Source organism: Microbacterium sp. SCN 69-37 (assembly GCF_001724435.1).
GTDB lineage: Bacteria > Actinomycetota > Actinomycetes > Actinomycetales > Microbacteriaceae > Microbacterium > Microbacterium laevaniformans.
On sequence record NZ_MEEL01000024.1, the window covers coordinates 1 to 83,505 of the forward strand.

Consider the following 83,505-nt stretch of genomic DNA (forward strand, 5'->3'; position numbering starts at 1 on the left):
CGGATCCCCCGAGGTGCAGGTCGCGATGCTGACGCAGCGCATCAAGGACCTCACCGAGCACCTCAAGGAGCACAAGCACGACCACCACTCGCGTCGTGGCCTGTTCCTGCTCGTCGGTCAGCGTCGTCGCCTGCTGGGTTACCTGCAGGACATCGACATCAACCGTTACCGCTCGCTCATCGAGCGCCTCGGTCTGCGCCGCTAAGCCTCGCGCTCAGCGTTCAATCGCGCAAAACGTTCTTGGAGAGCCTCCCCACGGTGTGGGGAGGCTCTCGTCATGCGGGGTCAGGCGCGGGCGGCGAGCAGGTCGGCGTGCCAGCGCTCGGCGACATCGGGGTGTGCGCGCAGCCGTGACTTCAGGGCGTTCTCGCCGTAGCGGGCGTGGATCGGGTTCGCCGGGTCCTGCGTGCATCCGCGTGCCTGGGCGGCGAGCTGCGGGGGCAGTGCGATCAGCGGCAGCCGCGCGTCGAGGGCCGGGTTGAAGAAGAACGGCACGGAGATGCGGTCCTCGGGATGCCGGGGCGAGACCACGCGGTGATTCGTTGCGATCAGGTAGCCGCCGGTCGCGTACTCGAGCATCTCGCCGATGTTGACGACGAACGCGCCCGGCACCGGCGGCGCGTCCACCCACTGCCCGTCGCGTTCGACCTGCAGCCCGCCCTTGCCGGGCTCGACCCACAGCAGCGTGAGCACGCCCGAGTCCTTGTGGGCGCCGACGCCCTGGGCGGGCTCCGGCGAGGTCGAGCCCGGATAGCGCACGATCTTCAGCAGTGTCGAGGGCTCCCCGAAATGCTCGTCGAAGTAGTCCTCGGGGGCACCGAGGGTGAGTGCCCACGCGCGCAGCAGCGTCCGCGCCACGACGGTCAGGTGCTCCTGCCAGGCGATCGCGACATCGCGCAGCTCCGGCTGGGCAGCCGGCCACAGGTTCGGCCCGATCAGCCGCGCGAAGTCGGGAGCCTCGGGGTCCGTCACGGCATCCCGCTCCGGGCCGATGTCGATCTGCTCGCGCCAGTCGACCTCGCCGTGGGTGCGCTCACCGCCGATGCGGGTGTACCCGCGGAAGTGCGGACTGGTCACGTTCTCGATCGCGAGCTTGTCGGCTTCCGGCAGCGCGAAGAAGTCGCGCGCCGCACGGTGCAGCCGCTGCTCGAGCCCGGCGCTCACGCCCGTTCCGGTCAGGTAGAAGAACCCGACGTCGTGCGTCGCCGCGCGGAGCTGCTCGCGGAAGAGGGCGGCCTGCTCGGGGCCGGCGTCGAGCAGGGCGAAGTCGAGGACGGGCAGGTTCAGGTCGCTCATGAAGGCGAGGGTAGGCCGCTGCGGCACCCTCCCGCGCCTGTGTTGCGCCGTGTGACCGCCGTCGGCGGCGGGAATAACCTGGACACGGATGCGTTGCACCAGATACATTCATTTGCATGTATTGGATGCCGAGGCATCCGGAAGGCGAAGGACACCGTGAACGAGAAGAGCCCGCAGATGCAGTTCGGCATCTTCACCGTCAGCGACATCACGCAGGACCCGACCACGGGCCACACGCCGAGCGAGGCCGAGCGCATCCGCGCGACCGTCGAGATCGCCAAACACGCCGAGGAGGTGGGCCTGGACGTCTTCGCCCTTGGCGAGCACCACAACCCGCCGTTCTGGTCGTCGTCGCCGACCACCACGCTGGCCTACATCGCCGCCCAGACCGAGCGGCTCATCGTCTCGACCTCGACGACGCTCATCACCACGAACGACCCGGTGAAGATCGCCGAGGACTACGCCATGCTGCAGCACCTGTCGGGCGGCCGCATGGACCTCATGCTCGGTCGTGGCAACACGGGACCCGTCTACCCGTGGTTCGGCAAGGACATCCGCCAGGGCCTGCCGCTGTCGATCGAGAACTACGCGCTGCTGCACACGCTGTGGCGCGAGGACGTCGTGGACTGGGAGGGCAAGTTCCGCACGTCGCTGCAGGGCTTCACCGCGACCCCGCGACCCCTCGACGGCGTCGCACCCTTCGTCTGGCACGGCTCGATCCGCACGCCCGAGATCGCCGAGCAGGCCGCCTACTACGGCGACGGCTTCTTCGCCAACAACATCTTCTGGCCCGCCGAGCACTACCAGCGCCTCATCGGTCTGTACCGCCAGCGCTGGGAGCACTACGGCCACGGCGCCCCCGAGACGGCGATCGTCGGGCTCGGCGGTCAGGCGTTCATGGCGAAGAACTCGCAGGATGCCGTGAACCAGTTCCGTCCGTACTTCGACAACGCTCCGGTGTACGGCCACGGCCCGTCGATGGAGGACTTCACCGAGATGACGCCGCTGACCGTCGGATCGCCGCAGCAGGTCATCGACCGCTACGCCGGCATGCGCGACATCTTCGGCGACTACCAGCGCCAGCTGTTCCTCATGGATCACGCCGGTCTTCCGCTGAAGACCGTGCTCGAGCAGCTCGACTTCCTCGGTGGGGAGGTCGTACCGGTGCTGCGCAAGGAGTTCGCGAAGGACCGTCCCGAGAACGTGCCCGACGCCCCCACACACGCCTCTCTGGTGCGCGCCGCGTACGGTGACGGACCGGCACGTCAGGCGACGCCGCGCGCCAACCGCGGTGACAACCTCAGCGGCCCGTCGCCCTACCAGGACGCGCCCGCTCCCGCCGGCGCCGCGTTCGGCGTGGGGGCGACCCGATGAGCGCGCGTCGCATCGCCGTCGTCTCGGCGGGGCTGTCGAATCCCTCCTCCACACGGATGCTCGCCGACCGCCTCGCGGCAGCGACCGTGGCGGCGCTGGGTGAGCTGTCGGGGCCTGACGGTGCTCCCATCCAGGCCACGGTCGACACGATCGAGCTGCGTGATCTCGCGCACGACATCACGAACAACCTGCTGACCGGCTTCGCTCCGCCGGCGCTCGAGTCGGCCATCAACACGGTCGTCTCCGCCGACGCGCTGATCGTGGTCACGCCGATCTTCTCGACGAGCTACTCGGGTCTGTTCAAGTCGTTCATCGACGTGCTCGACCCCGATGCGCTGACCGGCAAGCCCGTGCTGATCGGCGCGAACGCAGGGACGGCGCGGCACTCGCTCGCGATCGACTACGCCATCCGTCCGCTGTTCGCCTACCTGCACGCGGAGGCCGTCTCGACGGGTGTGTTCGCGGCATCCAGCGACTGGGGAGCGGCGGCCGACCAGGTTGCTCCGCTCAGCTCCCGCGTCGAGCGCGGTGCTCGCGAACTGGCGGAAGCGGTCGCGCGTCGTCAACCGGTCGGCAGCGGCGACCCGTTCGACCCGGCGAACTACCTCGGAGAGGGGCGCTCCTTCGGCCATCTGCTCGGCGGTCTCGCCGGGGAGTGACCGCTCACGGTGCCCCCGACCGCGCGTTGCGGCCGGGGGCATCGTCGCGTCAGCGGGCGGCGGCCTCGGCGCGGGCGAGGGCGGATGCCGCGCGCACGAGAGCCAGGTGCGAGAGCGCCTGCGGGGTGTTGCCGGCCTGCCGTCTCTCGGCCACGTCGTACTCCTCCGACAGCAGCCCCACGTCGTTGGCTCGCGAACACGCTCGATCCATGAGCGCCCGTGCGTCATCGAGGCGGCCGGTGGCGGCATACTGCTCGACGAGCCAGAACGAGCACGCGAGGAACGGGTTCTCCGTGCCGGACAGTCCGTCCACGCCCGACTCGGTGCGGTAGCGCAGCACGAGCCCGTCGACCATGAGCGTGCGCTCGATCTCGGCGACGGTGGCCAGCATGCGCGGGTCGTCGGCGGCGCAGAATCCGACCGTCGGCAGCAGCAGCAGCGAGGCGTCGACCGCGTCGGTGCCGGTGTGCTGCACGAAGTGGCCGCGCGCGGAGACCCCGTGCGCGTCGATGCCGGCGCGCACCCGGTCGCGCAGCTGCTCCCAGTGCGCGTCGGGCCCGTGCAGACCGTGCTCGCGCACCGAGCGCACGCCGCGATCGAACGCGGCCCACACCATGGCGCGGGAGTGCACGAACACCTGCGGCTCACCGCGGATCTCCCAGATGCCCTGATCGGGTTCGTCGATGCGCTCCTCGGCACGGCGCAGCAGCGCGCGCTCCAACGGCCACGAGATCGCCGACTGCTCGATGCCGGCCGCGCGCGCGGCGAACAGACAGGTCATGACCTCACCGGTCACGTCGGCCTGGTACTGCTGCGCCGCGCCGTTGCCGATCCGCACCGGGGCGGCGCCGCCGTAGCCGGGCAGGTCGCCGAGCTCCCGCTCGACGAGGTCACGCTCGCCGGCGATGCCGTAGACGATCTGCAGGTCGGCGGGGTCGCCTGCGATCGCCCGCAGCAGCCAGCGCTGCCAGTGCGCCACGACGTGGGCGAAGCCCTGCCCGAGGAGCACCTCGATCGTCAGGGAGGCATCTCGCAACCATACGAAGCGGTAGTCCCAGTTGCGCTCGCCGCCGAACTGCTCGGGCAGTGACGTGGTGGGTGCGGCGATGATGCCGCCCGTGTCGCGGTGCGTCAGTGCGCGCAGCGTCAGCAGCGAGCGCACCACGACCTCCCGGTGCGGACCGTGCACGTCGATGCGTTCGGCCCATGTGCTCCACCACTCGCGCGTGCACTGCAGGGCATCCTCGACGTCCAGGGGTGACGGCGCGGGGCGGTGCGATGCGTGCCAGGTGAGCGTGAGGTCGCGGTACTCGCCGGCGGCGACGCTCAGCGCGCCGCGGTGCACGTGGTCGGTGGCGGTGAGCGGCGCACCGCGCAGGGCCACGGCATCCGGCCCGGCGATCGCGGTCACCTCGGGGGCATCGGCGGTGCCGGTCTGGCGCACCCACGGCAGCGCGCGGGCGTAGTCGAAGCGCAGGCGCACCTGCTGCTCGAAGTCGACCCGGCCGCTGATGCCGACGACGCGGCGCACTAGATCCACGCGGTGCGAGACGTCGAGGTGTCGGGGATCGACAGGCAGGCAGTCGTGCACCTCGGCCACCCCATCGGCGCTCTCCCAGCGGGTGATGAGGGTGAAGCTGTCGCCGTCGTAACGTCGCGTCGCCCGCGCGTCGGGATCGGTGGGCCGCAGCGCCCATCGCCCCTGATGGTCGTCACCGAGAAGGGCCGCGAACACGGATGGCGAATCGAAGCGCGGCAGGCACAGCCAGTCGATCGATCCGTCCCGCGAGACCAGCGCCGCCGTGCGGCAGCTGCTCAGCAACGCGTAGTCCTCGATGGGCGTGGGGGACAGGGCCACGCCCCTGTATGCATCTGCCACGGATCGATTCTGCCTCCTCGCCCACCTGGATCGGGCGACATAGGGTGAGCACATGGGCGACGTGTCGACACTGGTGATCATCGGGGGAAGCGGCGATCTGACGCAGCGACTGCTGTTGCCGGCGCTCGCCGACCTGTTGCGACAGCAACCGGCGCGACAGCTGCACCTCGTCGGCGTCGGGCGTACCGAGATCAGCGAGGCGCAGTGGCGGCGACGCGTGCGGACCGCCTTCCGCGAGGCCGGGGCGGAGGATGCCTTCTCCGCTGTCGCTTCGACACCGTTCATCACGGCTGACGCAACCACGGCGGCCGGCCTGCGTGCGGTGATCGGCGCCGTGCCGGAGGGGCGTCTCGTGCTCTACTTCGCTGTGCCGCCGGCCGCGGCCGCTGCCGCCTGTGCGGCTCTGTCTGCGTCCGATCTGCCCGAGGGGACGGTCCTCGCACTGGAGAAGCCGTTCGGCGAGGACGAAGCCAGCGCGCGTGAGCTCAACGCGGTGCTGCTGAAGCTGCTGCCCGAACAGCAGGTGTTCCGTGTCGATCACTTCCTCGGCCGCTCCACCGTCCTGGACGTTCTCGGCGCGCGGTTCGCGAACCGGCTGCTGGAGCCCATCTGGTCGGCGGAGCACATCGAGCGCGTCGAGATCCGCTTCGATGAGACCCTCGGGCTGGAGGGCCGCGCGGGTTTCTACGATCACGCCGGAGCACTCGTCGACATGATTCAGAGCCATCTGCTGCAGGTCATGGCCGTCGTCGCGATGGAGCCGCCCGCGGCCCTCACTGCGACGGATCTCCGTGACGCCACCGCGGCGGTGCTGCGGGCGACGCACGTGTGGGACGACAACGCCGTGCGGTTCTCTCACCGGGCCCGCTACACCGCCGGCACGGCGGGCGAGGAACGGATGCCGTCGTACGTCGACGAGCCGGGCGTCGATCCCGCACGGGAGACCGAGACGCTCGCGCAGGTGCGCGTCGAGGTGCGAAACGCCCGGTGGGCCGGCGTGCCGTTCACCCTGCGATCCGGTAAGGCGCTGGCAGCCAAGCGCGCGGAAGTCGACGTGGTCCTGCGACCCGTGCGCCACCTGCCCGTCGGTTTCACCGGCGATGCGAGCGGAGCCGTCATCCGCTTCGGCCTCGGGCCCGACAAGCTCACGATGCAGATCTCGGTCAACGGCGGCGAGGAGCCGTTCGCCCTGCACCGCGCCACTCTCGAGGCCGACCTCGGTCTGGGCACGCATGCCGCCTACACGGAGGTGCTCGCCGCGATCCTCGACGGCGACGCCATGCTGGCCGTCCGCGGAGACGCCGCCGAGGAGTGCTGGCGCATCATCCAACCCGTCCGTGATGCGTGGCGACGCGGCGATGTGCCCATGGAGGACTACCCGGCCGGATCGGATGGTCCCGACGGGTGGGCCGCTTCCTGACTCATCTCCAGCGGTACTCGGTCTCCGGCCGTCCGCGCGTGCCGTAGCGGGGGGCGCGATCCACGCGACCGGCATCCGCGAGGTGCTCGAGGTAGCGCCGGGCCGCGACACGCGACATGCCCAGCGCATCGGCTGCTTCGGTCGCCGACAGTCCTCCTCCGTCGCGGACGGCCCGCGATACGCGTTCCAGCGACGCGGGGGACAGCCCCTTCGGCAACGCGATCGTCCCCGTCGGGCGCAGCGCCCCCAGCATCGCATCGATTTCGGATTGGGTCGCCGCCCCGGATGCCGCGCGTGCGCGCTCGCGGTATGCGCGGTACTGCTCCAGCCGGTCGTGGAAGGTCGCGAAGGTGAACGGCTTGACGAGGTACTGCGCCGCGCCGAGGGCGACCACCTGGCGGACGACGTCGGCGTCGCGCACCGAGGTGATGGCGATGACGTCGACGTCGGCGGCACGTGCGCGGACGTGCCGCAGGACGTCGAGGCCGGAGCCGTCGGGCATGGTCATGTCCAGCAGCACGAGATCGATGCGGTCGCGATCGGACGCGTCCACAATCGCCGAGACCGCGGCCCGCGCGCCCGCGCACTCGGCGACCACCTCGAAACCGTCGACCCGGTCGATGTACGAGCGGTGCAGTTCGAGCGTCAGTGCCTCGTCATCGACGAGCAGCACGCCGATCATGACCGCACCGTCGGCAGGACGACGCGGAACGTCGTCGGAGAGAGATCGACGGCGATCGTCCCGCCGATCTCGTCGATGACGGCGCGCACCAGTGCCAGCCCGACGCCGCGGCCGTCGCTGCCGGCCGGCTTCGTCGAGAACCCGCGCTCGAACATTCGTGCACGCACCTCCTCGTCGGGACCGTCGCCGGAGTCGGAGACGGTGAGCAGCAGTTCGTCCTCCACCGTGCGTGACATGTGCACGCGCACCCACCTCGGCGTCGGACCGGAGGCCGCGGCATCCAGGGCGTTGTCGATGAGATTGCCGACGAGCGCGACGGCGTCGATCGGGCTCAGAAGCGAGCGGGGGGCATCCGCGGCGATGTCGGTCGACCACTCGATGCCGCGTTCCATCGCCTGCGAGGCCTTGCCCAGCAGCAGCGCCCCCACCGTGGGATCGCCGTCTGTGCGGGCAGCGACCTGGTCGACGAGCGCTTGGCTCTGCCGCGCCGAATCCGTCAGGATGCCGATCGCGTCGTCCATGCGCCCCAGTTCGATGAGGGCGACGGCGGCGTGCATGCGGTTGCCGTGCTCGTGGGTCTGCGCGCGCAGGGCCTCGCCGAGTGTGCGCATCGACTCGGCGGAGGCCAGGGTGTCGCGGATGGCACCGGCGGGAAGGTCGCCGGCGACCAGACGGGTCGCACGGCGGGCGAGCACCGCACCGGCGAGCCCGGCGCCGACGAGCACGAGGCCGACGGCCGCGACGACGAGCAGGCGTGGCACCACTTGCGCGGTCACCGTCCGGATCGTCACGCCGACCGAGACCCAGCCGACGAGGCGCCCGTCGACCTCGACGGGCACGATCGTGCGCAGCGACGGCCCGAGCGTTCCGCTGAACTCCTCGGTGAGAGGCGCCGGCGAGGCCGGGATGGTGCCGATGTAGTGCTTTCCGATCTGTGCCGGGTCACGATGCGTCACGCGGATGCCGTCGGCATCCATGATCGTGACGAAGTCGACGCCAGCGCCCGACATGACCGCCGTCGCCACCGGCTGCAGCGTGCGGCTGGCGGCGGCGTCGTCGCTCTGCGCGAGGGCCGTAGAGACCTCTCGCAGGTCGGCGAGGGTCGCCGCCACCGCCTGCGTGACACGCTCTGCCTCGGCCCGCGCGGTGCGCTGCGCCTCCAGCACCAGCAGCCCGGCAGTTGCCAGAGCCAGCACGAGAGCGGCGCCGGCCAGCCACAGGAAGATCCGGGACGCGGCGCTGCGTCCGATCCTTCGGGTCATGGCGTCCTCGGCGGTCGATGGCGGGTCGTCGGGTCGTCCCAGCCGCGTATCGGAGCGGCCGCCGGGACCAATACGACCACAAGTGAACCACGAGGGGGCCCGCACTGCACTCTGTGCGTGTGGCCGCCAGCGTCGGCAGCCCCCGAACAACGACCCGTTCACACCTGGAGGCGGACATGGCCCTCACATCATCTTTCAAGCTCCCCGGCTACAACTGGCGCCGCGGCAAGAGCTCCTGGGACAAGCACACCTGGCTCTATGTGGCGGTGATCATCGCGGTGGTCCTGGGAGCCGTCGTCGGTCTCGCCTGGCCGGACTTCGCGAAGGGGCTCGAGCCGGTCGGCAAGGCCTTCGTCAACCTCATCAAGATGATGATCGCGCCGATCATCTTCTGCACCATCGTGGTCGGCGTCGGATCGATCGCGAAGGCCGCCACGGTCGGAAAGATCGGCGGACTCGCCCTGCTCTACTTCCTCGTGATGTCGACGTTCGCGCTGGCGATCGGCCTCGTCGTCGGCAACATCATCCACCCGGGCGAAGGCCTGAACATGGCCGGCGCCACCTACGACGCCGGCAAGTCCACCGAGGCCACAGACACCGTGAGCTTCCTCCTCGGGATCATTCCCACGACGTTCTTCAGCGCCTTCACCGGCCCGAGTGTCCTGCAGGTGCTGTTCATCGCGCTGCTGGTGGGCTTCGCGCTGCAGCAGCTCGGGAAGAAGGGCGAGCCGATCATGTTCGCCGTCAAGCAGCTGCAGGTGCTCGTTTTCCGCATCCTCGGCATGATCCTGTGGCTCGCCCCGATCGGGGCGTTCGGCGCGATCGCGGCGGTCGTCGGCAAGACCGGCGTCTCGGCCATCGTGAGCCTCGGCATCCTGATGATCGCCTTCTACATCACGTGTGCGGTCTTCATCATCGGAGTGCTCGGGTCGCTGCTGTACGTCGTCACCCGCGTCAACATCTTCAGCCTGATCAAATACCTGGCTCGCGAGTACCTCCTCATCATCGGCACGAGCTCCTCCGAGTCGGCGCTGCCGCGTCTGATCGGCAAGATGGAGCACATCGGCGTATCCAAGCCGGTCGTCGGCATCACGGTGCCCACCGGGTACTCGTTCAACCTGGACGGCACCGCGATCTATCTGACGATGGCGTCGCTGTTCATCGCCACCGGGATGGGGATGCCGATGTCGATCCCCGAGCAGATCGGCCTGCTGGTGTTCATGATCATCGCCTCCAAGGGTGCTGCGGGCGTGACCGGTGCGGGTCTGGCGACTCTCGCCGGCGGTCTGCAGGCGTTCCGTCCCGATCTGGTCAACGGCGTCGGCGTCATCGTCGGCATCGACCGCTTCATGTCCGAGGGCCGTGCGGTCACCAACTTCACCGGCAACGCCGTGGCCACCCTCCTCATCGGCACCTGGACGAAGCAGATCGACCGCGACCGCGTGCGCGAGGTGCTCTCCGGACGCATCCCGTTCGACGAGGCCACCCTCACCGGCGACGGGCACGACGGCATGTCCACCGACACGTCCGCTGTCGGCACTCAGGGCCTGGAGGAGGCTGCGATCGCCGAGGCCGAGGCGAAGCAGGAGCGCGCACGTCAGCGCGCCGGGGTGCGCTGACCCGATCTGCACGCACCGGTGCCGCGCTCCCGATCATGTGTCGGGGGCGCGGCGCCGTTGTGCGCGGGTGACGATGGCGTCCGTCGCCGCGCCGAGCGCGATCGCCACCACGATCGAGGCGATCACGGCGGCGACGGTGCCGCCCGGGATGATGGCCGCGACGGCCGCGCCGAGCAACGCCTGGTAGAGCGCCCACGCGCTCGCCGCAGGCGCTGCCAGCAGCAGGTAGCGCCGCAGCGGCATCCGTGAGGCACCCGCGACGAGGTTCACGGCGAGGCGGGCGAACGGGATGAAGCGGGCCGTGAACATCATCGTGGCACCGCGGCGGTCCAGCGCGGTTCGCGCCGTACCGAAGGCCGCCGCCACTCTGGGCCCGCGCATCCAGCGCCACCGCTCGAGCCCCGCCGTGCGGCCGACGAGATAGCAGCCGAGGTCTCCGGTCAGCGCGGCCGCCGCCGCGACGACGATGACGGCGGTGAGCGGGGGAGAGCCTTCCGCGACGGCGAGGGCGCCGAGCGTCGTGACGGCAGCCTCGCCCGGGATGACGACGAGGAAGGCGTCACCGACGACGAGGAGCGCCATCGCGGGGAGGGCCCACGGGCTCTGGGCGAGGGCCTGCAACCACGCGTCGCTCACTCTCTCGGAGTATCACGCCGTCATGAACGCGCGGGGAACGGCGTGTGCGGCGGTGACGTCGGGGTGGCCGCCACGGGACCGTTCGGCGAACACTGCGTTCCGGCGCCCGATTCGGCCCCGTCACCGGCCCCGCAGCCGCGACGCTGGACCCATGAGAGTCGCGTTCGTCGCCGAGTCGTTCCTGCCTCACATGAACGGGGTCACCGGTTCGGTGCTGCAGTCCGTCCGCCACCTCACCGCGAGCGGACACGAGGCTCTCGTCGTCGCCCCCGGCGCACCGGGGGCACGCTCCGACGCGCAGACGCGCGTGCTGCCCTCGATGCCACTGCCGGGCTACCCCCAGGTGCGTGTGGCGTTCGGGCGCACCGGTACCCTGGCCGGCATCCTGCGGGACTACCAGCCCGACGTCGTCCACCTCGCCTCACCGTTCGTGTTGGGCTGGCGCGCTGTCGCGGCGGCGGCGAGCCTGGATCTGCCGACCGTGGCCGTCTACCAGACCGATGTCATCGCCTATGCCAGAAAGTACGGTCTGCCGCGGGCGACGGCCCTCACCGCGGCGCACGTCGCCCGCCTGCACGCCCGCGCGACGCTCACCCTCGCCCCGTCCTCGGCGGCGCTCTCGCAACTCGATGAGCTCGGCGTCGATCGCACCCGCCTCTGGGGCCGCGGTGTCGACACCGAACGCTTCCACCCCGGCCGTCGCAGTGACGCGTGGCGCCAGTGGATCGCTCCGGGCGAGGTCATCGTCGGCTACGTGGGGCGACTCGCTCCCGAGAAGCAGGTGGAGGATCTGGCCGTGATCGCCGGGATGCCGGGTGTGCGGCTGGTCATCGTCGGCGACGGCCCCGCGCGTGCCCGGCTGGAGCGTGCGCTGCCGGGCGCGGTGTTCCTCGGACACCTCTCCGGGATCGAGCTCGCCCAGGCGGTCGCCGGCTTCGACGTCTTCGTGCACCCGGGCGAGAGCGAGACGTTCGGTCAGACGATCCAGGAAGCACACGCCAGTGGGGTGCCCGTGGTGGCGACGGGACGCGGCGGCCCCGTCGACCTCGTCCGCTCCAGCGTGGACGGCTGGCTCTATCGCCCCGGCGACCTCGACGATCTGCACGACCGTGTGCGCGATCTCGTCGGCGACGCGACCAAGCGGCAGGCGTTCGGGACGGCGGCACGCGCGGGCGTCGAAGAGCGCACCTGGCCCGCGCTCGTCGACACTCTTCACGGCTACTACCTCGAGGCGCAGCAGCTGCACGGGGCCGGTCTTTCGACGGCGCGCGCAGCGCGGGTGCGCCCGGCATCCATCGCTCCTGCCCGCCCGCCGCGGTCGTGGAGCCGCGTCGTGGCACTCGGCGATTCGCTCACCGAAGGTTTGTGCGACACGTCCCGCATGCCCGAGGGTCAGTACCGGGGATGGGCCGACCGTCTGGCGACGCTCCTCGCGCAGCGCTCGTCGTCGACGGTGCGCTACGCGAACCTCGCCGTCCGCAGTCGACGGGTGCGCGATCTGCTCGACGAGCAGCTGCCGCGGGCGCTCGAGCTCGCTCCGGATCTGACCACCGTGCTGATCGGCGCGAACGACCTCGTGTCGCATCGCGCCGATCCGGACGTGCTCGCCGATCGGCTGGACTACGCCGTCGGTGTGTTGCGGGCCGCCGGCAGCGATGTGCTGCTGGTGACGCCGTTTCTTCCCGCTCGTCGTGCGTCGGGGCTGTTCGCGCGGCGCTTCGCCCGGTTCGCCGAGCGCCTGCGCGAGACGGCGACGGTACACGGGGCATTCCTCCTCGACCTCGACATCGACCCGGACGTCGGGGAACTCGAGAAGTGGTCGCACGACAAGGTGCACCTGAGCTCACGAGGCCACCGCTTCGTCTCCTACCGCGCCGCGGAGGTGCTCGGGGTGCCGGATGTCGAAGCGCTCGGGGCGCTCGATGCCGCTCTGCACGCGGAAGAGGATCGTCCGGTCTCGGGGACCTGGCTCACGCGCGACGCCTTGCCCTGGGTGTGGCGGCGCCTGCGCGGCCGCACGGCAGGTGACCAGATCACCGCGAAGCACACCGATTACATCGAGCTTCCGGCCGGAGGATCGAGCGCGCGGACCCCCGCGCCACAGTCCTGAGGCGAGCGAGCGGCTGCGGCGGAGTCAGCCGCTCTTGCGGCGGAACTCCCGCTTGGCGACTGCGCCGTGGCTGGCGTGCACCGACGAGTCTCCGTCGAGGTGCGCCTCACCCGAGCGGTGCTGCGCGTTCTTCTTGTCGAGCGCCTCCTTGAACTTGCGCTTCATCTCATCGGATGCCGAGGTGTCGTGGGTGCTCATACCGTCAACCATACGCACGCCGAGGTGCGACTGATAGGGTTGAGCAGGTTGCCGTGGATCTTCCGCGGCATCCGGAGCAGGCCGGCAGGAAGCTGGTCCCCTGTGGTGGGTTCCCGTTCGATGAGATCCGATGCGAACGGTGGCTTTCTACTGGTGGCCAGCGCTGATCGTCCCGGCGGCGCCGCACGCGGAGCCGCCGCGCGTCTGGATCTGCCTGTTCCTGCTCCTTCGCACGATCTCGTGCGCGAAACGCGCGCGCGAGTCTAAACAAAGAAGGAGAGACCTCTTGGAAGGTCCAGAAATCACCGCCGCCGAAGCCGTTCTCGACAACGGCCGATTCGGCACCCGCACGATCCGGTTCGAGACCGGACGACTGGCGCAGCAGGCACAGGGTGCCGTTGCCGCCTACCTCGACGAAGAGACCATGCTGCTGTCGGCCACGAGCGCGGGCAAGCACCCGCGTGAGGGCTTCGACTTCTTCCCGCTGACCGTCGACGTCGAAGAGCGTTCGTACGCCGCTGGCAAGATCCCCGGTTCGTTCTTCCGTCGCGAGGGTCGGCCCTCCACCGAGGCGATCCTCGTCTGCCGCCTGATCGACCGCCCGCTGCGTCCGTCGTTCGTCGACGGCCTGCGCAACGAGGTCCAGATCGTCGTGACCGTCCTGAGCATCGCCCCGGGCGAGTTCTACGACGCGCTGGCGATCAACGCGGCATCCCTGTCGACGCAGATCTCCGGTCTGCCCTTCTCCGGCCCCATCGCCGGTGTCCGCCTCGCGCTCATCCCGGGCCACGGCGAGCACGCCGACCAGTGGGTCGCGTTCCCGACGGCCGCGCAGGTCGAGGAGGCCGTGTTCGACCTGATGGTCGCCGGTCGCGTCCTGGAGGACGGCGACGTCGCGATCATGATGGTCGAGGCCGAGGCCACCGAGAACAGCTGGAACCTCATCAAGGCCGGCGCCGTCAAGCCCAGCGAGGAGATCGTCGCGCAGGGACTGGAGGCCTCCAAGCCCTTCATCAAGGAGCTCGTCGCGGCGCAGAACGTCGTCGCGAACACGGCGGCCAAGGAGATCCAGCCCTACCCGGTCTTCCCGGCCTACGCGAAGGAGACCTACGACTTCGTCGCCGGTCGCGCGTACGACCGCCTCGTGCCGGTGTACCAGATCGCCGACAAGATCGAGCGTCAGAACGCCGACGACGCCGTCAAGGACGACGTCAAGGCGCAGCTGGTCGCCGCCGTCGAGGCGGGCGAGCTGCCCGAGAGCGCGCTGGCCGAGTTCGGTGGCGCGTACAAGTCGGTCACGAAGCTGATCGTGCGCAGCCGCATCCTCACCGAGGGTGTGCGCATCGACGGCCGCGGTCTGGCGGACATCCGTCCGCTGGATGCCGAGGTCCAGGTCATCCCGCGCGTGCACGGCTCCGCGATCTTCCAGCGCGGCGAGACCCAGATCCTGGGTGTCACGACGCTGAACATGCTGAAGATGGAGCAGCAGATCGACTCGCTGTCGCCCACGACCAGCAAGCGCTACATGCACCACTACAACTTCCCGCCGTACTCGACCGGTGAGACCGGTCGTGTGGGCTCGCCGAAGCGTCGCGAGATCGGGCACGGCTTCCTCGCCGAGCGCGCCCTCGTGCCGGTGCTGCCCAGCCGCGAGGAGTTCCCGTACGCGATCCGTCAGGTCTCCGAGGCCCTCGGCTCCAACGGCTCGACCTCGATGGGTTCGGTCTGCGCATCGACCCTGTCGCTGCTGAACGCGGGTGTGCCGCTGCGCGCCCCCGTCGCCGGTATCGCGATGGGCCTCGTGTCCGACCAGGTCGATGGCCAGACGCGCTACGCCGCGCTGACCGACATCCTGGGCGCGGAAGACGCGCTCGGCGACATGGACTTCAAGGTTGCGGGCACGAGCGAGTTCGTCACGGCGATCCAGCTCGACACGAAGCTCGACGGCATCCCGTCGTCGGTGCTGACCGCCGCGCTGACGCAGGCCAAGGACGCGCGCATGACGATCCTGAACGTCCTCAACGCCGCGATCGACGGCCCGGACGAGATGGCGCCGACGGCCCCGCGTGTCATCAGCGTGCAGATCCCCGTCGACAAGATCGGTGAGCTGATCGGCCCGAAGGGCAAGACGATCAACGCGATCCAGGACGAGACGGGTGCGCAGATCTCCATCGAGGAGGACGGCACCGTCTACATCGGTGCGACCGACGGCCCCGCGGCGGAAGCCGCTCGCGCCCAGGTCAACGCGATCGCCAACCCGACCAACCCCGAGGTGGGCGAGCAGTTCCTCGGAACCGTCGTCAAGCTCGCGGCGTTCGGCGCGTTCATCTCGCTGCTGCCCGGCAAGGACGGCCTGCTGCACATCAGCGAGGTGCGCAAGCTCGCCGGTGGCAAGCGTGTCGAGAACGTCGAAGACGTCCTCGGCGTCGGTCAGAAGCTGCTCGTCAAGATCACCAAGATCGACGACCGCGGCAAGCTGTCGCTCGAGCCCGTGCTCGAAGAGGCTGCCGACCAGGAGGGCCGTGCGGCCGCCAGCGAGGGCCCGGAGGCTCCCGCCGAAGGTTGAGTGCTTCGTCGCCCGGCGCTGAGGGTTTCACCCTGACAGTGCTGCGGCGGCGACCAGGACACGGATGCCCGCTTCCTCCCGTCTCGGAGGGGCGGGCATCCGTTCGTTCACGCGATGTCCACCGGATGGGGGACACGCACCCACGCGGAACGGCGTCGTGACGCAAGCGTTATGGAATGTTTACCGTTCGTTGGGCTCAATGCGCGGCCCGTACCCGCGTCTGCCTTACCCTCGGAACTACACATCGGGGGGTGGGTAGACAAGAAGGGCGACACCGCATCCGCGGTTCGTGAAGGGGGTGAACGGATGGGCTACTTCGGCATCGGAGCGACGCCGACGGCCGTACGCGCCGCGCCGCCCGTGCACCCGTCCGCTCCCATTCCCGTTCAGGGGGCACCCGTGGGAGCCGGCATCCGCGTTGCGCTCGGCGAGTCCGGGCTCCAGGTCTTCCCGTTCATCCTCGGCGCGGCCGAATTCGGTTGGCACGTCGACCTCACGGCCTCGCACGGCATCCTCGACGCGTACCGTGCGCGGGGCGGGAACGCCGTGCACACGTCCGACGGTTACGCGGCGGGGCGCAGCGAGCACATCGTCGGGCAATGGATGCAGCGTCGCGGCATCCGCGACGACATCGTCGTCGCCGTTCGCGTCGGCGCCAACCCCGACCACCCCGGGCTCGGTCCGGTGAACCTCATCCGGGCTGTCGAAGCGTCGTTGACGCGGTTGCACACGGACCGGATCGATCTGCTGTACCTCGACGCACTGTCCGATGACGCGACCACTCTCGAGGACACTCTGGCCACGGTGGAATGGCTGATCGAGTCGGGAAAGGTGCGCGCCGTCGGCGCCTACGGTCATACGGCCGCCCAGCTGGTCGAAGCCCGGATTCTCGCCTCGGCGGGCTACCCCCGCTTCACGGTGCTCGATGTCCCGTACAACATCTTGCGGCAGTCGGAGTTCGAGGGAGACCTGCGTCTCGTGGCCAGCGCCCAGGGCATCGCCGTGACGCCGTCGCAGGCGCTCGAGCACGGTTACCTCGCCGGCGTACATCGCGACCGTGCTCAGGTGGCGTATTCGGTTCGCGGCATCCAACTGGCGGCGGCCATGAACCGGCGCGGATCGCGAACGCTCCGTGCGCTGGACCGCATCGGTGACGAACTCGCGGTGCCGCCGTCGGCCGTCGCCATCGCCTGGCTGCTGGCGCAGCGCGCCGTCGTCGCCCCGATCGTGAACGTCTTCGCGGTGAGCCACGTCGACGAGCTGGTGCAGGGCGTGGGGGCGCGGCTCAGCCGCTCTCACCTGGGCGAGATCGCACGCGCCACGCAGTAGAGGGTGGCGTGTCGCCCGGTGTCAAGACCCGGGGCGACGGCGACGGCCTGACGTAGGCTGGGAGCTGCCCCACCCCCAGGCGAGACGAGTATGACGTGACGCATTACCTGTACCTCGTGCGACACGGAGAGCATCTCGACGCGGAGCACGGACTCGAAGACGGCCCGCTGTCGCCGCGGGGTCGACGCCAGGCGGAGCTTCTCGCCGACCGGCTGTCCGGCGTGCCGCTGGATGCCGTGTGGCACTCGCCTCTGGAGCGCGCGGCCGAGACGGCCCGCGCGGTGGCAGGTCGCCTCCCCTCGGTGACTCCGAAGCCCTCGGCGCTGCTGTTCGACTGCATTCCCACCGGGATGCTGCCCGAGACGCCGTCGATCTACGAGCCGTTCTTCGGCTCCTACACCGAGGCCGAGATGGACGCCGGGCGCGCACAGATGGGGGATGCGGTCGCCGAGTTCCTCGTTCGCAAACCCGCCGCCCATGAGCTGCTCATCACCCACAACTCCGTCATCGCCTGGTTCGTCCGTGAGGTGCTCGACGCCCCGGACTGGCGATGGATGACGATCAATCAGGCGCACTGCGGTCTCACGGTGCTCGCCCAGCGCAAGGGCCGGCCGTGGGCTCTTGTGACCCACAACGACCTCGCCCATCTGCCGATGGAGCTGCGTACGGGCCTGCCCGAGGTTCCTCCGGTCTGAGCGAACGCGGGATGAGCGGCGACCGCTTCAGGCGCGCGGCATCCGCCGCTGCGCGATCGGTCGTCGGCGTTCACAACTCCGGAGGTTCTCGCCGGGCCGTCGGGACGCCTGCGCCCCCGCACGGAAACCCGGGCGCGAGTCGACGAAACTCCGGAGTTGCGAACAGGCCGCGTGCGCGCCACCAGGCCACGGCCTCCACGAGTTCCGTGACGTCGTGTTCCGCAGCGGGCATGTCGACATCTTCCACGCGCCTCGGCCGGTCAGTCGACGCAGACGCCCGAGCTCAGAGCACCTTGCCGTACCAGCGGGTCGCGTTCGGGTTGTCGTTGTAGGGCTCGATGGCGGTGAAACCCGAGCGCGCGTAGAGCGCGCCGGCGGCCTCCAGCGTGTGGTGGGTGTCGAGCACGAGCTCTGCCGCGCCGAACGCGCGGGCCCGCCCCTCGAGCGCGTCCAGCAGAAGCCGACCCCAGCCGCGACCGCGGGTGCGTGGCTGCAGGTACAGATGCTTGACCTCGTACCGCACGCCCGCCGGTCCGTCCTCGACCCTGCGGATGCCGCCGCACCCGGCATCCGCCCCGTCGTCGTCGACGAGCACGAGAAAGGCGCCGGCCGGCGGCGTGAAGACGGATGCCGCGGGGAAGACGGGACGGTACGCCTGCCCCTGAGGGAACGCGTCGGCACGCATCTGGAAGTACTCCTCCAGCAGGGCATGTGCGCGCGGGTCGTCGGCGGCGAGGGGGTCGAGCAGCACCATCCCTCGAGCGTAACCGTGTCGGCCGCACGGCCTAGGCTGGAACCATGACGACGAGAGTGGCCCTCGTGGGCGGCACCGGCAAGCTCGGTGCGATCATCGCCGGCGTGATCGATGAGCTCGACGACTTCGAGACGGTGGCCGTTCTCGGGTCGGCGAGCGATCTCGCCGAGATCGACGCGGCCGATCTCGTCGTCGATGCGTCGACGCCCGGTGTGTCGATCGATGTCGTCCGCGCAGCGATCGAACGCGGGAAGAACGTGCTCGTCGGCACCTCGGGCTGGTCGACCGAACGGATCGCGCTGGTGCGCCCCCTCGTCGAGGCGGCGGGTACGGGCGCGGTCTTCATTCCCAACTTCTCCCTGGGCTCGGTCGTCGCGACGGCACTGGCGGCGGCGGCGGCACCTCTGTTCCCCTCGATCGAGATCGTCGAGACGCATCGCGAGACGAAAGTCGACTCGCCGAGTGGCACGGCCGTGCGCACCGCCGAACTCATCGCCGACGCTCGCGCCGGGGTCGGCCCGGTCGAGTCCCCGCATGTCGATCAGCGGGCGCGCGGCCAGCAGGTCGCGAGTGTTCCCATCCATTCGTTGCGCCGGCCGGGCGTCATCGCGAAGCAGGAGACGATCCTGTCGGGGCCGGGGGAGTCGCTGACCATCGTCCACGACACGATCGAGCCGGCCCGCGCGTACGCGCCCGGCATCCGCGTCGCCCTTGCGGCGGCGCGGGACGCGCGCGGGGTGACGATCGGCCTCGACGCGCTCATCGATCTCGGTCTCGGCGCGCCGCGCCCCGCAGCGCCGGTCATCGAGGTCGTCGACGAGGGCTCCGTTCCCGGGCAAGTCGCCCGCGTCACCGGGGCATGAAGGCCCGCGCGGGCGTCGCCGTCATGGCGGCGCTGCTCGTCCTCTACATCGTTCTCGTCGCGCAGCGCGCGTGGCTGTTGCTGATCTCGGGGCAGATCATCGGCGTCGCCATGGGCGTGGCGCTGATCGTCCTGCCCGTCATCGCGGGGTGGGCGCTCTGGCGGGAGCTTGCTTTCGGGCGCAGCGCCGAGCGCCTCGCCAGGCGGCTGGAGGCCGAAGGCGCGCTCCCGAGCGAGGAGATGGATGTCCGCGTCAGCGGCCGTCCCGACCGTGCGCAGGCCGATGCGGTGTTCCCGCACTACCGGCACGACGTCGAGGCGCACCCCACCGATTGGCGCGCCTGGTTCCGGCTGGGGCTGGCCTACGACGGCGCCGGCGATCGACGCCGCGCCCGCGAAGCCATCCGACGGGCGATCACGCTCGAGAAGAACCCGCCGACGCGCTGATCAGGCCGGCACCGCGGCGGCCACGGCATCCTCGACCGTCGGATGCGAGAAGACGAAGCCGGATGCCGTGAGCGCCTCGGGGACCACATTCATGTCGCACGTGAGCAGTCCCTCTGCCGCGTCGCGCCCGAGGACCAGCTTCAGCGCCCACTCCGGTACGCGCAGCAGGTAGGGGCGATTCATCCGCCTCGCGAGAGCGAACCCGAGATCGTTGGCGCTCGTGCGCTCGGGCCCTGCGAGGTTGACCGGGCCGGCGAGGCCGTTGTCGATGACATGGCGGATCGCGCGGACCTCGTCGTCGAGAGAGATCAGCGGCCAGACCTGGGTTCCGCGACCGATCGGGCCCGACAGGCCGAGCTTGGTGAGCAGCAGAAGCGGCTTGAGAACACCGTCGGCGTGCACGACCGGCGCGGTGCGCAGCAGCGATACGCGGGCGCGATCCCCGGCGCCGCGGGTCGCGGCCGTCTCCCACTCGCCGCACAGGTCCGCCAAGAAGGTGTCTCCGCGCGGAGACGACTCGGTGAAACTCGCCCCCGGCGCCGACGGGTAGTAGCCGACCGCTGACGAGGACACGAAATGGGGGGCGTCCTCGCCGAGCGCGCGCACCGCTGCCGCGAGCGCCTGCGTCGGAGCGATCCGCGACCACACGAGATCGTGCTTGTACCGTCGCGTCCACGGAAAGTGCCCGAGCGTTGCGCCGTTGAGCCCGACGACGGCCCGCGCACCTTCGAGTGCCGCCGCGGGCAGCGGCTGGGCGGCCGGATCCCAGGAGATCTCGTCGGGCGCGGCGCTCGCGCGGCGCACGAGGCGCGTCACGGCGATGCCGTCGGCGCGCAGGCTCGCCACGAGAGCGCGGCCGATGAGACCGGAGGCTCCCGCGACGACGACGCGCCCCTCGGCGCGCGATGGGTCGTTCTCAGGCAAGCGTCGCCTCGAGCGTGATCTCGATGCCGGCCAGGGCGGCCGAGACGGGGCAGCCCGTCTTCGCCTCGCCCGCGATGCGGGCGAAGTCCTCGGCCGACAGTCCCGGGACCACCGCGTTGACGTTCAAGTGCGAGCCGGTGATGCCGGTGCCCGGGATGAAGGTGACGGATGCCGTGGTCTCGATGCTCTCCGGGGGCGTTCCGTTGCCGGCGAGCGCGTGCGAGAGGGCCATGCTGAAGCACGAGGAGTGCGCCGCGGCGAGCAGCTCCTCCGGCGTCGTCACCGATGAGGAGCCTTCGCTGCGGGCCTTCCAGTTGACGGCGAACGGACCCTGGTTCGAACTCTCCAGGGCGATCTCGCCGGATCCGTCGGTGAGGGAGCCCTTCCAGCTCGTGGACGCTTCGCTCGTGACGCTCATGTGTGCTCCTCGTGTCGGATGCGGGCCGCGTGGCGGCGGTGTGCATCCGAGCCTAGACGGGCCCGTCCCCCCACGGAACCGGTCGGGCTGGCGGCAGGAGCGAACCCTCAGACGCTGGCGGGGGCGCCGGTGACGCGTCCGAGCTCCAGCTCGATCGCGCTGCGGCTGGGAGTGCCTCCGAAGCGGGTCTGGATGACCCCGTCGCGGTCGAGGATCAACGTCGTCGGCGTCTGGAGCACGTGGAAGTGCTTCGCGATGTCGGGACGGTCGGTGAGATCGACGTCCAGGTGCATCACGCCGTCGTGGGTGTCGGCGATCGATCCCAGCACGCGGTGCACGCCGGGGCAGCGCGCGCACATCTGCGTGCTGAACTGCAGCAGGGTGGCCCGCTCGCCGAGGGCGTCGGCTCCGAGGCGTCGCGGTTCCACGACTTCATCGGTCGAGGCGCGGCGGGGACGATTCTGCGTCCACCGCAGGAGCAGTCCGACGGCGAGGGTCACGGCGAGCAGTGCGGTCAGCACGAGCACGGCATCGACGATGTTCACGGTCTGCCACGATACCGCCTCCGGAGGTGCACCGGCTCCGATGACGGGCCGTGCGTAACAGTCCCGGCGTCGGCGGGCGAGGGTAGGGTTGCTGGCGTGAGCGCGGCATCCATCCCCACCCCGTACGAAGACCTCCTCCGCGAGGTGCTCGCCGGCGGCGTGCACAAGGACGATCGCACCGGCACCGGCACGACGAGTGTGTTCGGACGCCAGATCCGTTTCGACCTGTCGCAGGGCTTCCCGCTCATCACGACAAAGCGCGTGCACATGAAGTCGATCGCCTATGAACTGCTCTGGTTCCTGCGAGGTGAGTCGAACGTCTCGTGGCTCCAGCAGCACGGTGTGACCATCTGGGACGAATGGGCGGATGCCGACGGCGAGCTCGGGCCGGTCTACGGAGTGCAGTGGCGCTCGTGGCCGACGCCGTCCGGCGAGCAGATCGATCAGATCTCACAGATCATCGACCAGATCCACGCCAACCCCGACTCGCGCCGGCTCATCGTGTCGGCGTGGAATCCCGCCGACATCCCGCAGATGGCACTCGCTCCCTGCCACGCGTTGTTCCAGTTCTACGTCGCGGACGGCAAGCTGTCGTGCCAGCTGTATCAGCGCAGCGCCGACATGTTTCTCGGTGTGCCGTTCAACATCGCGTCCTACGCGCTGCTGACGATGATGATCGCCCAGCAGACGGGGCTCGAGCCCGGCGATTTCGTGTGGACCGGCGGTGATTGCCACATCTACGACAACCACCTCGAGCAGGTCCGCGAGCAGCTCACGCGGGAGCCGTATCCGTATCCCCGCCTCTCGTTCGCACGGACGCCCGAGTCGATCTTCGACTACACGTACGAGGACATCGTCGTGGAGGGCTATCAGCACCACCCCACGATCCGGGCCGCGGTCGCGGTATGACCCGACTCGGCCTGATCTGGGCCGAGGCGCGCGGCGGCGTCATCGGCAAGGACGGCGCAATGCCGTGGCATGTGCCGGAAGACCTCGCGCACTTCCGCGCGGCGACGATGGGGGATCCGGTCATCATGGGGCGCCGGACGTGGGAGTCCTTCCCGCCCCGGTTCCGGCCCCTTCCGGGTCGCCGGAACATCGTCGTCACGCGCAACGACTCCTGGCAGGACGACGGCGCCGAGCGGGCCGTCTCGCTCGATCAGGCGCTGGAGCTCGTGCACGGGGAAGAATCGGCCTGGGTCATCGGGGGAGCGGGGCTGTTCGCCGAGGCGATCGCGCGCGCCGACGTGCTGGAGGTCACCGAGCTCGATCTCGAGGTCGACGGTGACACGTTCGCCCCCGAGCGGCACGGCTGGAGCGTGGCGCGGGTGGACCCGAAGGACGGATGGTCGGTCTCGCGCACAGGCATCCCCTACCGGTTCCTGACGCTGATCCGACCCTGAGCGGTTCGCACGGCGAGCAGCAGCGACCAGGAGCGACCAGCCGCGACGACAAGAGGGAGCGTGCGATGAGCAGGACAGCGTTGGTGACGGGTGCCAGTTCGGGCCTCGGCGCGGAGTTCGCCCGTCAGCTTGCGGCCCGCGGAGCCGACCTCGTCCTGGTCGCCCGTGACCGCGCCGCACTCCGGGACATCTCCGAGCGCCTGCGTGCCGACTACCGTGTTCAGGTCGAGGTGCTGGCCGCGGATCTCGTCGCCGATGACGGTCTCGCGTCGGTCGTCGCTCGCGTCGCCGACCGCGAGCGGCCGATCGGCATCCTGGTCAACAACGCCGGATTCGGACTCGATCTCGACTTCGCGGCGGGCGACATCACCGACGAGCAGCGTCATCTCGATCTGCACGTGCGGGCGACGATGCACCTGACGCACGCTGCGCTGGGCGCCATGCTCGAGCGGGGACACGGGCGCATCGTCAACGTCGCCTCGGTCGCCGGATTCATGCCCCGCGGAACGTACGGCGCGGTCAAGGCGTGGGTGATCTCCTTCAGCCGGTGGGCCAACGCGGTCTACGCACCGCGCGGCGTCACCGTGACGGCGCTCTGCCCCGGCTTCACGCACACGAATTTTCACGAGCGCCTGGGGCTGCCGCCGGGGCGGGAGGGTATTCCGTCGGTGATGTGGCTCGACGCCGCGGACGTCGTCCGCGAAGGGCTGCGCCTCGGTGCGCTACAAGCTGCTCGTGGCGGCGATGCGTCTGCTGCCGAGCCCCCTGGCCGCCCGTCTGGCCCGCACCGGACGGTGACGGCCCGCACCGGACGGTGACGGACGGGGATGACGCGCCCGTGGTCTGCTCCGACGGGGTCGCCGCGAGCCGGTAGCCTGGAGACATGACGCACTCGGGCAATCCCTTCGGACAGGTCCTCGTCGCGCTCGTCACTCCGATGACGGCCGACGGTGAAGTCGACTGGCCCGCCGTCGAGAAGCACATCGACGACGTCATCACCGCCGGAGCCGACGGCATCGTCGTCACCGGCACCACCGGCGAGACGAGCACCCTCACCGATCCTGAGAAGCTGAAGCTCGTCGAGGTCGGAAAGTCCGTCTCCGCCGGCCGGGCGAAGATCATCACCGGCGGCGGTTCGAACGAGACCGCGCACGCGATCGAGCTCTACAAGGCCAGCGAGAAGGCCGGCGCCGACGGCATCATGATCGTCACGCCGTACTACAACAAGCCGACCCAGGCCGGCATCCTGACGCACTTCCGCCTCGTCGCCGATGCGACCGACCTCCCGGTCATCCTCTACGACATCCCCGGTCGCACCGGCGTGCCGATCAAGTACGAGACCATCCTGCGGCTGGCCAACCACCCGAACATCCTCGCCGTGAAGGACGCCAAGGGCGACTTCAGCGAGGTCAGTCGGGTGCTCAACCAGACCGATCTCATGTACTTTTCCGGCGACGATGCGAACGTCCTGCCGCACCTGTCCATCGGCGCGTCGGGTCTCATCGGCGTCACCGCCAACATCACCGCGACGCCCTACCGTGTCATCGTGGATGCCGTCAACCGCGGCGACCTGGCCACCGCCACCGCCGCGCACCAGCAGCTCGAACCGCTCGTCCGCGCCGTCATGACCCATGTGCCCGGCACGGTGAGCGCGAAGTACATCCTGCACGGCCTGGGCCGCATCTCCAGCCCGCGCGTGCGCCTGCCGCTCGTCGGCCCCGAAGAGTGGGAGGCCGCCCTCATCGAGGACGAGCTCGCACTCGTCAAGGGCGTCGACGGAGCCGACTTCTCCAACTTCCGACCCGACCGCAACGCCGCCGCCGGCGGCGCGCTCCCCAAGGTCCACGGCACCACCCGCTGAGCGACCGCGATACCGGTGGATGCCGCGGCATCCACGAAAGGCAGACGATGCCCACGACGTTCTCCGAGCCCCCCGCGCTCGCCCCGCAGACCCTTCGCGTCATCCCGCTCGGCGGGCTGGGCGAGATCGGTCGCAACATGACGGTCTTCGAATACGAGGGCAAGCTCCTCGTCGTCGACTGCGGTGTGCTCTTCCCCGAGGAGCACCAGCCCGGTGTCGACCTCATCCTCCCCGACTTCGAGCCGATCAAGGACCGGCTCGACGACGTCGTGGGCGTCGTGCTCACGCACGGCCACGAGGACCACATCGGCGCGGTGCCCTACCTGCTGCGGTTGAAGAGCGACATTCCCCTCATCGGCTCGAAGCTCACCCTCGCGCTCGTCGAAGCGAAGCTCAAGGAACACCGCATCAAGGCCTACACGCTGACCGTGCAGGAGGGGCAGGAGGAGCAGGTCGGTCCGTTCGACCTCGAGTTCGTCGCCGTCAACCACTCGATCCCCGACGCACTCGCTGTCGCGATCCACACCGACGCCGGTACGGTGCTGGCCACCGGCGACTTCAAGATGGACCAGCTGCCCCTGGACGGCCGCCTCACGGACCTCCGCGCGTTCGCGAGCCTCGGCGAGGACGGCGTGGATCTCTTCCTGGTCGACTCCACGAACGCCGACGTGCCCGGCTTCACCCCCCTCGAGCGCGACATCGGTCCGGTGCTGGACCAGGTGATCGCCAAGGCTCCCCGGCGCGTCATCGTGGCGAGCTTCTCCAGCCACGTGCACCGCGTCCAGCAGGTCATCGACGCGGCCGCGGCGAACGGGCGCCGTCTCGCGTTCCTCGGGCGCTCGATGGTGCGCAACATGACGATCGCCGAGGATCTCGGCTATCTGCGCGTTCCCGACGGCGTGCTGATCGACTACAAGAAGGCGCAGGATCTTCCCGACGACAAGATCGTCTACATGTCGACCGGGTCGCAGGGCGAGCCGATGGCCGTGCTCAGCCGCATGGCGAACCTGGACCACGCGATCGAGCCCGGTCCGGGTGACACCGTCATCCTCGCGTCGAGCCTGATTCCGGGCAATGAGAACGCGGTCTACCGCGTGATCGACGGCCTCACCAAGCTCGGTGCCAACGTCGTGCACAAGGGCAACGCCAAGGTGCACGTGTCGGGTCACGCGGCGGCGGGCGAGCTGCTGTACTGCTACAACATCCTGCAGCCGCGCAACGTCATGCCGGTGCACGGCGAGTACCGTCACCTCATCGCGAACGCGAAGCTCGCGCAGGACACCGGCATCCCCGCGGAGAACACGATCATCGCCGAGAACGGCACCGTCGTCGACCTCAAGGACGGCGTCGCCCGCGTCGTCGGCCAGCTCGATCTCGGCTTCGTCTACGTCGACGGATCGACCGTGGGTGAGATCACCGACGCCGACCTCAAGGATCGCCGGATCCTCGGCGAGGAGGGCTTCATCTCGGTGATCGTCGTCGTCGATGCCGCGACGGGGCGGATCATCACCGGCCCCGAGATCCACGCGCGTGGTTTCGCGGAGGACGACAAGGTGTTCGACGACGTCAAGCCCAAGATCGCCGCGGCCCTCACGGAGGCGGCTCAATCGGGCGTCCGCGACACCCACGCGCTGTCGCAGGTCGTGCGCCGCACGATCGGTCGGTGGGTGAACCAGCGGCTGCGTCGTCGCCCGATGATCGTCCCCCTCGTCATCGAAGCCTGAGCGGTCGCGGCGCAGCGCTACGATCGGCTCCATGCCCGTCAGCTTTCGTGTGCGCCCCGCGACACAGGCCGATGGGGCGTTCCTGGGCGACATGGTCGTCGAAGCGGCGAACTGGCGGCAGGGGGGCGCGCGCCCGCGGCACGAGGTGCTGACGCATCCTGACCACAACCGCTACATCTCGGGGTGGATGCGTCTCGGCGACGCCGGCTTCGTCGCGGTCGACGCGCAGGACAGCCCGGCCGGCGCGGCGTGGTACCGGATGCTGCCGCGCACCGATCCCGGCTTCGGGTACATCGGCACGGGCGTGCCGGAGCTCATCATCGGGGTGCGGCCCCTCTGGTGCGCGCACGGGGTGGGGCGTGCCCTGCTCCAGCGACTGTGCGAGCATGCGCGGGCCGAGGGCTACGGCCGCATCAGCCTGTCGGTGGAACGGGGCAACTACGCCCAGACGCTCTACCGCAGTGAGGGCTTCGCCGTCACGCAGGCCGGTCATGGCCGTGACACCATGGTCAAGCGCCTGCGTTGACCAGGCGCGGCGGATGCCGGGCCCGTCTCGGGCCGCGTCAATCCGCGGATCCGGGGACCTGTGCGCCTACCGTGGAGTAATGGCACGATCCACGAGCACGCCCACGAACGCCCGCGCGTCCGCGAAGGGCTCCTCGACCCGTGCCCGCAAGCCCGCGCCGGCTCCCACGAAGTACGTCGACGACACCGACCGCCCGCCGCTCGCCGTCCGCGCCTGGCTCGGCGTCGCGCACGCCGTCGGCGGCATGTTCCGCGCTTTCGGCCTCGAGACGCTCGAGAAGGACCAGCGCCGCGACGGCTTCCCGTTCCTGCTGGTGGTGCTGGCCGCGCTCGGCGCCGTCAACGAATGGTTCTTCATCGGCAACGACGCCGCGACGCAGATCAGCGCCTACACCGTGGGGCTGTTCGTCGGCCGCGTCGCCTTCATCATGCCCGTGCTCCTGCTGGTGCTGGCGGGTTGGCTGTTCCGGCACCCGCCGTCCATCCACGACAACGGGCGCATCGGCATCGGCTTCGGACTGTTCGTGCTCTCGATCGCCGGCTTCTGCCATGTTGCGGGCGGTCGGCCGCAGCCGTCGCAGGGCATGCCGGCGCTCAGCGCCGCGGGCGGTCTGTTCGGGTGGACCATCGGCGAGCCGCTGTCGCTGCTCACGCCGATCGGCGCCTACATCCTCCTGGGTGCGCTGACACTGCTGAGCATTCTCATCCTCACCAAGACCCCGCCCAACCGCATCGGCCGTCGTCTCGGAGACCTGTACGCGTGGATGTTCGGCGCCGAGCGCCCCGACGCGCCCGCGGCCGACGCACCCACGGTCGCCTTCGGCGAGACGGACGATGCCGCGGAGAAGGACCTGCCGTGGTGGCGCCGCAACAAGTCCGGTCGTGAGGAGGATGTCGACGGCCACCTCGGCTCGGACGACCTGACGGCGCTGTTGGACACCAGCGGCGACGGCGGCTTCGAGCAGGCCGTCGCGATGCCGGCCGCTGTTCCGCCGGTCCCGCCGCTTCCGGAGGCGCCGACCGAGATCATCGATCCGGCCGTGATCGCCCACGCCAAGAAGGCCGCGCGTCGCGCCGACACCGGCATCCGCGAGGACAGCGGCGAGATCATCCTCGACGACGGGATCCTCCCGGGTATCTCCGCCCTGGGGGACGACCACGACGGTCAGCCGCCGCAGGCGCCGTATCGCCTTCCCTCGGTGGCCGCGCTGGCGCAGGGCGACCCGCCGAAGGCGCGATCGGAGGCGAACGACCGCGTGGTCGCGGCCATCAGAGGCGTCTTCGAGCAGTTCGGTGTCGATGCGCGCGTCACGGGCTTCTCGCGCGGGCCGACGGTGACCCAGTACGAGATCTCACTCGGCCCCGGCGTCAAGGTCGAGCGCATCACCGCGCTCACCAACAACATCGCGTACGCCGTCGCGTCGAACGAGGTGCGCATCCTCGCGCCCATCCCCGGCAAGAGCGCCATCGGTGTCGAGATCCCCAACACCGACCGTGAGATCGTCACCCTGGGCGACGTGCTGCGCTCGCAGGCGGCGACCAGTCAGACGCATCCGATGACGATCGGCGTCGGCAAGGACGTCGGCGGCGGCTACGTCGTCGCGAACCTGGCCAAGATGCCCCACCTGCTCGTGGCCGGTTCCACCGGCTCGGGCAAGTCGAGTTTCGTGAACTCGATGATCACGAGCCTGCTGATGCGCGCCAAGCCCTCCGAGGTGCGCATGGTGCTCATCGACCCCAAGCGCGTCGAGCTCACGAGCTATGCCGGCGTCCCGCACCTGATCACGCCCATCATCACGAACCCGAAGAAGGCCGCGGAGGCGCTGCAGTGGGTCGTGAAGGAGATGGACATGCGGTACGACGACCTCGCGTCGTTCGGCTTCCGCCACATCGACGACTTCAATCGCGCGGTGGTCGCGGGGGAGATCAACCTCCCCGTCGGCAGTGAGCGCGTGCTCAAGCCCTACCCCTATCTGCTCGTGGTCGTGGACGAGCTCGCCGACCTCATGATGGTCGCCCCGCGCGACGTCGAGGACTCGATCGTGCGGATCACCCAGCTCGCCCGCGCCAGCGGCATCCACCTCGTGCTCGCGACGCAGCGGCCCTCCGTCGACGTGGTCACGGGTCTGATCAAGGCGAACGTGCCCTCGCGCCTGGCGTTCGCCGTCACGAGCGTCACCGATTCGCGCGTCATCCTCGACCAGCCCGGTGCCGACCGACTCATCGGGCAGGGCGACGGTCTCTTCCTGCCGATGGGGGCGTCCAAAGCGCTGCGCGTTCAAGGCGCGTGGGTGGCGGAGAGCGAGATCGAGAAGGTCGTCACGCACGTCAAGAACCAGGCTCGGCCGGAGTACCGCGCCGATGTCGCCGCGGTCGCCGAGAAGAAGGAGATCGACGCCGACATCGGTGACGACCTCGAGTTGCTGCTGGCGGCGGCCGAGCAGATCATCTCGACGCAGTTCGGCTCGACCTCGATGCTGCAGCGCAAGCTCCGCGTCGGCTTCGCGAAGGCCGGTCGTCTCATGGATCTGCTGGAGTCGCGAGAGATCGTCGGCCCCTCGGAGGGGTCGAAGGCTCGCGACGTGCTCGTCACGCCGGATCAGCTGCCCGAGGTGCTCGCCCGCCTGCGCGGCGACGACCCCCCGGCTACCCACGCGGCGCCGGCGAACGACCCGTACGGGCCGGATGCGGTCGGTGCCCAGTTCGACGGGCTTCCGGTGGTCGATGGCGACGACGGGTCCGAAGACGCGTGGAGCCTCACCGGCCGCGACTGAGCTCGCCTCGGGGCCCGTGCGGACCACCGGCCCCGAGTAGGCTCGCCTCGTGGCGATTCCCCGGCAGCTCCCCAACGCGATCACGATCGTCCGCATCCTGTGCGCGCCGGTCTTCCTCTGGATGCTCCTGGCCGATCAGGGCGGCGACGGCCCGCTGCGGTGGTGGGCAGGTGTGCTGTTCATCGTCGCGATCGCGACGGACGGCATCGACGGCTACCTGGCGCGCAAGTACGAGATCGTGACCGACCTCGGCAAGCTCCTCGACCCGATCGCAGACAAGGCTCTGACCGGCTGTGCCTTCGTCGGGCTCTCCCTCCTGGGCGAGCTCCCCTGGGCCGTCACGATCGTTGTTCTCGTCCGCGAGGTCGGCATCACAGTGCATCGCCTCATCGTCGCGAGCAGTCACGTGGTCGCGGCGGCGTGGATGGGCAAGCTGAAGACCGTCGCGCAGGCGGTCGCGCTCTCCCTCGCGCTGCTGCCGCTGTGGAACGTGGTCGGTGAGTGGGTCCACGTCGTGAACACCGCGGCGATGTGGATCGCGGTCGTCCTCACGGTGGCGAGCGGCGTCGACTACGTGGTCACCGAGATCCGTGGAGCCCGAGCCGCCCGCGGCGGCACCGTGACGGGCACGCGTCGATGAGCGCCTCGTCCCGGCGTGGGGGCGCGCACGACGAACATCCGGATGCCGAGGGAGACGACCTCGAGAGCACGCTGGTCTCCGCGGGTCGCCGCAGTAGCGAGCCGGAGCGCCTCGTCGCCCGACTCGCCGACCTCGGCTGGAGCATTGCGGCGGCCGAATCGTTGACCGGGGGACTGCTCGCCGCATCCATCGTCTCGGTCTCGGGAGCCTCGCGCGTCTTCCGCGGCGGGATCGTCGCCTACGCGACCGACGTGAAGGCGAGCCTTCTGGGCGTCGAGCAGCATCTGCTCGACGCGCACGGGCCGGTGCATCCCCGGGTCGCCAGCCAGATGGCGGAGGGCGTGCGCCGCGCGCTCGGACGTGACGGCGTGCCCGCCGACGTGGGCGTGGCGACGACCGGCATCGCGGGCCCGCTGTCACCGGACGGCCAGCCCGTCGGCACGGTGCATATCGCCGTCGCCACTCCGCTGGGCTCACGGGTCGAGTCCGTACTGATCGACGGCGACCGCGCCGCCATCCGCACCGAGACGGCGGCGCGCGCCGTCCGGCTGGTGCTGGACACGCTCTGAGCCCTCAGATGACGCGGGGAATACCGCTCGTGTCGACGCCGTTACATGACAGCGATTCCCATTCATTACCCAGCACGAGAGGGCTATCGTGGCCAGCACGTGGGGTACTGTTGTCCACCCGGGCACCGATACCCGGTGGGAATCTCGAGTAGAGGAGGGGGCCCGAACATGATCCTGGTTCGTCAGGAGATCGGCGAAGTGCTTCGCGACTTCCGCCTGCAGAAGGGTCGTACCCTCCGCCAGGTCGCCGGACGCGCGAGTGTCGCCCTCGGATATCTCAGCGAGGTCGAGCGCGGTCAGAAGGAGGCCTCGAGCGAGATCCTCGCGGCGGTCGCCGAGGCGCTGGACGTTCCGATCTCGACCATCATGCGCGAGGTCGGTGACCGGCTGTCGGTGCTGGAGGGCCTGCAGGTCTTCCCCGACGTCGTTCCCGACGATCTCGCCGGGCTCGAGGACGGCCTCGTCCAGCCCGAGTTGTCGCTGCGCTGACGTGCGGCGCAGCGAGTTCACGCGAGCCGTCGCGGACGAGTTCGGCGCGCGCGCAGCGATGTTGGTCGCCGACCTCGCTCTGCCCGGTGTGGGTCACCGGACCGCCGCCGAAGCCCTCGCCGACGGCGTCGAGCCGCGCGAGATCTGGTTTGCTCTGTGCGACGAGACGGACGTCCCCGCTTCGCGGCGCCACGGCGTCGGCCTGATGGAGCCGCGCCGACGCTGATCCGCGACGGACGCGCGGCGTGTCGCGTGATCGAAACTCTGTTCGATGGGCGTAGGCTCCTGCACATGAGGTGACTCGGGACGTTTGTCCACATTCGAGGCCTGTCGCCCACCGATGTCGGAGACCGTCTCTAACGTGGACACCGTCATCACGACACCTCCGCCTTGTCGCAGCATCCTTCCCGCCGGGAGGGGGCGTGACAGCCTACAGGCGACGGAATCCCGAGGCCGGCAGCGCCGTCCACGGCAGAGCACAAGGAGCACGTCATGCCCTCACCCGCTGACCGCGAGAAGGCCCTCGAGTCGGCCCTCGCCCAGATCGACCGGCAGTTCGGAAAGGGCTCGGTCATGCGACTGGGCAGCGACGACCGTGCCCCCGTCGAAGTCATCCCCACCGGTTCGATCGCCCTCGATGTCGCTCTCGGCGTGGGAGGTCTTCCCCGCGGGCGCATCATCGAGATCTACGGTCCCGAATCCTCGGGTAAGACGACGCTCACGCTCCACGCGATCGCCAACGTGCAGCGCGCCGGCGGCATCGCCGCCTTCATCGACGCCGAACACGCGCTCGACCCCGACTATGCGCAGAAGCTCGGTGTCGACATCGATCAGCTGCTCGTGTCGCAGCCCGACACGGGGGAGCAGGCGCTGGAGATCGCCGACATGCTGGTTCGTTCGGGAGCGATCGATCTGGTCGTCATCGACTCCGTCGCTGCGCTCGTCCCCAAGGCCGAGATCGAAGGCGAGATGGGCGACTCCCACGTCGGCCTGCAGGCTCGCCTCATGTCTCAGGCGCTGCGCAAGCTGACCGGTGGCCTCAACCAGACCAATACGACGATGATCTTCATCAACCAGCTGCGCGAGAAGATCGGCGTGTTCTTCGGCTCACCCGAGACCACCGCCGGCGGAAAGGCGTTGAAGTTCTACGCCTCGGTGCGTCTCGACATCCGTCGCATCGAGACGCTGAAGGACGGCACCGACGCGGTCGGCAACCGGACGCGCGTCAAGGTCGTCAAGAACAAGATGGCGCCGCCGTTCAAGCAGGCCGAGTTCGACATCCTCTACGGCACCGGCATCTCGCGCGAAGGCTCGCTCATCGACTTCGGCGTCGAGCACGCCCTCGTGAAGAAGTCCGGCGCCTGGTACACCTACGACGGTGAGCAGCTCGGTCAGGGCAAGGAGAACGCCCGCAACTTCCTGCTGAAGAACCCCGACATCGCGGCGGAGATCGAAACCAAGATCAAGCAGAAGCTGGGAATCGGTCAGCCGCGCGGTGGGGCAGAGGTCGCGCCTGCCGATGATCTGGCCGCGCGCCGACCGGCCTGATGACGACGTCGCGACACGGGGACGAGTCCGAGCGGCTCGCCCCCGTGATCCCGCTGTTCGGCGGGGATGCCGCCGACGCACGCGTCTCCTCCGCCTCCGCGAACCAGCCACAGGATGAGGCAGGTCCGCGCGACCCGCAACCCGCGACACCCCCCGTGTTCCCTGGTCCGTCCGGGCGTAGAGGCGGTGTGGGCGATCTCAGCTGGCATCCGACCTGGACGGAGGAGCCCGTCGACGCGGCGTGGGAGGACGACATCGCGACCGTCGTCGACGATGCGGAGGCCGCGCTGATCAAGCGCTTGCGAACGCGCTCCCTGTCCGAACGGGAGGCATCGCGATTCTTGCGCGAACGCGAGCTCGGCGATGCGGCGATCGACCACGTCATCGACCGCATGAGGAGCCTCGGATATCTCGACGACTCGGCACTGGCGGAGCAGCTCGTGCACAGTGGCGTCGAACGAAAGGGACAGGGGCGCGCGATGCTCGTGCAGACCTTGTCGGCCCGCGGCATCCCGCGCGAGGTCATCGACGAGGCACTCGATGCGCTGCCTGACGATGATGCGGACCGTGCTCTCGAGTTCGCGCGGCAGAAGGCCCGGACGATGCGCGACCTCGATCGCGATACGGCGCTGCGGCGGCTCTCGGGCCAACTCGCGCGGCGCGGGTACGGTGCGAGCGCACTGACCGCAGCGCGGCAGGCCCTCGAAGAACTCGGGCGACCGGTTCGGCGTGCGCCGGCGGGAACCGTGCGCTTCGAGTGAGCCGTTTTCCCGGTGCGCGGGACCTCGGGTTCGTGCATGGTGACGGATCGTAGAATGAACGCATCATGACTTCTCCGTCCGCCGCCCCCACGCTGATCGCGCCATCGGACGCCGCCGTCGCCGCCGACGGTCGTGCCCGGACCTACGAGGTGCGCACCTTCGGCTGCCAGATGAACGTGCACGATTCCGAGCGACTTTCCGGCTCGTTGGAGAGCGCCGGATACGTGCGAGCGGAGGCGGGCTTCGAGGCCGATGTCGTCGTGATCAACACGTGTGCGGTGCGCGACAACGCCGCCGGCAAGCTGTACGGCACCCTCGGGCATCTGAAGAGTCGCAAGGATCGTCACGAGGGCATGCAGATCGCCGTCGGCGGCTGTATGGCTCAGATGGACAAAGAGGCCGTGCTCGAGAAGGCGCCGTGGGTCGACGTCGTCTTCGGCACCCACAACATGGGCTCGCTGCCCAGCCTCCTCGAGCGAGCGCGCCACAACGGCGACGCAGAACTGGAGATCCTCGAGGCGCTCGAGGTCTTCCCCTCGACCCTGCCGACCAAGCGCGACGCCGTGCACAGCGGCTGGGTCTCGATCTCCGTCGGATGCAACAACACCTGCACCTTCTGCATCGTGCCGAGCCTGCGTGGCAAGGAGAAGGATCGCCGCCCTGGCGACATCCTCAACGAGATCCTGCTCCTCGTCGAGGACGGCGCCGTCGAGGTCACCCTCCTGGGTCAGAACGTCAACAGCTACGGGGTCGAGTTCGGTGACCGTCAGGCGTTCGGCAAGCTGCTGCGTGCCGCCGGGCAGATCCCGGGGCTCGAGCGCATCCGCTTCACCAGTCCGCACCCGGCCGCGTTCACCGATGACGTCATCGATGCCATGGCCGAGACTCCTCAGGTCATGCCGCAGCTGCACATGCCGCTGCAGTCCGGATCCGATCGCGTCCTACGGGCGATGCGGCGCTCCTACCGCAGTGACCGCTTCCTCGACATCCTCGAGCGGGTCCGCGACCGCATCCCGCACGCGGCGATCTCCACCGACATCATCGTCGGCTTCCCCGGTGAGACCGATGAGGATTTCGAGGACACGATGCGTGTCGTCGCGCAAGCACGGTTCGCCAGCGCCTTCACCTTCCAGTACTCGATCCGTGAGGGCACCCCCGCCGCGACGATGCCCGACCAGGTGCCGAAGGCCGTGGTGCAGGAGCGGTACGAGCGGCTCATCGCCCTGCAGGAGCGCATCAGCCTTGAAGAGAACGAGGCCCAGATCGGCCGCGAGCTGCAGGTGCTGGTCTCGACCGGCGAGGGAAAGAAGGATGCCGAGACCCACCGCCTGACCGGCCGCGCCGAAGACAATCGGCTCGTCCACTTCGAGCTGCCTCGGGGCTCGGCCGTTCCGCGCCCCGGAGACGTCGTGACGGCGACCGTGACGCACGCCGCTCCGTTCCACCTGCTCGCCGATAGCCCCGACGGGGCGCCGCTGCGCATTCGGCGCACGCGCGCGGGCGACGCCTGGGATCGCACCCAGGCGGAGTCATGCGGCGTGCCGACATCCTCGGGCGTCGCGGGCGAGACGGGCGCACCCCGCGCGGTGTCGCTCGGGTTGCCGACGCTCCGCCTCGGGTGACCGGGCGTCTGTGGGGCGTCGTCGGCGCCACGGGCACGGGCAAGTCCGATCTGTCCCTGCGGCTCGCGGAAGCGCTCACCGCCCGCGGTCGCCCGGCGGAGATCGTCAACGCCGACGCCATGCAGCTGTATCGCGGGATGGACATCGGCACCGCCAAGCTGTCGGTCGCCGAGCGCCGCGGCATCCCGCACCATCTCTTCGATGTGCTCGAGGTCACGGATGAGGCCGCGGTCGCCGCGTACCAGGAAGCGGCCCGTACCGTCATCTCAGAGATCTTCCACCGCGGAGCGGACGCCATCCTCGTCGGCGGCTCGGGCCTCTACGTCTCGAGTGTCGTCTACGACTTCCGCTTCCCGCCGCACGACGACATCCTGCGCGCACAGCTGGAAGCGGCTCTCGAAAAGGCCGGCCCCGGGCCGCTCCTGGAGCGTCTGCGCGCACTGGACCCGGCGACCGCCGACCGTATCGATGCGCGCAACGCTCGGCGGATCGTGCGCGCCCTCGAGGTCGCCGTGCAGGGAGACCGCGGTCACGGCGCCGTCCTGCCCGCAGATCCCGTGCTCTGGCACGTGCCGACGACCCTCATCGGTGTGGAGGTCGAGCGTGCAACCCTCGTCGCGCGCCTCGACGAGCGGGTGACCCGCATGTGGCGCGAGGGACTTCTCACCGAAGTCGCAGCCCTCCGCGACCGCGGCCTCGAGCAGGGCGTGACGGCCAGCCGGGCCATCGGCTACGCGCAGGCGTTGGCGCACGTGGCGGGTGAGCTCGATGCGTCCGAGGCCATCGCCCAGACGCAGGCGCTCACCCGACGCTACGCGCGGCGCCAGGTGTCGTGGTTTCGCCGGTATGCCGACGTGCGCTGGGTCGCGCCCGACGTCGACGCGGTCGTCCTGGCAGACTCGGTGGCGTGAGCGAAGTCCGCAAACTCACCGTGCAGCCCGAGCCGCTCCTCGTCGTTCAGTCGGCGTGCTCGGGGGGCCACACGACGCGGAAGCGTTCGAAGACGATCTCGTCCTCCTCCGACCATTCGGCTCCGCGGGCGGCGGCGACGCGCGTCCAGTAGCGGCGGTGCTCGCGCTGCCAGCTCTCCAGCGATCCGTCGTCCTCGCCCTCGTCGGCGGCGAATGCCGCGTCGCCGCTGATGAAAGGACCCAACCTCAGTTCGGTCGTGCGCATGATGATGCGCGGTGCGCCGGAGCTGTCGCACGCGATCCAGTGCGATCCGATGCGCGGCACGAGATCGCCCCGAGCGACGAAGTCGGTCACGAGCTCTGCCGTCGCTCGTTTCCGCCCCGACAGCACGATGTCGAGGAGTTCGTCGGCGAGCCGGGCGTTGTCACCGAAGTGCTCGACGGTGTACTCGCCCCCGGCGAGCACCGTTTCGGGCCGCGCGGCGCGGTAGGCCTCCCACATCGCGGCCGCAGCATCGCTGTCGAGGGGGAGCGCGTGAGAGGAGAGAGCGGGTTCTGCCACCCTCAGATCCTGCCACGTCGCTCGCGCGCGGCCGGCCGGGCCTCGGGCTGTGGACCGTAGACTGACCGGGTGGCAGAGTCGATCGCATTCACCAAGGGTCACGGCACGGGCAACGACTTCGTGATCGTCCCGGACGACGAGGGCGTCCTCGACCTGTCGGCCGACCAGATCGCCGCGCTCTGCGACCGCCGCTTCGGCATCGGCGGCGACGGCATCCTGCGGGTCGTCCGCAGCGCCCGCATCCGTGAGGGCGAGGCGATGACGGATGCCGAGTGGTTCATGGACTACCGCAACGCCGACGGCTCCGCCGCCGAGATGTGCGGCAACGGCATCCGCGTCTTCGCGAAGTACCTCGTCGACACCGGTCGCGCCGACATCGACGCCGCACCGCTGCGCATCGGCACGCGCGCCGGCATCAAGACCCTCACCCGCAGCGACCCCGGGTTCGAGGTCGACCTCGGCGTCTTCGCCATCGACGGCGAGACCGTCGTCAAGGCGCGGGGACTCGACGTCGCCCGCCCCGGCCAAGGCGTCGACGTCGGCAACCCGCACGTCGTCGTGGCGCTCTCCAGCGCGGGCGAGCTCGAGGAGCTCGATCTCACGGTGCAGCCGTTGCTGCATCCGGAGCCGGTCGCCGGGGCGAACGTGGAGTTCGTGGTGCCGGCCGATCCGCTCGTCAAGAACGGCGTCGGCAGCATCCGTATGCGGGTCTTCGAGCGCGGGGTGGGTGAAACGCTCTCCTGCGGCACGGGTGTCGCAGCAGCGGCGCTCGCCGTCCGCCATTGGGCCGGACCCGCGGCGCCCGATCGTTGGAGTGTCGAGGTGCCCGGCGGCATCCTCGGCGTCCGCATCGTCGCCGACGCCGACGGCGACCACGTGCTGCTGTCGGGTCCGGCGACCCTCGTCTACTCGGGCGAGGTGCGCCTGGCCTGACGCGCGGTCGATCGCGGGCGACTCAGGGCAGGTCGATCGCGCCGGTCGGCACCGCGCCGTGCCGGCGCACCTTGAGCACGCGGAAGCCGCGTCCGGTCGCCGCACGCGTCACCGAGTATCCGTCGTCGAATGTCGCCGCCAGCCACCGCTGCAGGGAGTCGGACCCGAGGTTGCGCTGCACGACCAGCCACGCGTCGCTGCGTTCGTCCAAGCGCGGCAGCCACGTCTCCAGCAGACCGTGAAGCTCGTTCTTGCCGACGCGGATGGGGGGATTGGATCGGATGCCGCGGAAGCGGACGTCGCCGGGAACGTCCTCGGGGCGCACCGCGTTGATGTTGGTGAGACCCCACTCCTGCGCGTTTCGTCGCACCAGGTCGAGAGCGCGGTCGTTCACGTCCACCGCCCACACCGTGGCGTGCGGCGACTGCACGGCGAGGCTGAGCGCGATCGGCCCCCAGCCGCAGCCGAGGTCGAGCAGGTGGCCGCCCGGAGGGGGCGGCGGAGTATTCGCGAGTAGCACCGCCGTCCCGCCGTCGACGTGGTCGGGGCTGAACACCCCGCCCGCGGTCGTGACCTCGCCGGTGCGCCCGCCGAGGGACACGCGGATGCGACGGAGGTTCTCGGCGCTGGACGGGGAGGCGCTGAAGTAGTGGTCACTCCCCATCCTGCGAGCGTACCGGAGCCACCGGCCTGTGCGGGAGGCTAGACTGCAAGGCTGACCTGGAAGGAATCCATGACCCACACCACCGAGACCACCGACGCGCACGGCGAGGACACGCCGCTCGATCCGGTGGATCGCGTGCTGGCACGTGCCGAGGGCCGCTCCAGCGCGAACGTCTTCGGTGCCGCCCAGGCGCTGCAGGATGCCGCGACCGTCGCCTATGGCGACACCGACGGCGATCAGTGGGACCGTGAGGAGCGCGCGGCGCTGCGCCGCGTGCCGGGTCTGTCCACGGAACTCGAAGACGTCACGGAGGTCGAGTACCGCCAGCTGCGGCTGGAGAACGTCGTGCTCGTCGGGGTGTACCCCCAGGGCTCGCAGGAAGACGCGGAGAACTCCCTGCGCGAGCTCGCCGCGCTCGCCGAGACCGCCGGCGCGGTCGTGCTCGACGGGGTGCTGCAGCGACGTCCGCACCCCGACCCGGCGACCTACATCGGCCGCGGCAAGGCGGCGGAGTTGCGCGACCTCGTCGCCGCGGTCGGCGCCGACACCGTCATCGCCGACACCGAGCTCGCTCCGAGCCAGCGTCGCGCGCTGGAGGACGTCGTCAAGGTCAAGGTCATCGACCGCACCACCGTCATCCTCGACATCTTCAGCCAGCACGCCAAGAGCCGCGAGGGCAAGGCGCAGGTCGAGCTCGCCCAGCTCGAGTACTTGCTTCCGCGACTGCGCGGATGGGGTGAATCGATGAGCCGTCAGGCCGGTGGCCAGGTCGGCGCCGGAGGCGCCGGCATGGGCTCACGCGGACCGGGCGAGACCAAGATCGAGCTCGACCGCCGGCGCATCCGCACGAAGATGGCGCAGCTGCGCAGGCAGCTGCGCGACTTCGCGCCCGCCCGCGAGGCCAAGCGCAGCGAACGCAAGCGCAACACGATCCCGTCCGTCGCGATCGCCGGCTACACCAACGCCGGCAAGTCGAGCCTGCTCAACCGGCTCACGAGCGCCGGCGTGCTCGTGGAGAACGCGCTGTTCGCGACGCTGGACGCGACGGTGCGCCGTGCCCAAGCGGCCGACGGGCGCGTCTACACCCTGACCGACACGGTCGGCTTCGTGCGGAACCTGCCGCACCAGCTCGTCGAGGCGTTCCGCTCCACGCTGGAAGAGGTGGGCGACGCCGACGTGCTGGTACACGTCGTGGACGGCTCCCATCCCGACCCCGCGGCGCAGCTCGCGACCGTACGCGATGTGATGGGCGACGTGGGTGCGCGCTCGACGCGCGAGATCGTCGTCTTCAACAAGGCGGACCTCGTCGACGACGACGCGCGGCTGGTGCTGCGCGGTCTCGAGCCGAGCGCGCTGTTCGTGTCGTCGCGGACGGGGGAGGGCATCGATCAGCTGCGCACCGTCATCGAGGACGCCCTGCCGCTGCCGGCGGTCGAGGTGCGCGCACTCGTGCCGTATGAGCGTGGAGACCTCATCAACGCGGTGCACGAGTCGGGGCACATCGTCTCGACGGCCCACGAGGAGGGCGGTACCGCCGTGCACGCGCACGTCTCGGAGCGGCTCGCGGCGGAGCTCGCGCCCTACGCGCTCTGACGCACGCCTAGCCTGCCGTCAGCTCTATCGCCGGCACGCCGGGCGTCGGAAAGCCGAACACCTGGCCGAGGAAAGCGAGCTCGCTCTCCAGCGCGTGCACGACTGCCTCAGCGCCGCGGAACCCGTGTCCCTCGCCCTCGTAGAGCACGTAGGCGTGCGGGATGCCGCGCGCGGCGAGAGCGTCGCGGATCGCTTCGGCCTGCGACGGAGGCACGACCGCGTCATCCGCACCCTGCAGCAGCAGCACGGGCACGCGGAACCCGTCGATATGCGTCAACGGGGAGCGCTCGATATAGAGCTCCTCGGCCTCCGGCAGGGGCCCGATGAGTCCGTCGAGATACCGTGACTCGAAATCGTGCGTATCGGCGGCCAGGGTTCGGGCGTCGCCGACGCCGTAGCGGGAGATGCCCGCGCGGAACACATCGGTGCGCGCGAGCGCCGCGAGCACCGTCCAGCCGCCTGCCGATCCGCCCTTGATCGCCAGGCGGCCGCCATCGGCGGCGCCGGTGGCGGCAAGGCCGGAGGCGGCTGCCGCGACGTCCGCCACGTCGACGACGCCCCATTGTCCGCGCAGACGCTCCCGGTACGCGCGGCCGTATCCGGTCGAGCCGCCGTAGTTCACCTCCAGTACTCCGATGCCGCGACTCGTGAAGAACAGCGTCTTCGCATCGGCGACGCCGCCCTCGTGGCCGGTCGGTCCGCCGTGCACCAGCACGAGATAGGGCGGGCGCTCTGCATCGGATGCCGCGACACGCGGATGGTGAGGGGGGTGCACGAATGCGTGCACCGTCCCCGTCGGACCCTCCAAGGAGAACGGGCGCGTCTCGGGAAGCCACGCATCGAGCTCCTCACCCGCGATCTCCGCACGGTGTCCGACGATGAGGTCGACGTGCACCGTCGCCCCCTCCGCATCGAACTCCACCAGCCAGATGCCGCTCACGCCCGGTGCCATGCCGGAGACCAGCGCCCGGCGGCCGACGACCGCCTCGACGGCGAGGGATGCGGTGGCGGGGATGTCGATCACGGTCTCGGTGCCCGCGGCATCCCGCCAGACGAGCTCATCCGAGCCGTTGGTGCGGACAGCGATCACCCCGCCGTCGGACGTCACACCGAACCAGCGGCTGCCGAGTGACCACAGCGGGCCCCCCGTGTCCGCATCGGCCGGGGCGAGAGGCGCCCGCGGCAGGTCGGCATCCAGGCGTAGGCTCCAGAGGTTCCACCGACCCGTCGCATCGTCCAGGTACAGCAGGTCGTCCTCGTCGGTCCATTCGGGCTGGAGCGCTGCCGTGCTGCCGTCGGTCACGTCGGTCCACTCGACCACGGCGCCGTCCTCGAGACGACCGATACGCAGGGTCGTGCGGTCCCACGGCATGTCGGGATGATTCCAGGCCACCCACGCGAGCCGGTCCCCGCGCGGGGACAGCGCGGGCTGAGCCACGAAATCGCTGCCCGCGACGAGGTCGTTTGCTCCCGCACCGTCGAGGTCGATGCGCACGATCGCTCGCTCGCGGCCGCCGCGCTCGCGGATGCCGAGCAGCATCCCGCCGGTCGCGCGAAGTCCGCCGTAGCGGACATCCGCATCGTCCGTCAGGGGACGAGGGTCCGAGCCGGGCTCCTGCACCCACACCTGCTGGTCGCGGCGTTCGACGAAGAACAGCCGACCGGCATCGTCGACCGCCCACGACCCGCCGCCGTACTCGTGGACGCCGGATCGGGCGTTCCACGGCGCCGGCAGGACGAGGTGCACCGTGCCGGTCGCATCGCGCCGGAACACGGCCGTGCGGCCGGCCTCTTCGGCCACCGACTGCGCCCACCACACCTCGTCGCCCACGAGCGCAGCGCCGTCGACCCGGGGAGAAGCCGAAGAAGCCCACGCGGCGGTGAACGGGGAGGGCCAGGATCCATAAGGGTGCACATCGACCATGGCTGCCACGCTACGCGTGTGCGACCTGCCACGTCGGCAGGCACGTGCCGTCACACGCGGGTGAGGGCACCGCCGTGGCTCTAAAGTGGGGCATCGAGGCCGGGGCCGACCGGCCGCACGACCCCGACCCGAGAGGGAACCGAGCGAAGATGGCCCACGAACCTCGCGTCGGCGCTCCGGCGGCCGCCGTCACGGCCTCGCCGCGGGTACCGTTCTCGTTCGAGATCTACCCTCCGCGCACCCCCGAGCAGCTGCCTGCTCTCTACGAGACCATTCGCGTGCTCGCCGCCGCCGGTCCGCGCTTCATCTCCGTGACGTTCGGAGCGGGCGGCTCGACGACCGACCGCTCGCTCACCGTGCTGACGCACATCCTCCGCGAGACGACCGTTCCGCCCGTCGCGCACGTGACCTGTGTCGGCAGCAGCTACGCCGAAGCCACGACGGTCATCCGCGACTTCCTCGATGCCGGCATCACCCGCTTCCTGGCGCTGCGGGGCGACCCGCCCGTCGGCATCGGCGAGGACGACATCGTGTTCGGCGATCTGGAGTCGGCCGCTCAGCTCGTGCAGCTGATCGGCCGGGTGCAGGCGGAGCGCTCGCCGTATCGGGAGCGTGAGATCCCCGGGCTTCCGGGAGCCGTGCAGGTCACCGACGGCGACCGCGTCCAGATCGCCGTCGCGGCGTTCCCGAACGGTCACCCGCGTTCGCGTCACCGCTACGAGGACATCGACGCACTTCTCGCCAAGCAGGCCGCCGGGGCGACGTCCGCCCTGACACAGCTCTTCTTCCACGCCGACGAGTACCTCGACTTCGTCGAGCGCGCCCGTGCGGCCGGGGTCGTCATCCCGATCGTGCCCGGGATCATGCCCATCACCTCTCCGGGGCGACTGCGCCGAGTGCTCGAGCTCACCGGAGATGCGCGCCCCGACGCTCTCGCCGCGGCGCTCGAGTCGGCTCCGGATGCCGCCGCGCAGCGCGCCGTCGGCCTCGCCCATGCCGCCGACCTCGCGCGGTCCGTTGTCGCCGGCGGCGCCGACGGCATCCACCTCTACGCCTTCAACAACCACGACACCGTTCTGGGCGTGCTGCGCGCCGCAGAGCTGATCTCCGAAGCGAGCCCCTGACGCCGTCCGCTCAGTCGGAGGACTCGTCCGCCGCCGCGCGGCGAAGACCCCAACGACTCCACGCGCGGCGAAGAGCCGCCGCGCGCACGGACTGACCGGCGAGCCACGCGCCGGCGGCGACGGCGAGAGCGATCGCCAGAGCTGCGCCGGTCGCGCCGACCGCCGCCGCCAGCAGCTGGTCGAAGACGGCGGCGGCCGCGGCCGGCGTCAGCGCCGTCCCGGCTGCGGCGGACGACACCGCCGCCCGCCCCGCGGCAGCCGCGATCAGCAGCGCCCCGAGGCACGCCGCCGCCGCGAGTGCGGCCCGCCGGAGGGCGTTCAGGCGTCGCCGCGCGAGCGCGATCCCGCTGAGGAACAGGATGACGGTAGCGACCGGCATCCACCATCCCACCGTCACGCCGAGCGCATATCCCGTTCGAACGGCGGCGAGGGTGTCTCCGGAGCCGATGACCACGACGTGATCGACGGAGGGGATGAGCGTCGCCCACGCCACGCCCTGCGCGCTCAGACGTTCCTTCACGCCCGCCACCACGGCGCCGACCTGGATGCCGAGTCCGGCCTCGGTCTGCACCACGACGCCGGCGCCATCGGAGGTCGCGGCGAGCGTGAGCGCGCGATGAGACTGCCGGAGAAGCTGTTCCCACAGCGACCCGAAGCCGTCTGAGCGGATCGCGTCGGCGATCGTGTCGTGCACGAGAGTCTGCACGGCGGCGGCGGCAGGCGCTTGCAGTCGCCGCAATGCGTCCGCGGCCCGGTCGCCGACGCCCAGCCCGATGATGCCGTCGACGATCGAGCCGGTGAGGGCGTCGGCGTCGAGCCTCGCGTCCACCGCGTCGGCGGATGCCGCGATCAGCGCGTCCTGCACGGTGGTCGAACGGGCCAGCGGCACAAGCGTCGCGGTGAACGCGTCTTCGTCGACCAGCTGCACCCGCGCCCAGACGCTCAGGATGGACAACGGGAGGCAGACGACGGCCAGGACGATCGCGACGGCCGATGCGAGGGCGCGCCCCCCGCGACATGATCAGATCGCGCGCAGGACGGCCACGACGCGACCGAGGACCACCGCGTCGTCGCCGAGGATGGGCTCGAAGGAGGAGTTGCGGGGGAGCAGCCACGTGTGGCCGTCCCGCTGCCGGAAGGTCTTCACCGTCGCTTCGCCGTCGAGCATCGCCGCGACGATGTCGCCGTTGTCCGCGGTCGGCTGCGATCTCACGACGACCCAGTCGCCGTCGCAGATGGCGGCGTCGATCATCGACTCGCCGCTGACCTTGAGCATGAACAGGTCGCCCTTGCCGACGAGCTGGCGGGGGAGGGGGAAGATCTCCTCGACCTGCTGGTCTGCCGTGATCGGCACGCCCGCCGCGATGCGCCCCACCAGAGGGACCAGTGCCGCATCGCCCACGGCCGGAACGAGGTCGGCGGGATTCTCGGCGGCGGCACCCGGCAGATCGATGAGGACCTCCATCGCGCGCGTCTTGCCGGCGTCGCGGCGGAGGTAGCCGCTCAGCTCCAGCTGGTTGAGCTGGTGGGTGACGCTGGACAGCGACTTCAGGCCCACGGCATCGCCGATCTCGCGCATGCTCGGCGGGTAGCCGTGGCGCGCGATGGAGGTCTGGATCACCTCGAGGATCTTCAGCTGCTTGTCGCTGAGGTTCTTCCGCCTGCGTGTCTGAGGCTTCTCGGCCATATCGCGCGCTCCTTCGATCGCGTCCCCGGAAGGCAGAGCCTTCGAATGTCGGAGGTTGGTGATGGGGTCGTCTTGTCGAAACCGTATCCGGTTTTCGCACGGTCGGACGGCACGCGTGCGCGTGTCGGATTCGATTCATCTGCGAGAACCGTATCGCTTGACACTCGAACACTATCGAAGATAGATTCGGAACAGAGATTCGCATCCGGCTCTCCCGGCCGAGAGGCGGATGCGAATCTCGACTCGAATCTTCGAGGTGACGCTCTCACCCCCGACGCCGCGGCGCGGGACACGTCTCAAGGAGGAACCCATGACCACGATCGACATCCTCGGCGCCTCGCCCCGCGGCCGTGTCATCGCGGCGGCCCCCGCCACCCGTCTGCGCCTGACGGTTCGTGGTCGCCGGGTGCTCGCCTTCCTCGCCTCCATCCCCGTCATCGTCGCGCTCGGTATCGGCATCGTGTCCGGCGGCGGCGCGCTGGCCTCCAATGAGGGATCCTCGGGAGTCACGTTCACCCACGTCACGGTTCAGCCGGGCGACACGCTCTGGTCGATCGCACGCGCGGTCGCACCTGACGTCGACCCGCGCGACGCCGTCGACGCGATCGTTCGACTCAACGCCTTGGACTCGGGCAGCCTCGATGCCGGACAGAGCATCGCGATCCCCGCCGAGTACTCCGCCGGCCACTGATCAGCCTCGTCCGCTCATCACGGCGACCTCTACGATGGTGAGGGTGAGCGTTCGACTCGATGACCTTCCCCTCAGAGACGACCTGCGCGGCCTGACGCCCTACGGCGCTCCCCAGGCTCCGCTGCCCGTCGCGCTGAACGTCAACGAAAACACGCATCCGGTGCCCGAAGCGGTCGCGGACGACATCCTCGACAGCATCGCCCGTGCGCTCCGGGAGGTGAACCGCTATCCGGATCGCGAGTTCACCGCCGTGCGGGAGGGCTTCGCGGACTACCTGGGTCATGGCCTGTCGGCCGCGCAGATCTGGGCGGCGAACGGATCCAATGAGGTTTTGCAGCACCTTCTGCAAGCGTTCGCCGGCCCCGGTCGGACGGCCTTCGGTTTCGCACCGACCTACTCGATGTACCCGCTGCTCACTCGTGCCACTGGCGCGACGTACGTGAGCGGGACGCGCGGCGTCGACTACACACTCGCCCCCGAAGACGCGGCCGCTCAGGTCGACCGTGCGCAGCCGGATGTCGTCTTTCTGTGCGCGCCGAACAACCCGACCGGAACGCCACTCGGACTCGATGTGATCGAGGCCGTCTATGACGCCGCACCGGGCATTGTGATCGTCGACGAGGCCTACCAGGAGTTCGCGCCCCGCGATTCCCGGTCGGCACTGACGCTGCTGCCCGATCGGCCGCGGCTGGTCGTGTCTCGCACGATGAGCAAGGCCTTCGCGTTCGCCGGCGCTCGCGTCGGCTACCTCGCGGCCGACCCCGCCGTCATCGATGCTCTGCGTCTGGTGCGGCTTCCCTACCACCTCAGTGCGCTGACGCAGGCGGCGGCATCGGCCGCGCTGCGTCACGCGCCGGCGATGCTCGCGATGGTCGACGAGATCGTCGCTCAGCGCGACCGTATCTCCGCGACACTCGACGCGCTCGGCTACCGCCCCTTCGAGAGCTGGACGAACTTCGTGCTCTTCTCCGGTGTGGAAGATCCTGCGGCGACGTGGCAGGGGCTCTACGACCGCGGCGTTCTGATCCGCGATGTCGGCATCGCCCACAGTCTGCGTGTCACGGCGGGCACCGCGGAGGAGTCGACGGCGTTCCTCGACGCGCTCGCCTCACTCGGCCCGGGCGGTTCCGGCGCGCACTGACGGTGAACGCCGGGGTAACACGCCGGGCCGGCGCGCGGGCTCTCGGTAGACTCGGCTCATGAGCACCCCGGCCCCCCGCACGGCATCCTTGCGACGCGCGACCAGCGAGTCCACGGTCGAACTCGATCTCGACCTCGACGGCACCGGGCACAGCAGCATCGACACCACGGTGCCGTTCTTCGACCACCTGCTCACAGCCTTCGCAAAGCACTCGCTCACCGATCTCACCGTGCGCGCCTCGGGAGACACCGACATCGATGCGCACCACACCGTCGAAGACACCGCGATCGTCCTGGGTCAGGCGATCCGTCAGGCGCTCGGCGACAAGAGCGGCATCTCGCGCTACGGGGATGCGCTCGTTCCCCTGGACGAGGCGCTGGCCCAGGCCGTGGTCGACATCAGCGGGCGCCCCTATCTGGTCCACACCGGGGAGCCGGTCGGGTTCGAGCACCATCTCATCGGCGGCCACTTCACCGGGTCGCTCGTGCGTCACACGTTCGAAGCGCTCGCTTTCAATGCCGGTCTGACGATGCACGTCACGGTGCTCGGCGGACGGGACCCGCACCACATCGCCGAAGCCGAGTACAAAGCGTTCGCGCGGGCCTTCCGGCAGGCGAAGGCGCTCGACCCCCTGGTCCACGGCATCCCCAGTACGAAGGGCGCCCTATGACCGACGCCACCGCAGGGCTCGAGGCCGGTACCCGCATCGAGGAGCGGCCTCTCGTGGCTGTGCTCGACTACGGGTCGGGCAATGTCCACTCCGCGGTGAAGGCCCTCGTCGCCGCGGGAGCCGATGCGCGGCTCACGGCCGATCGTGGCCTGATCCACGACGCCGCAGGTCTGGTCGTACCCGGCGTCGGAGCCTTCCGGGCCGTGATGGAGTCCCTGCGCGCCACGCGCGGCGACGAGATCATCGAACGTCGTCTCGCCGGAGGTCTGCCGGTGCTGGGCATCTGTGTCGGCATGCAGGTGATGTTCGAGCACGGTGTGGAACGCGGTGACGACACCGAGGGGCTCGGCGAGTGGCCCGGCGCGGTCACCGAACTCGACGCGCCGGTGCTCCCGCACATGGGCTGGAACACGGTGCGGGTGGGCGAAGGCTCGACTCTTTTTCGCGGCCTGGAGCACGAACGGTTCTACTTCGTGCACTCCTACGCCGCCCAGCACTGGTCGCTCGAGGTCACGCGGCCGTTCCGTCAACCCGCCCTCACGTGGTGCGACTACGGCACGCCGTTCCTCGCCGCCGTCGAGAACGGACCGCTGTCGGCGACGCAGTTCCATCCCGAGAAGAGCGGCGAGGCCGGCATCCGGCTTCTCGCGAACTGGATCTCCTCGCTTCCGCAAGACCTCACCCGCACCCGGTAGTAGTCTCTCTGCTTGTGTGTCCTCGTGTCCGCGCATGGCGGGCACTGAACCCTTCCTGGAGCCATGAACGATTTCGCGTCGACCCCCGAACTGATCCTCCTGCCCGCCGTCGACGTCGCCGACGGCAAGGCGGTACGTCTGACGCAGGGTGAGGCCGGCACCGAGACCAGCTACGGCGATCCCGTCGACGCGGCGTTGGCTTGGGCGCGCGACGGCGCCCAGTGGATCCACCTCGTGGATCTGGATGCCGCCTTCGGACGCGGCAACAACGCCGCCGTGCTGCGCAAGGTCATCAAGCAGCTCAAGGGCGTGCAGGTGGAGCTGTCCGGAGGAATCCGCGACGATGCGACCTTGGAGGCCGCCCTCGAGTCGGGGGCGAGCCGCATCAACCTGGGCACCGCGGCGCTGGAGAACCCGGAGTGGGCGGCGGACGTCATCGGCCGCTACGGCGATGCGATCGCCGTCGGGCTCGACGTGCGCGGCACGACCCTGGCGGCCCGCGGCTGGACCCGCGACGGCGGCGACTTGTGGCAGGTGCTCCAGCGGCTCGAAGACGCCGGGTGCAGCCGTTACGTCGTCACCGACGTCACCAAGGACGGCACGCTGAAGGGCCCGAACCTCGAGCTGCTGCGCGAGGTCACCACCCGCACCGTCAAGCCGGTCGTCGCCTCGGGGGGCATCTCGAACCTCGACGACATCGCGGCCCTGCGCGAGCTCGTTCCGCTCGGCGTCGAAGGGGCCATCGTGGGTAAGGCACTCTATGCGGGGGCCTTCACCCTCGCCGAGGCGCTGGATGTCGCCGCAGGCTGAGAGTCCCGACGACGCCGCAGCCCACGCCTGCGCCGCGGATTCCGCAGGCGTCCCCTGGGAGGGGCGCTCCTTCGAGCCCAATCCGCACGCCGGCGACGACGGCTCTGCAGACGCTGCGCTGCTGTCGGCACTGCTGAGCTTCCGCCGGGGCGAGGGTGATGCTCGTGCGGTCGTCGACGCCTACCGCACGGCACGCCTGTTGATCCCGCTGGTCGCCGAGGCCGGCGATGTGGGCGTCGCCCCGTCCGGCCACACCGTCGACAAGACGCAGGAGCTGTCCATCGTGACGGTCGCCGCGCCCGACGGGCGGCGTGTGCTCCCCGTGTTCACGTCGGTGCGCACGATGGCGGCGTGGGATCCGAAGGCGCGACCGGTGCCGGCCGACGGCATCCGTACCGCCTTGGCCGCCGCTGCCGACGATACGGACCTGATCGTGATCGACCCGGCATCCGAGACCGAGTTCGTTCTGCGTCGCCCCGCGGTGTGGGCCCTCGGTCAAGGGCTGGCCTGGGAACCCGCGCACACCTCGCCGGAGGTCTATGCCGGGCTGCAGGACTCGATCGGCTCCGAGCTGGGCGTGCTCGACCTGTCGGTGGCGCCGGGGGATCCGCAGGCGCGTCTGCGCGGCCCGGAACTGATCGTCCGTCTGCAGCTCGTGGATGGGCTCGACCAGTCTCAGCTCGACGCCACCCTGCAGCGGCTGGCGGCACGGTGGGCCGCCGACGATCGCATTGCGGTGCTGGTCGACTCGCTCACGGTCAAGCTCGTCCGCGGCTGAGCGCCGCGCCGGGTCTCACGTGACGGGTCCGGTCCACTTCTCGCCCGGGCCCTTGCCGATCGGGTCGGGGATGACCGAGGCCTCGCGGAACGCGAGCTGCAGCGAGCGCAGTCCATCGCGCAGTGACCGCGCGTGCATGTCGCTGATCTCCGGCGCTCCGGCCGTGATCAGCCCCGCCAGGGCGTTGATCAGCTTGCGTGCCTCGTCGAGATCCAGCTGCGTCTCGGGATCGTCCGCGAGACCGGTCTTGACGGCGGCTGCGCTCATGAGATGCACCGCGGCCGTCGTGATGACCTCCACCGCCGGCACGTCGGCGATGTCGCGGGTGGCGGCGGCGGAGGCACGCTCCTGTTCCTCCCATCGGGCGAGCCGTTCGGCCTCGTGACGGTCGGGGGAGGAAGGAATCGTGTCCACGTGCTGCTCTCTGCTAGACTGTGCGGGCGCCGGAGTGTTCTGCTCCGGAACGAAAGAGGATCACATCCCACCCGCGCTTGCCGCTCCAGGCTACCGGGTCACGCGCTCCGCCTCGTCCGTCGAGGTTGTCGTACCGAGCAATCGGTGCGGGTGAGGGTGCAGGAACGAAGCCGACGTGCGCGTCGTGCGGGGTGGACGTGACGATCTTCCGCCCGAGACACATCCCTGTGTCCGGTGGCACCCACCCGTACGACTAAGGAGTTCCGCATCAGCGATCCCCGCACCAATGACCGCATTCGCGTTCCCGAGGTCCGCCTCGTCGGACCCGCGGGTGAGCAGGTCGGCGTCGTCCGCATCGAGGTCGCTCTGCGCCTCGCTCAGGAGGCAGATCTCGACCTCGTCGAGGTCGCCCCCAACTCGAAGCCGCCCGTGGTCAAGATCATGGACTACGGCAAGTTCAAGTACGAGGCGGCGCAGAAGGCGAAGGAAGCGCGTCGCAATCAGGCGAACACGGTTCTCAAAGAGGTCCGTTTCCGACTGAAGATCGAAGCGCACGACTACACGACCAAGCTCAAGCGTGCCGAAGGCTTCCTGCAGGCCGGTGACAAGGTCAAGGCCATGATCCTCTTCCGAGGCCGCGAGCAGTCGCGTCCGGAGCAGGGTGTGCGGCTGCTGCGCAAGTTCGCCGAGGACGTCGCCGAGTACGGGACCGTCGAGTCGAACCCCACGATCGACGGACGCAACATGGTCATGGTCATCGCCCCGCACAAGAACAAGTCCGAGGTGAAGACCGAGCAGAACGCCCAGCGTGCTGCGAACAAGGAGGCGGCGCGCCAGGCGCGCGGAACCACGGGCGCCGAGCCCGAGGCCGCCCTCGCCGCCGAGCCCGCTCCCGCGGAGTAAGGCCGCCGGCCGGAGGCGCAGCCTCTCGGCCCCCAGAGCTCCCGCCCCGCGGGAACCACAACGAAGGATAGAGACATGCCGAAGCAGAAGACCCACTCGGGTGCCAAGAAGCGCTTCAAGGTCACCGGTAGCGGGAAGATCAAGAAGCAGCAGGCGAACCTCCGCCACAACTTCGAAGGCAAGCCCACCAAGCGCACGCGCCGCCTGTCGGCCGACAAGATCCTGGCTCCCGGCGACGCGAAGGTCGCCAAGAAGCTCCTCGGCATCTGAGCGCTGACGCAGACGAGAAAGTAGAAGAAAATGGCTAGAGTCAAGCGGGCCGTCAACGCCCACAAGAAGCGTCGCGTCATCCTCGAGCGCGCATCCGGTTACCGCGGGCAGCGTTCGCGCCTGTACCGCAAGGCCAAGGAGCAGGTCACCCACTCGCTGGTCTACGCGTACCGTGACCGCCGCAAGCGCAAGGGCGACTTCCGCCGCCTGTGGATCCAGCGCATCAACGCCGCGGCCCGTCAGAACGGCATCACCTACAACCGCTTCATCCAGGGCCTCGGCCTGGCGGGCGTGCAGGTCGACCGTCGCATGCTGGCCGAGCTGGCCGTCAACGAGCCGGCCACCTTCGCCTCGCTCGTCGAGACCGCGAAGAAGGCGCTGCCGGCGGACGTGAACGCGCCCAAGGCGTAATCACTGCCCACACAGCACGAGAAGGGGTGTCCTCCGAACGGGGGACGCCCCTTCTTCATTCCCTAGGATGAGATCGTGCTCGAAAATCCTCGTTCTCCCCGTGTGCGCGCCGTCGCCAAGCTGACCAAGCGCAGCGCCCGACAGGAGACCGGGCTGTTCCTGTTGGAGGGACCCCAGGCGGCCCGCGAGGCTCTCGCCTTCCGCCCCGACACCCTCGTCGAGCTCTTCGCCACGCCCACGGCGATGGAGCGACATCAAGACATCCGGGATGCGGCCGCGGACGCAGGCCTGGACATCGTCTTCACGACCGAGGCGGTGCTGGACGCGATGGCCGACACGGTGACCCCGCAGGGGATCGTCGCCGTCGCGCGACAGTCGCCGACGTCACTCAAAGACATCTTCGCCGCATCGCCGACCCTCATCGCGATCTGCGAAGAGGTACGCGATCCGGGCAACCTCGGCACCATCATCCGCGCCGCCGACGCCGCCGGTGCCGATGCCGTCGTGCTGACCGGACGCACGGTCGATCCCTACAACCCCAAGGTCGTGCGCGCCACGACCGGCTCGCTGTTCCACGTGCCCGTCGCCGTCGCCGCGGAGCTGCCGGCCACCGTCGAACGGGCACATGCGGCGGGCCTGCGCATCGTCGCCGCGGACGTCGGGGGAGAGGACTTCCTCGCCCGCCGAGACGTGCTCGCCGCACCCACGGCCTGGCTGTTCGGCAACGAGGCACGGGGCCTGGACGACGATGCGCTGGCGCTCGCCGACCTCTCCCTGCGACTGCCGATCTACGGTCGCGCCGAGTCGCTGAATCTCGCCACCGCGGCGAGCGTCTGCCTGTACGAGACGGCCTTCGCACAGCGCGGCGATCGCTGACGCGAATTGTTCCGGGTCGGTTACGACTCGGTCAAGATCCTGTGCATAAGTTGGTCGTCTTCCACAGGATCTGCCTAGGCTGGCCCGCATGTCGATTCCGAATGCGACCCCGGCGACGTCCAACATCACCGTGCGCCGCGGGGATCCCCTCGTCGTGGTCAGCAACGTCGAGAAGCACTACGGCGACTTCCACGCGCTGAAGAACATCGATCTGACGGTCAACCGCGGTGAGGTCGTCGTGGTGATCGGCCCCTCCGGCTCGGGCAAGTCGACGCTCTGCCGCACGATCAACCGCCTCGAAACGATCACGAGCGGCACGATCACCATCGACGGCAAAGAGCTGCCGAAGGAGGGAAAGGCGCTCGCGGCTCTGCGTGCAGACGTGGGCATGGTGTTCCAGTCCTTCAACCTCTTCTCCCACCTCACGATCCTCGAGAACGTCACGCTCGGCCCCATCAAGGTCAAGAAGATGAAGAAGGCGGATGCCGAAGCCGAAGCCAAGGTGCTGCTGGAGCGCGTGGGCGTCGGGCATCAGGCATCCAAGCTGCCGGGACAGCTTTCCGGCGGTCAGCAGCAGCGTGTCGCGATCGCCCGGGCGCTGGCGATGAAGCCCAAGGTCATGCTGTTCGACGAGCCCACCAGTGCGCTCGACCCGGAGATGATCAACGAGGTGCTCGACGTCATGGTCGGTCTCGCCCAGGACGGCATGACGATGATCGTCGTCACGCACGAGATGGGGTTCGCGCGTAAAGCGGCCGATCGAGTGGTCTTCATGGCCGACGGCCAGATCATCGAGCAGGCACGCCCCGACCAGTTCTTCACGGCCCCCACGAGCGACCGGGCGAAGGACTTCCTCTCCAAGCTGATCACGCACTGACCGAGACGTCCGCGCCTGGCACCGGCGCGGTCAACGAGAGATGGATACGAAACAGGAGGATCACATGCTGAAGAAGAACAGAATCGCCGGCAGCATCGCGGGGATCGCCCTCGCCGCGCTCGCCCTCACCGCGTGCAACAGCGGTACGCCCGGCGCGGAGCCGGGCTCCACCGGCGGTGCCTCGGGTGCCGCCGAGAATCCCTGGACGGTCGCCACCGACGTGACGATCGAGGGCAGCCCCACCTTCGACAAGATCAAGAGCTCCGGCACCGTCACCGTCGGCGTCAAGGAGGACCAGCCGGGCCTGGGTTACCTGGACCCGGTGACCAACACGCGCAGCGGCTTCGACGTCGACATCGCGCGCTGGATCGCCGCCTCGCTCGGCGTCGCCGAGGACAAGATCCAGTTCCAGCCGATCGCCTCGGCCAACCGGGAACAGGCCCTCGTGAACGGTGACATCGACTACTACGTCGGCACCTACTCGATCACCGACAAGCGCAAGCAGCAGATCTCCTTCGCCGGTCCGTACTTCATCACCGGACAGGGCCTGCTGGTCGCCGCCGACAACGACAAGATCACGGGCAAAGACTCTCTGACCGCGGACGACACCGTCTGCTCGGCGACCGGCTCGACCTCGATTCAGCGGATCAAGGATCAGACTCCCGCCAAGACCAAGGAGTACGACACCTACTCGGCGTGCGTCGAAGACCTCAAGAACGGTCAGGTCGACGCGGTCACGACCGATGAAGCGATCCTCATCGGGTACGCGGCCCAGGCTCCCGACAAGCTCAAGGTCGTCGGCGAACCGTTCAGCGAGGAGCGCTACGGCGTCGGCATCGCCAAGGGCGACACCGCGCTGCAGACGTTCATCAACACGATGTTCACCGACGGCGGGTCGACCTGGCAGGCGATCTTCGACAAGAACCTCGGCGCCTCCGGTGTGAAGGCGACGCAGCCCCCGGTCGACGCCGCGAGCTGAGCGGGGCCGGCGGCAGCGACGAGTGCGCTGCCGCCGGCATCCGGCACCGAGACGACGACAACGAGAACGACGGAAGGCGGGGCGGTGGAGATCATCACCAACAACCTCGATCTCTGGGGTGAGGCGCTCAGAGGAACGATGGTGCTGTTCATCGGCGGGGGCATTCTCGCGCTGGTGCTCGGTTTCGTCGTCGGTGCCATGCGGGTCTCGCCGATCCCCGCGGCGCGGGCGGTGGGCACGGTCTACGTCAACTGGATCCGCAACACACCTCTGACCCTCGTCATGTTCTTCTTCGCGTTCTGCCTGCCGATCCTGCTGCGTGAGCGCATCGATGCGATCCTGCTGGCGACGATCGCCCTCGGCGTCTACACGGCGACCTACGTCGCCGAAACGCTGCGCTCGGGGATCAATACGGTCCCGGTGGGGCAGGCTGAGGCCGCGCGCGCACTCGGGCTCACGTTCGGTCAGGTGATGACGCTCGTCGTCCTGCCGCAGGCGACGCGCTCGGTCATCCCGCCCATGATGAGCGTGCTCATCGCGCTGTTGAAGAACACGACGGTCGCCGCCGGCTTCTCGGTGCTCAATCTCGGCTCCGTGCGCAGCAACCTCAGCGAGCGCGGCGAGAACCAGCTCGTGACACTTCTGTGGGTCATGGTCATCTTCGTCGCCCTCGTGCTGCTGCTCGCGTGGCTGCAGCGGGCGATGGAGCGCAGATGGAAGGTCGCCCGATGAGTTCCGTCCTCTATGACGTCCCCGGGCCGAAGGCGATCGCCCGCAACCGCGTGCTCGGTGCGGTGACGATCGTCGTGATCGCGGCGGCGGCGGGATGGGTGATCTGGCGCTTCGCCGCCACCGGTCAGTTCGCCGCCGACAAGTGGGAGATCTTCACCTACGGGACGATCTGGCAGCGTCTGCTCGACGGTGCCCTCGCGACGCTCGCCGCCTTCGCGGCGGCGGCGACGGGTGCGCTCGCGCTGGGGTTGGTCCTCGCAATCGGGCGTCTGTCGGATCGTGCCTGGATACGCACGCCCGTCGGGTGGGTGACCGAGGTTCTCCGCGCGGTTCCGGTGCTCGTGTTCATGATGCTCCTCTATTACGGACTTCCCGTTGTCGGCATCCGCATGGAGCCCTACTGGGCGGTCGTGATCGCGCTCGTCGCCTACAACGGCTCCGTCCTCGCCGAGGTGATCCGTGCCGGCGTCGAGTCGCTGCCGCGCGGCCAGAGCGAGGCGGGCTACGCGATCGGTCTGCGCAAGGCCGGGGTGCTCCGCCTCATCCTGCTGCCCCAAGCGATCCGCGCCATGATGCCCGTGATCGTCGCCCAGCTGGTCGTCACGCTCAAGGACACCGCGCTCGGCTTCATCATCACCTACCCCGAGCTGCTGTACGTCATCAAGCTGCTCGGCTCGAACGCGGTGTACAGCTCACCGCTGATACAGACGGCCATCGTCGGCGGCACGATCTACGTCGCCATGTGCCTGGCGTTGAGCTACGTCGCGTACCGCATCGAGCAGCGCACGAAGCGTCGTCAGCAGCAGCAGGCCGCGGAAGGAGGCGCGCTGCACCACCCGGTGGGCGCGACGACCGACACCCAGTTGATCGGTCTGCAGCAGGCGACCGATCGCGCCACGGGCAACGAGGGCGGCGGGCCCGGCCGTCTGCCGCGCCGACCGCACTGATCGGCGGGGATCAGCGCGGCGGGGATGGTTGCCCGCCCCCCGGTAGACTCCTCTCTTGTGTCTGACGCACCCGAGATCACTCCAGAGAACGTCGATGCCGCTGTCGCGGACGCGCTGTCGGCGGTCGCCGCGGCAGGCTCCACGCTCGAGCTGAAGACCGCTCGTGCCGCTCACGCCGGCGAGGGCTCGCCACTCGCCCAGCTGAACGCCCAGCTGCGCCATGTGCCGAACGATCAGAAGGCGGCGTTCGGCAAGCTCGTCGGCCAGGCTCGCGGCCGCCTCGCGCAGGCGCTCGCCGCCCGCGAGGAGGAGCTCGCAGCCGCGGAGTCCGCTGCCCGGCTCGAAGCCGAGCGGGTCGACATCACCGCGATCTCACCGCGAGCGCGTGTCGGGGCCCGGCATCCCGTGTCGCTTCTGCAGGAGGAGATCGCCGACCTGTTCGTCGGCATGGGATGGGAGATCGCCGAGGGGCCCGAGCTCGAGCACGAGTGGTACAACTTCGACGGCCTGAACTTCGACATCGACCACCCCGCGCGCCAGCTGCAGGACACCTTCTTCGTCGATCCGATCGCGCGGCACCTCGTGCTGCGCACGCAGACCAGCCCGGTGCAGATGCGATCGATGCTCGAGCGCGACCTTCCCATCTACGTGCTCTCGCCCGGACGTGTTTACCGCACCGACGAGTTCGATGCGACGCACCTGCCGGCCTTCCACCAGTTCGAGGGCCTCGTCGTCGACAAGGGCATCACGATGGCGAACCTCAAGGGCACGCTGGATCACGCGGCGAGGGTGCTCTTCGGCGCCGAGGCGAAGACGCGTTTTCGCACCAACTACTTCCCCTTCACCGAGCCGTCGGCAGAGCTCGATCTCTGGCATCCCACGTTCAAGGGCGGGCCGCGCTGGATCGAGTGGGGCGGCTGCGGAATGGTCAACCCGAACGTGCTGCGCGCGGCCGGGATCGACCCCGAGGTCTACTCGGGGTTCGCGTTCGGAATGGGCATCGAGCGCACGCTCATGTTCCGCTCGGACGTGCAGGACATGCGTGACATGGCCGAGGGCGATGTCCGCTTCAGCGAGCAGTTCGGAATGGTGGTCTGATGCGCGTCCCTCTGTCGTGGCTGCGTGAGTACGTCGAGCTTCCCCAGGGCGCCACGACCGACGACGTCTTCGCGGCGCTCGTGTCGGTGGGTTTCGAGGAGGAAGAGGCGATCGGCTTCGAGATCAGCGGACCGGTCGTGGTCGGCCAGGTGCTCTCCTTCGATGCGGAGCCGCAGTCCAACGGCAAGACGATCCGCTGGTGCCAGGTGGATGTCGGCGCGGCGAACGGTGGTGTCCGCGGCATCGTCTGCGGCGCGTCCAACTTCGTCGAAGGGGACAAGGTCGTCGTCTCCCTGCCCGGTGCCACCCTTCCGGGGCCCTTCCCGATCTCCGCGCGCAAGACCTACGGTCACGTCTCGGACGGCATGATCGCCTCGGCCCGCGAGCTCGGGCTGGGTGACGAGCACAACGGCATCCTGCGGCTCGTCGAGCTGGGCCTCGATCCGGAGGTCGGCACCGACGCGATCGCCCTGCTGGGCCTCGACGACGTCGCCGTCGACGTCAACGTCACCCCTGACCGTGGCTACGCCCTGTCGATCCGTGGCATCGCCCGTGAGTACTCGCACGCGACCGGTGCCGCCTTCTCCGACCCCGCCGCCCACGCGTGGGACGACGTCCAGCCCGGCTCCGGATTCGCGATCGTCGTGGACGACCGTGCGCCGCTGCGCGGCCGCGTCGGGGCCAGCGAGTTCGTCGCCCGCGTGGTTCGCGGGGTCGACCCGGCGCGGCCGACACCGCCCTGGATGGTGGCGCGGTTGGCCCTCGCCGGCATCCGCTCGCTCGGCATCCTGATCGACATCACCAACTACGTCATGCTGGAGCTCGGCAACCCGATCCACGGGTACGACCTCGACCGGCTGCAGGGCGGCATCACCGTCCGGCGCGCCGGCGAGGGGGAGAAGCTCACAACCCTCGACGGCAAAGAGCGCACGCTCAGCGCCGAGGACCTGCTCATCACCGACGATTCCGGCCCCATCGGCCTCGCGGGTGTGATGGGTGGCGGGACGACGGAGATGACGGATGCCACGCGCAACGTGCTCGTCGAAGCCGCGATCTTCGACCCGGTGACGATCGCTCGCACGGCTCGTCGTCACAAGCTGCCGTCGGAGGCGTCGCGCCGTTTCGAGCGCGGCGTCGATCCGCTGCTGCCGTTCGTGGCCGCCCGTCGCGTCGCCGACCTCATGGTCGACCTTGCCGGCGGCGCCCTCGACACCGAGCTCGGTGGCGCGCTGTTCGGCGAGGTCTTCGTCGCCGGCATCGAGCTGCCTCACGGGTTCGTCTCGGAGCTGATCGGCGTCGACTACACGGATGCCGAGATCACGAGCGCCCTCGAGATGGTGGGCTGCGAGGTGCTGCCGGGCGAGGAGCTCGACGGCGTGACCGACGGCTGGCACGTCATTCCGCCGACGTGGCGCCCCGACCTCACCGACAAGTGGACGCTCGCCGAGGAAGTGGCCCGCATCCACGGTCTGGAGCGCATCCCGTCGGTGCTGCCCACGCCCCCGTCCGGGCGCGGACTGACACCGGTGCAGAAGGGTCGCCGTCGCGTGGCCAACGCGCTCGCCGCCGCCGGGTTCGTGGAGACGCCCTCGTTCCCGTTCTCGACCGCTGAGGCGAACGCTCTGCACGGGTCGGCCGCGGGCGAGCCGATCGCATCGGTCAAGCTCGCGAACCCGCTCGACGGTCAGGCGCCCTACCTGCGCCGTTCACTGATCCCGGGCCTGTTGCAGGTCGCACACCGCAACCAGGCCCGCGGCTTCGGCGATCTCGCCCTGTTCGAGACGGGCCTCGTGTTCACGCCGGAAGAGGGCGTCGCGTACGGCACCGATACCGTGCCGCCGCTGGCGATTCGTCCCGACGACGACACGCTCGCCGCGCTCAACGCCGCGTTGCCGCCGCAGCCGCGCCACGTTGCCGTTCTGCTCACGGGCGACATCGTTGCCAAGCAGCCCGGGAAGCCCCCGATCCCGGTGGATCTGTCGGATGTCCTCGGCGCCGTCCAGACCATCGCCGCAGGGGCGGGCGTGCGTATCGATGTCGCGCAGGGGCAGCGTGCGGCGCTCCACCCCGGTCGCGCCGGAATCCTGACGGTCGACGGCGAGGAGGTGGGCTACGTCGGTCAGGTGCTGCCGCAGGTGGCCGCCGATGCCGACCTGCTGGGCGCGGTCTACGTCGCCGAACTCGATCTCGACCGCGTCCTGCGCCTCGCCGGCGCACCCGACGTGGCGCCCTCGCTGTCGGGATACCCGGCCGCGACGCAGGACGTCTCGCTCGTGGTCGCAGACGGCGTCGTCGCGGGAGATGTCGAGACGGCGCTGCGCGAGGGCGCGGGCGCGTTGCTGGAGGCCGTTCGCCTCGTCGACGACTACCGGGGCACAGGGCTCGCCGAGGGCACCAAGAGCCTCACGTTCGCGCTGCGGTTCCGGGCACCGGACCGCACGCTCACCGCTGCCGAAGCCACGGAGGCCAAGCTGGCCGGCGTGGCGGTGGCCGCCGAGCGTTTCGGGGCGAGCATCCGGGAGTAGTGCGGCCTCGGGGTCCGTTCACCGCGACCCCCAATGCCAGGCGGGAACGTCCATGAACCCTTGGCCGACGACGGCCGTGCCGTTCTGATCCTTGCGCAACTCGACGCGAGCCGTCGCCGGGAGTGCCTCGACCAGCTCCCGCGCGTGCGAGACGACGAGCACCTGCGTGTGCTGGGCGGCATGCTGGATCAGCCGGGCGAGGGGTTCGAGCAGCGACACATGCAGGCTCGCCTCCGGCTCGTTGAGCACCAGCAGCGGCGCGGGCCGCGCCGGCAGGAGGGCCGCGCACAACAGGAGATAGCGCAACGTTCCGTCCGACAGTTCCGCCGCCTCCAGCGGGCGGAGCAGGCCGCTCTGGTGCAGGACCAGACGAAACAGGCCCTCGTTCGCCTGGACCTCCACGCGGGACCCCGGGAAGGCGTCGCGGACGGCCCGGTCCAGGGCGTCGCCGTGGCCGGCATCCACGATCGTCGCCCACGTGGCCGCCAGCGTCGCCCCGTCGTGCGACAGCGTCTGGGTGCGCGTCCCGACCTGCGGCCGGCGCGCGGGAGCCTCGGCATCCACGCGGAAATGGTCGTAGAACCGCCACGCGCCCATCGTGCGTCGCAGCGCCAGCAGCTCGGGCGCGGTATCGCCGTCGGCCAGGTCGGTCACGATGCTCTCGTAGGGCGCGAGACGCTGGTCGAGCTCGGTCCATCCGCCCTCGCGCACACGTGTGCTCTGTCGCCGCCGATCGATCAGCAGCGCGGCGGGTTTGGCCACCGGACCGGCGAAGACCTGCTCGCGTTTGATCTCCGGGTCGCGGGCGAACGGGTTGGCGACGGAAGGGTCGGACTGCGGGATGCCGAGGTCGATGAGGTAGCCGAGCTCGTCGGAGGAGAACCCCAGCCTGAGGGCGATCGGGCCACGGCGCACCGTGCCCTGAGTGCCGCCGTTCTCCGGACCCGCCCACAAGACGGACGGCAGTCCTCCCTCGCGCGCCACGGCACCGACCACCTCGCCACGCGCTGCGGCGGCGAGAAGGCGCAGTGCGCGGTAGAGGTTGGACTTGCCCGACCCTTTGGGGCCGGTGATGACGGTGAGCCCGCCCAGAGGCACCACGACATCCCGGAGGGAGCGGTAACCGGCGACGGCGAGGGTCTGCAGCATGCGGTCATGGTGGCAGACCCGTCCGACACCGCGGGCGTCCGGCGGTCCGTCCACGGGGGTGTCACCGGCCACAGGGGTCGGGCTAGGCTCGGTGGGGATGACTGATACGCAGATGGTGCCCGCCCTGCAGCTTGCAGGCCTCGTGAAGCGCTTCGGCGACAAGACCGCGGTGGGCGGCGTCGACCTGGTCGTTCCCGCCGGATCGTTCTACGGACTGGTCGGGCCGAACGGAGCCGGAAAGACCACGACGCTGTCGATGGCCACCGGCCTCCTGCGTCCCGACGCCGGCGGCGCCTGGGTGCACGGTGTCGACGTGTGGGCCGATCCGGTGCGCGCCAAGGCCCTCATCGGAAACCTCGCCGACGGCGTTCGTCTGTTCGACCGTCTCACGGGCGAGCAGCTCATCACCTACACGGCGATGATGTTCTCGGTGCCGCGCGAGCAGATCGCCCCCCGGGTGGCCGATCTCATCGCACTGATGGACCTGGGTGAGGCGGCCGGGACGATCGTCGCCGACTACTCCGCCGGCATGACCAAGAAGGTGGCTCTGGCCTGCGCCCTGGTGCACGCGCCGCGTCTGCTCGTGCTCGACGAGCCGTTCGAATCGGTCGACCCCGTCTCCGCCGCCAACATCGAGGACGTCCTGCGCTCCTACACGTCATCGGGCGGCACGATCATCATCTCCAGCCACTCGATGGACCTCGTGCAGCGCATGTGCGACCACGTCGCCGTCATCGCGGCCGGTCGTGTCCTGGCCGCCGGCACCGTCGATGAGGTGCGCGCGGGCGAGAGCCTGCAGGACCGGTTCCTCTCCCTCGTGGGAGGCCGCCACACCTCGGAGGGACCGCAGTGGTTGCGACAGTCCTGAGGCTGAGATACCGCATCCTCGGCAACACCCTCGCGCGTCGTCCCTGGCAGCTGGTCGGCTTCTGCTTCGGCATCCTGTGGGCGCTCGGCATCCTCACCTCCGTGATCGCGGGGCTCGTCGCCGTCGCGGTGTTCCAGGGCCTCGAGGCGGCGCGGGCCACGGTCGTGATCGGCGGATCCGCGCTCGTCCTCGGGTGGGTGCTGGGACCCGTGCTGATCGCGGGGATGGACACGACGGTGGATGCCGAGAAGCTCGCCCCGTTCCCGCTCAGCGCGACGCAGATCATGGCTGCACTGACCGCCACAGGCGTCACCGGGATCCCCGGGATCGCCACGTCGATCGCCGCTCTCGCGACGATCGCGCTGTGGGTCCGCTGGCCGCTCGCCGCGATCGCCGCGGTCGTCTGCATCGTCCTCGGCGTGCTCACGTGCGTCGTCGCCTCCCGACTCGTCTCGGCGCTGTCCAGCGGTCTCGGCGGCAACCGCCGCGGCCGCGAGTTCGTGGGCACGATCGTGCTCATCCTGCTGATCATGGCCGGCCCGATCGTGACCGGGACCCTCGCCCTCACCTCCACCGCCGACGTCCGCGACCGGATACCGCGGATCGCGGACGTGCTCGGGTGGACGCCCATCGGCGCGGTGTGGGCCGTCCCCGCCGACGTCGCGGCCGGACAGGGGGTGAGCGCCGTGGCCCGTCTGCTCATCGCCGCGGCGACGCTCGCCGCGCTCTGGCTGCTGTGGGCGCGCGCTCTTCGCGGCGCCGTCACGACGCCGCGGCAGCGCGCGGCGAAGGTGGCCCGCTCGGGGGCGCTGGGGCTGTTCGGCCGCATGCCCACCGGCGGCGTCGGCGCGACCTGGGCGCGATCGCTCACGGCGTGGCTGCGCGATCCGCGATACCTCCGCCAACTGCTGATCGTGCCGCTGTTCCCGCTGCTGTTCGCGTTCACGAGCGGTATCGACGGGTTCATGTTCTCGAGCTCGGCGGTGCTCGTCGCTCTCGTGCTGTGCCTCTCCGGCTACACCGACGTCTCCTACGACGGCACCGCTTTCGCCTCGGTGCTCGCGACCGGCATCCGCGGCCGCGACGACCGCCTGGGACGCCTTCTCGGCGCCGCGAGCATCGGCATCCCGCTGATCGTGCTGCTCGCCGTCGTGACCACGGCCGTCGGCGGCCGGCTCGAACATCTGCCCGGCATCCTGGGCGCCTCGCTGGGGCTGGTGCTCGGCGGCTACGGCGTCTCGGCCGTGTCCTCCGCTCTGCTCGTGACGCCGGTCGCCGCCCCCGGCGACAGCCCGTTCAAGAGCGTGCCGGGCCAGACGTTCCTGACCGGTCTGCTCGTGTTCGTCGTGATGGGCGCCTGCCTCGTCATCGGAGCGCCGGCCATCGCGTTCGCCGTCGCCGGGTTCATCACCGGCGCGGCCGTCTGGGGGTGGGTGGCGCTCGTCGTCGGCATCGTCGTCGGCGGAGGCGCCGCGGTCCTGGGGGTGTGGCTCGGCGGCCGGATGCTGGATCGCACCGGTCCCGACCTGCTCCAGCGCATCAAGGCCTTCCCGACGACATGACCGATGTTCTGATCCTCGGCGGCACCGGCTGGCTTTCGGGCCGGATCGCCCGGCGCTGGCAGGATGCCGGTGCCGCCGTGACGGTACTCGCCCGCGGCGGCCGCGACGCGCCGGCCGGCACCCGGCTGGTCGTCGCCGATCGGGAGCGCGACGATGCCTACACCGCCGTCGCGGATCGCGAGTGGGACGTGGCGGGCGCCGACGAGTCCGCCGCCCTCGCCGTCGCCGCCGAACCCGGCGACCCGTACGACTACGGACGCGAGAAGGCCGCCGCCGAGCAGACCGTGCGGGCGGCGCTCGGCCACCGGGCGGCCGTGGTGCGCCCGGGCCTGATCGCCGGCCCGGGCGATCCCACCGACCGCTTCGGCTACGGGGTCGCCCGCTTCGCCGCCGCCGCGGATGAGCCGGTGCTGATCCCCGACGCACCCGGTGCGCGCGTGCAGGCGATCGACGTCGACGACCTGGCCGACTTCGTGGTCGAAGCCGGCCGGGCGCGGTTCACCGGTGCGGTCAACGCCGTCGGCGACAGCCTTCCGCTGGAGGCGGTGCTCGCCGCCGCACGCAGCATCGCCGGCCACACCGGTGCGCTCGTCCCGGCATCCGCGCCGTGGCTCGTCGCGCACGGCGTGGGTACTGGGCGGGGGAGCGATCGCTGCCGCTGTGGCTGCCCGACGATATGCCCGGCTTCGCGACTCGCGCCAATGGCACCTATCGCATTCTCGGCGGACGCCACAGGCCGCTGGAGAACGCGCTGCGGCCCGTGCTCGCCGACGAGCGCGAACGGGGACTGGACCGTCCCCGCTCCGCCGGGCTCACGCGCGCCGACGAGCGCGAGCTCCTCGATGCCCTTGCGCAGTGACGGCATCGATTTGCGGCGACGACGCGCCGCGCGATAGCGTCTCCGCATGCACGCCGCCGCTCCCGTCACCGTTGCCACGGTGCTGCGCGCGCGCCGACGTCAGGACGGCCGCCGACTTTAGGCGACCCCGCGAGCTCCCTGTCGTCGTGACGGGTCGAGTCGCCGGTGTCGCCGCTTCGAGCCCACCGTTTGCCGACTCACGTCACAATAAGGTTGAACAATGACCCTTTCGGTCGCCGTCTCCGGCGCTTCCGGCTATGCCGGCGGCGAGATCCTGCGCCTCCTCGCCGCTCATCCCGACGTCCACATCCGCACCGTCACCGCGCACAGCAACGCCGGCGATGCGCTCATCCAGCATCAGCCCCACCTGCGTTCGCTGGCCGACCTCACCCTGCAGCCGACGACGCCCGAGGTGCTCGCGGGCCACGACGTGGTCTTCCTCGCGCTCCCGCACGGCCAGTCCGGTCAGTACACCGACGCGCTCGCCGACACGCCCCTGGTCATCGACGCCGGTGCCGACCACCGTCTGATCTCGCCGGCGGCGTGGGACGCGTTCTACGGCGGCGCCTTCCACGAGCCGTGGACCTACGGCGTGCCGGAGCTGATCGTCGGCGCGGGCGGGCAGAAGCAGCGTGAGCACCTCGTCGGCGCCTCCCGCATCGCCGCCCCGGGCTGCAACGCCTCCACGGTGGCGCTGAGCCTCGTCCCCGGCGTCGCGGCCGGCGTCATCGACGCCCGCGACATCGTCAGCGTGCTGGCCGTGGGGCCCTCCGGGGCGGGTAAGAGCCTGAAGACGAACCTGCTCGCCTCCGAGATCCTCGGCACCGCGAACCCGTATGCCGTCGGCGGCACGCACCGCCACATCCCCGAGATCCAGCAGGCGCTCGCGGTCGCCGGTGCTCCCGATGCCCGCGTCTCGTTCACGCCGGTGCTGGTGCCGATGGCCCGCGGCATCCTGGCCACCTCCACGGCACCGATCGTGGACGGCGTGACGGATGCCGAGATCCGCTCGGCCTGGGAGAGCGCGTACGACGGTGAGACGTTCGTGCAGCTGCTGCCCGAGGGGCAGTTCCCCCGCACGGCGGACGTTCTGGGCGCCAACACCGCCCTCGTCGGACTCGCGGTCGACCGCGCCGCGAACCGCGTCGTCGTCGTGACGGCCGTCGACAACCTCGTCAAGGGCACCGCCGGTGCCGCCATCCAGTCGATGAACATCGCCCTGGGCCTTCCGGAGGCCACGGGTCTGACCGTGAACGGAGTGGCACCGTGAGCGTCACCGCCCCTGCAGGATTCGCCGCCGCCGGCGTCGTGGCCGGTCTCAAATCGACCGGCAGGCCCGACGTCGCCGTCGTCGTCAACCGCGGCCCGCTGAAGGTCGGAGCCGCCGTGTTCACCAGCAATCGTGCCAAGGCCAACCCGATCCTGTGGTCGCAGCAGGCCATTCAGGACGGCACCGTCGAGGCGATCGTGCTCAACTCGGGCGGCGCCAACTGCTTCACCGGGGCGTTCGGTTTCCAGACCACTCATCAGACGGCGGAGAAGGCCGCCGAGCTGCTGAGCATCAGCCCCGGCGACGTGCTCGTGTGCTCCACCGGGCTCATCGGCACGGGCGACGAGGTCTTCCGCGGGAAGGTCCTTGCCGGTACCGAGGCGGCGATCTCCGCCCTCTCGGACGACGGCGGCGACCACGCGGCGCGCGCCATCATGACGACCGACACCGTACCCAAGACCGCTGTCTTCGCCGGTGACGGGTGGACCATCGGGGCGATGGCCAAGGGTGCGGGGATGCTCGCTCCGGGCCTTGCCACGATGCTCGTGGTCATCGCGACCGACGCGGTGCTGTCGGCCGACGAGGCGGATGCGCATCTGCGCGCCGCCACCCGGGTGAGCTTCGACCGACTCGACTCCGACGGCTGCATGTCGACCAACGATCAGGTGACGCTGATGGTCAGTGGCGCGAGCGGCGTGACGCCCGACGCGGACGCGTTCCGTGCGGCTCTCGTCGAGGTGTGCACGAGTCTCGCTCGACAGCTCCAGGCGGATGCCGAGGGTGCGAGCCACGACATCACCATCCGGGTGGTGGGCGCGGCATCCGAGGACGACGCCGTCGAGGTGGGGCGCTCCGTCGCACGCAACAACCTCTTCAAGGCCGCGATCTTCGGAAACGACCCCAACTGGGGCCGCGTGCTGGCCGCGATCGGGACGACGCAGGCGGCCTTCGATCCGTACGCCGTCGACGTCAGCTTCAACGGGGTGCGACTGTGCAGCGCGGGCGCACCGGACCGCCCCCGGGAGGAGGTCGACCTCACGCCGCGCGCGACCGACGTGCTCATCGACCTCAAGGAGGGCGAGGAGGAGGCGACGATCTTCACGAACGACCTGACGCACGACTACGTGCACGAGAACAGCGCGTACAGCTCATGACTGGCAAGATCCAGCAGACCACGCCCGAGGAAGCCGCCGAGAAGGCCGCCGTCCTCATCGAGTCGCTGCCGTGGCTGCAGCGCTTCCGCGAGCAGATCATCGTGATCAAGTACGGCGGCAACGCCATGGTCTCCGAAGAGCTGCAGGACGCGTTCGCGCAGGACATCGCGTACCTCCGGTTCGTCGGTGTCAAGCCGGTCGTCGTGCACGGGGGAGGCCCGCAGATCTCGCAGATGCTGGATCGGCTCGCCATCCCCAGCGAGTTCAAGGGCGGCTACCGGGTGACCTCGACCGAGGCGATCAGCGTCGTGCGGATGGTGCTCACCGGTCAGGTGAACCCGCAGCTGGTCGGGCGCATCAACGCGTTCGGCCCCTTCGCCGTCGGGGTGTCGGGGGAGGATGCGGGGCTCTTCCAGGGGCGGCGGCGCGGCGTGGTGATCGACGGCACCGAGCACGACCTCGGCGCCGTCGGCGATGTCGTCCGCGTCGACCCGCAGCCGGTGCTCGACCAGCTCGCCGCCGGTCGTATCCCGGTGGTCTCCTCGATCGCACCCGACCTGGACAACCCCGGGCACTCGCTGAACGTCAACGCGGATGCCGCGGCAGCCGCTCTGGCCGTCGCGCTGGGCGCGGCGAAGCTCGTCGTGCTCACGGATGTCGCGGGCCTCTACGCCGACTGGCCGAATCGCGACTCGCTGGTCTCGCATCTGACCGCCGATGAGCTGCGCGCGATGCTGCCGCGGCTGGAGTCGGGCATGATCCCGAAGATGCAGGCGTGCCTCGACGCCGTCGACGGCGGCGTCGACACGGCGGCGATCATCGACGGACGCCAGCCCCATTCGGTACTGGTCGAGGTCTTCACGGAGCAGGGAATCGGAACAGAGGTGGTGGCGCAGTGAGCGGCGTACAGGAGCAGACGACGGCAGCGACGATGTGGCAGGAGGACGCCGGGCGCGACCTCGTCCGCAACGCCGGCGACCGGATGGCTCTGTTCGTCCGCGGCGAGGGGTCGTCGCTGTGGGACGCGGACGGACGCCGCTACCTCGATTTCCTCGGCGGCATCGCCGTCACCTCGCTCGGTCACGCACACCCCGTCTTCGTGGAGGCCGTGTCGCGCCAGGCCGCGACGCTGTCGCACGTGTCGAACTTCTTCGCGACGCCGCCGCAGCTGGCACTGGCCGCCGAGCTCAAGCGCCTGTCGGGTGCCGCAGACACCGGACGCGTGTACTTCGCGAACTCGGGCGCCGAAGCGAACGAGGCCGCGTTCAAGCTCGCCCGCCTGCACGGCGCGGCGACGGACGCGCGCGCCGCGCGCCCCCGCATCCTGGCGCTGAAGGATGCGTTCCACGGCCGCACGATGGGAACGCTCGCCCTCACCGGAAAGCCGTACATGCAGGCACCGTTCCTGCCGATGGTCCCCGGGGTCGAGTTCCTCGACTCGACGGTGGAAGCCCTCGAGGCGGCCATGGACGACGACGTGGCGGCCCTGTTCGTCGAGCCGATCAAGGGTGAGGCGGGTGTCGTGCCGCTGCCGGAGGGATACCTCACCGCGGCACGCGAGATCACCGCGCGTCACGGTGCGCTGCTGATCGTCGATGAGATCCAGACGGGCGCGGGTCGCACCGGCGCCTGGTTCGCCTTCCAGCACGAGGACATCGTGCCCGACGCGATCACCGTCGCCAAGGGCATCGGCGGCGGCTTCCCGATCGGCGCGCTCATCACCTTCGGCGCCGCCAGCGACCTCTTCTACCCGGGCACGCACGGCTCGACCTTCGGCGGCAATCCGCTCGCGACGGCGACCTCCCTGGCCGTGCTCGGCGAGATCGATCGCGCGGGACTCGTCGCCAACGCCGCCGTCCGCGGCGAGCAGCTGCGCGCCGCGATCGCTCAGATCGACTCCGCACTGATCGAAGGATGCCGCGGACGCGGTCTGCTGCTGGGCGTCGCGCTGCGGCATCCCGTGGCCGGCGCGCTCGTCGCCGCCGCGCAGCAGCACGGCCTCATCGTCAACGCTGCCAACGACAGCACGATCCGCATCGCGCCCGCGCTGACCATCGGCGACGTCGAGATCGACGAGTTCATCGACCTGTTCACCCGCTCCCTCGCGACCGTCGCCGACGCCCTCGTGCTCGACGCGTCCGACCCCTCGACCCCGGAGGCCTCCGCATGACCCGCCACCTGCTCCGCGATGACGATCTCACCCCGGCCGAGCAGGCCGAGATCCTCGATCTGGCCGTCGCCCTGAAGAAGGATCGCTGGAAGCTGAAGCCCCTCGAAGGCCCCCAGACCGTGGCGGTCATCTTCGACAAGAGCTCGACGCGCACTCGCGTGTCGTTCGCGGTGGGCATCGCCGATCTCGGCGGATCGCCGCTGATCATCTCGACCGCCAACAGCCAGCTCGGGGGCAAGGAGACGCCGTCCGACACCGCGCGGGTGCTGGAGCGCCAGGTCGCGGCCATCGTGTGGCGCACCTACGCGCAGGCGGGCCTGGAGGAGATGGCGCGCGGCACGACCGTTCCGGTGATCAACGCCCTCAGCGATGACTTCCACCCGTGCCAGCTGCTCGCCGACCTGCTCACCATCCGCGAGCACAAGGGCGAGCTGAAGGGTCTGACCCTCACGTTCTTCGGCGACGGCACCTCCAACATGGGTCACTCCTATGTGCTGGCCGGCGTCACCGCCGGCATGCACGTGCGCGTCGCCTCGCCCGCCGCGTATGCCCCCCGCGCCGACGTCATCGCCGATGCCGATCGCATCGCCGCGACGACCGGCGGCTCGGTCACGCTCTTCACCGATCCCGCCGAGGCGGCCGCCGGCTCCGACGTCATCGTCACCGACACCTGGGTGTCGATGGGCAAGGAGGAGGAGAAGATCCAGCGCGTCCACGACCTCGGTGGATACAAGGTCACGCAGGAGACGATGGACCTCGCCGACCCCGACGCGATCTTCATCCACTGCCTCCCCGCCGACCGCGGCTACGAGGTGGATGCCGAGGTCATCGACGGACCGCAGAGCGTGGTCTGGGATGAGGCGGAGAACCGGCTGCACGCCCAGAAGGCCCTGCTGGTCTGGCTGCTGCGCCAGCAGTGATCGGGATGCGGACGGTGGGACGACGATGACGGCCCCCCGTCCGCTCCGCGCGCGCACGCTGGATGGCGACGGCAGGCTCGCCGGCGTCGATCTCGCGCGGGGTCTCGCGGTGTTCGGGATGTTCGCCGCGCACCTGTTGGTGATCGCGCATTTCGATGCTGCGCAACCCGCGGCGTGGGTCGATCTCGTCAACGGGCGGTCCTCGATCTTGTTCGCGACGCTCGCGGGGGTCTCGATCGCTCTCATGACCGGTGCGCGGGCGAGCGCGGGCCGCACGCCCGCGACGGGTCGCACGCTCGTCGTCGCGCGGCGACGCCTGGTCGTGCGGGCGGCGATCATCTGGGGCATCGGGATGCTGCTGAATGCCACGGGTGTGCCGGTCTACGTGATCCTGCCGGCCTACGGCATCCTGTTCCTCCTCGCGGTGCCGCTGCTGCGCCTGTCGGCATCCACCCTCTGGGTCCTCGCCGCCGTCATCGGCGTCGGCGCCCCCTGGGTGCTGCCACTGGCGGATCGGGCGCTCGTGGACGCCGGGGCGATCGGCGGCGACCTCGTTCTGCTGCTGGGCTGGCACTATCCCTTCCTCGTGTGGGCGGCCTTCCTGATCGCGGGTCTGGCTGCCGCACGCTCCGACCTGCGATCGGCGCGCACCCTCGTCGCGCTGGTCGTCGGTGGCGCGGCGTGCGCGATGGCGGCCGCCGCGGCATCCACGGTCATCGACCTGCCCGAGGACTCGTACCTCGGACGGGTGCTGGCCGACGGCGCGCACTCCGGCGGTGTGCTCGAGGCGGTCGGGTCGGGCGGCTTCGCGCTCGCCGTCATCGGCCTGTGTCTGCTGATCTGTCGCACGCCTGCGCGCATCGTGCTGCTGCCCGTGCGCGCCGTGGGGTCGATGCCGCTGACCGCGTACGTCGGGCAGATCGTCGCGTGGGCCGTGTGGGCATCCCTTGCCATGGGCGACGTCGGCGACTTGTCGGGCTTTCGCGACCTGCAGCCGTTCTGGCCGTTCGTCGGCGCGACGCTCGTGTCCTGCACCGCATGGGCCCTCGTCCTCGGCCGCGGCCCCCTGGAACGCGCCCTGGCATACGCCACCCGCGCGGTCATCCCCGGTTGAGCCGTTCATCCGTCCCCTCCCGCCGCATCTGCAGCGGCGACACGACCCCACGGGACGGATGAACGGCGAAGATCGCCGCGAGCCAACGCTGCGGCGATCTTCGCGGCAGCGGGAGCAGCGTCCCGATGCAGGTCTGCGGCGGTCAGGCGCACGACCTCCCATCCCGCGGCCACGCAGGCCGCGTGCTTCTCGATGTCGCGCTGCCATTGCTTCGGCGATCGGCGGTGGTGATCGCCCTCGTACTCCACGAGGACGCCGTGGTCCGGGAAAGCCAGTTCGGTGAAGCCGATGGGTCTGCCGTCCACGCCGAACACGTCGACGTCGAGGAGAGGCTCGGGTAGCTGCCGCCGCACGCACGCGAGACGTATCCGCGTCTCCGGTGGCGAGGCCGCCCCGACCCGGATCAGCCCCAGCGCCGCGCGCAGTCGCGCAGCACCGACGCGGCGGCCGGCCTCCATCGCCTCCACCAGGTCGTCACGCGCCGCCAAGGCGTCAGCGGGCGTACCGCGATGCATCCCCCGTCGCCGCGGGATGTGCACGACGGCGTCGCCCAGCTCGACGAGCTCGCCCACCGACAGCAGCGGAGCCAGCTGCACCCACACCGATGCCGGCGCGGCCACGCGCAACCCGCGCCGCACGCCGGTCCTCGTGAGCTCGGCGCGCAGCTGATGACCCCGCACCCCCACGCCCTTCGGTGCTCGCCGCTCGCCGAGCACGGCGACGTCGATCGCTTCGGCGCCGCGACGCAGCAGCCGCAGCGGAAGCGGCAGATCCCAGATCACCGCCGCCGTGACGTGGGTGTACAGGATGCCGGGGACCGCCCGGGCCGCATACGCGCGCGCCGCCCGCTGGATCGTCAGCCGCAGCCGCGCATTCTCGTTCGCACCGGGCGACGCGTCGTCGTCCACCGCAGCCGCGGACTCCGCCGGAGGCCGCGATCGCACGCCCCGGAACGGCGAGGCCAGATCGCGCGCGCGGAGCCGGCGCGGCGATACCCCGGCATCCTGCGTCTGCGCGACGGAGAACGACTCCGGAAGGCTGTCGGGCAGCGGCGACGGGCGACGACTCATCATCGCAGCGTGGCGCGCCTCCTCGCGCGCGACGGGTCGGGCGGCGGCATCTGTGCATACGTGAGCAGCGGGGCGGTGTGGGGAGGGGTCCGCGGCTCGCTCATCCGTCTCGTCTGGTCGCATCGGATGCCGCGATGCGACGCGTCGGGACGGATGAACGTGCTGCGGCGGGCTCTGCGCCGTGCGGAGCGCACCGGGCGGAGCGTCGGCGCGGTGCTCGCTAGGCTGGTGCGGTGAGCGAAACGACACCGCACGGCACGAACGACGGCGCACTCTGGGGGGCGCGCTTCGCGTCGGGGCCCTCACCGGAGCTTGCGACCCTCAGCCGTTCCACGCACTTCGATTGGGTGCTCGCGCTCTACGACATCGCCGGTTCGCACGCGCACGCCGCGGCGCTCGCCGCCGCCGGGTACCTCACCGCCGACGAAGAGGCGCGGATGCACGCGGGGCTCGATGCCCTCGCGGCGGCGGTCGCCGACGGCTCACTGGTCGCCCAGCCGACGGATGAGGACGTGCACGGCGCGCTGGAAGCCGCCCTCATCGCCGAGATCGGTCCGGCGCTCGGCGGCAAGCTCCGCGCGGGTCGGAGCCGCAACGATCAGATCGCCACCCTCGTGCGGCTGTACCTGCTCGACCACGCCCGCGTGATCGCCCGCGATCTCCTGCGTGTCGTCGATGCCATCGTGTCGCAGGCCGAGGCGCACGCCGAGGCGATCATGCCGGGGCGCACCCACCTGCAGCACGCGCAGCCGATCCTGCTGGCCCACCACCTGCAGGCCCACGGCTGGCCCCTCGTTCGTGATCTCGAGCGGCTCCGTGACTGGGCGGCGCGGGCGTCGGTCTCGCCCTACGGCGGGGGAGCGCTCGCCGGTGCGACCCTCGGCCTCGACCCCCAGCTGGTCGCCGACCGGCTCGGACTCGCCCGTCCGGCGGAGAACTCCCTCGACGGCACGAGTTCGCGTGACGTGGTCGCCGAGTTCGCCTTCATCGCGGCCATGATCGGTGTGGATCTCTCGCGTTTCGCGGAAGACATCATCATCTGGAACACCCGCGAGTTCGGCTTCGTCACGCTCGACGACGGCTACTCCACGGGCTCCAGCATCATGCCGCAGAAGAAGAACCCCGACATCGCCGAGCTCGCTCGCGGCAAGGCGGGACGCCTGATCGGCAACCTGTCTGGTCTTCTGGCGACGCTGAAGGCGCTGCCGCTGGCCTACAACCGCGATCTGCAGGAGGACAAGGAGCCGGTCTTCGACTCGGTCCTCACGCTCGAGACGGTGCTGCCCGCGTTCGCCGGCATGGTGGCGACGATGCGTTTCGACACGGCGCGCATGGCCGCCCTCGCCCCGGCCGGATTCTCGCTGGCCACCGACGTGGCCGAGTGGCTCGTGAAGCAGGGCGTGCCGTTCCGTGACGCACACGAGATCTCCGGGTCGCTCGTGCGCGCGTGCGAGGAGCGCGGAATCGGACTCGAGGATGCCGATGACGCTCTGCTCGCGGAGGTGTCGACGCATCTGACCCCGAACGTCCGCGAGGTGCTGACGATCGAGGGGTCGGTCGCGAGCCGCACCGGCGCCGGAGGCACGGCGGGTGTCCGCGTGGCGGAGCAGCGCGCCGAGCTCATCGCCCGCTCGCAGAGCGCCGCACGCGCACTGATCGATCTCGAATAGCAGTCATATACTGATATTTTCTGGATATCAGCGATATGCTTCTTTTCATGAGCGTCGCTGTGATCGCCGACATCGTCGGATCGCGTGGTCTTCCCGATCGGGCTGCCGCCCAACGCGCTCTGGAAGAGGCGATCGCCCGCGTCGAGCGGGACGTGCCCCTGGCGGAGCGACAGCTCACCGCGACGGTGGGTGACGAGCTGCAGGGCGTCTACCCCTCTCTGGATGCCGCCATGGCGGCCCTGCTGCTGATTCGGCTCGCGCTGCCCGACGATCTCGACTGTCGTTTCGGCATCGGGGTCGGAGCGCACAGCGACGTCCCCTCCCGCGTAGGGACGCTCGCCGAGGGGCCGGCGTGGTGGGCTGCGCGGGAAGCGATCGATGCCATCCACGCCGCGCAGGCGCGCACGATCCCGGGCGCGCGCACCTGGGTCGTCGCCGATGCTGGAACCGCCGTCGACGTCCGAGTGGCCAACGCCTACCTCCTCGCGCGGGACCAACTGGTGACCGCCATGGCGCCGCGCACCCGCCGGCTTGCCTATGGACGGATCCTCGGGGTGACGCAGGCGGAGCTCGCGGCCGCGGAGGGCATCACCCAGTCGGCGGTTTCTCAGGCCCTCGGGGTCGCGGGGGTCGCCGCCCTCGTCGAGGGGTACACGCAGCTGCGCGCCGACCCGACACCGTCATCCGACGTGTGAGCCCCCGGCTCACGTCACCAGACCGCGAGCCAGACGACCCCCGCGACGGCGCACGCCCACAGCAGACTCGCCATCGTGCCGACGATGAATCTCTCGCGTGCGGCCGGTGTGGCCAGCTCCGTGAATCGTCCGACGCCCTTGAGCGCCACGACGATGGCGACCGCTCCGGGAAAGCCGGCGAGGATGCCGAGGGCCGCGCACGCCCGCTCGAGGTAGCCGATCGTCGTGCCGCCGCGCAGGATCTCCTCCTCGTGGACGGCATCGGTATCGCGGCCGGACATCATCTCGACGAGGATGCCGCCGCGCGGGCCCTCTGTCGTTCGGCCGCCGTCGGCGACCGACAGCACCCAGCGCGTGAACGGGTTGCCGCCGACGATCGCCAGCGCGGTGCCGAGGATCGCCAGCGCAGCGGCGGCCAGGACGGGCAGGTGCGCCGGCAGGATGCTGAGGGTGACGAGTGCGAGCACGACGATCGCCGCCGCGGCGATCAGCACCGGGCCTCGCGGACGCCGAAGCGAGATCACGACGAGGATCAGGGCCGCGCACAGCGCGATGAACAGCACGATCACGCCGATCAGCGTGACGATCGCCGGGGTGTCGGGATCCATGTCGTCAGTCTCCCATGGGGCGCGGACGTCGCCGCGGCGGCGCGGACGCGAGCCCCATCGGTGCGATCGGGGCTCGGCATCCGCCGCTGATAACCTGGGGCGCGTGTCTGAAACCGTCTCCGTGAGTGCTTCCGCGCCCGCGCGTGCGCTGGCCCCTGCCAACGACTCCTCGTTCGAGAACGTCTGGGACGAGATCGTCTGGCGAGGCCTGGTCCACGTGTCCACCGACCAGACCGCTCTGCGCGATCTGCTGGGCGGCGAGCCGATCACGTACTACTGCGGTTTCGATCCGACGGCGCCGAGCCTGCATCTGGGTAACCTCGTGCAGCTGCTGCTGATGCGTCGCCTGCAGCTGGCCGGCCACCGTCCCCTCGGTCTCGTCGGCGGATCGACGGGCCTCATCGGCGACCCCCGGCCGACGGCGGAGCGCACGCTCAACACGAAGGACACCGTCGCCGAATGGGTGGGCAACCTTCGCGCCCAGGTCCAGCGGTACCTCAGCTTCGAGGGCGACAATGCGGCGCGTATGGTCAACAACCTCGACTGGACGGCGCCCCTGAGCGCCATCGACTTCCTCCGTGATGTCGGCAAGTACTACCGCGTCGGCACGATGCTGAAGAAGGATGCCGTCGCGGCGCGCCTGAACTCCGAGGCCGGCATCAGCTACACGGAGTTCAGCTACCAGATCCTCCAGGGGATGGACTACCTCGAGCTGCATCGCCAGTACGGCTGCGTGCTGCAGACCGGCGGATCGGACCAGTGGGGCAACCTCACGAGTGGCACCGATCTCATCCACCGCGTCGAGGGCACCTCGGTGCACGCCATCGGCACGCCGCTGATCACCAACAGCGACGGCACCAAGTTCGGCAAGAGCGAGGGCAACGCCATCTGGCTGGATGCCACGATGTGCAGCCCGTACCGGATGTACCAGTTCTGGCTGAACACCGACGACGCCGACGTCGTGGAGCGACTGAAGATCTTCACGTTCCTCACGCGTGCCGAGATCGAGGAGTACGCCGAGCTGGTGGCCGCCGAGCCGTTCCGTCGCGCGGCGCAGAAGCGTCTCGCGCTGGAGGTGACCACGACCGTGCACGGGCCGGAGGCGACGGCCGCCGTGATCGCGGCATCCGAGGCGCTCTTCGGCGCCGGAGACCTCTCGGCTCTGGATGCCGCTACGCTGCGCAGCGCGCTGGAGGAGCTGCCGAACGCCACGGTCGCCGCGGGAACGACCGTGGTCCAGGCGCTCGTCGAGACGGGACTGTGCGCGAGCCTGGGCGAAGCGCGCCGCGCCATCGCGCAGGGCGGGGTCAGCCTCGACGGGGTCAAGATCGACGACGAGTCCACCGCGATCACGGGCGCGCTGCCCGGTGGCGTCGCGGTGCTGCGCCGCGGCAAGAAGACCCTCGCGGGGCTCTTCGTCGAGCCCGCGGCCTGAGCCGGTCCGGGTCCGAACGCCGAGGGCCGTATGCCGTTCACCGTCTCGCACGCCGTCGTGGCGCTGCCGTTCGTGCGCACGCCGCTGCTTCCCGCTGCGATCGCGATCGGGGCGATGACACCGGACCTGCCGCTGTTCGTCCGCGGCACGCCGGTGTCATACCAGCTGACGCATACGAACCTCGCGGTGTCGACGGTCATCGCGGGCGCGCTCACGGTGCTCTGGTACGTCCTGCTGCGTCCCAGCGTGCGGTCGCTGTCGCCGGCCTGGCTCGCCGCGCGGCTTCCGCGGGAGTGGGATCGTGTCGGCGTGCCCGAATGGTGGGCCCGTCGGCCCGCGTGGGTCTCGGCGCTGCTCGCCGTCCTGTCGCTGCTGCTCGGCGTCGCCTCCCACATCGCGTGGGACGCCTTCACGCACGAGGGGCGGTGGGGAACGAAGCTCTTCCCGGCTCTCGACGAGCGGTGGGGACCGCTCGTCGGTCTCAAGTGGCTGCAGTACGGCTCGAGCGCGTTCGGCCTGATCGTGCTCGCCGTCGCGGCGGCCGTGTGGCTGCGTCGCCGTCCCGTCGGCGGGGCCACCACCGGGATCCCGGCGATCGTTCGTCGCTCGTGGTGGTTTTCCCTTCCTCTCGTGCTGGTGGCCGCGTGGGCGGTCGGGCTCGTCGTGTACGGCGGGTTCACGCCCGAATGGACGGTGCAGCACCTCGCGTATCGGGTGCTCCCGCTCGCGTGCGCGCTCTGGGGCGCGGCAACGCTCGTGCTGTGCGTCGTGATCGTCATCCGCCGGCGTCGGCCGGTGTGACGCCTAGACTGTCCGCATGCCCGACCGCGATGAGCCCGCACGCGACGTGCCCTCCGGCGATCCGGCGAAGCCGCGCATCACGAAGGGCCGCCTGGTGATCTGGGTGCTGGGCGCCGGCGCGGGGATCTACATGCTCACGGCGGGAGTTCTCGGCATCCTCGGCGTCACCGGGAGTTGAGCGTCCCTCCGTGCCCACCAGGCGCGTGACTCACACCCGCCGCGCGCCTCTCGCGCCGTGGTCGCTCGTCGATATCGCGATGTCAGCGCACGCTGCGCGGACGCGATGGCGCCCCGGATCGGCCGATACCGAACTGTGATCTTCCTGTGTCGAAAACTGTGGACACCCGTAGGCCTCGGCGATATTGTTGCGGAGCCGTCATAATTAGACGGAGATCACAGTAAGCCGGGACAAGGAAGCACCCGGGCCCCCGACCGAGGAAGGCCGGCGCGGCTGCGGAAGTCCCTGCGATTCAGAGAGGAACGCAGATCACAATGCTGAAGAAGATCATGACGGGAGCGGCCATCGCGGCCCTCGCCGTCAGCCTCGCAGCGTGTTCATCGACGAAGTCCGGTGACACCGGGTCGACGGATGCCGCCGCCACCACGACCGACTGCAATGTCGGGATTGCCATGCCGACCCGCAGCCTCGAGCGCTGGATCAACGACGGTGAGCAGCTCCAGAAGAAGCTCACCGACGCTGGCTGCAAGGTCGACCTGCAGTACGCGGACAACAAGACCGACCAGCAGATCAGCCAGATCCAGAACCAGATCGCCGGCGGCGCCAAGATCCTCGTGATCGCGGCGATCGACGGTTCCACGCTCGGCCCGGTCCTCGACGAGGCGAAGGCGCAGAACGCCACCGTCATCGCGTACGACCGCCTCATCAACGGCAGCAAGAACGTCGACTACTACGCCACGTTCGACAACTACAAGGTCGGCCAGCTGCAGGGCAAGTTCATCGAGGACAAGCTCGGCCTCGCCTCCGGCAAGGGCCCGTTCAACCTCGAGCCGTTCGCGGGCAGCCCCGACGACAACAACGCGAAGTTCTTCTTCGCGGGCGCGTGGGACGTGCTCAAGCCGTACGTCGACAAGGGTCAGCTGGTCGTTCCCAGCGGCAAGGCTCCGGCCAACGACGACGCCTGGGCGAGCATCGGCATCCAGGGCTGGGCATCCGACAAGGCGCAGTCCGAGATGGACAACCGTCTGTCGTCGTTCTACGGCGACGGCAAGAAGGTCAACGTCGTGCTCTCGCCCAACGACAGCCTCGCCATCGGTATCGAGGCCTCGTTGAAGTCGGCGGGCTACACCGCCGGTGACGCCTACCCGATCATCACGGGCCAGGACGCCGACAAGGCCAACGTCAAGGCGATCCTCGACGGCCTGCAGTCGATGACGGTGTGGAAGGACACGCGCGCCCTCGGCGACCGCGTCTTCACCATGATCCAGGAGATCACCCAGGGCAAAGAGGTCGAGGTGAACGACAGCGAGACCTACAACAACGGTGTCAAGGTCGTCCCGTCGTACCTGCTGACCCCCGAGGTCGTCACGAAGGACGACGTCCAGACGAAGCTCATCGACTCGGGCTTCCTCAAGGCCTCGGACGTCGGGCTCTGATCCACTCGCGGCGGGCGGGCGCTCAGTGCCCGACGCTGGCCGGGCAACCGGTCGCGTTCCGCTCGATCGCGTCGTCGTCGCCGATGACGAGAAGAGGAAACCATGACTGAACCGATCCTCAGGATGACGGGGATTTCGAAGTCGTTCAACGGCATCCCGGCCCTGTCGGACGTGTCCATCGAGGTGCTGCCGGGCCAGGTCCACGCGATCTGCGGCGAGAACGGCGCCGGCAAGTCGACGCTGATGAAGGTGCTGTCGGGCGTGTACCCGGCCGGCACCTTCTCGGGCGACATCACGCTGGCCGGGCAACCGGTCGCGTTCCGCTCGATCTGGCCGGGCAACCGGTCGCGTTCCGCTCGATCAACGACAGCGAAGCCGCTGGCGTCGTCATCATCCACCAGGAACTGGCGCTCAGCCCGTACCTTTCGATCGCCGAGAACATCTTCCTCGGCAACGAGATCGCCACCCGCGGCGTGATCGACTGGAACCGGACGAACACGGCGGCCGCCGATCTGCTCGAGCGTGTCGGCCTGCGGGAGAACCCCGCCACGAAGATCTTCGAGTTGGGTGTCGGCAAGCAGCAGCTCGTCGAGATCGCGAAGGCGCTGGCGAAAGAGGTCAAGCTCCTTATCCTCGACGAGCCGACCGCAGCCCTCAACGACGACGACTCCGACCACCTGCTCGGGCTGATCGATCAGCTACGTGATCAGGGGATCACGTGCATCATCATCTCCCACAAGCTGAAAGAGGTCTTGCGGATCGCGGACCGGATCACGGTCATCCGCGATGGCCGCACCATCGAGACGATGGAGCGCGTCGACTCGAACACCGACGAGGGACGCATCATCCGCGCCATGGTCGGCCGCGACCTCAACAGCCTCTTCCCGCCGCGAGAGCCGGACATCGGCGAAGAGCTCTTCCGTGTGGAGAACTGGACGGTGCACCATCCGGTCGACACCGAGCGCGTCATCATCGACAACGCCTCGTTCTCGGTCCGCGCGGGCGAGATCGTCGGGTTCGCCGGACTCATGGGCGCCGGACGCACGGAGCTCGCGATGAGCATCTTCGGCCGCATGTACGGCACGAACATCTCCGGCACCGCCTACAAGAACGGCGAGCCGATCGACGTGCACACGGTGGATGCCGCGATCAGCCACGGGATCGCGTACGCCACCGAGGACCGGAAGAAGTACGGGCTCAACCTCATCGGCGACATCCAAGTGAACGTCTCCGCTGCCGCCCTGTCGCGGCTGTCGCGACTGGGCGTCGTGGACCGCTACCGCGAGAACAAGGTCGCGGACTCCTACCGCTACAAGATGAACATCAAGGCACCGAGCGTCGCGGCCATCACGGGACGCCTGTCGGGCGGCAATCAGCAGAAGGTCGTGCTGTCGAAGTGGATGTTCACGGGGCCCGACATCCTCATCCTCGATGAGCCCACCCGCGGTATCGACGTCGGCGCGAAGTATGAGATCTACGGAATCATCAACGAGCTCGCCGCTCAGGGCAAGGCCGTCGTCGTCATCTCCTCCGAGCTGCCCGAGGTCATCGGGCTCTCGGATCGCATCTACACAATTTCCGAAGGGCGCATCACGGCCGAAGTCGACCGTGCCGATGCCACCCAGGAGACGCTCATGCGGCACATGACCGCTGGAAGGAACTGATCCATGTCCACCGTTTCGACCCAGACGATCGACCCGCCGGTGAAGCGGCGCCGCGGCTTCCTGTCGCGCATCAACTTCCGCCAGTACGGCATCCTCGCCGCGCTGGTGATCATCATCGTCCTGTTCCAGGTGCTCACCGGCGGTCGACTGCTCCTGCCGGGCAACGTCAACAACCTGATCCAGCAGAACGCTTACGTGCTGATCCTCGCGGTCGGCATGGTGATGGTGATCATCGCGGGGCACATCGACCTGTCCGTCGGTTCCGTCGTGGCGATGGTCGGTGCGATCGCCGCGATCGCGATGACGAGTTGGGGATGGCCGTGGTGGGCGGCCGTCATCCTCTCCCTCGTGGTGGGCGCCGTCGTCGGGGCCTGGCAGGGGTTCTGGGTGGCCTTCGTCGGCATTCCCGCCTTCATCGTGACGCTCGCCGGCATGCTGCTCTTCCGCGGTCTGACCCTCGTCCTCCTCACCGGCGGCACGATCAGCGCCCTTCCCGACGGCTTCACCGCCATCGGTGCGGGGTGGCTGCCGCCGCTGTTCGGATACCTGGGCGACCGGGATGGCTTGACCCTCGTGCTGGGTCTGGTCTCGTGCGCGGCGCTGGTCGCTCAGCAACTGCGAACCCGCGCGACCCTGCGCCGGCTCGAACTGCCCCGCGAGGTGGCCTGGTCGTTCTGGCTGAAGAACGCCGTGGCCGTCATCGCGATCATGGCCACCGCGTGGACGCTCTCCACGTACAACGGCACACCGATCATCCTCATCATCCTGGCCGTGCTCGTGCTGGCCTACACCTTCGTGCTCGACCGCACCGTCTTCGGCCGCCACATCTACGCGATGGGGGGAAACCTCTTCGCGGCCGTCATGAGCGGCGTCAAGACGAAGTGGGTCAACTTCTTCGTCTTCGTCAACATGGGTGTGCTCGCCGGACTCGCAGCCGTAGACGCCACGGCGCGCGCGGGAAGCGCCGTCGCGTCAGCCGGTCAGAACTATGAACTCGACGCGATTGCGGCGGTGTTCATCGGTGGCGCTGCCGTCCAGGGCGGCGTCGGAACGGTGGTCGGGGCGGTGATCGGTGGCCTCGTGATGGGTGTGCTCAACATGGGTCTGTCGATCCTGAGTGTTGATGCCGCCTGGCAGATGGCCATCAAGGGCATCGTGCTTCTGCTCGCCGTTGCGTTCGACATTGTCAACAAGCGCCGCAGCGGCGGTGCGTGATCCCGACGCAGCGGACGCGGTACTGCGCCGCGTCCGCTGCGTCACCGGGCGGATGAGACAATGGCGGTGGAACCCGTATGAACCTCCCCGTCTTTGAGACCGCTGCGGCGGCGCCGCCGGCACAGCGCACCACCAACGACGTCATCCGGCAGCAGAATTTGGGAGCGGTCCTATCCCTCCTGCATCTGCACGGGGCGCTCTCGCGTGCGCAGCTGGGAGCGACCACGCGCTTGAACCGGTCGACGGTGACGGGCCTCGTGATGGAGCTGATCGAGCTCGGTCTCGTTCGCGAAGCGCCGGCCACCGGCAGCAACGGGCGGGTAGGCCGGCCCACCCTCGACATCGAGCCCGACGACCGGGTCGCGGCCCTCAGCGTGCGCGCAGAGCCCCAAGCCGTGACGGTCGCGTTGGTGGGCCTCGGCGGCGTGGTGCACGCGCGACTTCGCCACGATACGGCGAGTCCGCCCTCGCCTCGGCGTTTCGTGCAGATCGTCATGTCGTCGGTGGAGGCGATGCGCGCCGACATCGACCGGCATTACCGGGTCGTCGGAGCCGGGCTCGCAGTCCCCGGACTCGTCAACGCCAATGGCTCGGTGCTGATCGCTCCGCCGTTGCAATGGCAGCGCGACCCCGTCGCCGCACGACTCAGCGATGAGCTCGGGATGCCGGTGGTCGCGGGCAATGACGCCAGCATCGGTGCACTCGCCGAGGCGCGATTCGGCGTCGGGCGGGGCGTGACCAACCTGCTGTACATCGGGGGAGCGATGCGCAGTATCGGTGGGGGCGTCATCATCGACGGCACTCTCCTGCGGGGGACGTCCGGGTACGCGGGGGAGTTGGGTCATACGGTCGTCGACCCCCGTGGGCGCCGATGTGTCTGTGGGCGCACCGGGTGTCTCGAGGCGGAGGTCAGCCTGGCTCTCCTCGAGCCGCTGCTGGGCCGGCGCAAGTTGGACGAGGACGAGCTCGACGTCGAGCTCGGTGTCGTCCGCGACAGTGTGGTGATGGCGGAGGTGGCTCGACAGGTCGAAGTTCTCTCGATCGCGCTGACCAACTTTGTCAATGCCTTCAGTCCCGAAACCATAGTGCTGTCCGGATACCTCGGATGCTTGCTGTCGGTGAGTCGTGAGCGACTCGCAGAAGCTGTCCGCGTGCAGCCTCTCGGCGCGGAGGGGCGGGCGGTCCGACTCGAGCGTGCCCATCTGCGATCGCGCCTCATGCTCATCGGTCCGGCGGAGCTCGCCTTCGCGGACCTGCTGGCCAATCCCGCGGGGGTGCGCCCGTGATGAGGGGCGACACGCCCGGGATGCAGGCGTGATTTGCCACGGCACCACCCGCCACGTAAGTTATTACTTGTTCGCCCCACAGGGAAGAGCGAAGGGCCGGAAGGCCTCGCCCCCTCAAGCGGAGAACCACCCATCCCAAACCTCTCGGTAGAGAGAACAAGACTTCTGGTCTAGGATGGAAATCTCCCTTCTCGATCTCGTCACCGACGGATCGGGTGAGGGGGTCCCGGTGGCCACGCAAGTGGACCCACCGCTGCGATCGGCTTGCCGATCGCAAACGAGAAGTTGCCCTGTGCAGACGGCCGAGAGGTCCGATCGCGGGAGCATCCGATCCTTGAGAACTCAACAGCGTGCACTTGTCAAATGCCAAATAACCTCGTTCCAGTTTTGTCTGGATGAGATTCCTTTGGATCAAGTCCAATCCTCTTTTGGGGGTTGGCGTTATGGATTGTCAGTGATGGCATCCTTTTGGTCAGTTCGAACTCGCTGCATTGTCGTTTTCCCGATGGTGTATGCATTTTTTCTTTTTGGAGAGTTTGATCCTGGCTCAGGATGAACGCTGGCGGCGTGCTTAA

At 69.7% G+C, this 83,505-nt stretch carries 80 protein-coding genes and 3 pseudogenes; 63 read left to right on the forward strand and 20 right to left on the reverse strand.

Going from position 1 to position 83,505, the window contains the following annotated elements; translation table 11 throughout:
- Nucleotides 1–205: 30S ribosomal protein S15 (rpsO, locus tag ABS64_RS05880; protein ID WP_292681805.1), on the forward strand; the 205-nt coding region annotated here is incomplete at its 5' end.
- 80 nt (nucleotides 206–285) lie between these two features.
- On the opposite strand, the gene ABS64_RS05885 is transcribed toward rpsO, so the two are convergent.
- Nucleotides 286–1,296 carry a 2-oxoglutarate and iron-dependent oxygenase domain-containing protein gene (locus tag ABS64_RS05885; RefSeq protein WP_292681807.1) on the reverse strand — a complete coding sequence of 337 codons (1,011 nt, stop codon included), beginning with the start codon at nucleotides 1,294–1,296 and terminating at the stop codon, nucleotides 286–288.
- Nucleotides 1,297–1,473: 177 nt separating this feature from the next.
- Between ABS64_RS05885 and ABS64_RS05890 the strand changes: the two genes are divergently transcribed.
- A complete protein-coding gene (locus tag ABS64_RS05890; RefSeq protein WP_292681899.1) occupies nucleotides 1,474–2,670 on the forward strand; it encodes an LLM class flavin-dependent oxidoreductase in 1,197 nt (398 codons plus the stop codon).
- The gene (locus tag ABS64_RS05895; RefSeq protein WP_005048787.1) at nucleotides 2,667–3,329 is read left to right on the forward strand and encodes an FMN reductase; all 663 of its coding nucleotides are present in this window, start codon (nucleotides 2,667–2,669) and stop codon (nucleotides 3,327–3,329) included. Before ABS64_RS05890 ends, ABS64_RS05895 begins: the two co-directional genes overlap by 4 nt.
- A gap of 49 nt (nucleotides 3,330–3,378) precedes the next feature.
- On the opposite strand, the gene ABS64_RS05900 is transcribed toward ABS64_RS05895, so the two are convergent.
- Nucleotides 3,379–5,208, reverse strand: a complete 1,830-nt coding sequence (locus ABS64_RS05900; RefSeq protein ID WP_292681810.1) for a glycoside hydrolase family 15 protein — start codon at nucleotides 5,206–5,208, stop codon at nucleotides 3,379–3,381.
- A gap of 52 nt (nucleotides 5,209–5,260) precedes the next feature.
- Between ABS64_RS05900 and ABS64_RS05905 the strand changes: the two genes are divergently transcribed.
- Entirely contained in the window at nucleotides 5,261–6,628 is a 1,368-nt protein-coding gene (locus ABS64_RS05905) for a glucose-6-phosphate dehydrogenase (protein WP_292681811.1), read from the forward strand.
- A gap of 1 nt (nucleotide 6,629) precedes the next feature.
- Here ABS64_RS05905 and ABS64_RS05910 read toward each other — a convergent pair whose 3' ends face one another.
- Nucleotides 6,630–7,310, reverse strand: a complete 681-nt coding sequence (locus tag ABS64_RS05910; RefSeq protein WP_292681813.1) for a response regulator — start codon at nucleotides 7,308–7,310, stop codon at nucleotides 6,630–6,632.
- The gene (locus ABS64_RS05915) at nucleotides 7,307–8,572 is read right to left on the reverse strand and encodes an ATP-binding protein (RefSeq protein ID WP_292681814.1); all 1,266 of its coding nucleotides are present in this window, start codon (nucleotides 8,570–8,572) and stop codon (nucleotides 7,307–7,309) included. The genes ABS64_RS05910 and ABS64_RS05915 overlap by 4 nt, the downstream gene beginning before the upstream one ends.
- A gap of 176 nt (nucleotides 8,573–8,748) precedes the next feature.
- On the opposite strand from ABS64_RS05915, the gene ABS64_RS05920 reads away from it, so the two are divergent.
- Entirely contained in the window at nucleotides 8,749–10,191 is a 1,443-nt protein-coding gene (locus ABS64_RS05920; RefSeq protein WP_016463264.1) for a C4-dicarboxylate transporter DctA, read from the forward strand.
- A gap of 33 nt (nucleotides 10,192–10,224) precedes the next feature.
- Here the strand turns inward: ABS64_RS05920 and ABS64_RS05925 are convergent, their stop codons facing one another.
- The gene (locus ABS64_RS05925) at nucleotides 10,225–10,827 is read right to left on the reverse strand and encodes a VTT domain-containing protein (RefSeq protein WP_005048809.1); all 603 of its coding nucleotides are present in this window, start codon (nucleotides 10,825–10,827) and stop codon (nucleotides 10,225–10,227) included.
- Between the two features lie 151 nt (nucleotides 10,828–10,978).
- On the opposite strand from ABS64_RS05925, the gene ABS64_RS05930 reads away from it, so the two are divergent.
- The gene (locus ABS64_RS05930; protein ID WP_292681817.1) at nucleotides 10,979–12,937 is read left to right on the forward strand and encodes a GDSL-type esterase/lipase family protein; all 1,959 of its coding nucleotides are present in this window, start codon (nucleotides 10,979–10,981) and stop codon (nucleotides 12,935–12,937) included.
- Nucleotides 12,938–12,961: 24 nt separating this feature from the next.
- Here the strand turns inward: ABS64_RS05930 and ABS64_RS05935 are convergent, their stop codons facing one another.
- Nucleotides 12,962–13,135: a DUF5302 domain-containing protein gene (locus ABS64_RS05935; protein WP_100226788.1), complete on the reverse strand. Its 174-nt coding sequence runs from the start codon at nucleotides 13,133–13,135 to the stop codon at nucleotides 12,962–12,964.
- Between the two features lie 286 nt (nucleotides 13,136–13,421).
- On the opposite strand from ABS64_RS05935, the gene ABS64_RS05940 reads away from it, so the two are divergent.
- From ABS64_RS05940 to ABS64_RS05950, 3 genes are all read left to right on the forward strand, one after another.
- On the forward strand, nucleotides 13,422–15,701 hold the full coding sequence (locus ABS64_RS05940) for a polyribonucleotide nucleotidyltransferase (RefSeq protein ID WP_036282566.1): 2,280 nt from the start codon (nucleotides 13,422–13,424) through the stop codon (nucleotides 15,699–15,701).
- Nucleotides 15,702–16,007: 306 nt separating this feature from the next.
- Nucleotides 16,008–17,030 carry an aldo/keto reductase gene (locus ABS64_RS05945; protein ID WP_292681818.1) on the forward strand — a complete coding sequence of 341 codons (1,023 nt, stop codon included), beginning with the start codon at nucleotides 16,008–16,010 and terminating at the stop codon, nucleotides 17,028–17,030.
- A 95-nt stretch (nucleotides 17,031–17,125) separates the two neighbouring features.
- On the forward strand, nucleotides 17,126–17,725 hold the full coding sequence (locus ABS64_RS05950; RefSeq protein ID WP_005048819.1) for a histidine phosphatase family protein: 600 nt from the start codon (nucleotides 17,126–17,128) through the stop codon (nucleotides 17,723–17,725).
- A gap of 283 nt (nucleotides 17,726–18,008) precedes the next feature.
- Here ABS64_RS05950 and ABS64_RS05955 read toward each other — a convergent pair whose 3' ends face one another.
- Nucleotides 18,009–18,479, reverse strand: coding sequence for a GNAT family N-acetyltransferase (locus ABS64_RS05955; protein ID WP_288119483.1), 471 nt, complete (start codon nucleotides 18,477–18,479; stop codon nucleotides 18,009–18,011).
- Nucleotides 18,480–18,523: 44 nt separating this feature from the next.
- Between ABS64_RS05955 and dapB the strand changes: the two genes are divergently transcribed.
- On the forward strand, nucleotides 18,524–19,342 hold the full coding sequence (gene dapB, locus ABS64_RS05960; RefSeq protein ID WP_288119481.1) for a 4-hydroxy-tetrahydrodipicolinate reductase: 819 nt from the start codon (nucleotides 18,524–18,526) through the stop codon (nucleotides 19,340–19,342).
- Nucleotides 19,339–19,788 (forward strand): hypothetical protein, encoded by a 450-nt coding sequence (locus ABS64_RS05965; RefSeq protein ID WP_016463258.1) that lies wholly within the window; start codon nucleotides 19,339–19,341, stop codon nucleotides 19,786–19,788. The genes dapB and ABS64_RS05965 overlap by 4 nt, the downstream gene beginning before the upstream one ends.
- On the opposite strand, the gene ABS64_RS05970 is transcribed toward ABS64_RS05965, so the two are convergent.
- The 3 genes from ABS64_RS05970 to ABS64_RS05980 form a co-directional block, all read right to left on the reverse strand.
- The gene (locus tag ABS64_RS05970; protein ID WP_016463257.1) at nucleotides 19,789–20,712 is read right to left on the reverse strand and encodes a TIGR01777 family oxidoreductase; all 924 of its coding nucleotides are present in this window, start codon (nucleotides 20,710–20,712) and stop codon (nucleotides 19,789–19,791) included.
- A complete protein-coding gene (locus ABS64_RS05975) occupies nucleotides 20,705–21,130 on the reverse strand; it encodes an OsmC family peroxiredoxin (RefSeq protein ID WP_016463256.1) in 426 nt (141 codons plus the stop codon). The genes ABS64_RS05970 and ABS64_RS05975 overlap by 8 nt, the downstream gene beginning before the upstream one ends.
- A 107-nt stretch (nucleotides 21,131–21,237) precedes the next feature.
- Nucleotides 21,238–21,675 (reverse strand): thioredoxin family protein, encoded by a 438-nt coding sequence (locus ABS64_RS05980; RefSeq protein WP_292681822.1) that lies wholly within the window; start codon nucleotides 21,673–21,675, stop codon nucleotides 21,238–21,240.
- 96 nt (nucleotides 21,676–21,771) lie between these two features.
- Here ABS64_RS05980 and ABS64_RS05985 point away from each other — a divergent pair, with 96 nt between their 5' ends.
- From ABS64_RS05985 to miaA, 15 genes and pseudogenes are all read left to right on the forward strand, one after another.
- A complete protein-coding gene (locus ABS64_RS05985; RefSeq protein ID WP_036287257.1) occupies nucleotides 21,772–22,584 on the forward strand; it encodes a thymidylate synthase in 813 nt (270 codons plus the stop codon).
- On the forward strand, nucleotides 22,581–23,078 hold the full coding sequence (locus ABS64_RS05990; RefSeq protein ID WP_036287254.1) for a dihydrofolate reductase: 498 nt from the start codon (nucleotides 22,581–22,583) through the stop codon (nucleotides 23,076–23,078). Before ABS64_RS05985 ends, ABS64_RS05990 begins: the two co-directional genes overlap by 4 nt.
- A gap of 65 nt (nucleotides 23,079–23,143) precedes the next feature.
- A pseudogene (locus ABS64_RS05995) lies at nucleotides 23,144–23,876 on the forward strand (SDR family NAD(P)-dependent oxidoreductase).
- Between the two features lie 85 nt (nucleotides 23,877–23,961).
- Nucleotides 23,962–24,939 carry a 4-hydroxy-tetrahydrodipicolinate synthase gene (dapA, locus tag ABS64_RS06000; protein WP_036287248.1) on the forward strand — a complete coding sequence of 326 codons (978 nt, stop codon included), beginning with the start codon at nucleotides 23,962–23,964 and terminating at the stop codon, nucleotides 24,937–24,939.
- Between the two features lie 47 nt (nucleotides 24,940–24,986).
- Nucleotides 24,987–26,663 (forward strand): ribonuclease J, encoded by a 1,677-nt coding sequence (locus ABS64_RS06005; RefSeq protein WP_016463251.1) that lies wholly within the window; start codon nucleotides 24,987–24,989, stop codon nucleotides 26,661–26,663.
- A 31-nt stretch (nucleotides 26,664–26,694) separates the two neighbouring features.
- Nucleotides 26,695–27,189: a GNAT family N-acetyltransferase gene (locus ABS64_RS06010; protein ID WP_292681827.1), complete on the forward strand. Its 495-nt coding sequence runs from the start codon at nucleotides 26,695–26,697 to the stop codon at nucleotides 27,187–27,189.
- A 79-nt stretch (nucleotides 27,190–27,268) separates the two neighbouring features.
- Nucleotides 27,269–29,962, forward strand: a complete 2,694-nt coding sequence (locus ABS64_RS06015) for a DNA translocase FtsK (protein WP_292681829.1) — start codon at nucleotides 27,269–27,271, stop codon at nucleotides 29,960–29,962.
- 49 nt (nucleotides 29,963–30,011) lie between these two features.
- Nucleotides 30,012–30,602: a CDP-diacylglycerol--glycerol-3-phosphate 3-phosphatidyltransferase gene (gene pgsA, locus ABS64_RS06020; protein ID WP_135948342.1), complete on the forward strand. Its 591-nt coding sequence runs from the start codon at nucleotides 30,012–30,014 to the stop codon at nucleotides 30,600–30,602.
- A complete protein-coding gene (locus tag ABS64_RS06025; RefSeq protein ID WP_036287237.1) occupies nucleotides 30,599–31,171 on the forward strand; it encodes a CinA family protein in 573 nt (190 codons plus the stop codon). Before pgsA ends, ABS64_RS06025 begins: the two co-directional genes overlap by 4 nt.
- A gap of 168 nt (nucleotides 31,172–31,339) precedes the next feature.
- On the forward strand, nucleotides 31,340–31,660 hold the full coding sequence (locus tag ABS64_RS06030; RefSeq protein ID WP_005048854.1) for a helix-turn-helix transcriptional regulator: 321 nt from the start codon (nucleotides 31,340–31,342) through the stop codon (nucleotides 31,658–31,660).
- A 1-nt stretch (nucleotide 31,661) separates the two neighbouring features.
- Nucleotides 31,662–31,886 carry a DUF3046 domain-containing protein gene (locus tag ABS64_RS06035; RefSeq protein ID WP_292681833.1) on the forward strand — a complete coding sequence of 75 codons (225 nt, stop codon included), beginning with the start codon at nucleotides 31,662–31,664 and terminating at the stop codon, nucleotides 31,884–31,886.
- Between the two features lie 266 nt (nucleotides 31,887–32,152).
- Nucleotides 32,153–33,208, forward strand: a complete 1,056-nt coding sequence (recA, locus tag ABS64_RS06040; RefSeq protein ID WP_039416593.1) for a recombinase RecA — start codon at nucleotides 32,153–32,155, stop codon at nucleotides 33,206–33,208.
- 188 nt (nucleotides 33,209–33,396) lie between these two features.
- Complete coding sequence (locus ABS64_RS06045) at nucleotides 33,397–33,969, forward strand: regulatory protein RecX (protein WP_231477143.1); 573 nt, start codon at nucleotides 33,397–33,399, stop codon at nucleotides 33,967–33,969.
- Nucleotides 33,970–34,034: 65 nt separating this feature from the next.
- Nucleotides 34,035–35,591, forward strand: coding sequence for a tRNA (N6-isopentenyl adenosine(37)-C2)-methylthiotransferase MiaB (gene miaB, locus ABS64_RS06050; RefSeq protein ID WP_292681836.1), 1,557 nt, complete (start codon nucleotides 34,035–34,037; stop codon nucleotides 35,589–35,591).
- Nucleotides 35,588–36,502, forward strand: coding sequence for a tRNA (adenosine(37)-N6)-dimethylallyltransferase MiaA (gene miaA, locus ABS64_RS06055; protein ID WP_292681837.1), 915 nt, complete (start codon nucleotides 35,588–35,590; stop codon nucleotides 36,500–36,502). Before miaB ends, miaA begins: the two co-directional genes overlap by 4 nt.
- A gap of 46 nt (nucleotides 36,503–36,548) precedes the next feature.
- On the opposite strand, the gene ABS64_RS06060 is transcribed toward miaA, so the two are convergent.
- Nucleotides 36,549–37,004: an ASCH domain-containing protein gene (locus ABS64_RS06060; RefSeq protein ID WP_292681901.1), complete on the reverse strand. Its 456-nt coding sequence runs from the start codon at nucleotides 37,002–37,004 to the stop codon at nucleotides 36,549–36,551.
- 129 nt (nucleotides 37,005–37,133) lie between these two features.
- Between ABS64_RS06060 and dapF the strand changes: the two genes are divergently transcribed.
- The gene (dapF, locus tag ABS64_RS06065; protein WP_036287208.1) at nucleotides 37,134–37,997 is read left to right on the forward strand and encodes a diaminopimelate epimerase; all 864 of its coding nucleotides are present in this window, start codon (nucleotides 37,134–37,136) and stop codon (nucleotides 37,995–37,997) included.
- Nucleotides 37,998–38,019: 22 nt separating this feature from the next.
- On the opposite strand, the gene ABS64_RS06070 is transcribed toward dapF, so the two are convergent.
- Complete coding sequence (locus ABS64_RS06070) at nucleotides 38,020–38,661, reverse strand: methyltransferase (protein WP_036287205.1); 642 nt, start codon at nucleotides 38,659–38,661, stop codon at nucleotides 38,020–38,022.
- Between the two features lie 69 nt (nucleotides 38,662–38,730).
- Between ABS64_RS06070 and hflX the strand changes: the two genes are divergently transcribed.
- Nucleotides 38,731–40,254, forward strand: a complete 1,524-nt coding sequence (gene hflX / locus ABS64_RS06075) for a GTPase HflX (RefSeq protein WP_005048878.1) — start codon at nucleotides 38,731–38,733, stop codon at nucleotides 40,252–40,254.
- Nucleotides 40,255–40,261: 7 nt separating this feature from the next.
- Here hflX and ABS64_RS06080 read toward each other — a convergent pair whose 3' ends face one another.
- Nucleotides 40,262–42,178 carry a prolyl oligopeptidase family serine peptidase gene (locus ABS64_RS06080; RefSeq protein WP_292681839.1) on the reverse strand — a complete coding sequence of 639 codons (1,917 nt, stop codon included), beginning with the start codon at nucleotides 42,176–42,178 and terminating at the stop codon, nucleotides 40,262–40,264.
- Between the two features lie 149 nt (nucleotides 42,179–42,327).
- On the opposite strand from ABS64_RS06080, the gene ABS64_RS06085 reads away from it, so the two are divergent.
- Nucleotides 42,328–43,302, forward strand: a complete 975-nt coding sequence (locus tag ABS64_RS06085; RefSeq protein WP_232212020.1) for a methylenetetrahydrofolate reductase — start codon at nucleotides 42,328–42,330, stop codon at nucleotides 43,300–43,302.
- 10 nt (nucleotides 43,303–43,312) lie between these two features.
- Here the strand turns inward: ABS64_RS06085 and ABS64_RS06090 are convergent, their stop codons facing one another.
- Nucleotides 43,313–44,257, reverse strand: coding sequence for a hypothetical protein (locus ABS64_RS06090; RefSeq protein ID WP_292681842.1), 945 nt, complete (start codon nucleotides 44,255–44,257; stop codon nucleotides 43,313–43,315).
- A 66-nt stretch (nucleotides 44,258–44,323) separates the two neighbouring features.
- Complete coding sequence (gene lexA / locus ABS64_RS06095; protein WP_288118876.1) at nucleotides 44,324–44,989, reverse strand: transcriptional repressor LexA; 666 nt, start codon at nucleotides 44,987–44,989, stop codon at nucleotides 44,324–44,326.
- A 310-nt stretch (nucleotides 44,990–45,299) separates the two neighbouring features.
- Here lexA and ABS64_RS06100 point away from each other — a divergent pair, with 310 nt between their 5' ends.
- The 6 genes from ABS64_RS06100 (at nucleotide 45,300) to ABS64_RS06125 (ending at nucleotide 49,774) form a co-directional block, all read left to right on the forward strand.
- A complete protein-coding gene (locus tag ABS64_RS06100) occupies nucleotides 45,300–45,680 on the forward strand; it encodes a LysM peptidoglycan-binding domain-containing protein (RefSeq protein WP_016463242.1) in 381 nt (126 codons plus the stop codon).
- A 34-nt stretch (nucleotides 45,681–45,714) separates the two neighbouring features.
- Entirely contained in the window at nucleotides 45,715–46,821 is a 1,107-nt protein-coding gene (locus ABS64_RS06105) for a histidinol-phosphate transaminase (protein WP_204948166.1), read from the forward strand.
- A 58-nt stretch (nucleotides 46,822–46,879) separates the two neighbouring features.
- The gene (gene hisB / locus ABS64_RS06110) at nucleotides 46,880–47,491 is read left to right on the forward strand and encodes an imidazoleglycerol-phosphate dehydratase HisB (protein WP_204946814.1); all 612 of its coding nucleotides are present in this window, start codon (nucleotides 46,880–46,882) and stop codon (nucleotides 47,489–47,491) included.
- Nucleotides 47,488–48,186, forward strand: a complete 699-nt coding sequence (hisH, locus tag ABS64_RS06115; protein ID WP_005048896.1) for an imidazole glycerol phosphate synthase subunit HisH — start codon at nucleotides 47,488–47,490, stop codon at nucleotides 48,184–48,186. The genes hisB and hisH overlap by 4 nt, the downstream gene beginning before the upstream one ends.
- A 63-nt stretch (nucleotides 48,187–48,249) precedes the next feature.
- Complete coding sequence (gene priA, locus ABS64_RS06120; protein ID WP_121190519.1) at nucleotides 48,250–48,996, forward strand: bifunctional 1-(5-phosphoribosyl)-5-((5-phosphoribosylamino)methylideneamino)imidazole-4-carboxamide isomerase/phosphoribosylanthranilate isomerase PriA; 747 nt, start codon at nucleotides 48,250–48,252, stop codon at nucleotides 48,994–48,996.
- A complete protein-coding gene (locus ABS64_RS06125; protein ID WP_288118892.1) occupies nucleotides 48,980–49,774 on the forward strand; it encodes an SseB family protein in 795 nt (264 codons plus the stop codon). The genes priA and ABS64_RS06125 overlap by 17 nt, the downstream gene beginning before the upstream one ends.
- A gap of 15 nt (nucleotides 49,775–49,789) precedes the next feature.
- Here the strand turns inward: ABS64_RS06125 and ABS64_RS06130 are convergent, their stop codons facing one another.
- Nucleotides 49,790–50,188, reverse strand: coding sequence for a DUF1844 domain-containing protein (locus ABS64_RS06130; RefSeq protein WP_061682104.1), 399 nt, complete (start codon nucleotides 50,186–50,188; stop codon nucleotides 49,790–49,792).
- 234 nt (nucleotides 50,189–50,422) lie between these two features.
- On the opposite strand from ABS64_RS06130, the gene infC reads away from it, so the two are divergent.
- The 10 genes from infC (at nucleotide 50,423) to pheT (ending at nucleotide 59,806) form a co-directional block, all read left to right on the forward strand.
- Nucleotides 50,423–51,091, forward strand: coding sequence for a translation initiation factor IF-3 (infC, locus tag ABS64_RS06135; RefSeq protein WP_288118897.1), 669 nt, complete (start codon nucleotides 50,423–50,425; stop codon nucleotides 51,089–51,091).
- A 75-nt stretch (nucleotides 51,092–51,166) separates the two neighbouring features.
- The gene (gene rpmI / locus ABS64_RS06140; protein ID WP_005048908.1) at nucleotides 51,167–51,361 is read left to right on the forward strand and encodes a 50S ribosomal protein L35; all 195 of its coding nucleotides are present in this window, start codon (nucleotides 51,167–51,169) and stop codon (nucleotides 51,359–51,361) included.
- A gap of 30 nt (nucleotides 51,362–51,391) precedes the next feature.
- The gene (gene rplT / locus ABS64_RS06145; RefSeq protein ID WP_005048911.1) at nucleotides 51,392–51,772 is read left to right on the forward strand and encodes a 50S ribosomal protein L20; all 381 of its coding nucleotides are present in this window, start codon (nucleotides 51,392–51,394) and stop codon (nucleotides 51,770–51,772) included.
- A 75-nt stretch (nucleotides 51,773–51,847) separates the two neighbouring features.
- Complete coding sequence (locus ABS64_RS06150; protein WP_005048914.1) at nucleotides 51,848–52,648, forward strand: RNA methyltransferase; 801 nt, start codon at nucleotides 51,848–51,850, stop codon at nucleotides 52,646–52,648.
- Nucleotides 52,649–52,736: 88 nt separating this feature from the next.
- Nucleotides 52,737–53,525, forward strand: a complete 789-nt coding sequence (locus tag ABS64_RS06155; protein ID WP_292681862.1) for an amino acid ABC transporter ATP-binding protein — start codon at nucleotides 52,737–52,739, stop codon at nucleotides 53,523–53,525.
- A 64-nt stretch (nucleotides 53,526–53,589) separates the two neighbouring features.
- On the forward strand, nucleotides 53,590–54,504 hold the full coding sequence (locus ABS64_RS06160) for a glutamate ABC transporter substrate-binding protein (protein ID WP_005048921.1): 915 nt from the start codon (nucleotides 53,590–53,592) through the stop codon (nucleotides 54,502–54,504).
- Between the two features lie 84 nt (nucleotides 54,505–54,588).
- Complete coding sequence (locus tag ABS64_RS06165; protein ID WP_016463240.1) at nucleotides 54,589–55,236, forward strand: amino acid ABC transporter permease; 648 nt, start codon at nucleotides 54,589–54,591, stop codon at nucleotides 55,234–55,236.
- On the forward strand, nucleotides 55,233–56,183 hold the full coding sequence (locus ABS64_RS06170; protein WP_292681864.1) for an amino acid ABC transporter permease: 951 nt from the start codon (nucleotides 55,233–55,235) through the stop codon (nucleotides 56,181–56,183). Before ABS64_RS06165 ends, ABS64_RS06170 begins: the two co-directional genes overlap by 4 nt.
- A gap of 57 nt (nucleotides 56,184–56,240) precedes the next feature.
- On the forward strand, nucleotides 56,241–57,281 hold the full coding sequence (gene pheS / locus ABS64_RS06175) for a phenylalanine--tRNA ligase subunit alpha (RefSeq protein ID WP_292681865.1): 1,041 nt from the start codon (nucleotides 56,241–56,243) through the stop codon (nucleotides 57,279–57,281).
- A complete protein-coding gene (pheT, locus tag ABS64_RS06180) occupies nucleotides 57,281–59,806 on the forward strand; it encodes a phenylalanine--tRNA ligase subunit beta (RefSeq protein WP_292681867.1) in 2,526 nt (841 codons plus the stop codon). Before pheS ends, pheT begins: the two co-directional genes overlap by 1 nt.
- An 18-nt stretch (nucleotides 59,807–59,824) precedes the next feature.
- Here pheT and ABS64_RS06185 read toward each other — a convergent pair whose 3' ends face one another.
- On the reverse strand, nucleotides 59,825–60,955 hold the full coding sequence (locus ABS64_RS06185) for an AAA family ATPase (RefSeq protein WP_292681868.1): 1,131 nt from the start codon (nucleotides 60,953–60,955) through the stop codon (nucleotides 59,825–59,827).
- A 97-nt stretch (nucleotides 60,956–61,052) separates the two neighbouring features.
- Between ABS64_RS06185 and ABS64_RS06190 the strand changes: the two genes are divergently transcribed.
- From ABS64_RS06190 to ABS64_RS06230, 9 genes and pseudogenes are all read left to right on the forward strand, one after another.
- Nucleotides 61,053–61,823 (forward strand): ABC transporter ATP-binding protein, encoded by a 771-nt coding sequence (locus tag ABS64_RS06190; RefSeq protein WP_292681870.1) that lies wholly within the window; start codon nucleotides 61,053–61,055, stop codon nucleotides 61,821–61,823.
- The gene (locus ABS64_RS06195; RefSeq protein WP_292681871.1) at nucleotides 61,805–63,385 is read left to right on the forward strand and encodes a hypothetical protein; all 1,581 of its coding nucleotides are present in this window, start codon (nucleotides 61,805–61,807) and stop codon (nucleotides 63,383–63,385) included. The genes ABS64_RS06190 and ABS64_RS06195 overlap by 19 nt, the downstream gene beginning before the upstream one ends.
- Nucleotides 63,382–64,244, forward strand: a pseudogene (locus ABS64_RS06200) (reductase). The gene ABS64_RS06195 and the pseudogene ABS64_RS06200 overlap by 4 nt, the downstream one beginning before the upstream one ends.
- A 220-nt stretch (nucleotides 64,245–64,464) precedes the next feature.
- A complete protein-coding gene (argC, locus tag ABS64_RS06205) occupies nucleotides 64,465–65,514 on the forward strand; it encodes an N-acetyl-gamma-glutamyl-phosphate reductase (RefSeq protein WP_292681873.1) in 1,050 nt (349 codons plus the stop codon).
- The gene (argJ, locus tag ABS64_RS06210; RefSeq protein ID WP_204946823.1) at nucleotides 65,511–66,668 is read left to right on the forward strand and encodes a bifunctional glutamate N-acetyltransferase/amino-acid acetyltransferase ArgJ; all 1,158 of its coding nucleotides are present in this window, start codon (nucleotides 65,511–65,513) and stop codon (nucleotides 66,666–66,668) included. The genes argC and argJ overlap by 4 nt, the downstream gene beginning before the upstream one ends.
- A complete protein-coding gene (gene argB, locus ABS64_RS06215) occupies nucleotides 66,665–67,567 on the forward strand; it encodes an acetylglutamate kinase (RefSeq protein ID WP_005048948.1) in 903 nt (300 codons plus the stop codon). The genes argJ and argB overlap by 4 nt, the downstream gene beginning before the upstream one ends.
- A complete protein-coding gene (locus ABS64_RS06220) occupies nucleotides 67,564–68,838 on the forward strand; it encodes an acetylornithine transaminase (RefSeq protein WP_269454331.1) in 1,275 nt (424 codons plus the stop codon). The genes argB and ABS64_RS06220 overlap by 4 nt, the downstream gene beginning before the upstream one ends.
- Nucleotides 68,835–69,758, forward strand: a complete 924-nt coding sequence (gene argF / locus ABS64_RS06225; protein ID WP_005048953.1) for an ornithine carbamoyltransferase — start codon at nucleotides 68,835–68,837, stop codon at nucleotides 69,756–69,758. The genes ABS64_RS06220 and argF overlap by 4 nt, the downstream gene beginning before the upstream one ends.
- A gap of 25 nt (nucleotides 69,759–69,783) precedes the next feature.
- Nucleotides 69,784–70,872 carry a heparan-alpha-glucosaminide N-acetyltransferase domain-containing protein gene (locus ABS64_RS06230; RefSeq protein WP_288119680.1) on the forward strand — a complete coding sequence of 363 codons (1,089 nt, stop codon included), beginning with the start codon at nucleotides 69,784–69,786 and terminating at the stop codon, nucleotides 70,870–70,872.
- 5 nt (nucleotides 70,873–70,877) lie between these two features.
- On the opposite strand, the gene ABS64_RS06235 is transcribed toward ABS64_RS06230, so the two are convergent.
- Entirely contained in the window at nucleotides 70,878–71,942 is a 1,065-nt protein-coding gene (locus ABS64_RS06235) for a hypothetical protein (RefSeq protein WP_292681880.1), read from the reverse strand.
- Nucleotides 71,943–72,175: 233 nt separating this feature from the next.
- On the opposite strand from ABS64_RS06235, the gene argH reads away from it, so the two are divergent.
- Both argH and ABS64_RS06245 read left to right on the forward strand, forming a co-directional pair.
- Nucleotides 72,176–73,612, forward strand: coding sequence for an argininosuccinate lyase (gene argH, locus ABS64_RS06240; protein WP_036287129.1), 1,437 nt, complete (start codon nucleotides 72,176–72,178; stop codon nucleotides 73,610–73,612).
- 47 nt (nucleotides 73,613–73,659) lie between these two features.
- Nucleotides 73,660–74,307, forward strand: a complete 648-nt coding sequence (locus ABS64_RS06245; protein WP_292681883.1) for a SatD family protein — start codon at nucleotides 73,660–73,662, stop codon at nucleotides 74,305–74,307.
- Between the two features lie 14 nt (nucleotides 74,308–74,321).
- Here the strand turns inward: ABS64_RS06245 and ABS64_RS06250 are convergent, their stop codons facing one another.
- Entirely contained in the window at nucleotides 74,322–74,915 is a 594-nt protein-coding gene (locus ABS64_RS06250; protein WP_036287126.1) for a hypothetical protein, read from the reverse strand.
- Nucleotides 74,916–75,018: 103 nt separating this feature from the next.
- Here ABS64_RS06250 and tyrS point away from each other — a divergent pair, with 103 nt between their 5' ends.
- From tyrS to ABS64_RS06285, 7 genes and pseudogenes are all read left to right on the forward strand, one after another.
- Nucleotides 75,019–76,350: a tyrosine--tRNA ligase gene (gene tyrS, locus ABS64_RS06255; protein WP_292681885.1), complete on the forward strand. Its 1,332-nt coding sequence runs from the start codon at nucleotides 75,019–75,021 to the stop codon at nucleotides 76,348–76,350.
- Between the two features lie 30 nt (nucleotides 76,351–76,380).
- A complete protein-coding gene (locus ABS64_RS06260) occupies nucleotides 76,381–77,151 on the forward strand; it encodes a DUF4184 family protein (RefSeq protein ID WP_292681887.1) in 771 nt (256 codons plus the stop codon).
- 16 nt (nucleotides 77,152–77,167) lie between these two features.
- Nucleotides 77,168–77,329 (forward strand): hypothetical protein, encoded by a 162-nt coding sequence (locus ABS64_RS06265; protein WP_292681889.1) that lies wholly within the window; start codon nucleotides 77,168–77,170, stop codon nucleotides 77,327–77,329.
- Between the two features lie 314 nt (nucleotides 77,330–77,643).
- Nucleotides 77,644–78,765 (forward strand): multiple monosaccharide ABC transporter substrate-binding protein, encoded by a 1,122-nt coding sequence (gene chvE, locus ABS64_RS06270; protein ID WP_292681891.1) that lies wholly within the window; start codon nucleotides 77,644–77,646, stop codon nucleotides 78,763–78,765.
- A 102-nt stretch (nucleotides 78,766–78,867) separates the two neighbouring features.
- Nucleotides 78,868–80,429 (forward strand): annotated as a pseudogene (mmsA, locus tag ABS64_RS06275) (multiple monosaccharide ABC transporter ATP-binding protein).
- A 3-nt stretch (nucleotides 80,430–80,432) separates the two neighbouring features.
- Nucleotides 80,433–81,644, forward strand: coding sequence for a multiple monosaccharide ABC transporter permease (gene mmsB / locus ABS64_RS06280; protein WP_292681893.1), 1,212 nt, complete (start codon nucleotides 80,433–80,435; stop codon nucleotides 81,642–81,644).
- Nucleotides 81,645–81,721: 77 nt separating this feature from the next.
- Nucleotides 81,722–82,930 (forward strand): ROK family transcriptional regulator, encoded by a 1,209-nt coding sequence (locus ABS64_RS06285; RefSeq protein ID WP_292681895.1) that lies wholly within the window; start codon nucleotides 81,722–81,724, stop codon nucleotides 82,928–82,930.
- 359 nt (nucleotides 82,931–83,289) lie between these two features.
- On the opposite strand, the gene ABS64_RS06290 is transcribed toward ABS64_RS06285, so the two are convergent.
- Nucleotides 83,290–83,505 (reverse strand): hypothetical protein (locus ABS64_RS06290; RefSeq protein ID WP_292681897.1); only part of this gene is annotated, 216 nt, incomplete at its 5' end.

What these genes read in the sequence shown, in the direction of transcription:
- ABS64_RS05885 (WP_292681807.1), bottom strand. Translation starts at nt 1,296, where the DNA reads ATGAGCGACCTGAACCTGCCCGTCCTCGACTTCGCCCTGCTCGACGCC.
- ABS64_RS05890 (WP_292681899.1), top strand. Translation starts at nt 1,474, where the DNA reads ATGCAGTTCGGCATCTTCACCGTCAGCGACATCACGCAGGACCCGACC.
- ABS64_RS05895 (WP_005048787.1), top strand. Translation starts at nt 2,667, where the DNA reads ATGAGCGCGCGTCGCATCGCCGTCGTCTCGGCGGGGCTGTCGAATCCC.
- ABS64_RS05905 (WP_292681811.1), top strand. Translation starts at nt 5,261, where the DNA reads ATGGGCGACGTGTCGACACTGGTGATCATCGGGGGAAGCGGCGATCTG.
- ABS64_RS05910 (WP_292681813.1), bottom strand. Translation starts at nt 7,310, where the DNA reads ATGATCGGCGTGCTGCTCGTCGATGACGAGGCACTGACGCTCGAACTG.
- ABS64_RS05915 (WP_292681814.1), bottom strand. Translation starts at nt 8,572, where the DNA reads ATGACCCGAAGGATCGGACGCAGCGCCGCGTCCCGGATCTTCCTGTGG.
- ABS64_RS05920 (WP_016463264.1), top strand. Translation starts at nt 8,749, where the DNA reads ATGGCCCTCACATCATCTTTCAAGCTCCCCGGCTACAACTGGCGCCGC.
- ABS64_RS05930 (WP_292681817.1), top strand. Translation starts at nt 10,979, where the DNA reads ATGAGAGTCGCGTTCGTCGCCGAGTCGTTCCTGCCTCACATGAACGGG.
- ABS64_RS05935 (WP_100226788.1), bottom strand. Translation starts at nt 13,135, where the DNA reads ATGAGCACCCACGACACCTCGGCATCCGATGAGATGAAGCGCAAGTTC.
- ABS64_RS05945 (WP_292681818.1), top strand. Translation starts at nt 16,008, where the DNA reads ATGGGCTACTTCGGCATCGGAGCGACGCCGACGGCCGTACGCGCCGCG.
- ABS64_RS05955 (WP_288119483.1), bottom strand. Translation starts at nt 18,479, where the DNA reads ATGGTGCTGCTCGACCCCCTCGCCGCCGACGACCCGCGCGCACATGCC.
- dapB (WP_288119481.1), top strand. Translation starts at nt 18,524, where the DNA reads ATGACGACGAGAGTGGCCCTCGTGGGCGGCACCGGCAAGCTCGGTGCG.
- ABS64_RS05965 (WP_016463258.1), top strand. Translation starts at nt 19,339, where the DNA reads ATGAAGGCCCGCGCGGGCGTCGCCGTCATGGCGGCGCTGCTCGTCCTC.
- ABS64_RS05975 (WP_016463256.1), bottom strand. Translation starts at nt 21,130, where the DNA reads ATGAGCGTCACGAGCGAAGCGTCCACGAGCTGGAAGGGCTCCCTCACC.
- ABS64_RS05990 (WP_036287254.1), top strand. Translation starts at nt 22,581, where the DNA reads ATGACCCGACTCGGCCTGATCTGGGCCGAGGCGCGCGGCGGCGTCATC.
- dapA (WP_036287248.1), top strand. Translation starts at nt 23,962, where the DNA reads ATGACGCACTCGGGCAATCCCTTCGGACAGGTCCTCGTCGCGCTCGTC.
- ABS64_RS06005 (WP_016463251.1), top strand. Translation starts at nt 24,987, where the DNA reads ATGCCCACGACGTTCTCCGAGCCCCCCGCGCTCGCCCCGCAGACCCTT.
- ABS64_RS06010 (WP_292681827.1), top strand. Translation starts at nt 26,695, where the DNA reads ATGCCCGTCAGCTTTCGTGTGCGCCCCGCGACACAGGCCGATGGGGCG.
- ABS64_RS06015 (WP_292681829.1), top strand. Translation starts at nt 27,269, where the DNA reads ATGGCACGATCCACGAGCACGCCCACGAACGCCCGCGCGTCCGCGAAG.
- ABS64_RS06025 (WP_036287237.1), top strand. Translation starts at nt 30,599, where the DNA reads ATGAGCGCCTCGTCCCGGCGTGGGGGCGCGCACGACGAACATCCGGAT.
- ABS64_RS06030 (WP_005048854.1), top strand. Translation starts at nt 31,340, where the DNA reads ATGATCCTGGTTCGTCAGGAGATCGGCGAAGTGCTTCGCGACTTCCGC.
- recA (WP_039416593.1), top strand. Translation starts at nt 32,153, where the DNA reads ATGCCCTCACCCGCTGACCGCGAGAAGGCCCTCGAGTCGGCCCTCGCC.
- miaB (WP_292681836.1), top strand. Translation starts at nt 34,035, where the DNA reads ATGACTTCTCCGTCCGCCGCCCCCACGCTGATCGCGCCATCGGACGCC.
- ABS64_RS06060 (WP_292681901.1), bottom strand. Translation starts at nt 37,004, where the DNA reads ATGTGGGAGGCCTACCGCGCCGCGCGGCCCGAAACGGTGCTCGCCGGG.
- ABS64_RS06070 (WP_036287205.1), bottom strand. Translation starts at nt 38,661, where the DNA reads ATGGGGAGTGACCACTACTTCAGCGCCTCCCCGTCCAGCGCCGAGAAC.
- hflX (WP_005048878.1), top strand. Translation starts at nt 38,731, where the DNA reads ATGACCCACACCACCGAGACCACCGACGCGCACGGCGAGGACACGCCG.
- ABS64_RS06080 (WP_292681839.1), bottom strand. Translation starts at nt 42,178, where the DNA reads ATGGTCGATGTGCACCCTTATGGATCCTGGCCCTCCCCGTTCACCGCC.
- ABS64_RS06085 (WP_232212020.1), top strand. Translation starts at nt 42,328, where the DNA reads ATGGCCCACGAACCTCGCGTCGGCGCTCCGGCGGCCGCCGTCACGGCC.
- lexA (WP_288118876.1), bottom strand. Translation starts at nt 44,989, where the DNA reads ATGGCCGAGAAGCCTCAGACACGCAGGCGGAAGAACCTCAGCGACAAG.
- ABS64_RS06100 (WP_016463242.1), top strand. Translation starts at nt 45,300, where the DNA reads ATGACCACGATCGACATCCTCGGCGCCTCGCCCCGCGGCCGTGTCATC.
- ABS64_RS06105 (WP_204948166.1), top strand. Translation starts at nt 45,715, where the DNA reads ATGGTGAGGGTGAGCGTTCGACTCGATGACCTTCCCCTCAGAGACGAC.
- hisB (WP_204946814.1), top strand. Translation starts at nt 46,880, where the DNA reads ATGAGCACCCCGGCCCCCCGCACGGCATCCTTGCGACGCGCGACCAGC.
- hisH (WP_005048896.1), top strand. Translation starts at nt 47,488, where the DNA reads ATGACCGACGCCACCGCAGGGCTCGAGGCCGGTACCCGCATCGAGGAG.
- priA (WP_121190519.1), top strand. Translation starts at nt 48,250, where the DNA reads ATGAACGATTTCGCGTCGACCCCCGAACTGATCCTCCTGCCCGCCGTC.
- ABS64_RS06125 (WP_288118892.1), top strand. Translation starts at nt 48,980, where the DNA reads ATGTCGCCGCAGGCTGAGAGTCCCGACGACGCCGCAGCCCACGCCTGC.
- rpmI (WP_005048908.1), top strand. Translation starts at nt 51,167, where the DNA reads ATGCCGAAGCAGAAGACCCACTCGGGTGCCAAGAAGCGCTTCAAGGTC.
- rplT (WP_005048911.1), top strand. Translation starts at nt 51,392, where the DNA reads ATGGCTAGAGTCAAGCGGGCCGTCAACGCCCACAAGAAGCGTCGCGTC.
- ABS64_RS06155 (WP_292681862.1), top strand. Translation starts at nt 52,737, where the DNA reads ATGTCGATTCCGAATGCGACCCCGGCGACGTCCAACATCACCGTGCGC.
- ABS64_RS06160 (WP_005048921.1), top strand. Translation starts at nt 53,590, where the DNA reads ATGCTGAAGAAGAACAGAATCGCCGGCAGCATCGCGGGGATCGCCCTC.
- ABS64_RS06170 (WP_292681864.1), top strand. Translation starts at nt 55,233, where the DNA reads ATGAGTTCCGTCCTCTATGACGTCCCCGGGCCGAAGGCGATCGCCCGC.
- pheT (WP_292681867.1), top strand. Translation starts at nt 57,281, where the DNA reads ATGCGCGTCCCTCTGTCGTGGCTGCGTGAGTACGTCGAGCTTCCCCAG.
- ABS64_RS06185 (WP_292681868.1), bottom strand. Translation starts at nt 60,955, where the DNA reads ATGCTGCAGACCCTCGCCGTCGCCGGTTACCGCTCCCTCCGGGATGTC.
- ABS64_RS06190 (WP_292681870.1), top strand. Translation starts at nt 61,053, where the DNA reads ATGACTGATACGCAGATGGTGCCCGCCCTGCAGCTTGCAGGCCTCGTG.
- argC (WP_292681873.1), top strand. Translation starts at nt 64,465, where the DNA reads ATGACCCTTTCGGTCGCCGTCTCCGGCGCTTCCGGCTATGCCGGCGGC.
- argB (WP_005048948.1), top strand. Translation starts at nt 66,665, where the DNA reads ATGACTGGCAAGATCCAGCAGACCACGCCCGAGGAAGCCGCCGAGAAG.
- argF (WP_005048953.1), top strand. Translation starts at nt 68,835, where the DNA reads ATGACCCGCCACCTGCTCCGCGATGACGATCTCACCCCGGCCGAGCAG.
- ABS64_RS06230 (WP_288119680.1), top strand. Translation starts at nt 69,784, where the DNA reads ATGACGGCCCCCCGTCCGCTCCGCGCGCGCACGCTGGATGGCGACGGC.
- ABS64_RS06235 (WP_292681880.1), bottom strand. Translation starts at nt 71,942, where the DNA reads ATGAGTCGTCGCCCGTCGCCGCTGCCCGACAGCCTTCCGGAGTCGTTC.
- ABS64_RS06245 (WP_292681883.1), top strand. Translation starts at nt 73,660, where the DNA reads ATGAGCGTCGCTGTGATCGCCGACATCGTCGGATCGCGTGGTCTTCCC.
- ABS64_RS06250 (WP_036287126.1), bottom strand. Translation starts at nt 74,915, where the DNA reads ATGGATCCCGACACCCCGGCGATCGTCACGCTGATCGGCGTGATCGTG.
- ABS64_RS06260 (WP_292681887.1), top strand. Translation starts at nt 76,381, where the DNA reads ATGCCGTTCACCGTCTCGCACGCCGTCGTGGCGCTGCCGTTCGTGCGC.
- ABS64_RS06265 (WP_292681889.1), top strand. Translation starts at nt 77,168, where the DNA reads ATGCCCGACCGCGATGAGCCCGCACGCGACGTGCCCTCCGGCGATCCG.
- chvE (WP_292681891.1), top strand. Translation starts at nt 77,644, where the DNA reads ATGCTGAAGAAGATCATGACGGGAGCGGCCATCGCGGCCCTCGCCGTC.
- mmsB (WP_292681893.1), top strand. Translation starts at nt 80,433, where the DNA reads ATGTCCACCGTTTCGACCCAGACGATCGACCCGCCGGTGAAGCGGCGC.
- ABS64_RS06285 (WP_292681895.1), top strand. Translation starts at nt 81,722, where the DNA reads ATGAACCTCCCCGTCTTTGAGACCGCTGCGGCGGCGCCGCCGGCACAG.